Source organism: Streptomyces sp. NBC_01450 (genome assembly GCF_036227505.1).
Lineage (GTDB): Bacteria > Actinomycetota > Actinomycetes > Streptomycetales > Streptomycetaceae > Streptomyces.
Map to the genome: position 1 here is coordinate 1,887,324 of NZ_CP109480.1, position 113,054 is coordinate 2,000,377.

105 protein-coding genes and 16 pseudogenes (1 of these 121 only partly in view) are annotated in these 113,054 nt (G+C 70.0%); 72 read left to right on the plus strand and 49 right to left on the minus strand.

Annotated features, from left to right (window positions below; genetic code table 11):
* Positions 1–154 precede the first annotated feature (154 nt).
* On the plus strand, positions 155–760 hold the full coding sequence (locus OG568_RS08625) for a class I SAM-dependent methyltransferase (RefSeq protein WP_329530971.1): 606 nt from the start codon (positions 155–157) through the stop codon (positions 758–760).
* 128 nt (positions 761–888) lie between these two features.
* Entirely contained in the window at positions 889–1,179 is a 291-nt protein-coding gene (locus tag OG568_RS08630; RefSeq protein WP_329530972.1) for a hypothetical protein, read from the plus strand.
* A 17-nt stretch (positions 1,180–1,196) separates the two neighbouring features.
* On the opposite strand, the gene OG568_RS08635 is transcribed toward OG568_RS08630, so the two are convergent.
* The 5 genes and pseudogenes from OG568_RS08635 to sqr (OG568_RS08655) form a co-directional block, all read right to left on the minus strand.
* Positions 1,197–1,334 (minus strand): hypothetical protein, encoded by a 138-nt coding sequence (locus OG568_RS08635; protein WP_329530973.1) that lies wholly within the window; start codon positions 1,332–1,334, stop codon positions 1,197–1,199.
* A 263-nt stretch (positions 1,335–1,597) separates the two neighbouring features.
* Positions 1,598–1,909, minus strand: a pseudogene (locus OG568_RS61375) (PIG-L deacetylase family protein); the annotation flags it as partial.
* A gap of 1 nt (position 1,910) precedes the next feature.
* Entirely contained in the window at positions 1,911–2,384 is a 474-nt protein-coding gene (locus OG568_RS08645; protein WP_329530975.1) for a DsrE/DsrF/DrsH-like family protein, read from the minus strand.
* Between the two features lie 15 nt (positions 2,385–2,399).
* Positions 2,400–2,717 carry a TusE/DsrC/DsvC family sulfur relay protein gene (locus OG568_RS08650; RefSeq protein ID WP_329530976.1) on the minus strand — a complete coding sequence of 106 codons (318 nt, stop codon included), beginning with the start codon at positions 2,715–2,717 and terminating at the stop codon, positions 2,400–2,402.
* Between the two features lie 17 nt (positions 2,718–2,734).
* The gene (sqr, locus tag OG568_RS08655) at positions 2,735–3,976 is read right to left on the minus strand and encodes a type III sulfide quinone reductase, selenoprotein subtype (protein WP_329530977.1); all 1,242 of its coding nucleotides are present in this window, start codon (positions 3,974–3,976) and stop codon (positions 2,735–2,737) included.
* Between the two features lie 275 nt (positions 3,977–4,251).
* On the opposite strand from sqr (OG568_RS08655), the gene OG568_RS08660 reads away from it, so the two are divergent.
* From OG568_RS08660 to OG568_RS08670, 3 genes are read left to right on the plus strand one after another with little or no spacing between them, the layout of a single operon-like run.
* Positions 4,252–4,704 carry an OsmC family protein gene (locus OG568_RS08660; RefSeq protein ID WP_329530978.1) on the plus strand — a complete coding sequence of 151 codons (453 nt, stop codon included), beginning with the start codon at positions 4,252–4,254 and terminating at the stop codon, positions 4,702–4,704.
* A complete protein-coding gene (locus OG568_RS08665; RefSeq protein WP_329530979.1) occupies positions 4,701–6,398 on the plus strand; it encodes an aminotransferase class V-fold PLP-dependent enzyme in 1,698 nt (565 codons plus the stop codon). Before OG568_RS08660 ends, OG568_RS08665 begins: the two co-directional genes overlap by 4 nt.
* A gap of 50 nt (positions 6,399–6,448) precedes the next feature.
* A complete protein-coding gene (locus tag OG568_RS08670) occupies positions 6,449–6,817 on the plus strand; it encodes a thioredoxin family protein (protein ID WP_329530980.1) in 369 nt (122 codons plus the stop codon).
* A 49-nt stretch (positions 6,818–6,866) separates the two neighbouring features.
* Here OG568_RS08670 and OG568_RS08675 read toward each other — a convergent pair whose 3' ends face one another.
* Positions 6,867–7,454 carry a rhodanese-like domain-containing protein gene (locus tag OG568_RS08675; RefSeq protein WP_329530981.1) on the minus strand — a complete coding sequence of 196 codons (588 nt, stop codon included), beginning with the start codon at positions 7,452–7,454 and terminating at the stop codon, positions 6,867–6,869.
* An 81-nt stretch (positions 7,455–7,535) separates the two neighbouring features.
* On the opposite strand from OG568_RS08675, the gene OG568_RS08680 reads away from it, so the two are divergent.
* Positions 7,536–7,823 carry a metal-sensitive transcriptional regulator gene (locus tag OG568_RS08680; protein ID WP_046729443.1) on the plus strand — a complete coding sequence of 96 codons (288 nt, stop codon included), beginning with the start codon at positions 7,536–7,538 and terminating at the stop codon, positions 7,821–7,823.
* A 19-nt stretch (positions 7,824–7,842) separates the two neighbouring features.
* Here OG568_RS08680 and OG568_RS08685 read toward each other — a convergent pair.
* A pseudogene (locus OG568_RS08685) lies at positions 7,843–7,992 on the minus strand (sulfite exporter TauE/SafE family protein); the annotation flags it as partial.
* A 346-nt stretch (positions 7,993–8,338) separates the two neighbouring features.
* On the minus strand, positions 8,339–9,442 hold the full coding sequence (locus OG568_RS08690; protein WP_329530982.1) for a hypothetical protein: 1,104 nt from the start codon (positions 9,440–9,442) through the stop codon (positions 8,339–8,341).
* 217 nt (positions 9,443–9,659) lie between these two features.
* On the opposite strand from OG568_RS08690, the gene OG568_RS08695 reads away from it, so the two are divergent.
* The 3 genes from OG568_RS08695 (at position 9,660) to OG568_RS08700 (ending at position 11,121) form a co-directional block, all read left to right on the plus strand.
* A complete protein-coding gene (locus tag OG568_RS08695; protein WP_329530983.1) occupies positions 9,660–9,857 on the plus strand; it encodes a hypothetical protein in 198 nt (65 codons plus the stop codon).
* Between the two features lie 12 nt (positions 9,858–9,869).
* On the plus strand, positions 9,870–10,088 hold the full coding sequence (locus OG568_RS61380) for an IS3 family transposase (protein WP_443077856.1): 219 nt from the start codon (positions 9,870–9,872) through the stop codon (positions 10,086–10,088).
* 697 nt (positions 10,089–10,785) lie between these two features.
* Entirely contained in the window at positions 10,786–11,121 is a 336-nt protein-coding gene (locus tag OG568_RS08700; RefSeq protein ID WP_329530984.1) for a hypothetical protein, read from the plus strand.
* Between the two features lie 702 nt (positions 11,122–11,823).
* On the opposite strand, the gene OG568_RS08705 is transcribed toward OG568_RS08700, so the two are convergent.
* On the minus strand, positions 11,824–12,204 hold the full coding sequence (locus tag OG568_RS08705; RefSeq protein WP_329530985.1) for a DUF429 domain-containing protein: 381 nt from the start codon (positions 12,202–12,204) through the stop codon (positions 11,824–11,826).
* A gap of 29 nt (positions 12,205–12,233) precedes the next feature.
* On the opposite strand from OG568_RS08705, the gene OG568_RS08710 reads away from it, so the two are divergent.
* Positions 12,234–12,587, plus strand: a complete 354-nt coding sequence (locus OG568_RS08710; RefSeq protein ID WP_329530986.1) for a hypothetical protein — start codon at positions 12,234–12,236, stop codon at positions 12,585–12,587.
* A 102-nt stretch (positions 12,588–12,689) separates the two neighbouring features.
* Here OG568_RS08710 and OG568_RS08715 read toward each other — a convergent pair whose 3' ends face one another.
* The gene (locus OG568_RS08715; RefSeq protein ID WP_329530987.1) at positions 12,690–13,262 is read right to left on the minus strand and encodes a TetR/AcrR family transcriptional regulator; all 573 of its coding nucleotides are present in this window, start codon (positions 13,260–13,262) and stop codon (positions 12,690–12,692) included.
* Between the two features lie 151 nt (positions 13,263–13,413).
* On the opposite strand from OG568_RS08715, the gene OG568_RS08720 reads away from it, so the two are divergent.
* The 4 genes from OG568_RS08720 (at position 13,414) to OG568_RS08735 (ending at position 16,585) form a co-directional block, all read left to right on the plus strand.
* The gene (locus tag OG568_RS08720; protein WP_329530988.1) at positions 13,414–14,232 is read left to right on the plus strand and encodes an SDR family oxidoreductase; all 819 of its coding nucleotides are present in this window, start codon (positions 13,414–13,416) and stop codon (positions 14,230–14,232) included.
* A 142-nt stretch (positions 14,233–14,374) separates the two neighbouring features.
* Entirely contained in the window at positions 14,375–15,328 is a 954-nt protein-coding gene (locus OG568_RS08725) for an SDR family NAD(P)-dependent oxidoreductase (protein WP_329530989.1), read from the plus strand.
* Positions 15,329–15,383: 55 nt separating this feature from the next.
* Entirely contained in the window at positions 15,384–16,142 is a 759-nt protein-coding gene (locus tag OG568_RS08730) for an SDR family oxidoreductase (RefSeq protein ID WP_329530990.1), read from the plus strand.
* A 119-nt stretch (positions 16,143–16,261) separates the two neighbouring features.
* Positions 16,262–16,585: a hypothetical protein gene (locus OG568_RS08735; RefSeq protein ID WP_329530991.1), complete on the plus strand. Its 324-nt coding sequence runs from the start codon at positions 16,262–16,264 to the stop codon at positions 16,583–16,585.
* A 10-nt stretch (positions 16,586–16,595) separates the two neighbouring features.
* Here the strand turns inward: OG568_RS08735 and OG568_RS08740 are convergent, their stop codons facing one another.
* From OG568_RS08740 to sqr (OG568_RS08755), 4 genes are all read right to left on the minus strand, one after another.
* Positions 16,596–16,790: a helix-turn-helix domain-containing protein gene (locus tag OG568_RS08740; RefSeq protein WP_443077857.1), complete on the minus strand. Its 195-nt coding sequence runs from the start codon at positions 16,788–16,790 to the stop codon at positions 16,596–16,598.
* Between the two features lie 348 nt (positions 16,791–17,138).
* Complete coding sequence (locus OG568_RS08745; RefSeq protein ID WP_329530993.1) at positions 17,139–17,612, minus strand: DsrE/DsrF/DrsH-like family protein; 474 nt, start codon at positions 17,610–17,612, stop codon at positions 17,139–17,141.
* Positions 17,613–17,640: 28 nt separating this feature from the next.
* A complete protein-coding gene (locus tag OG568_RS08750) occupies positions 17,641–17,958 on the minus strand; it encodes a TusE/DsrC/DsvC family sulfur relay protein (protein ID WP_329530994.1) in 318 nt (105 codons plus the stop codon).
* Positions 17,959–17,973: 15 nt separating this feature from the next.
* Entirely contained in the window at positions 17,974–19,215 is a 1,242-nt protein-coding gene (gene sqr, locus OG568_RS08755; RefSeq protein ID WP_329530995.1) for a type III sulfide quinone reductase, selenoprotein subtype, read from the minus strand.
* A 283-nt stretch (positions 19,216–19,498) separates the two neighbouring features.
* Between sqr (OG568_RS08755) and OG568_RS08760 the strand changes: the two genes are divergently transcribed.
* Genes OG568_RS08760 through OG568_RS08770 form a run of 3 tightly spaced genes read left to right on the plus strand, consistent with a single transcriptional unit; the run spans position 19,499 to position 20,733 of the window.
* Positions 19,499–19,951, plus strand: coding sequence for an OsmC family protein (locus tag OG568_RS08760; protein ID WP_329530996.1), 453 nt, complete (start codon positions 19,499–19,501; stop codon positions 19,949–19,951).
* Entirely contained in the window at positions 19,948–20,319 is a 372-nt protein-coding gene (locus OG568_RS08765) for a hypothetical protein (protein ID WP_329530997.1), read from the plus strand. The genes OG568_RS08760 and OG568_RS08765 overlap by 4 nt, the downstream gene beginning before the upstream one ends.
* A 42-nt stretch (positions 20,320–20,361) precedes the next feature.
* Complete coding sequence (locus OG568_RS08770; RefSeq protein ID WP_329530998.1) at positions 20,362–20,733, plus strand: thioredoxin family protein; 372 nt, start codon at positions 20,362–20,364, stop codon at positions 20,731–20,733.
* 58 nt (positions 20,734–20,791) lie between these two features.
* Here OG568_RS08770 and OG568_RS08775 read toward each other — a convergent pair whose 3' ends face one another.
* Positions 20,792–21,379 carry a rhodanese-like domain-containing protein gene (locus OG568_RS08775; RefSeq protein WP_329530999.1) on the minus strand — a complete coding sequence of 196 codons (588 nt, stop codon included), beginning with the start codon at positions 21,377–21,379 and terminating at the stop codon, positions 20,792–20,794.
* 81 nt (positions 21,380–21,460) lie between these two features.
* On the opposite strand from OG568_RS08775, the gene OG568_RS08780 reads away from it, so the two are divergent.
* A complete protein-coding gene (locus OG568_RS08780) occupies positions 21,461–21,748 on the plus strand; it encodes a metal-sensitive transcriptional regulator (protein ID WP_075032675.1) in 288 nt (95 codons plus the stop codon).
* 30 nt (positions 21,749–21,778) lie between these two features.
* On the opposite strand, the gene OG568_RS08785 is transcribed toward OG568_RS08780, so the two are convergent.
* The 3 genes from OG568_RS08785 to OG568_RS08795 all read right to left on the minus strand — a co-directional run bounded on the left by OG568_RS08785 (position 21,779) and on the right by OG568_RS08795 (position 24,358).
* On the minus strand, positions 21,779–22,525 hold the full coding sequence (locus OG568_RS08785; protein ID WP_329531000.1) for a sulfite exporter TauE/SafE family protein: 747 nt from the start codon (positions 22,523–22,525) through the stop codon (positions 21,779–21,781).
* Positions 22,522–22,920, minus strand: a complete 399-nt coding sequence (locus tag OG568_RS08790; protein WP_329531001.1) for a rhodanese-like domain-containing protein — start codon at positions 22,918–22,920, stop codon at positions 22,522–22,524. Before OG568_RS08790 ends, OG568_RS08785 begins: the two co-directional genes overlap by 4 nt.
* A gap of 70 nt (positions 22,921–22,990) precedes the next feature.
* Positions 22,991–24,358 (minus strand): MBL fold metallo-hydrolase, encoded by a 1,368-nt coding sequence (locus OG568_RS08795; RefSeq protein WP_329531002.1) that lies wholly within the window; start codon positions 24,356–24,358, stop codon positions 22,991–22,993.
* A gap of 176 nt (positions 24,359–24,534) precedes the next feature.
* Between OG568_RS08795 and OG568_RS08800 the strand changes: the two genes are divergently transcribed.
* Together OG568_RS08800 and OG568_RS08805 are read left to right on the plus strand one after the other, a co-directional pair.
* A complete protein-coding gene (locus OG568_RS08800) occupies positions 24,535–24,939 on the plus strand; it encodes a DUF302 domain-containing protein (RefSeq protein WP_329531003.1) in 405 nt (134 codons plus the stop codon).
* A 171-nt stretch (positions 24,940–25,110) separates the two neighbouring features.
* Complete coding sequence (locus OG568_RS08805) at positions 25,111–26,376, plus strand: MFS transporter (protein WP_329531004.1); 1,266 nt, start codon at positions 25,111–25,113, stop codon at positions 26,374–26,376.
* 331 nt (positions 26,377–26,707) lie between these two features.
* On the opposite strand, the gene OG568_RS08810 is transcribed toward OG568_RS08805, so the two are convergent.
* Positions 26,708–29,440 (minus strand): cation-translocating P-type ATPase, encoded by a 2,733-nt coding sequence (locus tag OG568_RS08810; RefSeq protein ID WP_329531005.1) that lies wholly within the window; start codon positions 29,438–29,440, stop codon positions 26,708–26,710.
* 2 nt (positions 29,441–29,442) lie between these two features.
* The gene (locus tag OG568_RS08815; protein WP_329531006.1) at positions 29,443–30,324 is read right to left on the minus strand and encodes a universal stress protein; all 882 of its coding nucleotides are present in this window, start codon (positions 30,322–30,324) and stop codon (positions 29,443–29,445) included.
* A 326-nt stretch (positions 30,325–30,650) separates the two neighbouring features.
* On the opposite strand from OG568_RS08815, the gene OG568_RS08820 reads away from it, so the two are divergent.
* A complete protein-coding gene (locus OG568_RS08820; RefSeq protein ID WP_443077592.1) occupies positions 30,651–31,181 on the plus strand; it encodes a cation:proton antiporter in 531 nt (176 codons plus the stop codon).
* A gap of 111 nt (positions 31,182–31,292) precedes the next feature.
* On the opposite strand, the gene OG568_RS08825 is transcribed toward OG568_RS08820, so the two are convergent.
* Positions 31,293–32,180 (minus strand): universal stress protein, encoded by an 888-nt coding sequence (locus tag OG568_RS08825; protein WP_329536306.1) that lies wholly within the window; start codon positions 32,178–32,180, stop codon positions 31,293–31,295.
* 658 nt (positions 32,181–32,838) lie between these two features.
* On the opposite strand from OG568_RS08825, the gene OG568_RS08830 reads away from it, so the two are divergent.
* From OG568_RS08830 to OG568_RS08845, 5 genes and pseudogenes are all read left to right on the plus strand, one after another.
* Positions 32,839–33,126: a hypothetical protein gene (locus OG568_RS08830; protein WP_329531007.1), complete on the plus strand. Its 288-nt coding sequence runs from the start codon at positions 32,839–32,841 to the stop codon at positions 33,124–33,126.
* 24 nt (positions 33,127–33,150) lie between these two features.
* Positions 33,151–33,237: pseudogene (locus OG568_RS08835) on the plus strand (hypothetical protein); the annotation flags it as partial.
* A 131-nt stretch (positions 33,238–33,368) separates the two neighbouring features.
* Positions 33,369–34,850, plus strand: a pseudogene (locus OG568_RS08840) (heavy metal translocating P-type ATPase); the annotation flags it as partial.
* A gap of 48 nt (positions 34,851–34,898) precedes the next feature.
* Positions 34,899–35,252, plus strand: a pseudogene (locus OG568_RS61385) (IS30 family transposase); the annotation flags it as partial.
* Positions 35,253–36,018: 766 nt separating this feature from the next.
* Positions 36,019–36,300, plus strand: a pseudogene (locus OG568_RS08845) (DUF302 domain-containing protein); the annotation flags it as partial.
* An 87-nt stretch (positions 36,301–36,387) separates the two neighbouring features.
* Here OG568_RS08845 and OG568_RS08850 read toward each other — a convergent pair.
* Both OG568_RS08850 and OG568_RS08860 read right to left on the minus strand, forming a co-directional pair.
* Positions 36,388–36,645 (minus strand): phosphatase PAP2 family protein, encoded by a 258-nt coding sequence (locus OG568_RS08850; protein WP_329536307.1) that lies wholly within the window; start codon positions 36,643–36,645, stop codon positions 36,388–36,390.
* 480 nt (positions 36,646–37,125) lie between these two features.
* On the minus strand, positions 37,126–39,219 hold the full coding sequence (locus tag OG568_RS08860; protein ID WP_329531008.1) for a SpoIIE family protein phosphatase: 2,094 nt from the start codon (positions 39,217–39,219) through the stop codon (positions 37,126–37,128).
* A 494-nt stretch (positions 39,220–39,713) separates the two neighbouring features.
* On the opposite strand from OG568_RS08860, the gene OG568_RS08865 reads away from it, so the two are divergent.
* Complete coding sequence (locus OG568_RS08865) at positions 39,714–39,899, plus strand: hypothetical protein (RefSeq protein WP_329531009.1); 186 nt, start codon at positions 39,714–39,716, stop codon at positions 39,897–39,899.
* Between the two features lie 187 nt (positions 39,900–40,086).
* On the plus strand, positions 40,087–41,442 hold the full coding sequence (locus OG568_RS08870) for an MBL fold metallo-hydrolase (protein ID WP_329531010.1): 1,356 nt from the start codon (positions 40,087–40,089) through the stop codon (positions 41,440–41,442).
* A 265-nt stretch (positions 41,443–41,707) separates the two neighbouring features.
* Here the strand turns inward: OG568_RS08870 and OG568_RS08875 are convergent, their stop codons facing one another.
* Entirely contained in the window at positions 41,708–41,950 is a 243-nt protein-coding gene (locus OG568_RS08875) for a hypothetical protein (protein ID WP_329531011.1), read from the minus strand.
* A gap of 565 nt (positions 41,951–42,515) precedes the next feature.
* On the opposite strand from OG568_RS08875, the pseudogene OG568_RS08880 reads away from it, so the two are divergent.
* From OG568_RS08880 to OG568_RS08895, 4 genes and pseudogenes are all read left to right on the plus strand, one after another.
* A pseudogene (locus tag OG568_RS08880) lies at positions 42,516–42,620 on the plus strand (hypothetical protein); the annotation flags it as partial.
* Positions 42,621–42,629: 9 nt separating this feature from the next.
* Positions 42,630–43,037: pseudogene (locus OG568_RS08885) on the plus strand (STAS domain-containing protein); the annotation flags it as partial.
* A gap of 128 nt (positions 43,038–43,165) precedes the next feature.
* A complete protein-coding gene (locus OG568_RS08890) occupies positions 43,166–43,822 on the plus strand; it encodes a CBS domain-containing protein (RefSeq protein WP_329531012.1) in 657 nt (218 codons plus the stop codon).
* Positions 43,823–43,961: 139 nt separating this feature from the next.
* Positions 43,962–44,452, plus strand: a pseudogene (locus OG568_RS08895) (response regulator transcription factor).
* On the opposite strand, the gene OG568_RS08900 reads toward OG568_RS08895, so the two are convergent.
* On the minus strand, positions 44,439–45,311 hold the full coding sequence (locus OG568_RS08900; protein WP_329531013.1) for a CBS domain-containing protein: 873 nt from the start codon (positions 45,309–45,311) through the stop codon (positions 44,439–44,441). The pseudogene OG568_RS08895 and the gene OG568_RS08900 overlap by 14 nt on opposite strands.
* 166 nt (positions 45,312–45,477) lie before the next feature.
* Between OG568_RS08900 and OG568_RS08905 the strand changes: the two genes are divergently transcribed.
* Genes OG568_RS08905 through OG568_RS08945 form a run of 9 tightly spaced genes read left to right on the plus strand, consistent with a single transcriptional unit; the run spans position 45,478 to position 53,196 of the window.
* The gene (locus tag OG568_RS08905; protein WP_329531015.1) at positions 45,478–45,921 is read left to right on the plus strand and encodes a hypothetical protein; all 444 of its coding nucleotides are present in this window, start codon (positions 45,478–45,480) and stop codon (positions 45,919–45,921) included.
* Entirely contained in the window at positions 45,918–46,847 is a 930-nt protein-coding gene (locus tag OG568_RS08910) for a hypothetical protein (RefSeq protein ID WP_329531016.1), read from the plus strand. The genes OG568_RS08905 and OG568_RS08910 overlap by 4 nt, the downstream gene beginning before the upstream one ends.
* Positions 46,834–48,276, plus strand: a complete 1,443-nt coding sequence (locus OG568_RS08915) for a V-type ATPase 116kDa subunit family protein (protein WP_329531017.1) — start codon at positions 46,834–46,836, stop codon at positions 48,274–48,276. The genes OG568_RS08910 and OG568_RS08915 overlap by 14 nt, the downstream gene beginning before the upstream one ends.
* Complete coding sequence (locus OG568_RS08920; protein ID WP_181652407.1) at positions 48,261–48,671, plus strand: ATP synthase subunit C; 411 nt, start codon at positions 48,261–48,263, stop codon at positions 48,669–48,671. Before OG568_RS08915 ends, OG568_RS08920 begins: the two co-directional genes overlap by 16 nt.
* Positions 48,668–48,901 carry a V-type ATP synthase subunit F gene (locus tag OG568_RS08925; protein WP_329531018.1) on the plus strand — a complete coding sequence of 78 codons (234 nt, stop codon included), beginning with the start codon at positions 48,668–48,670 and terminating at the stop codon, positions 48,899–48,901. Before OG568_RS08920 ends, OG568_RS08925 begins: the two co-directional genes overlap by 4 nt.
* Complete coding sequence (locus OG568_RS08930; RefSeq protein ID WP_329531019.1) at positions 48,898–49,407, plus strand: hypothetical protein; 510 nt, start codon at positions 48,898–48,900, stop codon at positions 49,405–49,407. Before OG568_RS08925 ends, OG568_RS08930 begins: the two co-directional genes overlap by 4 nt.
* The gene (locus OG568_RS08935; RefSeq protein WP_329531020.1) at positions 49,404–51,191 is read left to right on the plus strand and encodes a V-type ATP synthase subunit A; all 1,788 of its coding nucleotides are present in this window, start codon (positions 49,404–49,406) and stop codon (positions 51,189–51,191) included. The genes OG568_RS08930 and OG568_RS08935 overlap by 4 nt, the downstream gene beginning before the upstream one ends.
* Positions 51,188–52,579, plus strand: a complete 1,392-nt coding sequence (locus tag OG568_RS08940) for a V-type ATP synthase subunit B (RefSeq protein WP_329531021.1) — start codon at positions 51,188–51,190, stop codon at positions 52,577–52,579. The genes OG568_RS08935 and OG568_RS08940 overlap by 4 nt, the downstream gene beginning before the upstream one ends.
* Positions 52,576–53,196, plus strand: a complete 621-nt coding sequence (locus OG568_RS08945; protein ID WP_329531022.1) for a V-type ATP synthase subunit D — start codon at positions 52,576–52,578, stop codon at positions 53,194–53,196. Before OG568_RS08940 ends, OG568_RS08945 begins: the two co-directional genes overlap by 4 nt.
* Positions 53,197–53,263: 67 nt before the next feature.
* Here OG568_RS08945 and OG568_RS08950 read toward each other — a convergent pair whose 3' ends face one another.
* Positions 53,264–53,686: an Hsp20/alpha crystallin family protein gene (locus OG568_RS08950; RefSeq protein WP_181652403.1), complete on the minus strand. Its 423-nt coding sequence runs from the start codon at positions 53,684–53,686 to the stop codon at positions 53,264–53,266.
* A 173-nt stretch (positions 53,687–53,859) separates the two neighbouring features.
* Here OG568_RS08950 and OG568_RS08955 point away from each other — a divergent pair, with 173 nt between their 5' ends.
* The 8 genes from OG568_RS08955 to OG568_RS08990 all read left to right on the plus strand — a co-directional run bounded on the left by OG568_RS08955 (position 53,860) and on the right by OG568_RS08990 (position 62,565).
* Positions 53,860–55,254, plus strand: coding sequence for a nicotinate phosphoribosyltransferase (locus tag OG568_RS08955; protein WP_329531023.1), 1,395 nt, complete (start codon positions 53,860–53,862; stop codon positions 55,252–55,254).
* A 162-nt stretch (positions 55,255–55,416) separates the two neighbouring features.
* Positions 55,417–55,728: a DUF1918 domain-containing protein gene (locus tag OG568_RS08960; protein WP_329531024.1), complete on the plus strand. Its 312-nt coding sequence runs from the start codon at positions 55,417–55,419 to the stop codon at positions 55,726–55,728.
* On the plus strand, positions 55,712–56,593 hold the full coding sequence (locus OG568_RS08965) for a universal stress protein (RefSeq protein WP_329531025.1): 882 nt from the start codon (positions 55,712–55,714) through the stop codon (positions 56,591–56,593). Before OG568_RS08960 ends, OG568_RS08965 begins: the two co-directional genes overlap by 17 nt.
* Before the next feature lie 207 nt (positions 56,594–56,800).
* On the plus strand, positions 56,801–57,790 hold the full coding sequence (locus OG568_RS08970) for an Acg family FMN-binding oxidoreductase (RefSeq protein WP_329531026.1): 990 nt from the start codon (positions 56,801–56,803) through the stop codon (positions 57,788–57,790).
* A gap of 138 nt (positions 57,791–57,928) precedes the next feature.
* On the plus strand, positions 57,929–58,387 hold the full coding sequence (locus OG568_RS08975; protein ID WP_329531027.1) for a CBS domain-containing protein: 459 nt from the start codon (positions 57,929–57,931) through the stop codon (positions 58,385–58,387).
* Between the two features lie 79 nt (positions 58,388–58,466).
* Entirely contained in the window at positions 58,467–61,253 is a 2,787-nt protein-coding gene (locus OG568_RS08980; RefSeq protein ID WP_329531028.1) for a cation-translocating P-type ATPase, read from the plus strand.
* On the plus strand, positions 61,253–61,912 hold the full coding sequence (locus tag OG568_RS08985; protein WP_329536308.1) for a potassium channel family protein: 660 nt from the start codon (positions 61,253–61,255) through the stop codon (positions 61,910–61,912). Before OG568_RS08980 ends, OG568_RS08985 begins: the two co-directional genes overlap by 1 nt.
* Positions 61,909–62,565 (plus strand): potassium channel family protein, encoded by a 657-nt coding sequence (locus OG568_RS08990; RefSeq protein ID WP_329531029.1) that lies wholly within the window; start codon positions 61,909–61,911, stop codon positions 62,563–62,565. Before OG568_RS08985 ends, OG568_RS08990 begins: the two co-directional genes overlap by 4 nt.
* 32 nt (positions 62,566–62,597) lie before the next feature.
* Here OG568_RS08990 and OG568_RS08995 read toward each other — a convergent pair whose 3' ends face one another.
* Positions 62,598–63,041: a universal stress protein gene (locus OG568_RS08995; protein ID WP_329531030.1), complete on the minus strand. Its 444-nt coding sequence runs from the start codon at positions 63,039–63,041 to the stop codon at positions 62,598–62,600.
* An 859-nt stretch (positions 63,042–63,900) separates the two neighbouring features.
* Between OG568_RS08995 and OG568_RS09000 the strand changes: the two are divergent.
* The 3 genes and pseudogenes from OG568_RS09000 to OG568_RS09010 form a co-directional block, all read left to right on the plus strand.
* Positions 63,901–64,302 (plus strand): annotated as a pseudogene (locus tag OG568_RS09000) (ATP-binding cassette domain-containing protein); the annotation flags it as partial.
* Between the two features lie 48 nt (positions 64,303–64,350).
* A complete protein-coding gene (locus OG568_RS09005) occupies positions 64,351–65,091 on the plus strand; it encodes a hypothetical protein (protein ID WP_329531031.1) in 741 nt (246 codons plus the stop codon).
* A gap of 827 nt (positions 65,092–65,918) precedes the next feature.
* Entirely contained in the window at positions 65,919–66,299 is a 381-nt protein-coding gene (locus OG568_RS09010) for a hypothetical protein (RefSeq protein ID WP_329531032.1), read from the plus strand.
* Positions 66,300–66,876: 577 nt separating this feature from the next.
* On the opposite strand, the gene OG568_RS09015 is transcribed toward OG568_RS09010, so the two are convergent.
* From OG568_RS09015 to OG568_RS09045, 7 genes are all read right to left on the minus strand, one after another.
* Positions 66,877–67,740, minus strand: coding sequence for a universal stress protein (locus OG568_RS09015; RefSeq protein WP_329531033.1), 864 nt, complete (start codon positions 67,738–67,740; stop codon positions 66,877–66,879).
* Positions 67,741–67,881: 141 nt separating this feature from the next.
* Positions 67,882–68,388 (minus strand): hydrogenase maturation protease, encoded by a 507-nt coding sequence (locus OG568_RS09020; protein WP_329531034.1) that lies wholly within the window; start codon positions 68,386–68,388, stop codon positions 67,882–67,884.
* Entirely contained in the window at positions 68,385–69,731 is a 1,347-nt protein-coding gene (locus OG568_RS09025) for a Ni/Fe hydrogenase subunit alpha (protein WP_329531035.1), read from the minus strand. The genes OG568_RS09020 and OG568_RS09025 overlap by 4 nt, the downstream gene beginning before the upstream one ends.
* Positions 69,728–70,678, minus strand: a complete 951-nt coding sequence (locus OG568_RS09030; protein ID WP_329531036.1) for an oxidoreductase — start codon at positions 70,676–70,678, stop codon at positions 69,728–69,730. The genes OG568_RS09025 and OG568_RS09030 overlap by 4 nt, the downstream gene beginning before the upstream one ends.
* Position 70,679: 1 nt before the next feature.
* The gene (locus OG568_RS09035; protein WP_329531037.1) at positions 70,680–71,498 is read right to left on the minus strand and encodes an FAD/NAD(P)-binding protein; all 819 of its coding nucleotides are present in this window, start codon (positions 71,496–71,498) and stop codon (positions 70,680–70,682) included.
* Complete coding sequence (locus tag OG568_RS09040; RefSeq protein WP_329531038.1) at positions 71,495–71,953, minus strand: Crp/Fnr family transcriptional regulator; 459 nt, start codon at positions 71,951–71,953, stop codon at positions 71,495–71,497. The genes OG568_RS09035 and OG568_RS09040 overlap by 4 nt, the downstream gene beginning before the upstream one ends.
* Positions 71,950–73,125, minus strand: a complete 1,176-nt coding sequence (locus OG568_RS09045; protein ID WP_329531039.1) for a 4Fe-4S dicluster domain-containing protein — start codon at positions 73,123–73,125, stop codon at positions 71,950–71,952. Before OG568_RS09045 ends, OG568_RS09040 begins: the two co-directional genes overlap by 4 nt.
* Positions 73,126–73,413: 288 nt before the next feature.
* Here OG568_RS09045 and acsA point away from each other — a divergent pair, with 288 nt between their 5' ends.
* From acsA to OG568_RS09070, 5 genes are read left to right on the plus strand one after another with little or no spacing between them, the layout of a single operon-like run.
* Positions 73,414–75,237, plus strand: coding sequence for an acetate--CoA ligase (gene acsA / locus OG568_RS09050; protein WP_329531040.1), 1,824 nt, complete (start codon positions 73,414–73,416; stop codon positions 75,235–75,237).
* Complete coding sequence (gene pdhA / locus OG568_RS09055) at positions 75,234–76,259, plus strand: pyruvate dehydrogenase (acetyl-transferring) E1 component subunit alpha (protein ID WP_329531041.1); 1,026 nt, start codon at positions 75,234–75,236, stop codon at positions 76,257–76,259. The genes acsA and pdhA overlap by 4 nt, the downstream gene beginning before the upstream one ends.
* Complete coding sequence (locus OG568_RS09060; RefSeq protein WP_329531042.1) at positions 76,256–77,329, plus strand: alpha-ketoacid dehydrogenase subunit beta; 1,074 nt, start codon at positions 76,256–76,258, stop codon at positions 77,327–77,329. Before pdhA ends, OG568_RS09060 begins: the two co-directional genes overlap by 4 nt.
* Before the next feature lies 1 nt (position 77,330).
* Positions 77,331–78,908 carry a 2-oxo acid dehydrogenase subunit E2 gene (locus OG568_RS09065; protein ID WP_329531043.1) on the plus strand — a complete coding sequence of 526 codons (1,578 nt, stop codon included), beginning with the start codon at positions 77,331–77,333 and terminating at the stop codon, positions 78,906–78,908.
* A gap of 5 nt (positions 78,909–78,913) precedes the next feature.
* Positions 78,914–79,189, plus strand: coding sequence for an acyl carrier protein (locus tag OG568_RS09070; RefSeq protein WP_181652385.1), 276 nt, complete (start codon positions 78,914–78,916; stop codon positions 79,187–79,189).
* 48 nt (positions 79,190–79,237) lie between these two features.
* On the opposite strand, the gene OG568_RS09075 is transcribed toward OG568_RS09070, so the two are convergent.
* The 3 genes from OG568_RS09075 to OG568_RS09085 all read right to left on the minus strand — a co-directional run bounded on the left by OG568_RS09075 (position 79,238) and on the right by OG568_RS09085 (position 82,791).
* Positions 79,238–80,266: an alcohol dehydrogenase catalytic domain-containing protein gene (locus OG568_RS09075; protein WP_329536309.1), complete on the minus strand. Its 1,029-nt coding sequence runs from the start codon at positions 80,264–80,266 to the stop codon at positions 79,238–79,240.
* A gap of 76 nt (positions 80,267–80,342) precedes the next feature.
* Complete coding sequence (locus tag OG568_RS09080) at positions 80,343–81,818, minus strand: bifunctional aminoglycoside phosphotransferase/ATP-binding protein (RefSeq protein WP_329536310.1); 1,476 nt, start codon at positions 81,816–81,818, stop codon at positions 80,343–80,345.
* 103 nt (positions 81,819–81,921) lie between these two features.
* On the minus strand, positions 81,922–82,791 hold the full coding sequence (locus OG568_RS09085) for a universal stress protein (protein WP_329531044.1): 870 nt from the start codon (positions 82,789–82,791) through the stop codon (positions 81,922–81,924).
* A gap of 198 nt (positions 82,792–82,989) precedes the next feature.
* Here OG568_RS09085 and OG568_RS09090 point away from each other — a divergent pair, with 198 nt between their 5' ends.
* Positions 82,990–83,808 (plus strand): universal stress protein, encoded by an 819-nt coding sequence (locus OG568_RS09090; protein ID WP_329531045.1) that lies wholly within the window; start codon positions 82,990–82,992, stop codon positions 83,806–83,808.
* Positions 83,809–83,960: 152 nt separating this feature from the next.
* A complete protein-coding gene (locus OG568_RS09095; protein ID WP_443077595.1) occupies positions 83,961–84,566 on the plus strand; it encodes an Rv1733c family protein in 606 nt (201 codons plus the stop codon).
* A gap of 233 nt (positions 84,567–84,799) precedes the next feature.
* Here the strand turns inward: OG568_RS09095 and OG568_RS09100 are convergent, their stop codons facing one another.
* Positions 84,800–85,474, minus strand: coding sequence for a CBS domain-containing protein (locus OG568_RS09100; protein WP_181652381.1), 675 nt, complete (start codon positions 85,472–85,474; stop codon positions 84,800–84,802).
* A 118-nt stretch (positions 85,475–85,592) separates the two neighbouring features.
* Between OG568_RS09100 and OG568_RS09105 the strand changes: the two genes are divergently transcribed.
* Positions 85,593–86,513 (plus strand): pyridoxamine 5'-phosphate oxidase family protein, encoded by a 921-nt coding sequence (locus OG568_RS09105; protein WP_329531047.1) that lies wholly within the window; start codon positions 85,593–85,595, stop codon positions 86,511–86,513.
* 309 nt (positions 86,514–86,822) lie between these two features.
* Here OG568_RS09105 and OG568_RS09110 read toward each other — a convergent pair whose 3' ends face one another.
* Positions 86,823–87,503 carry a CBS domain-containing protein gene (locus OG568_RS09110; protein ID WP_329531048.1) on the minus strand — a complete coding sequence of 227 codons (681 nt, stop codon included), beginning with the start codon at positions 87,501–87,503 and terminating at the stop codon, positions 86,823–86,825.
* Positions 87,504–87,704: 201 nt separating this feature from the next.
* Here OG568_RS09110 and OG568_RS09115 point away from each other — a divergent pair, with 201 nt between their 5' ends.
* Both OG568_RS09115 and OG568_RS09120 read left to right on the plus strand, forming a co-directional pair.
* Positions 87,705–88,580 (plus strand): universal stress protein, encoded by an 876-nt coding sequence (locus OG568_RS09115; protein ID WP_329531049.1) that lies wholly within the window; start codon positions 87,705–87,707, stop codon positions 88,578–88,580.
* A gap of 57 nt (positions 88,581–88,637) precedes the next feature.
* Positions 88,638–91,040, plus strand: a complete 2,403-nt coding sequence (locus tag OG568_RS09120) for a glycoside hydrolase family 65 protein (RefSeq protein ID WP_329531050.1) — start codon at positions 88,638–88,640, stop codon at positions 91,038–91,040.
* Between the two features lie 880 nt (positions 91,041–91,920).
* Here the strand turns inward: OG568_RS09120 and OG568_RS09125 are convergent.
* The gene (locus tag OG568_RS09125) at positions 91,921–92,853 is read right to left on the minus strand and encodes a DinB/UmuC family translesion DNA polymerase (RefSeq protein WP_329531051.1); all 933 of its coding nucleotides are present in this window, start codon (positions 92,851–92,853) and stop codon (positions 91,921–91,923) included.
* Between the two features lie 291 nt (positions 92,854–93,144).
* Complete coding sequence (locus tag OG568_RS09130) at positions 93,145–93,735, minus strand: hypothetical protein (protein WP_329531052.1); 591 nt, start codon at positions 93,733–93,735, stop codon at positions 93,145–93,147.
* A gap of 626 nt (positions 93,736–94,361) precedes the next feature.
* Here OG568_RS09130 and OG568_RS09135 point away from each other — a divergent pair.
* The 5 genes and pseudogenes from OG568_RS09135 to OG568_RS09155 all read left to right on the plus strand — a co-directional run.
* A complete protein-coding gene (locus tag OG568_RS09135) occupies positions 94,362–94,625 on the plus strand; it encodes a helix-turn-helix transcriptional regulator (RefSeq protein ID WP_329531053.1) in 264 nt (87 codons plus the stop codon).
* Between the two features lie 157 nt (positions 94,626–94,782).
* A pseudogene (locus OG568_RS09140) lies at positions 94,783–95,166 on the plus strand (DUF6083 domain-containing protein); the annotation flags it as partial.
* Positions 95,167–95,259: 93 nt separating this feature from the next.
* On the plus strand, positions 95,260–95,685 hold the full coding sequence (locus OG568_RS09145) for a hypothetical protein (RefSeq protein ID WP_329536661.1): 426 nt from the start codon (positions 95,260–95,262) through the stop codon (positions 95,683–95,685).
* The gene (locus tag OG568_RS09150; RefSeq protein ID WP_329531054.1) at positions 95,664–96,164 is read left to right on the plus strand and encodes a hypothetical protein; all 501 of its coding nucleotides are present in this window, start codon (positions 95,664–95,666) and stop codon (positions 96,162–96,164) included. The genes OG568_RS09145 and OG568_RS09150 overlap by 22 nt, the downstream gene beginning before the upstream one ends.
* A 9-nt stretch (positions 96,165–96,173) precedes the next feature.
* Positions 96,174–97,052 (plus strand): annotated as a pseudogene (locus tag OG568_RS09155) (UvrD-helicase domain-containing protein); the annotation flags it as partial.
* Positions 97,053–97,079: 27 nt separating this feature from the next.
* On the opposite strand, the gene OG568_RS09160 reads toward OG568_RS09155, so the two are convergent.
* The 3 genes and pseudogenes from OG568_RS09160 to OG568_RS09170 form a co-directional block, all read right to left on the minus strand.
* Positions 97,080–98,135, minus strand: coding sequence for an IS3 family transposase (locus OG568_RS09160; protein WP_329531055.1), 1,056 nt, complete (start codon positions 98,133–98,135; stop codon positions 97,080–97,082).
* Positions 98,136–98,165: 30 nt separating this feature from the next.
* Positions 98,166–99,602: a group II intron reverse transcriptase/maturase gene (gene ltrA / locus OG568_RS09165; protein WP_329531056.1), complete on the minus strand. Its 1,437-nt coding sequence runs from the start codon at positions 99,600–99,602 to the stop codon at positions 98,166–98,168.
* A 649-nt stretch (positions 99,603–100,251) separates the two neighbouring features.
* Positions 100,252–100,539: pseudogene (locus tag OG568_RS09170) on the minus strand (transposase); the annotation flags it as partial.
* A gap of 47 nt (positions 100,540–100,586) precedes the next feature.
* On the opposite strand from OG568_RS09170, the pseudogene OG568_RS09175 reads away from it, so the two are divergent.
* From OG568_RS09175 to OG568_RS61390, 3 genes and pseudogenes are all read left to right on the plus strand, one after another.
* A pseudogene (locus OG568_RS09175) lies at positions 100,587–101,171 on the plus strand (3'-5' exonuclease); the annotation flags it as partial.
* Between the two features lie 160 nt (positions 101,172–101,331).
* Positions 101,332–103,071 (plus strand): AIPR family protein, encoded by a 1,740-nt coding sequence (locus OG568_RS09180; protein WP_329531058.1) that lies wholly within the window; start codon positions 101,332–101,334, stop codon positions 103,069–103,071.
* A gap of 147 nt (positions 103,072–103,218) precedes the next feature.
* Positions 103,219–103,389, plus strand: a pseudogene (locus OG568_RS61390) (IS701 family transposase); the annotation flags it as partial.
* 77 nt (positions 103,390–103,466) lie between these two features.
* On the opposite strand, the gene OG568_RS09185 reads toward OG568_RS61390, so the two are convergent.
* The 4 genes from OG568_RS09185 to OG568_RS09200 all read right to left on the minus strand — a co-directional run bounded on the left by OG568_RS09185 (position 103,467) and on the right by OG568_RS09200 (position 109,442).
* Positions 103,467–103,898: a hypothetical protein gene (locus tag OG568_RS09185; RefSeq protein WP_181652373.1), complete on the minus strand. Its 432-nt coding sequence runs from the start codon at positions 103,896–103,898 to the stop codon at positions 103,467–103,469.
* Positions 103,895–106,054 carry a hypothetical protein gene (locus tag OG568_RS09190; protein ID WP_329531059.1) on the minus strand — a complete coding sequence of 720 codons (2,160 nt, stop codon included), beginning with the start codon at positions 106,052–106,054 and terminating at the stop codon, positions 103,895–103,897. The genes OG568_RS09185 and OG568_RS09190 overlap by 4 nt, the downstream gene beginning before the upstream one ends.
* A complete protein-coding gene (locus OG568_RS09195; protein ID WP_329531060.1) occupies positions 106,051–107,877 on the minus strand; it encodes a hypothetical protein in 1,827 nt (608 codons plus the stop codon). The genes OG568_RS09190 and OG568_RS09195 overlap by 4 nt, the downstream gene beginning before the upstream one ends.
* A gap of 77 nt (positions 107,878–107,954) precedes the next feature.
* Positions 107,955–109,442 (minus strand): site-specific integrase, encoded by a 1,488-nt coding sequence (locus tag OG568_RS09200; protein ID WP_329531061.1) that lies wholly within the window; start codon positions 109,440–109,442, stop codon positions 107,955–107,957.
* A gap of 17 nt (positions 109,443–109,459) precedes the next feature.
* Here OG568_RS09200 and OG568_RS09205 point away from each other — a divergent pair.
* Positions 109,460–110,578 (plus strand): annotated as a pseudogene (locus tag OG568_RS09205) (BRCT domain-containing protein); the annotation flags it as partial.
* Between the two features lie 82 nt (positions 110,579–110,660).
* On the opposite strand, the gene OG568_RS09210 reads toward OG568_RS09205, so the two are convergent.
* The gene (locus OG568_RS09210; RefSeq protein ID WP_329531062.1) at positions 110,661–112,025 is read right to left on the minus strand and encodes an FAD-dependent oxidoreductase; all 1,365 of its coding nucleotides are present in this window, start codon (positions 112,023–112,025) and stop codon (positions 110,661–110,663) included.
* Between the two features lie 152 nt (positions 112,026–112,177).
* Here OG568_RS09210 and OG568_RS09215 point away from each other — a divergent pair, with 152 nt between their 5' ends.
* On the plus strand, positions 112,178–113,054 hold the 5' portion of the coding sequence (locus OG568_RS09215; RefSeq protein WP_329536311.1) for a PP2C family protein-serine/threonine phosphatase. The gene runs 335 nt beyond the window's last position; the window shows 877 of its 1,212 coding nt (coding positions 1–877); its start codon is at positions 112,178–112,180; the stop codon falls past the right edge of the window.

Sequence of the window (113,054 nt, forward strand, 5' to 3'; positions counted from 1 at the left end):
CTCGACCGATCTCGTCCCTGCAACGCCTGCATCGCCCCGGACCCCAGCAGCTGTCCTTACCCGTATCTGCTCGCCGGGGACGACGCGGAGGACCCGGACGACCGTATCGGTACAGGCGAGCATTCCACTCACCCGGAGGAATAAGGTGCACACGATGGACGCAGCGGACTGGGACGAGCGGTATCGCGGCAGCGAGCTGGTGTGGAAGGCCGGGCCCAACCGGTTCGTCGAGGAGGAGCTGGCCGGTCTGGAGCCGTCCGGGCGGGCGGTGGACATCGCCGCGGGCGAGGGACGCAACGCCGTCTGGCTCGCGGAACGGGGCTGGGACGTGGATGCCGTCGACTTCTCCGCCGTAGCGCTGGAGAAGGCCGAGTGGCTGGCCGTCGACCGGGGTGTGCGGCTGCATACCGTCCGCGCCGATCTCATGGCCTGGGCTCCCCGCGAGGCGACGTACGACCTGGCACTGTTCGCGTATCTTCACCTGCCGTGGCCGGACATGGCCCAGGTACTGCCCAGGGCCGCCAGTGCCGTACGCGAGGGCGGAACCCTGCTGCTCGTCGGCCACGACGCGGCCAATCCCGAGCACGGTCACGGCGGCCCGCAGGACCCACGCGTGCTGTACACCGCCGAGCAGGTCGCCGACCTGTGGCGACCGTACGCCGACATCCTGCGGGCCGAGACGGTCACCCGCCCGGTGACGGACGCCGAGGGCGTCGACCGCACGGCCCTCGACGCGCTCGTCCGCGCCATACGCAGATGACGGCCGCGTGCAGGGAACAACGCTGCCTCACACGACGCTGACACTGATACCCCGCCAGGTATCTGAGTCGCAGCCGACACGACACCCGCCGGGAACCGTCACCGACCCGGCGAAGGAGCGTGAGAGCAATGGCTACGGCAGGACACGACCGTCCCCCTACGAGCGAGGACGGCTGCATCGTGACCACCTGCGGGCGCAGGATCGCCGTACGGCGCCTGCGGCTCGCGCCCGCGGACCGGCCCATCAGCCGGGTCACCCTGGACGTGGGCAGGGACCAGGGCGGCGAACCGGGTGTGTGGGCGGCGCTCACCTCCGACGAGGCGCGTGACCTGGCCCGTCTGCTCCTTCTGCACGCCGGCTTGGCCGAGCGCGGCACCGAGCCCGTCGTTCCGACGCGCGGGCACTCCCTCTCGCCCTGACCAGGCGTCTCACCGGATCACTCCAGAGCCTTCAGATACTCCCGGTCGCGCAGGAGTTCCAGGCGGCGCCAGAGCACGGGGTGGTCGGAGGACTGGCTGGCGATGGGGGTCCCTCCCGGTCGAGCGAAGCCGAGACTGGGGGAAGGTGATGGCACGGCTTTGGCGTTGCCGCGGCACCGGTTCGACGACACGGCACCCGGCCGGGTCCCGCCCGGTGAAGGACGTGCCGAACTCGGCGTTCCACCGGTCCGCCACGTCCTGCGGCAGGGCCGGCACAGCACGGTGACACCGGCCCGGCGGGCGGCGAACAGCGCGGCGCTCGTGGCCTGTCGGTCGTCCGGGTGGCCGGTGACACCCCCGTGTCGAACACCAGCAGATGGCTGGGGTGCTGCTCGCCGATGAGGCGGGTCACGTCCGCGGCGAGGCGGGGCACCGGGATGTCGTCCAGAGCTCCGTCCGGATGTCCGGTCAGTTCCACGCGTGCTATGCCCAGTTCACCTGCGGCGCGGGCGAGTTCGTCCGCACGTACGGTGTGCAGGTCGCCGGGCCTGCCGTGCAGGGTGGACGCCTCGCCGTGGGTGAAGCAGAGGACTGCCGTGGGCACGCCGCTGTCGGACAGCAGGGCCAGGAGGCCGCCCAGGCCGAACGACTCGTCGTCGGGATGGGCGACCACCACGAGCACACGCCGTATTCCGTCCGGCAGACCGTATCCCGTGCCTGTGCCGGCCATCTCAGGTGTAGATGATCTGGCCGCTGGCCGCGTGCTCGTAGAACTCGCCGACGGTGATGATGCCCTGGACCTGCTCGACCAGGTCGTCCTTGCCGAGTTCGAAGAGGTCGACGGACGCCTTGCAGGCGTAGATGCCGGCGCCCGTATCGGCGATCATCTCGATGAACTCGGGGATCGGCGGGATGTCTAGCTTATCCATCTTGCGTTCCATGTACCGGGTGACCAGGTCCGGGACCCCTGGCATGCCACCCAGCAGGGTCGGCAGGTGCAGGCCGGGGTTGCCGACGGTGGCCAACTTGATGTGCTCCCAGCGCTTCTTCGTGATCGCGTCCAGGCCGAAGAAGGTGAAGAACAGGTCGGCCTCGATGCCTTCGGCGCGGGCGCCGTTGGCCATGATCAGAGCCGGGTAGATCCCTTCCAGGGACCCCTTGGAGACGATGATCGAGACCTTCTCGATCGTTGCGGTGTCGGCCATGACAGCTCGCGCTCCTCAGATGCAGCCGCGGGGCTTGGGGATACCGGCGATCTTCGCGGCGGTCTTCGCCGGTCCCTTGGGGAAGAGCAGGTAGAGCTCCTTGACGCTCACGCCGGAGGTCTTGCCCAGGACACGGACGGTGGGTCCGGTGCCCTTCTCCGCGTACTGGGTGCGCATGAAGCGGATGACCGTCCAGTGCCGGTCGGTCAGTGTGTCAATGCCGGCTTCCTTGGCGATCTGCTCGGCCATCGGCTCGGTCCACCGGCCGGGGTCGGTGAAGAAGCCTTCGTCGTCGACCGGGACGGGGGTGCCGTCGTAGGTGGCGGTGGGCATGGCGGTGCTCCTCTGGTTCAGGCGTGGGTGCGGTGTTTGCCCTGCTCGGGCATGGCCGAGCCGAGGCCGGGCAGCTCCCGGCCGGGCAGCAGGTTGTGCCAGTACAGCCACTCGAAGGCGAGCTTGCCGAGGTGGTTGGCGTGCGACTCCTTCAGCAGCGGCAGCCCGACCGGACCCGGGAAATGGCCGGGCAGCGGTTCGGTGTCGTAGTTGAAGTCGATCAGCAGGGCCTTGTGGAAGCCGGTCTCCACGAAACAGTTGGCGTGCCCGTCGAAGGAGGCGTCCAGCGGCCGCCCGGCCAGGAACCGGCCGATGTTGTGCACCAATACCTCCCCCTCGAAGTGCGCCACCGATCCCGCCTTGGATGCCGGCAGTCCCGCCGCGTCCCCGATCGCGAACACCTCTGGCCGGTCGGGGTGCTGGAGGGTGTGCGGGTCGACGGGGACGAAGTCCAGCTCGTCACCCAGCCCCGCCGAGCGTCCGACGTAGCCGGCCCCGCCGTGCAGCGGCACGACGACCGCCAGGTCGAAGGGGATCTCGCGTTCGTCGTAGGACACCAGTCGGCCGCCGGCGCCGTCGACCTCGCCGAGCGTGAATTCGGAGACCAGCTCGATGCCCTTCTCCGCCAGCAGCCCGCCCAGCGCCTTCGCTGCGACCGGCTTGGTGAAAGCGCCGTCGAGCGGGGTGGCGTAGATCAGCTGGACGCGGTCGCGGATGCCACGCCGCTGGAAGTACCAGTCGGCGAGGAACGCGAACTCCAGGGGCGCGACGGGGCACTTGAGCGGCAGGTCCGCGACGTCGATCACGACGCGGCCGCCGTCGAAGCGCTCCAGGACGTGGTGCAGGCCGATCGCGCCGGGCTGGTCGTAGAAGGTGAAGACCTTCTCGCCCCAGCCCGCGCCGGTCAGCCCCTCGGTCTTCTCCGGAAGCAGCGCGGCCCCGGTGGCGATGACCAGCACGTTGTAGTCCAGCCGGATACCTCCGGCGAGGTGCACCGTCCGCGCCGGCAGGTCGACCCGCTCGATCCGCGCCTGCTTGTAGTCGACGCCGACATGCAGCTGCCGGGGGCGGGACCGCACGAGGTGGTGCGGCTCCGCCAGGCCGAAGGGGACGAACAGCAGGCCGGGCTGGTAGACGTGGTCGTCGTCCTGGTCGACGACCGTGATCCGGTATCCGCTCTCGTCGTACGTGCGGCACAGGCGGTTGGCCGTCATGGTGCCGGCGGTGCCGCCGCCGAGAATCACGATGTGTTTGCCCATGTCTCCACTGTCGTGCGGGAGATAACAGCGGGGCATGGGCCACTCGGACCCAGTCGGGTACCCACCCGGGTATGCCTTCGGCGGCGCCCGACACGCCCCAGGGGCCGCTTAGCCGCGCGAACCCACTGGAAAATTCCCGGCAGGGTATACCAGCGCGACAGCGGGCACGAGGGCCGAACGGTCCTCGGCGCACCCCGTCGGCCCCTCGCCCCGCCCCCGTGCTCAGCGGTCGACTGGAATCCGGAGCAGCCGACACCAGCGAGAAGGGCCCGGCCATGACCGGCAGCACACCCCAGTCCCTCAGCACGAGCCGTCCGCAGCCCGTGGACGACCATCGCCTGGAGGTCATCCACGCCGAGCAGGACGCCTACACGGTGGACATCCGCGGGCACCGCCTCCGGGTCGACCAGCCTCTGGAGGCGGGCGGCACGGACACCGCACCCACCCCGACCGAGCTCTTCGCGGCCTCCCTGGCAGCCTGCGTGGCGTTCTACGCGGGCCGCTACCTCCAGCGGCACGGCCTGCCCCGCGCCGGGCTGCGCGTCCGCGCGGAGTTCACCATGGCCGCCGACCGCCCGGCGCGCGTCAGTTCCCTGCGCCTCGTGATCGCCCCGCCGCCGGATCTCCCCGAGCAGCGCCGTGCGGGCCTGCTGGCCGTGGCCTCGCACTGCACGGTCCACAACACCCTTCACCAGCCGCCCGAGGTCGACATAGAGCTGGAGTCGTGAGCACGTCCTCGACACCGGATGTGCCGTCGGCATGGCCGGCCCGCATCCGGGCCGGCCTCATCGGCGACGATGAGGTGCTCGACGGCCCCTTCGGCCCGAAGCGGATCGTCTACGCCGACTACACCGCCTCCGGCCGCTCGCTGGACTTCATCGAGGACTTCGTCCGCGAGCGGGTGCTGCCGCGCTACGGCAACACGCACACGGAGAGCTCCAGCACCGGGTTGCAGACGACCCGGCTGCGCGAGGACGCCCGCCGGATCGTCCGCGACGCGGTGGGAGGCATCGAGGACGACCTGGTGGTCTTCTGCGGTTCGGGCGCCACCGCCGCGGTGAACAAGCTGGTCGGCATCCTGGAACTGCGCCGCCCCGAGAAGCCGCCCGCGGCCGAGCGCCCGGTGGTCTTCGTCGGGCCGTACGAGCACCACTCCAACGAACTGCCCTGGCGTGAGTCGGTCGCCGACGTCGTGGTCGTCGGCGAGGACCCGGACGGACACGTCGATCTCGCCCGGCTCGAAGCGGGCCTGCGCAGGTACGCCGTACGGCCGCTGCGCATCGGCAGCTTCTCCGCCGCCTCCAACGTGACCGGCATCCTCACCGACGCCGATCGCGTCGCACGGCTGCTGCACGCGTACGGCGCCCTCTCCTTCTGGGACTACGCTGCCGCCGCCCCGTACGTCCCGATCCGGATGAGGGAGAGCCCTCCCGGCGCGGGCGACCACAAGGACGCGCTCTCCCTGTCCCCGCACAAGTTCGTCGGCGGCCCGCAGACCCCAGGGGTCCTCGTCGTACGCCGTGAGCTGGTCCGCAACCCTGTGCCCACCGCGCCCGGCGGCGGCACCGTCGCCTTTGTCGACCCGCTCGGTCACCGCTACCTCGACGACCCGGTCGCTCGCGAGGAGGGCGGCACCCCGGCGATCGTGGAGTCCATCCGCGCCGGGCTGGTCTTCGCCCTCAAGCAGGCCGTCGGGACCGACACCATCCAGGCCGCCGAGGAGCGGCACTGGAAACGTGCGCTCGCACGCTGGGACCGCAACCCCGGCATCCAGATCCTCGGCAACCACCACGCCCGACGGCTTTCCATCATCTCGCTCCGCATCCGCCTCGGCGAGGGTTCCTATCTGCACCACAACTACGTCGTCGCCCTGCTCAACGACCTCTTCGGCATCCAGGCCCGCGGCGGCTGCTCGTGCGCCGGACCGTACGGCCACCGCCTGCTCGCCATCGCCGCGGCCACCTCCCACGCCCTGCTCGACGAGGTCGAGCACGGCTGCGACGGCATCAAGCCCGGCTGGACCCGCGTCAACTTCAACTACTTCATCAGCGACACCGTCCGCGACTACCTCATCGACGCGGTCGACCTGATCGCCACGCACGGCCACCGGCTGCTGCCCGACTACCGCTTCGACCCGCACACCGGGCAGTGGCGCCACCGCGACGGCCCCGCCGGACCGGCGCTGCGGCTGACCGATGTGCGCTACACCGCCGACGGCCGGCTGATCGCCCCAGCGCCCCGCCACCGCCGGCTGGGCGAGGAAGCACTTACCGGTCAACTCGCCCGCGCCCGTACCGTGTTGGCCGCCCGTTCCGACCACCTGGACGACGGCCCAACCGGGCTGCCGGCCAACTTCGAGCGCATGCGCTGGTTCCCGTTGCCGCCCGCCTGCGTGGAACAAAACCGACCCGGCAGCGGTTGAACCGAGTGGATTCAGATACCCCACCGGGTATAAGGGAGGAGAGGGGACCCATGGCGACCGTCGAACTGACCAGGGACAACTTCGAGGAGACCGTCACAGGCTCGGGAATCGTGCTGATCGACTTCTGGGCGGCCTGGTGCGGACCGTGCCGGATGTTCAGCCCCGTCTACGAGGAGGCCGCCGAGCGTCACCCGGACATCGTCTTCGGCAAGGTCGACACCGAGGCGCAGCCCACAGTCACGGGGGCCTTCCGGATCTCGTCCATCCCCACACTCGTCGCCGTCCGCGACCGGACCGTCCTGTATGCGCAACCGGGCGCGCTGCCGCCGCCGGCGCTGGAGCAGTTCATCGGCAGGATCCGGGCCGTCGACATGACGGACGTGCGCCGGAAGGCATCGGGCTCAGCGGGAGCGAACTGACGCTCGGGGCACCCACGGAGTCTTCACGGGTGCCCCTGGAGCGCAGTGTTCAGCGACTGCGGAGGGCGGCGAGCGCGGCGTTCAGGTCGGCCGCGCGCGGCCGGTTGTGCGGCAGCTTGCCGAGCACGGCCGCCATGCCGCAGGTGTTCGTGAGGGCGGAGAAGACCAGGCCGCCGGCGACACCGGCCGAGATCAGCAGGAGGGCCGGGTGCACGAACGCCCCGAGGGCGACGCCGAGCAGGACCAGGGCGCCGGCGGTGAAGCGCACCTGGCGTTCCATACTCCAGCCGGCCCGGGTGTCGCAGGCCGCCGGAGTGTGCAGTTCGTGTCCCTCGGCGGCCCAGGCGCCGGTGCCGCCGGCGAGGGTCGCCGTGGTGATGCCCTGCTCGGCCAGGAGCTTGCAGGCGTTCTCGGAACGGGCGCCCGAGGCGCAGACGACGAGGACGTCACCGCGCTCGGCGGCCTGCCGTATCTCCGGCAGCGCCCGCCGGATGTGGTCGAGGGGAATGTTCAGGGCGCCGGGCAGATGCCCGGAGGCGTACTCGGCGGGCGTGCGCACGTCGATGACGGTCAGCTCGTGCAGCCGGATGCGGGCCTGGTCGGTACCGAGGGCGACGGGAGCGGGGTAATGGGTCATGACAGGTGTGATCCTTGGTGGTCGATGCCGTCCCGAACCGGGACGTACAGTACCCCTAGGGGTATTTTTCGAGGAGTGGTCGTGGAACTGGATCTTGCGGGTGCGGAGCTGAAGGCCGTACTGAACCGGCTGCGCCGGGCACAAGGTCAGATCTCCGGTGTGATCCGGATGATCGAGGAGGGGCGGGACTGCGAGGAGGTCGTCACACAGCTCGCCGCAGCCTCGCGCGCGCTGGACCGTGCCGGTTTCGCGATCATCGCGACGGGCCTTCAGCAGTGCGTGACGGACATGGAGTCCGGCCGTAAGAACGGCGAGGACCCGGAGGCGATGCGGGCCCGGCTGGAGAAACTGTTCCTGTCCCTGGCGTGATCATGCGTCACGGTATGCCTCATACCACCGCGTCGACGAGCATGAAGGCGGCGACGGCCAGCAGCACCAGGGCGAAGATCCGCTGAAGAGTGTGCCCGGAGATCTTCGCGGACAGCCGCTTGCCGTCCCAGGCGCCGAGGATCGCGGCCCCGACGAAGGGGCCCACGAGGTCCTAGAGGCGCGCACCGCCGCCGCCCCGGACAGACCCAGTCCCTTGTGCTTCTCCTGCGGCAACAGCTACGAGGAGCTGGTCGCATGCGAGTACGGCTGCGGAAGTGTGGTGGTGCCCACCAAAGACGGCCGCCGCGATCTGTGCCCGATGTGCTTTGAGCATGCTTACGGTTTCGACAAGCCGTGAATTCGACGCTGCTTCCTCAGCATGACACGGACGTCGGCGAACTCTTCTCCGTACAACGAGGGACGGAAGCGGGAACGAACCCACGGGATCTCGCACACTTGCACAGCGTTGGTCCGAACCGGACGACAGCCTCGCTCGGCGAGGCCGTCTGACACGTTCAGCATGGCGTCGTGGGGCTGCGCGTGATGCGGATCGAGGTCCAGTCCGGCGTGCCGCCGTCTGTAGTGGTGTCGACCGCGTCGGAGGTGCCGCCCATGAGCTCGACACACAGTGTCCCGCTGGTGTCGACCGAACCGTTCGCGCGCAGCAGGGTGACGACGACGCCGAACTGCTTCATGGTGCCGGTGTCGGAGGAGTGGGAGGTCACCGTGCCGGCGATGTAGATCTGCTGGTCGTTGATGTCATACCCGGAGGGGTCGGCGTTGGTGAGGTTCACCGTGTAGTCGCCGAGCGTGTAGGTGCGGGCCAGGGCCCGGTGCTGGAGAGCAGCGAGAGCCGCACTGGCCGAGGCCGACGCCTTGGCGGCAGCGGACTGGGATGCTTCAGCCTCCGCGGCAGTGTCCTCGGGCGTGGGTGTAGGGTCCGGGCCAGCCGCCGGGTCTGATGTGTCGCCTGCTGGCGATCCGGCGGAAGGGGCGTCGGCGGCGTTGTTGGCGCCGGGCTGAGCCTCCGCGGCTGCCCGGACGTTCAGCGCGTAGCAGGCTCCCTCGCTGTTGCCGTACTTGGTCGGGTTCATCGGGAAGCTGATGACCTTTGAGTCATGGGGTGCGAGGGTGTATCGCGCCGGATTGCCGTCCTGGCCCTGCAGCGTCACACCGTCAACCTGGGCTGCGAAGCTCTCCGTGTGGTCCGCCTCGTTCACGAACTGGATCTGCGCAACCCTGGCGGGCAGCATCGGACCGCCGTCATAGTAGAGTTCCGACCGCGAGCAATCGACCACGGTGACGGCGATGTTGCTGTTCCCGCCGTCGCCGGAGGTAGTCCAGTAGACGGTCCCCGCCACGGCCAGTCCGGCAGCAGCACCCATCACCACGTACCGCACGGCCGTGGGGCGGCGGGATGACGGCGGGTACGCGGGCATGGACGGAACCCTCTTTGGCAGGCCCTCCCGCGCTGCCGCCCAGCCCTCGATGTACGTGTCGATGCACTCCTGGCAGGTCGCCTGCTCGGGCTCGTCCGCCCGGGACACCCCACGCCCCAGGGGTGCGTCGCACATCGCGACGGCGTCACCAACCAGGGCGATGTGCACAACCTCCGCCACGACCCATACCCCCCCTCAATTCCGGCCGCGAATCCTCACAGGGCCGCCACATTTTTGTTGAGTGGTGCACAATCTACAGGTGATCTACGTGTACACCCGCGGGGGCGACCCCGGCCCTGGCGCGCTTCTTGAGCCGGGAGACCATCCACGTTGTCGAGGTCAATCAGCCCGACCGCGTCCTGCGCCGCAAGCACGGCAAGACCGACGCCGTCGATCGGTGAACGAGACATACGCGTTCATCGAGGCGATGAAGACCACCCATAGTGTCGCTTTCCTGTGCCGGCTGCTGAAGGTGGCCCGCTCCTCCTTCTCCGCCTGGCTCGCCTCGGCGAAGACCCGAGCCGCCCGGCAGACCGCCGACGAGGCCCTCACCCACGAGATCACCGTCATCCACGTCGCCTCCCGCCAGACCTAAGGCGTCCCGCGCATCCATGCCGAACTGCGGCGTCTGGCACGGCGCGTGAACAGCAAGCGGGTCGCCCGAGTCATGTGCGAGCGGGGCATCCAGGGCGCCCATCGCCGCAGGCGGCACTCGCGTCATCGACGCGCCGCTGATGGCCGCGGGACGCGGCCGGCTCCAGCCCGCCCGCATAGCGCATTCGGACCGCGGCAGCGAATACAACGTCCGGTCAATTCCAATGATTGATAGGCAAGTTGAACCTCCGGCAAAGCTGCGGCCGCACCGGATCACGCTTCGACAGCGCCGCCGCGGAGAGCTTCTGGACCCTCCCCAAAGAAGAGATCTGAACCCGTGCATGGCCGGACCGGGCCACCGCCCGCACAGAGGTCTTCGCCTTCATCGAGACGTTCTATAACCGCCGCCGCCAGCACAAGGTCTTCGGCTACCTCACCCCAGCTGAGACCAGGCAGCGGCACCAACACGCCCTCGCGACATAGAGATCAAGTCTCCAAGATCAACGATCACGGGGAAACTTCAGTCAGCCATGACGGGCACGCCCCCCCCCGTTGATCACAGAGCGTCCACAACTCCATGACCCTGAGGCACTATGCCTGGCCTGCTACCGGGATGTTCAACGCCGCCTACCTGCGCGACAGTCTCAGGTCGCGGCCCGGGACCACCCGGCCTAGTCTGTCAGGGAGGCTTTCGTGCGCCACGTGCCGCGCGGCCGCATCGGCCCTGAGCCAGGTTCTCTCTGACTAGTCCGACGACACCACGCAAAGATCATGAGTAACAGTACTGTCGACTGCGACAAATGCCTCAAACGCGGACAGAAGCCCGCCCCGACCACATGCGTCCTGGTTAAGCAACGAGAAGTGGAGTCACTCGGCTGAGTCGGTGACGGCTTGTGACCAGTGATCTGCTACGGGCCAAGGAGAAAGCCATGCATGCGAAGCGACTCAGCATCCTTCTGGCAAGCCCGGTGGCTGCCACAGCACTTCTGCTCCCGCTGTCCGCAAACACGCAGGCATTCGCGGCACCGTCTGCCCCGGCGGCGGTTGTGCAGCCCGGCTCCCTGAGGATCGCTCCCTACGACCAGGGCTACAAGGACGGATACCGGGACGGCCTGGTATACGCCCGGGACTGTGTCCGCGGCGACTCCCGTGGACGGAGCGGTAAGCCCGGGGCGTCCGCTGAGTACAACCGTGGCTATGTCGCTGGCATCATCGCGGCCTACCACTCCGTCCACCGGACCCACTGCGGATTCGGACCCCGCTGACTGGCACGCCCCTGCTGCCGGGCCTCCAAAGGCCAACCGGCCGAGCAATCGGAAGCCGCCGCAGTCACGCGGATCGTTCTTCCCCAGTTCTTGCACCTCTCCACCCCCAACAGGCGCCGCCACCCCCAGCGCGCAGCTTCCACATCATGGCTCACCCGTGTCATGCCTCAGTCGTCTTGAGTCCTTCTGGGAGATCGGCCGACTTCAGCGCTCTCGAAATGCGCGGAGAGGGGCCAGGATCGGTCCTCCACGGACCGCTGGCCATATGCGGGAACGATCGGCGGCATCGAGGCCGACACCGCCTACGGCTGGCTCCTGCGCCGCAGAACGAGCGAAGCGCCCGGCATACGGTACGTCTCGTCGTACCGTCGTCGCAGGTCGGGCCGCCGAGCGAGTCCGCGCGCAGGTACGGCGGTCTCCTACGCATCGACCTGTACGAAGTGGCGGGGGTCACGCCCGCTCACCGTCGTGTCAGCGATGTCGCCGGCGTCGGGCACCGTCCCCGGACCGATCGGGCAGATGATCACCACGGTCTCGTCAAGCGGGCGTCAATCCAGCAGACCGTCGCGCTTCGTCCGTCACCCCCACCGACGCCGAACGCGATCGGCGCGGGCGACTCCCATCGCAAGCAGGGCGAACGGTTCGTTCAACTCCCTTGGCATACTGAGGATCCTGCGAGGAGACCCGACATCCGGCGGCTGGTCAGAACCGAATCTCGACGGCGCGGCCTTCCGCGTCGAGTTCAGACACCTCGGGAACCCGGTCCGCGGTCCCCAGTGCGATCCGGTGTGCCGACCAGGCCGCGACGGCAGCGTCGAGTACGTCGTCCGCGGGAATGCGATCCGCCTCACCGAGCAATTCCGGGAGCACGATCCCGGCCTGGGCCAACAGAGAGCGGCGCAGGTGCTGGCCCCGCCAGGTCTTCTTGGCGTAAGCCAGCGGCACCCCGTCGGCCAAGGCGCAGAAGGACACCTCGGGGTGCACCTCATGGACCCGCTCGTCGGCCAGCCAGCATGCTCGAGCCTCAAGCAATTTCGGGGCCAGCGCCCACGCCTGCTGGCTCAGCCGGTTACCGGTGAGCACTCGCGGCCGCCGAGGTCGAGCGGGAGCTGGTGACCGGGTCGTGGCGGCGGCTGGTGTTCGCCGCCCCCGGAGCCGAGCCGGGGCTCGCGGACAAGGCGGCGTACTCGTTCTGTGTGCTGGAGCATCTCCACCGCGCCCTGCGCCGCCGGGACGTGTGCGCCCGTGGCGGGGACCGGTGGGGCGATCCGCGGGCCGAACTCCTGGCCGGGGACCGCTGGGAGTCCGCCCAGCCCACCGTGCTGACGGCGCTCGGCCTGGAGGCGGAGCCCGCCGCGCACCTCGCGGAACTCGCTTCCGCGCTGCACGGCGCGCGACGCGCCGGGGTCGGCCGGGGGATGCCGGTCCGCGGCGACCCGAGGCCGCCGCCCTGCGGCGTGTCCTGACCGAGCGCGCCCAAGGGCCGGGCAGTAGTGCTCACCCAGGGCGGGGAACCCCACTCGGCCACCGGCCTACCTCCGCCACAGGCAGAAGCTTTCCCCCACCGGTCACTCGACGGGCGTGCCGGGGCCGGCTTGCCGCAGGCAGCGTTCCAGGCGTCGCAGATACCCGTTGAAAGACTCTTCCGCAGGCCAGGTCTCGTAGGCGGTGATCGTGGCGGCTACCGCGAGGTTCAGCTGGAGGATGGGAGTCAATTCGTCGGCGCCGGTGCTGCGGGACTCCGCCCAGCGCCTCAGGTCGTTGAAGAACTGCTCGCCGAAGCGCTGGGCCGACTGCGCGAAGGCGGGTGATTGCGCCTTGAGACGGCGTTGCAGCGGCATGCGGTCGCGCAGACTCTCGCAGAAACCCGTCAGGATCGCGGTGAGCGAGTCCCAGAGCGGTTCGTCCGCAGGACGCTCATCCATCAGGGCCTGCCAGTCGAGCCGCTCCTCAGGATCCTGGTCCAGGACCGCGGCATCTTTGCCGGCGAAGTAGTTGAAGAAGGTGGCGCGCGAGACATTCGCCGCCTCCGCGATCTGCTCGACCGTCGTGGCCTCGTAGCCCTGCTCGTCGAAGAGTCGCAGCGCGGCGGTCTGGATGGCACGCCAGGTCGCCAGTTTTTTGCGCTCGCGCAGGTTCATGTGGTTCCTCCCATGAGCCCATACTACGTGCGATTTCTAGACGGATGTATTTCTGGATGAGGCTATCTTTGGACTCGTCTAACTTTCTGGGTTATGGTGAAACCGTCGCCGGGGGCAGCAGCCCCGGGAGGCCATCCCTCAAGGAGAAGCAATGAGCAAGGTCTGGTTCATCACCGGCACATCACGCGGCATCGGCCGCGCCTTCGCCGAGTCCGCGCTGGAGCGCGGGGACAAGGTCGCCGCGACCGCGAGGAACGCGGCGACGCTGGAGGATCTGGTCACCAAGTACGGCGACGACGCGGTCCTGCCACTGGCACTCGACGTCACCGACAAGGCGGCCGTCGCCGCCACGGTGGCCGCGGCGCACGAGAAGTTCGGCCGCCTCGATGTCGTGGTCAACAACGCCGGCTACGGACTGTTCGGCATGGTCGAAGAGGTCACCGAGCAGCAGGTGCGCGACCAGATGGAGACGAACTTCTTCGGCGCGTTCTGGGTAACCCAGGCCGTGCTGCCGATCCTGCGCGCGCAGGGCAGCGGCCACATCGTGCAGGTCTCGTCCGTCGGCGGCGTCGCCGCCTTCCCGTCGCTGGGCGCGTACCAGGCATCCAAGTGGGCGCTGGAGGGCTTCAGTGACTCCCTCTCCCAGGAGGTCGCCGGCGCGGGGATCAAGGTCACCATCGTCGAGCCGGGCGGCTTCAGCACCGACTGGGCCGGTTCCTCGGCTACGCACGCCGTGCTGAACCCCGCCTACGACGCGGTCCGTGAGGCCATGGCGGCCCGTATGGGCGAGGCCCGCTACAGCGAACCGGCCAACGCCGGCGCCGCCCTGCTGCAGATCGTCGACGCGGAGAACCCGCCGCTGCGCGTGATGTTCGGGACCGAGCCCATCGAGATCATCGAGCCGCTCTACGCCGAGCGACTCAAGACCTGGGCCGACTGGCAGCACGTCTCCCGGATCGCGCAGGGCTGACCAACCCGTCACAGCCCGGCCACGCAGGAACCCCTCCCACCCCCTGGGCCTGGCGGCCAACCCTTGCCGAGTGTCGGACTCGTTCGACAGTGACCACACGTGACGTGGTCCTCGGCTTCTCACACATCAGGAGACACAGTTCATGCCCGTACCTCAGACTCCCCGCACGTTCAGTGCGACCACCACCGCCGCCGAAGTGATCGACGGCGTCGACCTGCACGGCCGCCGCGCCGTGGTCACCGGAGCCAGTTCCGGGATCGGGGTGGAGACTGTCCGCGCACTCGCTGCGGCAGGCGCCGACGTCACCTTGGCCGTCCGGAACACCGACGCGGGCGCGCAGGTGGCGGCGCGCCTGGAGGCGGGACTTCCGTCCGGCTCGGGAAAGTTGTCGGTTGGCCGGCTCGATCTGTCCGACCGGTCGACGGTGGCTGCGTTCGTGGCGGCCTGGGACGGTCCTCTGGACATCCTCGTCAACAACGCCGGAGTGATGGCGCCACCCCAGATCGCCCGCACAACTGACGGCCGGGAATGGCAGTTCGGTGTCAACCACCTGGGCCACTTCGCCCTCACCGCCGGCCTTCACCCGGCGCTCGCGGCGGCGGACGGCGCCCGGGTCGTCGCGGTGAGCTCCATCGGGCACCTCTTCTCCCCGGTCGTCTTCGACGACCTCGACTACCGCTATCGCCCCTACGACCCGTGGACCTCCTACGGGCAGTCCAAGACGGCTGTCGTCCACTTCGCCGTGGCCGCCGCCGAACGCTGGGCCGACGACGGGATCAGCGTCAACGCCGTGATGCCGGGCAACGTCGGCGACACCGGCCTGGCCCGCAACACCGACATGGAGGCGGTGGCCGGGATGATGGCCGCGGGCGAACTCGCCCTGCCGCCGGGCAAGACCGTCCAGCAGGGCGCCGCGACCTCCGTCCTGATGGCCGCTTCCCCGGCGGTGGCCGGCGTCACCGGCCGCTACTACGAGGACTGCGCCGAGGCCAAACCCGTCACCGAGCGCGCCGGAGCCATCGCCGGTGTCGCCCCCTACGCCCTCGACCGCGACAACGCCGCGCGTCTTTGGGCCGTATCCGAGTCCTTGATCTAGTGCCCCTCCCGGCACTGGGAGCGACACGTTCGAACCGAGCTGAAATGAGCGAGAAATGACCGATCTGACAGGCAAGACAGCCCTGATCACAGGCTCTGCGCGAGGTCTCGGCAAAGCGATCGCGCTGCGTTACGCGACCCGCGGTGCCAACATCGTCGTAAACTACGCCGCCAACCGGGAGGCAGCGGACGCCACGGTCGCGGAGATCGAGCAGCTGGGCGTCAAAGCGCTCTCCCTACAGGCCGACATGACCAAGGTGTCCGACATCGAGCAGCTCTTCGCCCAGGCCCTTGAGCAATTCGGGCAGATCGACATCGCCGTCGCGAACGCCGGCATCGAACTGATCAGCATTCCCTTCGTCGAGATCACCGAGGAACAGTTCGACCGTCAGTTCGCCATCAACACCAAGGGCACTTTCTTCACCCTTCAGGCAGCGGCCCGTCACGTCGTCGACAACGGCAGGATCATCTACATCAGTTCGAGCACGGCGGCTCTTCCGTTCGCCGGTGAGGCGCTGTACGGCTCGAGCAAGGTGGCGCCGCATTACGTCGTGCGGGTGCTGGCGCAGGAGCTCGCGGACCGGGGCGTCACCGTCAACACCATCATGCCGACGGCGATCGACGGCGCGGGCGTCTTCACCGCGGCCGACCCGAATCACCCGATCCGGCAGTTCGTCACCAGCCAGCCCGGGCGCATCGGCCGACGGATGGGGACCGTGGACGACGTCGCCGACGCAGCCGAGTACCTGGCCTCGGACCTGGCCGGCTGGGTCAGCGGGCAGGGTCTGGTAGTGGCTGGCGGCGCGCTGCAGTGACCGCGTCGCGCCATCGGGCGGCACAGCCAGGGTTGGCCGACGCGCTCGTACCGGTTCTCGGCAGCGAGCACCAGCGGTGGTGATCCCCTGTCACCTACTGCCCGCCTGTCGGTCAGTCGGTGACGCATGAAGCGGACCGCGGGGCCGGTGCGGGTCAGGGCTGGCAGCAGCGGGGGAGGGTGCCGCTGCCGCCGGAGGATCTGCGGGCCGTTCTGGCCCCGGTCGACCCGGTGCGGGCGAGCCTGGACCGGGTCGACCGCCGCCTGGTGGAAGCCGCGGCCCGCAGCGAGCTGGGGCGGGTGATCGGGTTCGCCGGTTGTACGGATGCGCCGCAGGCCCTCGCCGACCGGCTCGCCCGGCGTCTGGCTGACCAGATCCAACGCGATGCCGCAGGAAGAGGACTCACACCCCTGTCGTGTGCCGGGCTCATGATTCAGGGGTGAGGCGGACCCGCTAGGGCCGACGGGCAGTCAGGTCAATCGGTGCTTCCTCACCGACCGCGCGGCGAGCTGGGAGGTTCTGAGCCGAGGTGGCGATCAGGTCTGCCGGAGTGCAGTGGAGGATGTCGCAGAGCGTGGCCAGCACGTCCAGCTGCTGGCAGAACCGCTCCACATCCGAGCGCAGGAACCCCACCCGCGGGTCACTCATCTCATCCACGCGGCACAGCGAACAGCCAGTTCAGTCAGGGTGTCAAATCATGTGACAGCAAACTGTACTCTCTGCATGGTTCCTACTCGACCCCTTCCACGCGATGGACGCCCAGTTCCCGTGCGGCGCAGGCGAGTTCCTCCGCCCGGACCGTGTGCTGGTCGCCGGGCCTGCCGTGCAGGGTGGACGCCTCACCGTCGGGTGAAGCAGAGCGCCGTCGTGGGTACGCGGCCGTCGCACAGCAGGACCAGCAGGCTGCCCAGCCCGGAGCACTCGTCGTCGGGAAGGGCGACCACCGCCGGCACGCGCCGCACTCCGTCCGGCAGGCCGTGCCCGGTACCGGTCTTCTCAGGTGTAGATGATCTGGCCGCCGCCCGCGTGCTCGTAGAACTCGCCGACCGTGATGATCCCCTGGACCTGGTCGACGAGGTCCTCCTTGTCGAGTTCGAAGAGGTCGACGGACGCCTTGCAGGCGTAGATGCCGGCGCCCGTATCGGCGATCATCTCGATGAACTCGGGGATCGGCGGGATGTCGAGCTTGTCCATCTTGCGTTCCATGTACCGGGTGACCAGGTCGGGGACGCCCGGCATGCCGCCCAGGAGGGTGGGCAGGTGCAGGCCGGGGTTGCCGACGGTGGCCAGCTTGATGTGCTCCCAGCGCTTCTTCGTGATGGCGTCGAGGCCGAAGAAGGTGAAGAACAGGTCGGCCTCGATGCCCTCGGCGCGGGCGCCGTTGGCCATGATCAGGGCCGGGTAGATCCCTTCCAGGGATCCTTTGGAGACGATGATCGAGACCTTCTCGATCGTGGCGGTGTCGGCCATGGCGGCACGCTCCTCGATGGCAGAGATGTCAGATGCAGCCGCGTGGCTTGGGGATTCCGGCGATCTTCGCGGCGGTCTTGGCGGGGCCCTTCGGGAAGAGCTGGTACAGCTCCTTGACGCTCACGCCGGACGTCTTGCCGAGCACCCGCACGGTGGGGCCGGTGCCCTTGGCGGCGTATTCGGCGCGCATGAAGCGGATGACAGTCCAGTGCCGGTCGGTGAGCGCCTCGATGCCGGACTCACGGGCGATCTGCTCGGCCATGGGCTCGGTCCACCGGCCGGGGTCGGTGAAGAAGCCCTCGTCGTCGACGGGGACGGCCGTGTCGCCGTAGGTGGCGGTGGGCATGACGGTTCTCCTCATTCAGGCGTGGACGTGGTTCTTGCCGTGCTCGGGCATCGCCGAGCCGATGCCGGGCAGTTCCCGGCCGGGCAGCAGGCTGTGCCAGTACAGCCACTCGAAGGCGAGCTTGCCGAGGTGGTTGGCGTGCGACTCCTTCAAGAGCGGCAGGCCGACAGAGGCCGGGAAGTGACCCGGCAGCGGTTCGGTGTCGTAGTTGAAGTCGATCAGCAGCGCCTTGTGGAAGCCGGTCTCGACGAAGCAGTTCGTGTGCCCGTCGAAGGTGGCGTCCAGCGGCTGCCCGGCCAGGAAGCGGCCGATGTTGTGCGTGAGCGTCTCCCCCGCGAAGTGCGCCACCGAGCCGGCCTTGGACGCCGGCAGCCCGGCCGCGTCCCCGATCGCGAACACCTCGGGATGCTCGGGGTGCTGGAGGGTGTGCTGGTCGACGGGGATGAAGCCCAGTTCGTCGCCGAGGCCCGGGGAGCGGCCGACGTACTCGGCGCCGCCGTGCAGTGGCACGACCACCGCCAGGTCGAAGGGCACCTCGCGCTCGTCGTACGACACCAGTCGGCCGCCCGTGCCGTCGACCTCGCCGAGCGTGAACTCGGTGACCAGCTCGATGCCCTTCGCCGCCAGCAACCCGCCGAGCGCCTTCGCAGCGACCGGCTTGGTGAAGGCGCCGTCCAGCGGGGTGGCGTAGGCCAGTTGGACCTTGTCGCGGATGCCGCGCCGCTGGAAGTACCAGTCGGCGAGGAACGCGAACTCCAGTGGCGCGACCGGGCACTTGACCGGCAGATCGGCCACGTTCACCACGACGCGCCCACCCTCGAAGTGCTCCAGGGCGTCGCGCAGACCCACCGCGCCGGGCAGGTCGTAGAAGGTGAAGACTTTCTCTCCCCAGCCGGCACCGGTCAGCCCCTCGGTCTCCTGCGGCAGCAGCGCGGCTCCGGTGGCGACCACGAGGAGGTCGTAGGCCAGCCGGATGCCACCGCCGAGGTACACCGTCCGTGCGTCCAGGTCGACCCGCTCGATCCGTGCCTGCTTGTAGTCGACGGCAGCGTGCATCTGCTGCGGGCGGGACCGGACGAGGTGGTGCGGCTCGGCCATCCCGAAGGGGACGAACAGCAGGCCGGGCTGGTAGACATGGTCGCCGTCCTGGTCGACCACGGTGATCCGGCATTCGCCCTCGTCGTACATGCGCCGCAGCCGGTTGGCCGTCAGCGTGCCGGCGGTGCCGCCTCCGAGTATCACGATGTGTTTGCCCATGCCCCCACTGTTGTGCGAGAGACGAGGCCCGGACATGGGCCACTGGTCCCCACCCGGTACCCACCCGGGTATACCTTCGGCCCGCCCACCGGCCCTCGCACTCCACCCGCCCGCCGCTAATCCCCTGAGAAAATACCCGCCAGGGTTTACCGCCGCGGCAGCTCGTACGAGGGCCGAACGGCCCCCGCCGTACCCCATCGACCTCTCGATCCGCCACGCCGTCCGCGGTCGACTGGAACCAGGCAGCAGTAGACGCCGACGAGAGAGAAAGTAGGGCCCGGCCATGACCGGCACCGCACCACAGACCGTCAGCACGAACCAGCCGCAGGACGCGGAGGTGCACCGCTTCGAGGTGACCCACGTCGACCACGACGTCTACAGCGTGGACATCCGCGGCCACCGCATCCAGGTGGACCAGCCCGTCGAGGCGGGCGGCACGGACACCGCGCCCACCCCCACCGAGCTGTTCGCCGCGTCCCTGGCGACCTGCGTCGCCTTCTACGCGGGCCGTTTCCTCCACCGCCACGGCCTGGACCAGGCCGGACTGCGCGTCCGTACGGAATTCACCATGGCCACCGACCGGCCCGCCCGCGTGGCCTCCGTGCACGTCACGGTCACCCCGCCGCCCGGACTGACCGAGCAGCGCCGCGCGGCCCTGCTCGCCGTCGCCTCGCGCTGCACGGTCCACAACACACTGCACCAGCCGCCCGAGATCGGCATCGAGCTGGAGTCATGAGGACGCCCTTGGCGCCACCCGCGCCCCCTCTCCTGGACCGCATCCGCCGCGGCCTCATCGGCGACGATGAGGTACTGGAGGGCCCCTACGGCCCCCGACGCCTCGTCTACGGCCCGGCCTCTCCCCCGCTACGGCTGACCGACGTGCGCTTCACCGTCGAGGGACAGATCACCGCACCGGCGGTTGGCCACCGCCGGCCGGGCGAGGAGGCGCTGTCGGGCCAACTCGACCGTGCCCGCGAGGTGTTCGCCCATTGTTCCGACCTCCTCGACGACGGACCTACCGGGCTGCCGGCCGACTTCGAGCGGATGCGCTGGTTCCCGCTGCCGCCCGTCTGCCTGGAACAAACCCGGCCCGGCACCGGCTGAGTCGAATACCCCACCGGGTATACAAGAGGAGACCGGAACACCATGCCGACCATCGAACTGATCAAGGACAACTTCGAGGAGACCGTCACCGGCTCGGAGATCGTCCTGATCGACTTCTCGGCCGCCTGGTGCGGACCGTGCCGCAGTTTCGCCCCCGTCTACGACAAGGCGGCCGAGCGGCATCCGGACATCGTCTTCGGCAAGGTCGGCACCGAGGCCCAGCCCGAACTCGCCGCGGGCTTCCGGATCTCCTCCATCCCCACCCTGATGGCCGTCCGCGACCGGACCGCCCTGCACTCCCAGCCGGGCGCCCTGCCGCCGCAGGCCCTGGAGGAGCTCATCACCAAGATCCGGGCCGTCGACATGGACGACGTACGCCGGCAGGCCGCAGCGGGCGCGAAGGAGCGGAGCTGACGCTTCGGCACACGTCCAGGGCGCACAGCGTCCGTGTGGGCGCCCTGGCACGCGGGGGTCAGCGGCTGCGCAGGGCGGCGAGCGTGGCGTCGAGATCGGCCGCGCGGGGGCGGTTGTGGGGCAGCTTACCCAGGAGGGCCGCCATGCCGCACGTGTCGGTGACCGCGGAGAAGACCAGCCCGCCCGCGATGCCCGCGGCGAGGAGCTGGAAGGCGGGGTGCACGAGCAGACCGAGGACGAGCCCCAGGAGCACCACTGCCCCGGCGGTGAAGCGCACCTGCCGCTCCATGCTCCAGCCTGCCCGGGTGTCGCAGGCGGCGGGACGGTGCAGGTCGTGGCCGTCGGCGGCCCAGGCGCCGGTGCCACCGGCGAGGGTGGCGGTCGGTATGCCCTGCTCGGCCAGTTGCTTGCAGGCGTTCTCGGAACGGGCGCCGGACGCGCACACGACGAGCACGTCACCGCGTTGGGCGGCGTGCCGTATCTCCGGCAGCGCCCGCCGGATGCGGTCCAGGGGGATGTTCAGGGCGCCGGGCAGATGGCCGGAGGCGTACTCGGCGGGCGTGCGCACGTCGATGACGGTGAGCTCGTGGAGCCGGGTGCGGGCCTGGTCGGTGGCAAGGGTGACGGGGGTGGGAGAGCTGGTCATGGCAGATGTGATCCTTAATCGTCGACGCCGTCCCGAACCGGGACGTACAGTACCCCTAGGGGTATTCATAGAGGAGTGATCGTGGAACTGGAGCTTGAGGGTGCGGACCTGAAGGCCGTGCTGAACCGGCTGCGCCGCGCGCAGGGTCAGATCTCCGGCGTGATCCGGATGATCGAGGAGGGGCGCGACTGCGAGGACGTCGTCACGCAGCTCGCCGCCGCTTCACGCGCGCTCGACCGTGCCGGTTTCGCGATCATCGCGACCGGCATGCAGCAGTGCATGACGGACATCGAATCCGGCCGCAAGAACGGCGAGGACGCCCAGCAGATGCGCGCCCGCCTGGAGAAGCTGTTCCTGTCCCTGGCATAGGACCCGCCCGGGCCTGTCCGCTGCGGCGCATCACACCACCGCGTCGATCAGCATGAAGGCGGCCACGGCCAGCAGCACCAGGGCGAAGATCCGCTGCAGTGTGTGCCCGGAGATCTTCGCGGCCAGGCGTTTCCCGTCCCATGCGCCGAGGATCGCGGCCCCGGCGAAGGGGCCGATGACCGCCCAGTCCAGTCCGTCGGCCGTGCCGGCGCGCGTCGCCAGCGCGGCCAGGGAGTTGACGGTGATGACCAGCAGGCTGGTGCCCACCGCGTTCCGCATCCGCATGCCGAGCACACTCACCAGCGCCGGTACGGCGAGGAAGCCGCCGCCGACGCCGAGAACGCCGGTGACCGCGCCCAGCCCGGCTCCCGCGGCAGCGGCCCGGCCCGGCCGTACCGGAACGCTGGTGTCCGCCGGCGGGCGGCTCCGCAGCATGCGGAGTGCGGCCGCTCCCGCCACCACCGCGAAGGCCGCCGTCAGCGCGGCCTCCGGGATACGTCCGGCGAGCGCACCGCCCAGCATCGCCGGGCCGATGCCGGCCGCCGCGAACAGCAGCCCCGTACGCCAGCGGACGTTCCCGTCGCGGGCGTGCGCGGACAGTGCGGTGGCCGAGGTGACCGCGACGATAACCAGGCTCGCGGTGGTGGCCGCGACGGGGGTGAAACCGAGCAGGTAGATCAGGGCGGGGACGGCCAGCACGCTGCCGCCGCCCCCGAGTGCGCCGAGCGCAATACCGATGACCGCACCGGCGGCCAGGGCGAGTATGAGAGTGCTCACGCGACGGTGCCGTTCCCGCCGCGCGGGTCCACCACCGGCAGCCCCGCCGCGGCCCAGTCCCGCATGCCGCCGATCACGTCCACGGCCTCCGCGCCCTGGGCGGCCAGCAGTTCGGCGGCTCGCCGGGAGCGGTTGCCCGAGCGGCAGATCGCGACCAGGGGCCGTGCCTGCGCCTCAGCGGGCAGCCTGGCCCCGGCAGCGAGCGCCGAGAGGGACAGGTGTACGGCTCCGGGGGCGTGCCCCGCCTGCCATTCGTAGGGTTCGCGGACGTCGAGCAACACGGCGCGGGCACCGCTTTCAGCGGCGTTCCCGTTCTTCCCGTGGCCGGTGCGCGCGGCCGCCTCCTGCACGGTCACACGGCCCGGGCCGCCCCGGTCTCGTCGGAAGATGTTCATTTCGGTATCTGGCCCCTGTTTCCCGTATCGGTACGAAGGTTGATGGGCGCCTCTGCGGCACCCGCTGCCGTCAGCTGTTCCGTACGGCGAGTCCGGCCTTCTCGGCCGCGTCGAAGGAGTCGTCCACGGCGACGACGTCACGGCCGGCCGCGTCCAGCAGGGAGGCGGCGATCGCGGCTCGCATTCCGCCCGCGCAGTGCACCCACACCTCACCGGCGGGGAGCTCGTCGAGGCGGCGGTGCAGAAGGTGGACGGGGATGTGGACCGAGCCCTCGATGTAGCCGCCCGTCCGCTCCGAGGCACGCCGGACATCGAGCACGACGAGGCCCTCCGCAGGGTGCCGGCCGGCGAGATCTGCGAACGTGGCGCGCGGGAAGGAAACAGGTGTCTCCCCCTCACACACCCAGCCGCCGGGGTCGCCGGTGGCCGCCGCGGCGGGGCGGTCGATGCCCACGCGGACCATCTCGCGCTGGGCGGCGGCGAGCTGCTCGGGCGATTCGGCGAGCAGCGTCACCGGCTTGCCCCACGGGATCAGCCAGGCGAGATACGTGGCGAGCTGCCCCTCGACCTCGAAGTTGAACGAGCCGGACACATGCCCCGCGGCGAACGCGACACGGTTGCGCAGGTCCACCACCCACTCCCCCGCCGCCAGCCGGGCGGCGATTTCCTCGGCGTCGGCGACGACCGGCGGGGTCAGGTCGAGGGGCGCGGGTCCGGCCGCGTTGACCGGCCCCATGTGCGTGTAGTACGCGGGAATGTCGTCCAGGCCGGCCAGCAGGTCGGCGACGAAGTCGTCCACGTTCCGGGTGAGGGCTTCGTTGGACGTCTTCTCCTTGCCGATGGTCGTGTCACTGCCCTCCGCCTGGGAGGACGAGCAGAAACTGCCGAAGCCGTGCGTGGGCAACACGGCCGTGTCGTCGGGCAGTTCGGCGGCCAGCCGGTGTGCGGAGGCGTGCTGGGCCCGGGCGAGCCGCTCGGTCAGCCGCGGCTCCACGAGGTCGGGACGGCCAACCGTGCCGATCAGTAGCGAACCACCGGTGAACACCGCAACCGCCACGCCGTTCTCCTCCAGCGCATAGGAGGTGTGGTGCGGGGTGTGGCCGGGCGTCGCGAGCGCGCGCAAGGTCAGCCCGGCAGCGGCGTCGAATTCCGTACGGTCGCCGTCGTGCACCGGTACGCGCTCGAAGGAGACGCGGGCCCCGGCGGGAACAAGGTAGGCGGCGCCGGTGAGCCGGGCGAGCTCCAGGCCGCCGGTGACGTAGTCGTTGTGGACGTGCGTCTCGACGACGTGCGAGATCCGCACCCCGCGCCGGGCCGCCGCCGCGATCACCTGGTCCACGTCACGGGGCGGGTCGACCGCCACCGCCGTCCGCTCGCCGCCCGCCAGGTAACTGCGGTTGCCGAGCCCGGCCACCTCGATCGTGTCGACGAAGAACACGAGGGACTCCCTTCCAACGAAGAATTACCCCAGGGGGTATGCTTACGACCGTAGCACGAGTACCCCAGGGGGTATTTTCAAGGGCAGGGAAAGCCCTCGGAAACGCTTCACGAGTACCTCGCACACGGCCGGACATCCGGTCCGCGCCGCGCGAGCCGACCAGAAGGACCACTGCCATGCGCTACGACCGCACCGTGCACCTCGACACCGACTTCGCCACCACCGTGGGCCGGGTCCGCGACGCCCTCGCCGCCCAGGGCTTCGGCATCCTCACCGAGATCGACGTCACCGCCACGCTCAAGGAGAAGCTCGACCACGACATGGAGGACTACGTCATCCTCGGCGCCTGCAACCCGCCCCTGGCCCACCGCGCCCTGGAGACCGACCGCACCATCGGCCTGCTGCTGCCCTGCAACGTCGTCGTCCGCCGCGACGGCGACCGAACCGCCGTACAGGCCCTCGACCCCGGCACCATGGTCACCCTCACCGGACTCGACGCCCTGCGCCCGGTCGCCGAGGAGGCCACCCGCCGCCTCGACGCCGCCCTCGCCTCCCTCACTGCGGCCGATGCCGACAGCTGACGTCACCCCGAGAAATCGCATCCATCGGCTACCGGGGTACGCACGCCTCCCACGTCAGTCCATGACCGGCGTCGCCCCCCTCCGGCACACCGGACATCAAGGGTTCGCAATCCTCGCGGGCCGACCCGGCGACTGGACCAAGGCCACAGGGCAGGCCCCGGCGGAGGAAACATGACCACGACCGTCCCGGCACGCGTGCGGCTCGGGCTGCGCGCCAACCTCGCCCAGTTCACCCTGCTCGTCACAGTCAACGCCCTGGTCGGCGGCATGCTCGGGCAGGAACGCACCGTCCTGTCGCCGCTCGCCGAGCAGATCTTCGGCCTGAACGCCTACACCGCCGCGCTCACCTACATCGTGGCTTTCGGCGCCACCAAGGCCGTCGCCAACTTCTTCGCCGGCGCCCTCTCCGACGCCCACGGCCGCAAGCCCGTCCTCGTCGCCGGCTGGCTGGTCGCCCTCCCCGTGCCTGCGATGCTGGCCTGGGGACCGAGCTGGGCATGGATCGTGGCCGCGAACGTCCTGCTCGGCGCCTCCCAGGGCCTGACCTGGTCGACCACCGTCATCATGAAGATCGACCTCGCCGGACCCGCACGCCGCGGCCTGGCGATGGGACTGAACGAGGCCGCCGGATACATGGCCGTCGCGGTCACCGCCATGGCCACCGGCGCCATCGCCGACCACGCCGGCCTGCGCCCCGAACCCTTCCTCCTCGGCGCCGCCTACGCCGCACTGGGCCTCGGCCTGTCCACCCTCGCCGTACGCGAGACCCGCGACCACGCCCGCGCCGAGACCGAGCTCCACCCCGTACAGGCACCAGCCGAACGCGAGTTGACCACCGGACAGATCGCCCGTCGCACCAGCTTCACCGACCGCGCCCTGTCCGCCGCCAGCCAGGCCGGTCTGGTCAACAACCTCAACGACGCCCTCGCCTGGGGGATCTTCCCCCTGCTCTTCGCCGCCCACGGCCTGACCATCGGACAGATCGGCATCCTCGCCGCCCTGTACCCGGCCGTCTGGGGCGCCGGGCAACTCGTCACCGGCTGGTGGTCCGACCGCGTCGGACGCAAACACCTCATCACCACCGGCATGCTGCTCCAGGCCGCAGCCATCGCAGTCGTCGCAACCGGCACCACCTTCGGAGTCTGGGCGATCGCCCAGACACTCCTCGGCATCGGCACCGCACTCGTCTACCCGACCCTGCTCGCCGTCATCGGCGACGTCGCCCACCCCGCCTGGCGCGCCCGCGCCGTCGGCGTCTACCGCCTGTGGCGCGACGGCGGCTTCGCCGTCGGCGCCCTCCTCGCCGGAATCCTCGCCGACGCCTACGGCCTCACCACCGCGATCTGGGCCGTCGCCGCCCTCACTGCCGCCTCCGGCCTGCTCGTCGCAGTCCGCATGTACGAAACCCACCCCCGTCCCGCTCTGCCCGACACCTGAGCCGGAGAACCGGCCCATGTCCGATCTCGCCGCACAGGGCAAACAGTTGGCGGAGATCCACACCTGGGGACCGGCCACCAATCGGCGCTTCCGCGTGCACGGGTGACCGCAGGAAGGGCTGAAGGCAGGGGCTTTTCCGGCTCGGCACCCGCGGCGGCGAGGGAGATCGGCGCGATCTCGCTGCCGGCGAACAGCGCGTTGAGCACGATCAGCACGGCGATGAGCGCGAGGTCCAACCAGTAGCCGTCCATGGGCCGACGGTGTCATCCGCTCGCCGTGCGGTCCTGCGGATGGGCGCGTGGTGGTGCCACAGGCGTTCAGTCCCTGTGTCTCACGCCGTCCTCCGGCTGAACCGTGCCCGCCCGGCGCGCCAGGCGTGCTCGGTCAGGAGCACGGTGGAGGCGGTGGCGAGGCAGATCGTCCACTGAACGGGGCTGAGGGGGACGGTGTCGAAGACACCCTGGGCGAACGGCACCTGTACGACGATGACCTGGAGGGTGAGGACGGCGGCCAGGCAGATCCACAGGGTGCGGTTGTGCAGCTGGTGGCGGCCGAGGACGGGGCCGTCCTCGCTGCGCGCGGCCAGGGCGTTGAAAAGCTGGAAGAGGACGAACGTGGTGAAGGACATGGTGTTTACGGTTGCGGTGTCGGTGAAGTGACGGGCGGTGGCGAAGACGGCCACGGTGCCCATGGCCATGACTGCGCCGGAGCGGGTGATGGCGGTCAGGCGGCGGGCGTTCAGGATGCGTTCGCCGGGCGGGCGGGGCGGGCGGTGCATCACGTTGCTCCGCGGGGGGTCGATGCCCAGGGCCATGGCGGGCGGCCCATCCATGATGATGTTGACCCACAGGAGCTGGACGGCGGACATGGGAGCTGGTAGTCCGGCCAGCACGGTGGCGAGCAGGGTGAGGATCGCGCCGATGTTGGTCGACAGCTGGAAGCGGACGAAGGTGACGATGTTGTCGTAGATGGAGCGGCCTTCGCGGACGGCGCGGACGATGGTGGAGAAGTCGTCGTCGGTGAGGACCATGTCGGCGGCTTCTTTGGCGACGTCGGTGCCGGTGATGCCCATGGCGACGCCGATGTGGGCGGCGCGCAGGGCTGCGGCGTCGTTGACGCCGTCTCCGGTCATGGCCACGATGTGGCCCTTCCGGGAGAGCGCGCGGACGATCGTCACCTTGTGTTCGGGGGCGACACGTGCAAAGACACCGACGCTCTCGATGCGGTCCGCGAGGTCCTGTTCGCTCATCCGAGCCAGTTCGGTGCCGGTGACGACCTCGCCGGTGATTCCGAGTTCACGGGCGATGGCCGCAGCGGTGTCGGCATGGTCACCGGTGACCATTTTGACGGAGACGCCGGCGGCGTGGGCGAGGGCGACGGCGTCGCGGGCCTGAGGGCGGGGCGGGTCGGCGATCCCGGCGACCGCGGTCAGGGTCAGCCCCGCCACCTCTCGCGGGTTCGGCTGGTCGGTGACGGCGTTGGCCGCCCCGAGGACACGCAGGCCCAGGCCGGCCATCTGCTGGGCGGCGTCGGTGACCGCACGGCGGCGCTCGGCGTCGAGGGGCGCGGGTCCGTGTTCGGTCAGGACGTGGGTGCAGCGGTCCAGGAGGACGTCGACGCCTCCTTTGGCGTGGATGCGGGTGCAACCATCGGCGTCGGTGTGGAAGGTGGCCATGTACTTGGCGGCCGGATCGAAGGGGATCTCACCGATACGCGGCGTGTGGGCGCGCAGTTCGGGGTGAAGACCCGCTTTGGCAGCGAGCACCAGCAAGGCGGCCTCGGTGGGGTCTCCGATGATGCCGTCCAAGGTGAGGCGGGCGTCGTTGCACAGCGCGAACGGCAGCACCGCGTCATGCAGCACCGTGTCGTACAGGTCCACCGAGTGCTGCCCGTCTGCGGGGCGCACGGTGCCTGCGGTGTCGTAGCCCTCGCCGGTCACGTCGTAGCTGCGCCCGGCGGCCCACAGGGCGCGGGTGGTCATCTCGTTCAGGGTCAGGGTGCCGGTCTTGTCGCTGCACACCACGGTCGTGGAGCCGAGTGCCTCGACGGAGGCCAGGCGCTTGACGATGGCGCCGCGGCGGGCCATGCGGTAGACGCCCAGGGCCAGGGTGAGCGCGAGAACGGCGGGTAGCCCCTCGGGGATCGCGGCGACTGCCAGGGCCACCGCCCGCAGCGCGAGATCGGCCAGGTCTTCGCCGCGCAGGAGGGCCACGAGTGCGTAGGCGGCCACGGCGATGCCGCTGACCAGGGCCAGGCGTCGGCCCAGGCTGTCCATCTGGACCTGGAGCGGGCTGGGCGGTTCCGCGCCGGTGCGCAGCGCCTCGGCGATCGCCCCGACCTCGGTGCGCATGCCGGTGGCCGTGACGACCATCTCGGCGCGGCCGCGGGTCAGCGCGGTGTTCATGAAGAGCATGCCGGTGCGCTCGGCGACGGGTACGGGGTCGTCACCGGCGGCCGCGGTGGGCGATGTTGTCTTGGCGACGGGATGCGACTCTCCGGTGAGCGCGGCTTCGGCGGCCTCGACCGAGGCGGCGACCGCCAGGCGCCCGTCGGCCGGGACACGGTCGCCTGCTTCCAGAAGAACGACGTCGCCGGGCACCAGTGTGCCGGCGGAGATCACCTTCACTTGACCGTCGCGACGCACGCGCGTGGTGGGTACCAGCATCTGGCGCAGCGCTTCCAGGCTGTGCTCGGCGCGGCGTTCTTGAACGTAGCCGATGGTGGCGTTGATGAGGAGGACGGCGGCGATCACGAGGGCGTCCTTGATGTCGCCGATGATTCCGGCGACGACGGCGGCGGCGAGCAGGATGCCGATCAGCCAGCTGCGGAACTGGTCCAGCAGGCGCAGCCACTGCGGCCGACGGGCCGGTTCGGCCAGTTCGTTGGCTCCCCAGATACCGGCCCGCTGCTCGGCGTCCGCCGTGGTCAGGCCCGTGGCCGGGGCCACGCCGAGCAGATCCGCCACCTCGGCCGCATCTCGCTCGTAGGTGTCCGCCACCAGCTGCGGGGGTGTCTGCGCGGGCGGGGCGTGGGGTCCGGCCGTGATGGGGGTCTGCTGAGGCACGGTCACTCCTTGCCACGGACGACGGTGACGGGGCAGTGCGCGTGGTGCAGCAGGGCCTGGCTGACCGAGCCGAGCAGCAGGCCGGTGAAGCCGCCCCGGCCCCGGGCGCCGACCACGACCAGCTGGCCCTCCAGGCTGGCGTCGATCAGTGCCGGGCGGATCCGGGAGCGCGTCAGGCGCCGCTCCACCGCAACCTGCGGAAAGACCTCCTGCCAGGAAGCCACCGCCTCGTCCAGCACATGCTGCTCGGCCTCGCGGAGATGGTCGAGGTCCGCCACCACGGCGGTCAGGGGGTCGCCGGGCCCTTCATAGGCCCGCTCGCTCCAGGTGTTCCACACGTGCACGGCCACCAGCGGTGCCTTGCGCAGAGCGGCCTCGGCGAACGCGAACTCCACCGCCGCCTCGCCGGCTTCGGATCCGTCCACCGCCAGCAGCACCGCACCGGCCGGATCGGGGCGGCCGCGCACCACCATCAACGGGCAGTGACCATGTGCGGCCAGCTGCACCGCCGTCGAACCCAGCAGCAGCCCGGTGAAACTGCCCAGACCGCGGCTGCCGACCACGACCAGCGCTGCCGAGCGCGACTCGATCTCCAGGGCCTCAAGCGCCTCACCGGCCATCACGGACCGGGTGATCTCGATGCCCGGCGCAACCGCGTGTGCCCGTTCCTCGGCGCGGGCCAGCGCCCCATGCGCCATCGGCTCCAGACCGTGGCCGGCCGGGCTCCACGGCGGCGCGCCGGTCGGCAGGTGTCCGGACGCATGGCCGAAGGCGTGCACGATCCGCAGTGCCGCCCCGCGCAGGTGCGCCTCACGAGCCGCGACGTCGACCGCGTCGAGGCTGGACGCGGAACCGTCCACACCCACGATCACCGGATCACTCACAGCGCTCTCCCATCCCGGTACGCCGCCGACGCGCGGCTCTTCCTGAGTTCCCAGCCTCAGGGCAGCCGCCCGCTGCAGCCAGGGGCCATCCGGCCGCACGAGGGACCGCTCGGCCCTGCCGATACGCCCCGAGTGGTCGGGACACCGGCCATCACCCCATACCGGCCGGGCTCCGGCATCACCGCCCGCCCGCGCCCGCCCGCTCGGCGACCTGCGTCGGCTGGGCAACCGGGAGACCCCGGCGGTGCTGTCCGTGCTGGTGGTGGAGGACTTCGCCATGGCCGCTACCTGCCCCTGCTCGCCGTCGTCACTTCCGGAGGCACCTGGTGGCAGGCGCTGCTCGCGGTCGTGGCGGCCATGGCGGCCGTCGCCGCGGCGATCACCGCATCCTGACGCTGGGCCATCATGTCGGCCGGGTCCTGTGGCACCCCGACGCCGAGCTGGTGCCGCTGCGGGTCCTCGGCATCACCCTGATCGTGGCTGCGCTGGCCGAGACCATCCATGTCTCCGCCGCCGTCGGCGCCTTCCTGATCGGACTCGCACTGACCGGGGCCGCCGCCGGCCGGGCTCGCGTCGTGCTCAGCCCGCTGCGCGACCTGTTCGCCGCCGTGTTCTTCCTGGCCCTCGGCCTGTCCGTCGATCCGGGTGACCTGTTGCCGATGCCGCCCGCAGCCTCGGCACTGGCCGTGTTCACGGCGGCCGCCAAGCTGGCCTCCGGGTGGTATGCCGCCGGCCGCGAGAGCGCGGGTCGCCACGGCCGGCCGCGGGCCGGAACGGCGCTCACCGCCCGCGGCGAGTTCTCCGTCGTCATCATCGGCCTGGCCGCCCCGCGCAGGGCCGCCTGGCGGTCCTGGTGACCACCTACGTGATGCTCCTCGCGGCATGCGGCCCCGTCCTCACTCGCTTCGCGCGCACCCGGCACCCGGTCCCCCGCCCGTCCACAGCGTGAACCCAGCCGCCGGACGAGGTCAGTGATGCATGTCCGCTCCCCGCACCACCGCGACCGGGCAGTGGGCGTGGTGCAGCAGGGCGTGACTGACCGACCCGAGCAGCAGCCCGGCGAAACCGCCGCGCCCGCGGGCACCGACCACCACCAGCTGAGCGGACCGGCTCGCCTCGATCAACGCCTCCCGCGTCCTGCCGTGCACCACCCTGTGCTCCACCACCACATCCGGGTACTTCTCCCGGTGGCCGGCGAGGGCCTCGTACAGCAGGCGCTCCTCCTCCGCCCCGAGCGCGCTCGGAGGGTTCGCGTACGGTGTCGACGCATCCTGCGGTGGAGGCAGCGGCGCGTTCCACGTGGTCCAGGCGTGCAGCGCCAGCAAGGGGGCGTTCCGCAGCGCGGCCTCGGCGAAGGCGAAATCCACCGCCCGCTCTCCCGCGACCGAACCGTCGACGCCCAGCACGATCGGACCGTCGACACCGGGCTGGTCACGCACCACCAGCACCGGACACTGGCCGTGCGCCGCCAGATGCACCGCCGTCGACCCCACCAGTAGCCCGACGAACCCGCCCATGCCCCGGGATCCGACCACCACCAGTTCGGCGGAACGCGACTGCGCATCCAGGACCGTCAGCGGCTCACCGGTCACCGAGGCCTGACTGACATCAACCTCCGGAGCCGCCGCACGCGCCCGCTCCACCGCCTCCGTCAGAAGACGTTCCACCATGTTCCGGACCCCGCCCTCGGACGGGCCCAGCGGCGACGGCCCCAAAGGCACGTGCATCGCGGGCCAGATGAACGCATGCACCACCCGCAGCCCCGCCCCGCGCAGACGCGCCTCCCGCGCCGCTACCTCTACCGCGGCAAGACCCGACGCCGACCCGTCCACACCCACGACCACCAGACCACTCATCGTGCCTCCCATGTCCCGGATGCCCTTGCCTTCCACCTCCAGCCTCACCCCGGTCACGCCCCGCTGCCATGGGGCATGACGGCCCCTACCAAGGCCGACCAGCCCTCCCTCGCGACGGCGACAGCGCGGGATCACGGCGCTTCGGCACGAGGCCGTGGCGGGGCCGGACGGCGACCCGTCCGGCCCTGGGCGGAGGGCCGAGGGACCCCTGCGCTCACAGAGGTACTCTTGGTGCTCTGGAGGTGGCGGGGAGGGCCCTCACCGACGCGGAGGAGCAGCCGAAAGCTGCGCACCGCGCAATCCGGATCCGCGAGAAGCGGTTGGGCCCTCCTCGCCGTCGAGCGCTCTGTGGTGCAGCTGATGTGCAACCGCCCAGCCTGAGGGCGCCCACGCCACCTACGACGCCGTCCCCGACCGCTGCACCGCCCACCTCCGCCGCGTCACGCTGTCTGCCTGATCAGTCTTCTTCTGCGGTTGTGTGACTGACTGTGCTGAGCCTCGGCTAACGCGGCGCCGCCAGCGCCCTCTTCCGCGCCGCGCCGCGGACCTGTACCTCATCCTGCGGTGGTCGCAGCCGTGTGGTGGCGGCTGGTGAAGGCCGCCCCGGGGCGGGTCGCCGGGCGCCTGACGGCCGCCGGCGCCGCGACCGCCGTACCCGGTGGTGCTCACGGCGTTCCTCGCCACCAGGCCGCCGCAGCCCGGCTGGTCCCGGCGCGCCGCCTCGACGGTGGCCTTTTCCCAGGGGCGGGCGATGACCTCCGCGGCCGCGGCGCCCTTCGCGCCCCACCGCCTATCAGCCGCCCCGGCTCCCCGTGCCACCCGCCACAGCCCCGGAGAGCCGGCGATGAGCTGCAGCCTCACTCTGCGCATCGACTGCATCGCCTGCACGGAGCAGGGCCTGTGCGCCGAGCTCCTCCCAGAGCTGATCGACCTCGACGAACGGTGATACCCCGTCCTCAAGGACGGGGCCGTCCCCGACCGACTGCGTGCCCACGCCCGCCGAGCCGTCGCCGCCTGCCCCGTCCTCGCCCTGCACACCGACGACGACCGGACCTGACCAGCAGGCGTCGACGCCGGGGTACGGCCCAGGCAGCGGGGCCGTTCGTCCCCGCGCGGGTGCTGGACGGCGCGGTGTGCTGGACGGTGACCGAAACGAAGGTTGCCGCATCGGACGGACCGAGGTGCGCCATGGACAACACCACCAGAATCACCGTCACGGCACGGCTGCGCCGCCTGACCGGCGCGATCGTCTCCCCACGGCTGGAACCCGCACTCCTGGCCGTCACGGCGGCGGCTCTGACGGCCGGTGGCATCGCCTGGCTCGTCGGCGCCGGCGGCCTCGCGGACCTGTTCTGGGGCCTGGGCACGATATCCGCCGTCGTACCCGCGGTGGGGTGGGTGCGGGACGCGCTGCGGCACGGGCGCGCGGGCGTTGACCTGATCGCCGTGCTGGCCCTGGGCGGCACCCTGGCCGTGGGCGAGTACCTGGCCGGGGCCCTGATCGCGCTGATGCTCGCCACCGGCCGCACCCTAGAGGCCGCCGCCCAGCGGCGTGCCTCCCACGACCTGCGCGCCCTGCTCGAACACGCACCGCGCTCGGCGCGCCGCCTTACGGACACCGGGGTGGACACGGTGCCGCTGACCGAGGTCGGTGTCGGCGACCTGCTCGTCGTAGGTCCCGGCGAAGTGGTCCCCGTGGGCGGACGGGTGGAGAGCACCACCGCCGTCCTCGACGAATCGGTGCTCACCGGTGAGCCCCTCAAGGTCGAACGGCCGCAGGGCGAGACGGTCCGCAGCGGTGTGGTCAACGCGGGCGGCGCCTTCCAGCTTCGGGCGATCGCAACCGAGCAGGACAGCACCTACGCGGGCATCATGCGGCTGGCCCGGCAGCCCGGGGCGGAGTCCGCGCCCGTGGTGCGGCTCGCCGACCGCTACGCGGCCTGGTTCCTTCCCCTGTCCCTCGTGGTGGCGAGACTGGCCTGGCTACTCAGCGGATCCGCGGTACGGGCGGTCGCGGTCCTGGTGGTCGCCACCCCCTGCCCCCTGCTGCTGGCCGCGCCCGTCGCGATCGTGTCCGGCCTGTCCCGGGCCTCCCGCCTCGGCGTGGTCATCCGCGACAGTGGAGCACTGGAGAACCTCGGTCGTGCCCGCACCCTGCTGCTGGACAAAACCGGGACGCTCACCGGCGGCCGCCCCCGCGTCCTGGACGTGACCGCCGCTCCCGGCCGTAAGCCCACGGAGGTGCTCCGCCTGGCAGCATCCCTCGACCAGTACTCGCCGCACGTTCTCGCCCACGCCATCGTCGACACGGCCCGTGAACGCAAGCTGGAGCTGTCGGTTCCGGCGGACGTCACGGAGGAGCCCGGACGCGGTGCCTCGGGCACGGTGGACGGGCACCGGGTCTACATCGGCCGTCTCAACCTCTCGGACGTACAGCCTTCCTGGAGCCGCGCCGTCGACAATCGCGCCCTCCTCGACGGCGCGGCCGTCGCCTGGCTGACCGTCGACGGACAGCCGGCCGGCGCCGTCCTCCTGCGCGACCCCGTCCGGCCCGACGCGCCCCGCACCCTGCGCCACCTGCGAGCGGCGGGCATCGAACGGCTGATGATGCTCACCGGCGACCGCGCCGAACCCGCCCAGGAGGTCGCCGCCGTCCTCGGCCTCGACGACTGAGATCAGCCACGAGACGATCTACCGAACGGACAGTGGCGCTCACAGATCACCGATGCCCGACCAATCGAGGAGCGGCCCCAGGCGGCGGAGGACCGCAGCGAGTTCGGGCATCTGGAAAGCGATCTGCTGATCGGGTCGAACAACAGCCAGGTCGCCACACTGGTCGACCGGAAGTCACGGTTCCTCACGGTCGTGAAACTCGCCAGCCGCCACACCACCGTGGTCGTTCCCGCTCTGGCCGAGACCTACGAACGCATGGACCCCCGACTACGCAGCACGCTGACCTGGGATCGCGGCATGGAACTGGCAGCCCACAAGCGGTTCACCGCCGACACCGGTGTCGACGTGTTCTTCGCAGCCCCGCGTAGCCCCTGGCAACGTGGCACCAACGAGAACACCTGTCAACGGTCATTGAGATGCCCAGGTGGGTGGCCGTTGGATGTCGAGGCTGGTGGCCAGCAGAAACCCAGGCGTGTGGCCAGTGGTGTTCCTGGGGTGGGGTCAGTTCAAGGGGACCACTCCCTTCCCGGCGAGGGCCTCGGCGAGGCGATGCGAGTCGCCGGTGGTGGTCACGAGGTGAGCGTGGTGCATGAGGCGAATGCCTGTGCGTTCACGGAGAGCGGGAGCAGGAGTGCGGTGGCGGCCACCGCGGTTGTGAGGACAACACCCAGTCGCTTCGCATGCATGGTTTCCTCCTCGGCCGGGAAGCAGGACTCCAGTCACAAGCAGTCACCGGCTCAGCCGGGTGACCTCGTTCCCGTTGCTTGACTGGACCCATACGGTAAAGGGCGGGCCCAACTTCGAGGCTTCTGCGCCGGCTGGCAGCACTGTTATGGCGCACGAAAGCCTCCCTTACAAGCTAAGTCGGGTGATTCCAGGCTGCGACCTGAGACCGTCGCGCAGGCAAGCGCCGTAGAGCACGCTGGAACAGGGCCTGGTAGTCATCGAGTTGCGGCGCTCTGGTTGCCGACGTGTGATCCGACCCATCCGCCGGGCTGCCACCCGTGGACCGAGACAAACAAGGTTTGAACGCTCGGGATGACAGATGGTCACGGCGGCGGCACAGGTACCCGGGGATCTTGGGGGTGAGAGACATGGGGTGCAAGGGCGAGTTGCTCCCGCTGTGCGCACCCCGACGCCGACTTCGCCACCGTCGTCTCTCGGTTCTGCGACGCTCAAGGCCGAGCTGGATCACGGCATGGAGGACTACGTCGTCCTCGGCGCGTGCAACCCGCCCCTCGCCCACCGCACTCTGGAGGCGCCGACCGCACCGTCGGCCTGCTGCTGCCCTGCACCGTGGTCGTCCGCGGGGACGGCGACCACACCGCCCTGCAGGCCCTTGCCCCCGGGCGCGACGGTCGCGTTGGCCGAACTCGATGCCCTGCGCCCGGTCGCCGAGAAAGCCAGGCGCCGTATCGACGCCGCCCTGACCTCTCTCACCCGGGCGGGCCCGGGCAGGCGAGCGGCCCTCAGTCACCCAACGGCGTCGGGGCCGACTGACCCCACGACGCCCGATTCCGTGACGGCAGGCCGGTCACCCGGTGAGCAGTTGCTGGACAAGGGAGCCGATCGCGAGGGTGGCAGCGCCCGCGGCCGCGTCGGTGGCGACGTGGTTGGCGGTGGCCAGGACGACCGTGAAGGTGGTGAGCACGTGGCAGATGGCCAATACGCGTACCCGGATGCGGCGGGCCAGGAAGGCCAGGGTCAGGCCGGACCAGATGATGTGCACCAAGGGCGTGGCGGCGTAATGGTCGGACAGTGACGCCACGTCACCGGGGCCCGGGACTCCCATGTGTGGTGGACGACCACGGTGTCGACGAAGCCCTGACCGGCCCGGAGGCGGGGCGGGGCGGTGGTGCAGAAGGCGAAGCCGGACAGCAGGAAGGATGGCCGGGTACAGGGCGGTGCGCACCGAGCGCTAGCGGCCGGGGCGACGGACGTCGAGCCAGATCAGTAGGTAGTAGTGGTTCATCTCCGCGATCAGCCAACCCGCGCTGTCGGCGGCGTGGTTGTTCGTCCGCTCGATCGTCACGCGCGCCCCTGACTGGTGGCGCCGGTCCCGATGTGGGTCAGCGTGTTCTTGTCGTCGTCGCTGCTGCGCGGCAGGTGGCTGGCGATCAGGTGCTCGCGCGGTGAACAGGACCGGGGAGATGCGGTCGTTCAGCCGCAAACTGAGGAAGTGGTTGGCGTGGTCGATGCGCAGCGTCTCGATCCAGGCCCGGGCCGGTGGTGCAGGCGAGCACGTAGCGGGCGAACAACCGTCTCCGCGCTGTTACGGCTGCCCTTCGGGAAGGGCGACTTCCGCCCAGATGGTCTTGCCGGCGGCCTTGTGACGGGTCCCCCAACGCCGGGCGAGCTGGGCGACCAGCAGCAGACCACGCCCGCCCTCGTCGAAGATCCGGGCCCGCCGCAGATGGGGGGCGGCACTGCTGCTGTCGGACACCTCGCAGATGACCGCGGTGTCGCGGATGACGCGCAGCTGGATAGGCGGGCCTCCGTAGCGAATGGCGTTGGTGACCAGCTCGCTGACCACCAGCTCGACGGTGAAGGCGATCTCTTCCAGCCCCCAGGCGGCAAGCCGGCGAGCGACCTCGGCACGGGTACCGGCCACGGCCGCAGGGTCGCCGGCCAGGTCCCAGGTGGCAACCTGCCTGGAGTCCAGAGCGCGGGTGCGGGCGATGAGCAGGGCGATGTCGTCCGTGGGCTGGCCGTGGAGCAGACTGTCCAGAACGGCTTCGCACACCTCCTCCGGCTGGTCGGCAGGGCCGGTCAAGGCCCTTCGCAACTGTTCGAGTCCCGCATCGATGTCTCGGCCGCAGGCTTCTGCCAGGCCGTCGGTGTACAGCGCGAGCAGACTGCCTTCGGGCAGCTCCCGCTCAGTGACCTCGAAAGGCAGCCCGCCCACTCCCAGCGGGGGACCGGGCGGGACGTCGAGGAAGTCGACGGTGCCGTCCGGCGTGACCACTGCGGGCGGGGGATGTCCGGCGCTGGCGACGGTGCAGCGGTGCGAGATCGGGTCATAGACCACGTACACACATGTGGCGACGAGATCGGTGACGGTCTCCAGTCCCGGATCGATGGCCGTGTCCTCCTCCGCCGTGAGGTGGGTGACCAGGTCGTCCAGGTGAACAAGGAGTTCGTCGGGGGGCAGGTCGACATCGGCCAGCGTGCGCACCGCGGTCCGTAGCCGCCCCATGGTGGCGGACGCACGCAGCCCGTGGCCCACCACATCTCCGACGACCAGGGCCACCCGGGCGCCGGACAGCGGAATCACGTCGAACCAGTCACCGCCCACCCCGGCACGGGAGCGGGCGGGAAGGTAGCGGCAAGCCACCTGCACCGCCTCTTGCTCCGCCAACTGCTGTGGAAGCAGGCTCCGTTGCAGGGCCTCGGCGGTGGTGCGCTCACGGGTGTAGCGGCGGGCGTTGTCGACGGCCACCGCGGCGCGTGCCGCGATTTCCTCGGCGAGGAGCAGGTCGTCCTCCGTGAAGGGCGCCCGGCGCTGATGGCGGACAAGCACGGCCACACCCAGGGTGATGTCGCGGGCACTGAGCGGCACCACCATCACGGAGTGGACCCCGTGGGCGTGGACCACCCGGGCCCGCTGCGGGTCGCCCGTCGCCCATCGTTCGATCGCCCGGTCCAAGGTGCGGTGGAGAGAGGACCGGCCGGTGGCCATGACGCGGGCGGGCGGCGAGGACTGCGGGTAGTAGTCCACCTCGCCGACCCTGATCACCGACTCGGGGACGCCCGGCAGGACCGACTGGTGTGCAGCGCGGAGAAGAGCCACGCCCTCGCCGGACGGCCTGGGCTCCACGCCGCGGAAAAGCGAGTCCAGCAGGTCGACGGTGACGAAGTCGGCCAGCCGGCCTGCCACCGCATCGACCATCTCCTGAGCGGTCTGCGCCACATCCAGTGTGCTGCCCACCCGGGCGCTGACCTCGTTCAGCAGGGCGAGGCGTTCCCGGGCCCCGTACTCCGCGGTGGTGTCCACCGCGGTGAACTGCACGCGATGCACCTGGCCGGCCGCGTTCCTCAGCGGGGACAGAGTCACCGACCAGACCTGCTCACCAGGCTCGGCCCTGGCGTCGGCGTACACCTCCAGGTGCTCGGCTACGCCCGTTTTGAACACCCGGCATATCCCGCCTTCCACCTCTTCGTAGGCGGTGCCGGGCATGAACTGCGTGAACCGCCGACCGCGCATCTGGTCTTCGGTCAGGCCGGCCTCATGGGTCATACCGCTGCTTGCCCGGAGGATCCGCAGCTCGGCGTCACAGATCGCCACCGGCACATGGCATTGCGTGAACGCCTCCTCCACCATGGCGTCCCCCACGCGCCGAGACGGATGCTCCATAGGCGTGGACACGATCAGCCCTCCACGGTCCGGTTATGGATACCCCACCCTCACAGTCCTGCCTCCTGTCTACCGCTCTTTTCTCGCCTCCGCAGATCGCCCGGCGAGCACGGGTACAGCCCCCCGTCGGCCACCACCGACCCGCACATGCCGGCCAACAGCCGTGCGGGCGAGCGGCCCGGCCGAGGCCGTATCGGCCTCGGCCGCGGCAGAGGAGTTGCCTGACAGGCAAGTACCAGTAGGGGTATTCGACTGCCACCCTCCAGGCCGTCATAGCCTCGCCGACGCTAAACCCCTGGGGGTATATGAGCAGTCGGCCACCTGCGCGCGGAGCGGCCCGCCCAAAGCTGTGACCCACACCGAGAAGCACCCGGCGCGCACCGGCGCGACTCTTCGATGCACCCCCGCCAAGACCGGTTCGCACCGGCAACACAGGCACCGGCGTAAGGACGCAACCATCCGCCTCACGGCCTCAAGCTCCGGCGGCCGCCAATCCGCTCGACGTGATGAACGGGAAGAACCCGACGCGCCGGTACGACGGCTACACCTCATGCCCGCTGGTGACCGCCCGCGACCGAATGCTCCTGGCCGAGTTCGACTACGAGCCGAAGCCCTCGCCCACCTTCCCGCTGATCGACACCTTCAAGGAACGGCGCGATGCCGACCGGCCGCCTCTGACCGGCCGCCCTTGATCGACCGGCCCGGACTTCCCCCCGACCCGGGCCGGTCTGCCACACGCCCGGCACACGCGGCGAGGCGCACCACTGCGAACGGCAGCCGAAGCCCGCCGCGGAGTCAGGCACCTGGAATACCCCCTGGGGTATTCATGTCATGGTCCATGCATACCCCAGGGGGTAATTCCGACGGGAAGGAAACGTCGTGTTCTTCATCGACACCATTGACCTCGAGGGCCTCGGCAACCGCAGCTACCTTGCCGGCGGCCGGCAAACGGCCGTGGCCGTCGATCCGCCGCGCGACTTCGACCAAGTACTGGCGGTGGCCGCGCGTCGCGGGGTGCGGATCTCGCATGTGGTGGAGACCCACGTCCACAACGACTACGTCACCGGTGGTCTGGAGCTGGCCCGGGTGACCGGAGCCGCCTACCTCGTCCCGGCAACGGCGCGGGTTTCGTTCGCGCGGGTGCCGGTGGCCGACGGCGACATTGTCACCATCGACAGCGGGCTGGAGGTGCGTGCCGTTGCCACACCCGGCCACACCCCGCACCACACCTCCTACGTCCTGCAGAAGCAGGGGCAGCCGGTGGCGGCGTTCACCGGCGGATCGCTGCTGATCGGCACGGTGGGCAGGCCGGACCTGGTCGAGCCGCGGCTGACCGAGGAGCTGGCCCGCGCTCAGCACGCCACCGCGCACCGCCTGGCTTCCGAGCTGCCGGACGAGACGTCCGTGCTGCCCACGCACGGCTTCGGCAGCTTCTGCTCCTCGGCGCAGGCCGAGGGGGACGCCACCACCATCGGCAAGGAGAAGTCCGCCAACACGGCGCTGACCACCGACGTGGACTCCTTCGTCGCGCGGCTGCTCGCCGAGCTCGACGACATCCCCGCGTACTACACGCACATGGGTCCGGCCAATGCCGCGGGCCCGGCTCCGCTGGACCTGACCCCGCCGGCTGTAGCGGACGCCGACGAGATCGCCGCCCGCCTCGCGGCCGGCGAGTGGGTCGTGGACCTGCGCAACCGGGTCGCGTTCGCCGAGGGCCACGTCGCGGGGTCCTTCAACTTCGAGACCGACGGCAAGATCGCCACGTACCTCGCGTGGATGATCCCGTGGGGCAAGCCCGTGACCTTGCTCGCCGAGTCCCACGAGCAACTGGCCGCCGCCCAGCGCGAACTCGTCCGGGTCGGCATCGACCGGCCCGCCGCCGCGACCGGCACACCGCAGGAATGGGTGCCCGAGGGTGACAGCCCCGCATCCTTCCCGCGCTCCACGTTCGCGGGCCTGGCCGAACACGGCACGGACGACATCGTCGTCCTGGACGTACGGCGCGACTCCGAACGAGCCACCGGCTACATCGAGAGCTCCGTCCACACCCCGATCCACCGGCTGCACAAACGGCTCGGCGAGGTGCCGGCGGGCACCGTCTGGGTGCACTGCGCCGGCGGGATGCGGGCCGGAATCGCTGCCTCGTTGCTGGACGCCGCAGGGCGCGACGTCGTGGCCATCGACGACGGCTTCGATGCCGCCGCGGACGCCGGACTGACCGTCGTCATCAGCTGAGCCGACGAGTTCGGACAACCGGCAGAACTTTCCGAGAGGTTGAGTGATGTCCCACTTGCGGGTCGAAACCGCCCTGGACGGTCAGCTGGACGAGGACCTGACCGCGCACCAGCAGCCCGCCTCGGGCACACCCTCAACCGCATGCTCGACCAGCTGGCCTGCCGGTCGTCGCACGCCTGATGCTGACCGTCGCCCTCACCATGGCGCTCGTCAGGCGAGGAGTCGCGCAGTGCCTCGTCGCGGTGGCCGCGCTGGACGGCGGCGATCACGATGCGCGGGGCGATGCCGCCTCGGTGCCGACGGCGTGCACGGTGTCGGTGAGTTCCTCGGCGGTGCGCGGCCGGTGCAGGGCGACGTCGGTCCGCCGCTGGGCGCACCACCGGGAAGGAACGCCATGCATACGGCGATAGCACCCCACGGCGGCACTGGCCGCGGCGACCGCCGCGCTGTCGGTGGGCGTGGGGCCGATCCACTCGGCCCCACGATCGCGGGCGTGGACCGGCCCCACAGACCTTCCTGGAGGCAAAGGACGACCTGGGCCAGGACGCCATCGAGGGTGACGCGGGTGCCGTGGTGCAGGTCGGCGAGGGCAGCTCAACAGGAGACGGCCAGAAGCTGATCGTTAGCGGGCTCCGCGGCGTGGCCCCGAGCCACCTGTCGATCGCGGGGATCGTCTCGCGGACGTCGGGCTGTGCAGGCCCATGACGTTGCGCGGGGGAGCGCGCGACGGCGGAGAAGACCGTCGAGACGTACGCCGCCCGACGTCGACCTTTGGGCGGCGGGAGCGGTCGGGTTCGGCCTCGCGCGCCGTCCGCCCCATGGTGATCGTCTTCACCCTGATGGCACCAGGTTCCTGACCAGGACTCGCGGGTGCAGTCTGCGCAGTGCCTCTGGGAACGACCGCGAAGCCGATCGTCCAGCCCCGCTGCTGGGCGCGGCGGGCGGCGATGGTCACCGCGATCGCCGCCACACCCTTCAGGTCGAGGGCAAGGTCTTCCGCAGCTAAGGGCGGACGCGAACCGTTCCAAGCAAGATCCCCGGTCTTCGCGCCGACATCGCCGCTCAGGCCACCGATGGTCGGCGCCGCCGCGCCCTCCCGCGCGGTCACGGTGGCCGCGTACCTCGTGCCGCAGGTCATGGCGTACGCGGGTGTGGCCGGTCTGCCGCCGGTCGCCGGACTCTGGGCGATTCTTCCGGCGCTCGCGGGCATGCACGACGTCGACGACTACCCGCAGGCGCGCACCGTCCCCGGTCTGCTCGTGTACCGCTACGACTCGCCCCTGTTCTTCGCCAACGCGGAGGACTTCCGGCGCCGGGCACTGGCCGCGGTCGACGAACAGACGAAGCCGGTTCGCTGGTTCGTTCTGAATACCGAGGCCAACGTGGAGGTCGACATCACCGCCCTGGACGCCGTGGACGACCTTCGCCGGGAGCTGACGTCCCGCGGCATCGTGTTCGCCCCGGCTCGGGTCAAGCAGGATTTGCAGGACAACCTGCGGGCGTACGGCCTCGCGGGCTCCGTCGGCGCCGACCGCATCTTCCCGACGCTGCCCACCGTGGTGGCCGCGTACCGGGCCTGGTGCCGCGACCGGTGAATTCTCGTGCCGGGCCGACGGGAGGCCGAACGGCTCGTCCGAGGGCCGAGGGGCCCCTTTCCCACCCTTTCGTACCGGCGCAGGCTGGAAGCGGCAGGACCGCTCACCGACGACCATAGGGAGTCATCATGTACGGCACCCCGCACATCGTCAGCGATGTCATGACCCACACGGTCGCCTCCGTCGGCCGGTGGGCCTCGTTCAAGGTGATCGTCGGGATGATGCAGGACTGGCAGGTCAGCGCCTTGCCCGTGCTCGAAGGCGAGGGCCGGGTCGTCGGCGTCGTCTCGGAAGCCGACCTGCTGCCCACGGAGGAACTCCGGGACAGCCCCGAGGAGGGCTACGTACTGCTGCGCCGCCCCGCCGACGTGGCGAAGGTCGGCGCACTGACCGCGGGGGATCTGATGTCCTCGCCCGCAATCACCGTCCGGGCGAACGCCATCCTGGCCGAGGCCGCGCGAATCATGGCTCGCGAAAGGGTCAAGCGGCTGCCCGTGGTCGACGAGTCCGGTCTGCTGGAGGGCGTGATCAGCCGCGCCGACCTGCTCAAGGTCTTCCTGCGCGACGACGAGGACATCGCCGAGGAGGTCCGGCGCGACATTGTGGCGAACCTCTTCCCCCTGTCGTCCTCAGTCATCCAGGTGGAGGTGCACGACGGAGTGGCCACCCTGACAGGCAAGGTCCGCGACTCCGCCCTGATCCCCGTGGCCGCTCGCCTGGTGCGGGCCGTAGAAGGAGTGGTGAACGTGGAGTGCGACCTCACTCGGGGAGCCGCTGTGCGGTAGGCGGTGCGCACTCATCCTAGGAGGCCCGTCACCGGGTGAGTGAGGCCCAGACTGCCCTAGTGCGTTCGGCAACTGCGGGTGACGATCGCCTTCATGGACAGCTCGCAGTCTGTCCTTGCCCGGGGACCGAGGGGTGATCATGACCGAGACAGGCGCCTTCACGGAACAGAACCCGATCCGGGTGTTCCTGCTCGACGACCACGAGGTCGTACGACGCGGCCTGACCGACCTACTCAACGCCGAACCGGACATCTCCGTCGTCGGCGACGCCGACACCGCCGAACACGCCGACAATCGATGCTCGACCCGGTCACAACAGGTCAACTCATGCGGTCGCTGCGTGCAGAGCCGGCCGGGACACCGTCGCTGCCGCCCGAGCTGACGAGTCTGTCGCCCCGGGAACGGGACATCCTCGCCCTGATCGGCGACGGCCTGACCAACCGCGAGGTCGGCAGGAAGCTGTACCTGTCGGAGAAGACCGTCAAGAACCACATCTCCCGGCTGCTGGCCGAGCTGGGCGTCCAGCGCCGGGTCCAGGCCGCGGTTCTCGCTCCCACATCGACCAGCAGGAGGCCGGGGACCACTCAGGGCATTGATCGCGATCAAGAACCCTGGGTCAGGCGGCGGTGAGGAGGTTCTTCACCTCGACGACATCGGCGATGTCTTCCACCTCCGCCACCAGCCGGGCCGTGGTGGCCGACGGCATCCGTCCCGTCAGCTCCACGATGCCGTCGTGGACGGCCACCTCCACCGTGGCTCGGTCTTCCGGCGGGCAACAGGCCTCCATCCTGGCCTCGACCTCTGCCCGTATCCCTGCGTCGTCCCTGATGAGGGCCTGGAGCAGCGCGTCGCGGGGCACGACTCCGACCAGGCGGCCCAAGCCATCGGTGACCGGCAGCCGCTTGAGCCGGGAGAGTGCGGCCAGCCAGGCGGCCTCGGCGACGGTCGCGCCCGGGAGCACCGTGACCGCGGGGCTCGTCATCAGGTCGGCGGCCGTCTCACCGCGGGCCTTGCTGTAGATCCGTCGCTCGCGCAGCCTTCCGATGCGTCCGGGCCGATGGCCTGAAGCCTCGAAGGCCACCTTCGCCAGCAGGTCGGACTCCGAGACGACGCCGACCACGTGGCCCTCGCCGTCCACGACCGGGAGGGCGCCGACCTGCTCACGCGCCAGCAGACGGGCGATGTCGCGGTACGGCAGGTCGTCGCGCAGGGAGGCAGCGGGTACGTCCATCACGTCCCTCACCAGCGGGACCCCGGCCTCTGGCGGCGAAGGTTGTCGCGAGGGCGAGGCGGCCGGCGTCGCCGGGCGGGCGGTGCCGCGTGCAGGGGCCTGCGCTTCGGCATGTGCGTGTTCGGCCGCGGCGGTGGCCACGGCTCCCAGGTAGCGAATCAGCATGTCCTGTCGGCCCGCCTCGCCGGGGCTCCAGGGTTGGGAGGGCAGGTCCTGCCGGGCCTCGGCCTCCGCGGAGAAGTTCTCGTGGTCGTTCACGGCCGCCTCCGGACTCCGTCGAGTTGCCTACCGTCCCAGTCTTTCGCTCGGGCCGCCGTCGCCAAGAGCCGAACGGCCCTGATCGACGGCGTTACGGCCCTATCCGGTGCGGGGCGGAAGGAGAACGGTGAGACTGAGAGAGCAGCCGACCGGCAGGAGGCCGCCGATGAGCCTGCGGGACTTCCTGGAGCGGTTCCGTCCGGTGGGGACGCCTGGAGCGTCCGCCACTGGCGTGCCCGCCGACCGTACGGCAGAACGGGCCGCGGAACTGGAGCCCGCCCTCGCACAGCTGACGGATGTGCAGCAGGAGGCGGAACGGATCCGGGCGGCGGCGGACGAGGCGGCCGCCGCCGTGCGGCAGGACGCCGTGCGGCAGGCGACAGAGCTCGTGGCGGCCGCCCGCGAGCGTGCTCCCGAGATCCGCCGACAGGCCGCGGAACCCGTCCTCCGGGAGGCGCGGCGGGAGGCGGAGGCCCTGCGCCTCGCCGGGGGCCGTACCGCTTCGGCCGTCCGGGAGCGGGCCGCGGAGCGCTTGCCGGATCTGGTGGACCGAGCGGTGACCGACGCGCTGCGCCTGGCAGGGGGCCCCGGCGAAGGCGAAGCGCCATGAGTGCCGGTTGGGTCGCCGGGGCGGTACGGGCCAAGGCCCTCGTCGGCCGCTACCCGGGTGCCAGTGGGGCGCGGGAGATCGCCGGGTGTGGCACGTTGGACGACGCCCTGCGCTGCCTGGCTGCGACCCCGTACTCGAGATATGCACGGACGGCGGTCGGTCTGCCCGAGGCTCAGCGGGCGGTGACCGCCACGCTGCTGTGGCATCTGCGGGTGCTGGCCGGCTGGCTGCCCCGGGGTGGTGCCCGCTTGCTCGTTCCGCTGGTTGCGGGGTTCGAGATCGCCAACGTGGCCTCTCGGCTGCGCGCGCCGGACGGTCGCCGCGCGGAGGCCCCGGAACCGTACCGGCTCGGCGCGCTGGAGACTGCCTGGCGGACGCTGGAGCGTGCCGGGACACCTGCGGAAGTGCGGGCGGCGCTCATCGCCTCGCCCTGGGGCGATCCGGGTGGCAACACGCCGTGGGCCCTGATCACGGGCATGAGGATGGCCGCCGCACGCCGCACCGCCGTCGCCGTACCGCCCGCGCGTCGCTGGGCCCAGGGACGCGCCGTCCTGCTGACGGCTCGTGAACTGTTCGTGTACCAGCGCCCTCTGCAGGGGCCCGCGCGGCGTGACGCGGCACGACTGCTCGGGGCGCGGGCGTCGGCCGCCACCTCGTACCAGGAGTTTCGCGAGCGTCTTCCCGCGGCGGCCGGTTGGGTCCTGGCGGACATCGAGGAAGCGGGCGCGCTGTGGAAGGCCGAGGCCCGCTGGTGGCGGACGGTTCAGGCCGACGGCGCGGCGATGCTGCGCGAGGGCCGGTACGGGCCCCGGGTGGTCGTGGGTGCGGTCGCGGTGCTGTCCGTGGACGCCTGGCGAGTGCGGGCGGCGCTGGAGTCGGCGGCGCGTGGCGGACGGTCCGGGGAGGTGTTCGATGTCCTGGTCTGAGGCATGGACGCCGGTCCGGATGCGCCGGGTGGCGGTGATCGTGCCGCAGGTGGCCCTGCGGGACGCTCTGGTACGGATCGCCGAGGAGGGGTGCGTGGAGCTGGACCGTGCCGAGGAGGCGGCTCCGGGCGCGGCGGCGGTGCGGCTGCGGCGGCTGCAGGGGCGTGTCACGACGGCCGGGCCCGAGAGCACCACTTCGGCCGTCCTGGCCATCGCCGCACCCGACCTCGACCTGCTCGAAGAGCGTCGCGATGTCGAATTGTTGGCGGGCGAGGCTCAGTTGCAGGAGCGCGCGGAGGGCGCCGTACGGCATGGAGAGGTGGCCGCGCTGGCCGGGTGGTGCCCGGCCGCCGAGATGCCTCGCGTCGCGGGCCGGCTGGCCGCCGCAGGCGGCGCACTGGTGCCACTGCCGTCCCCGCGCGGCACCGATCCACCGACGCTGCTGCGGCCGGGCGGGGCCGTCTCCTTCGCGCCGCTGGTGACGACGTACGGCACACCGGCCTATGCGGACCTCGACCCCTCGTGGCCGGCGGGCCTCGCCTACGTAGCGATGTTCGGGATCATGTTCGGTGACGTGGGGCACGGGGCGCTGCTGGTGCTCGGAGCGCTCGCGCTCCGCCTCGGGTGGCCCCGCCGATTCGCCCGGTTGGGCCGGCTGTGGCCCTTCCTGGCGGGCGCGGGAGTCGCCTCCATGCTCGCGGGCGCCGCCTACGGGGAGTTCTTCGGCCCCACCGGGCTGCTGCCGGTGCTGTGGCTGAGCCCATTGGACAGTCCTGCCCGCCTGCTGGCCGCCGCCGTGGTCTTCGGGGCGGGACTGCTGGCCGTCGCGCACGCCGCCGGCGCAGTCAACCGCGTTCGTGAGGGCGGCTGGGGCACGGCGCTGTACGCGGCGTCGGGCTGTGCCGGGCTGATGTTCTACCTGGGGCTCGCTCTGGCAGTGGCGGGCCTGCTCCTGCACCGGCCGCCCGCGGCCGTCGCCGGGGCCACGCTCGCCGTCGTCGGGCTGACGCTGGTGGCCCTCGCCATGTTCCGGGCCACGGCGGGCGGCGGTGCCGGATGCGCCGAGACGGCCGTACAGCTGTTCGACGTAGTCGTGCGCACGGGCACCAACACCCTGTCGTTCGCCCGGCTCGCGGCCTTCGGCCTTACCCACGCCGCGCTCGCCGACCTGGTGTGGCGCGGCACCACCGGCCTGGCCGGGCACGGTGGCGCCGGAGTCGCGGGGGCAGTGCTGCTGTTCGCCGCGGGCACGGCCCTCTCGTTCGGCCTGGAGGCCCTGGTGGCCGGTGTGCAGGCCCTACGGCTGGAGTTCTACGAACTGTTCTCCCGGCTCTTCGAGGCGGAGGGCCGTCCGTTCCGCCCGTGGCACGTTCCCTCGGCGGAACCTGCCGACAGCACTACGAAGGTGATCCCATGCTCACCTGGCTGATCATCCTGCCGGTCCTGGCCGCGGTGCTCGGCGCCGTGCGGCTGCTGCGGCGGCGCCGGGCCAGACACGCCTTCCGCTGGCTCCTGGCCACGAACCTGGCCCTCCTCGGCGGCGCCTGTGTGGTACTGGCCACGGCACTCGCGGGCCCCGCACAGGCGTCGGCACCCGCCACGTCCGGCGGAGTCAACGGATCTGCTCTGATCGGGGCCGCCATCGCGGTGGCGGGAGCCTCGATCGGGGCAGCGATCGCCGTCGCCTACACCGGCGCCGCAGCGCTGGCAGCACTGAGCGAGCGACCCGAGATGTTCGGCCGGGCGATGGTGATCGTCGGTCTGGCGGAGGGCATCGCCGTGTACGGGCTGGTAGTAGCGATCCTGCTGATCGGAAAGGCATGACGAGGGGCACCGTGGCCGCCATCGGGGCACGGACCAGCGTGTGCGGTCTGGCCCTGGCAGGGGTCGACGTGCGTGTCGCGGACGATCCGGACGCCGTCCGCCACACCTGGCGGACGCTCCCGGGCACGGTCGGCCTCGTGATCCTCACGGCCGAGGCCGCCCAAGCGCTGGGAGCCGAGGCAATCGCGCCCGGCCCTTCCCGGCCGCTGACCGTGGTGATGCCCTCATGACCGCGTCCACGGACGCACTGGACCCCGTGCGCGCCGAGTTGCTGCGCGCGGCACGGGCATCGGCCGACGCCGTCCGGGAACGAGCGCGGGCCGACGCGGAGGAAAGCCTGCACGCGGCACGCGGTACTGCTGACGAGGTGCTCGCGCAAGCCCGGGAGCTCGGCGAGGCCGACGGCGCCGCCGAGGCGGCCCGGGAACGAGTGCGAGCGGTGCAGGACGCCTGGGCGGCGGAACTCGCGGCTCGCTCCGAGGTCTACGCCGAACTCAGGGCCGCAGTCCGCACAGGCGTGCGCAGAGCGATGGCGGAGGGTGCCGTACCGCAGGCCCGACTCGCCGAGGCGGCACGGGCGCTGCTGGGAACACAGGCGCGGGTCACCGCTGCAGCGGAGGGTGGAGTGATGGCCGAGGTGCCCGGCCGACGGGTCGATCTGTCGGCTGACGCCCTCGCCGACCGTGCCCTGGAGCGGCTGGGTGCGCAGGCCGAGACGCTGTGGAGGCCGCAGTGACCACACCCAGCAGTTCGGGAGCAGGCCGGCAGGCCACGTGCGCCGGTCCGGCAGGCCCCCAGGCTGACGACGCGTCCCGCTCACGGATTCTCCGGGTCACCGGCCCCCTGGTGGAGATCGTCTGCCCCCCCTCGGTCGCCATGCACGACATGGTCGTGCTCGGCGCCGCCCGGCTGCCGGGCGAGGTGGTCGCCATCCACGGCGACACGGCCACCGTCCAGGCGTACGAGTACACAGGTGGACTGAGCCCGGGACATCCGGCGGAGCCCCAAGGCCGACCGCTGTCGGTACGCCTGGCCCCGGATCTGCTCGGCGGCGTGTACGACGGTCTGCTGCGCCCCCTGGTCGGCGCCGGCGCCCATCTCACGACAGGCGAGCCGAGCAAGGCACCGGAAGCGCGCAGCTGGTCGTTCACACCAGGGGTGGCCGAGGGAGCGCGGATCGCGGGCGGGGACGTCCTCGGGGAGATCGCTGCGAGCGTGCCCATGCGGCTCCTGGTGCCTCCGGACCGCTCGGGCGAGGTGACCCGGGTCGCAGCGGCGGGCGAGTACTCCGCCGACGCCGTGCTCTCCGTGGTGGGCGGACACGAGGTGCGGATGGCGCAGTCCTGGCCCGTGCGCAGGCCGCGACCGGTCGCGCGGCGGCTGCCGGCCGACATGCCACTGAACACCGGGCAGCGGGCCGTCGACCTGCTCTTCCCGGTGGCCCGCGGCAGCACGGTCGCCGTACCGGGCGGCTTCGGGACCGGCAAGACCATGCTGCTGCAACAGATCGCCAAGTGGTGCGACACCGACGTGATCGTCTACGTCGGCTGCGGCGAGCGCGGCAACGAGATGGCGGACGTCATCGAGGAGCTGTCAGAGCTGACTGATCCCCGTACCGGAGGCCGTCTGGCGGATCGGACCGTGACGATCGCGAACACCTCCAACATGCCGATGATGGCCCGCGAATCGAGCGTGCACACGGGTGCGACGGTCGCCGAGTACTTCCGCGACATGGGCCTCGACGTCGTCCTGATCGCCGACTCGACCTCCCGCTGGGCGGAAGCACTGCGCGAGTTCGCCTCCCGCATGGGCGAACTCCCTGCCGAGGAAGGCTATCCGGCGGGGCTCGCCTCCCAACTGGCCGCGTTCTATGAACGGGCCGCCGCGGTGCGCACCCTCGGCAACGCCCGTGGCTCCGTCACGGTGATCGGCGCCGTGTCCCCGCCGGGTGGCGACCGCACCGAGCCGGTCACCGCGCACACCGAACGGTTCGTGCGGTGCCTGTGGAGCCTGGACCGCGACCTCGCCTACGCACGGCACTATCCGGCCGTCTCCTGGGCGGACTCCTTCTCGCGGGACACCGCCGCGCTGGCCGCCGCGCACGCGCGGGCCGGCGACCCCGAGTGGACCGAGAGGCACGGGCGAGTGACGCGGCTGCTGGCCGAGGCCGACCGGCTGGCCGATCTTGTCGAACTGGTCGGCATCACGGCCCTGCCGCCGCGGGAGCGGATCAGCGTGCTCGCGGGACGGCTGCTGCGCGAAGCCGTGATCCAGCAGAGCGCACTGTCGCCGGCGGACGCCTACAGCGCCCCCGAGAAGACCGCGGCCCTCGTGGAGGCCGTGCTGGCAGTGATCGACCGCTGTCTGGAGCTGGTGGACTCCGGTGCCCCGGCGGACGCAGTCGAGGCGGTCGACTTCACCCCGCTGCTGCGGGCCCGTGAGACCGCGGGCCCCGCGGAGACCGCTCCCGTGGCGGCGGCCCGCGACACCGTGCTGGCCCGGCTCAAGGACGCGGCATGAACAGCGCGGACATCGAGTACACCGGCGTGCGGGAACTGCGCGGCCCGCTCGTGGTCGTCGAAGGCGTGAGCGGGGTGGGCTGGGACGAGTTCGCCACGATCGTCCTCGACTTCGGAGAACGACGGCACGGACTGGTCCTGGAGGTGGACCGCGACCTTGCGGTGGTGCAGGTCCTGGAGGACACGGCCGGCATGAACCGCGCAGGCACCCGCGTCGCGTTCTCGGGCACGCCACTGCGGATCCCGGCCGGAAGCGGATGGCTGGGGAGGGTGTGCAACGGGCGGGGCGAACCGGCCGACGGCGGGCCGCCGGTGCTGGGCAGCGCGTCCGTGCCGGTGGGCGGCACGCCGATCAATCCGGTACGGCGGGAACCCCCGAACGAGCCGGTGCTGACCGGCGTAGGCGCCGTGGACGTGCTCACCACGCTGGTGCGGGGACAGAAACTGCCGGTGTTCTCGGTGGCCGGGCTGCCACACCTGGAACTGGCGGTGCAGATCGCGGCCCAGGCGACGTGCGGCGGCGAGGCGTTCGCCGTCGTGTTCGCCGGTATGGGGCTCACCCACGCGGACACGGCGTTCGTCCGTGACGGACTGGCCGCCCGCTCCGCCGCACGAGAACTGGTCCTGTTCCTCAACACCGCGGACGACCCGGTGATCGAACGGCTGCTGACGCCGCGCCTCGCGCTGACCGTCGCCGAGCACCTGGCGTTCACCGAGGGCCGTCACGTCCTGGTGGTGATGACGGATATAACGGCCTATTCGGAGGCCCTGCGCGAGGTGTCCGCCGCGCGGGGCGAGATACCGGCCCGCCGGGCGTACCCGGGCTACCTCTACAGCGACCTCGCGTCCCTTTACGAACGCTGCGGCAGGATCAGGGGCCGCCCGGGGTCGGTGACCGTCCTGCCGGTGCTCACCATGCCGGCGGGCGACATCACCCACCCCGTTCCGGACCTCACCGGCTACATCACGGAGGGTCAGATCGTGCTGTCCGCCGAGGTGCACGCGGCCGGCACGTATCCGCCCGTGGATCCGCTGGCCTCGCTGTCGCGCCTGATGCGCAAGGGAACCGGAGCGGGACGGACCCGCGCGGACCATCCGGCCGTCGCCGCGCAGCTGATCGCCGCGCTGGCCCGGTCCCGGCAGGTGCGGGAACTCGCCGACCTGATCGGACGGTCGGCACTCAGCCCGACCGACCTGCGCCACCTCGACCTGGAGAACGCCGTCCGGCACCGGTTCCTGGCCCAGGGAACGAACGAGAACCGGTCATTGGACGAGTCCCTGGACCGGGCCTGGGAGGTTCTGCTGACCCTGCCGCGCAGCCAGCTCGGCATGATCCCGGCGGACCTGCTCGACGCCCATGCCCCGCCGCAGGACGAGGGGTCGCCGTGAGTACGCACGGGCGCCGGGTGCCGGTGGGACGGGCCGGGCGGTTGCGGCTTCGCCGCAACCTGGCCACCGCGCAGCGCGGAGCCGACCTGCTGGAACGCAAACTCCGGCTCCTGCTGGACCGGGAGCGTGTGCAACGACGGGCTGCGGAGGATGCGGGTTCGGTGTGGCGGGAAGAACTGGCCGCCGCCGACACCTGGCTGCTGCGCGGGGTGCTGCTCGGCGGCGAACGAGCACTGACGCAGGCGGTGCCCGTGGACCGAGCCCGCATCGACGTCGAGTGGGCAGCGCTGATGGGCGTACGCCATCCCGCGGCCGTGGCCTGGACCGCCCCCGTCCGCTCCCCCGCGGAACAGATGCCGCCCAACACCGCGCTGGCGCACGCCGAGACGGCCTACCGCGCGGCGGTCCGCGCGGCGGCGGAACACGCCGCCCACCGGACAGCGGCCGAACTGCTCGCCGCCGAAGCCGAACGGACGCGGCGGCGAGCCCGCGCCCTGCACCGACACTGGATCCCCCGGTTGCAACGTGAACTGTCCGCGGTGGAGCTGGCGTTGGAGGAGGCCGAACACGAGGAAGCGGTGCGACGCCGCTGGGCCGCCTCGCAGGGGGTCCGGTGATGGCGCCACGAAAAGGGCACAGCGTTGGCGGGCCCACGCGGGACCCGCCAAATGCCGTCAGCTGCCGTCAGCTGCCGTGCTGGATCTCGACGTGCTTGGCCTCCGCCTTCTCGGCGCCCAGGCCGACGCTGACGGTGAGCATGCCGTCGGTGTAGTCGGCCGTGACGTCGTCCTCGTCGGCGCCCGGCGGCAGCGTCACGCTGCGGCTCATCGCGCCGTACCGGATCTCGCTGTGAGTCTTCGTGACGTCCTTCTCGGTGCGTTCGGCCTGGACGGTCAGCACCCCGTCACTGATGAAAACGTCGATGTCCTCGTGGGACATGCCCGGAAGCTCCGCTCGCATCACGTAGCGGCCGCCCTCCATGTAGTCCTCGACGCGGACCGTGTACAGGTCACCCATCGTGGGCATCGCGAACCGGGCCGGAAGGTTCTCGAACCAGTCCGGCACCTCCGGGAACGCGAACCTCTGCCTGCGTGTCAGTGTGGCCATCGCGGTGCCTCCTCCGCTGTTGTCCAGCCTGCCGACACTTCCAGTCCAGCGCGCACGGGCTTGTACCGCTAAGGCCGAACAGCCCATACCAGGGGTCCCAGAAGTCCCTTTCCTCCTGCGGGTGCGCGGTCAGACTGGTGAAGAAGGGACGACCACATTCGGCGGCGATCATCATGTCCGACGTCACGACCACCGATCTCTACGAAGTGACCATGGCCCTGTCCTATCTCCGGGAGGACATGTGGGCCCCGGCCACCTTCAGCCTCTTCGTCCGCGACCTCCCGCCCGGCCGGGGCTTCCTGGTCGCCGCAGGACTGGAGCCCGCCCTGGACTTTCTGGCCGACTACCGCGTGGAGCGGGAGGACGTCGAGGAGTTCGCGGCCGCGCTGCACCGTCCGGTACGGGACCTCGAACCGCTCCTCGGCCTCGCCTTCGAAGGCGAGGTGCGCGCCGTGCCGGAGGGCCGCACGGTGTTCGCCGGAGAGCCGTTGCTGGAGGTGACCGCCCCGCTGCCGCAGGCTCAGCTGGTCGAGACGTACCTGCTGAACCAGGTCTGCCACCAGACGGTGGTGGCGTCCAAGGCGGCACGCTGCGTCCTGGCCGCCGCCGGGCGGCCCGTGGTGGACTTCTCGCTGCGCCGCACCCACGGCCCCGAGGCCGGATACCAAGCGGCCCGGCTGGGCGCCCTGGTCGGCTTCGCCGGTACCAGCAACGTCGCCGCCGCGACCACGCTGGCCATCCCGGCCTCGGGCACCATGGCCCATTCGTACATCGAGGCGTTCCCCGGCGAGAAGGAAGCGTTCCACGCCTTCGCACGCAGTCACCCCGGCCCGGTCACCTTCCTCGTCGACACCTACGACACCGAGGAAGGCGTGCGGATCGCGGCGCGGGTGCTGAGAGACCTGGGGCGCGGTCCCGGCTGCGCGATCCGGCTGGACAGCGGAGACCTCGACGCACTCTCGCGCCGGGCACGCGCCATCCTGGACGCCGCGGGGCTGGCCGACGTACGGATCGTGGCCAGCGGCGGACTCGACGAGTACGGCGTCGCCCGGCTGGTACGCGCCGGTGCCCCGGTCGACGTGTACGCCGTGGGCACGCGTGTGGGTGTGGCCGCGGACGCCCCGTATCTGGACGCCGCGTACAAGCTCGTCGAGTACGACGGCCGCCCGGTCATGAAGCTGTCCTCAGCGAAGGTCACGGCCCCGGGCGGCAAGCAGGTCTTCCGGCGCGCCGGGCAGCCCGACGTCATCGCCCTGCGGGGAGAGGAACCGCCGGACTCGGCACGGCCGCTGCTGCGCACGGTGATGCGCGGCGGCCGTCGGACGGGGCCGCCGGACCGCTGGCAGGACGCCCGCGACCGGTTCCGCGGGGACATCGCCGATCTGCCCGGCCCGACGCTCCGGATCGAGAACCCCGAACCGGTCCGACCGGTTTGGTCCCGGGCTCTGCAGAAGCTGACAGCCACGGTACGTGCGAGCATCGAAGCACGGTTCCGCCCGGACCACCTCGCCGCTCCCTCCGGCACGGCTGCCTCCCACTCCTCGACGTTGTCAGCCGACGCACCATGAGGGGCCCGACGGTGGGGCCGACGGGGACGAGGCAAGGACCAACGGCCCCTGGAACCCTGACCGCGCCACGTCTTCCATGAGATCGGCGGCGCTGCTCCGCGCCACCACAGGGAGGAGGCGAGCGAGATGTCCGCTCCCGCACCAACAAGGAAGGAACGGGCCGTGCCGAGTACCGGACCCGAGGCGACCGGCGCCTCGATGCGCGCCCGCGTGGGCGACGAGATCGTCGTACGCGGCACCACCGCCGAGGTCGTGGCCCGGGACGGCGAGGTCGTGGGGCTCTGCCATCCCGACGGCAGCCCGCCGTACGACGTGCGCTGGGCCGAGGACGGACGGGTGACCTTGTACTTCCCCGGGCCCGACGCCTTCATCAGGCATCTGACGCCCTCGCCGCACCCGGCACGCGCCTCCGCACACACCTCGCCGGCCTCCGACGAACCGGTGGCTGGAGGCGGTCATGTCCCGGCCCGGTGACCGTCGGCCGATCGTGGTGGGCGTCGATCCCGACCCCAGCCGACGGATGGCGCTGGCCTGGGCAGCCGACGAGGCCGCCCGCCGTCGGGTGCCGTTGCGTCCGGTTCACGTCGAGGGCGTGCCGACCAGGGGCTATCGGGGGCAAGAGATCCCGCCGTCCTGGGAAGAATGGAACGAGGCTCTGCACAGGGCCGGGAAGCAGGTACTCGAAGAAGCCGCGGACTTCGTCACGGCACGGCACCCGCAGGTCGAGGTGGACACTGTGCTCTCGGAGGGCGACCCCGTGTGGGTGCTGCGTGAGCAGAGCCGCGACGCCACGGCCGTCGTACTGGGCTCCCAACATCTGAGCCGGACCCAGGAGGTGTTCGGCTCCGCCTCGGTCGCCCTGCCGGTCATGGCCCACGCGCACTGCCCCGTGGTCGTCGTGCCCGAGCCGGAGCACATCACCCAGGAGCCCGCGTACTACGTCGTCGGCGTCGACGGCAGCGAACACTCGGCCGCCGCCGTCGACGTGGCATTCGAGGAGGCGTCCCTGCGCGGCGCCGAGGTGCGGGCCCTGTACGTCTGGGAGCCAGGTCCGCTCAGGATCTTCGACGAGTACGCCCCGCAGCAGGAGGCCCGCCGGTTGCTCTCCGAGACCGTGGCCGGCCGCCAGGTCCGCTACCCAGAGGTGGACCTGCGCCACGAACTGGTCGTCGGGCATCCCGTGCAGGTGCTCACCGACGCCTCGGCCCACGCGCTGGGCCTGGTGGTGGGAACCCGGGGTCACGGAGGATTCACCGGCATGCTGCTGGGCTCGGTCAGCCAGGGCGTGCTGCACCATGCCCGCTGCCCTGTCATCGCCGTTCCGTCGAGACCGGAGTGAGAAGTCCCGAGCGGGCGGCGGGCAGGAGGCGCGGGAACGCGGGAAGTCCACTCGGCCCCACTCAGGGTCCAGACGGCCCCTGCCCCGCGACGGTCCGCGCGCACATCCTGGAAACGGGATTCGAGGAGGAGTCCTCGGCCTGTCGTCCGAGCAAGGGCGGGTCCCCCTGGCCGAGGTCGGCACACCCTGCCGCGAAGGGAAGCCACCGTGACTGCACAACCCCTAAACGTGAACACCGTCTCCGCGCTCGTGGCGGAGGCCGCGGCGGCGCCCTCGCTGCACAACGCGCAGCCCTGGAGATTCCGCTTCCTGCGCGACAGCGCCGTCCTACGCCTGTACGCCGACCTGGAGCGATCCCTGCCGCGCACCGACCCGGACAAGCGAGGCCTGCATCTCGGCTGCGGCGCCGCGCTCTTCAACCTGCGCGTGGCCGCCGCTGCCACGGGGCTGGCGCCAGTCGTGCGGCTGCTGCCCGACCCCGGCGATGCGAAGTTGCTCGCCGAGATGGGCCTGCGCGGCTCCGCGCCACCCGACAAAGCGCTCACCCGACTGCACCCGGCGATTTCCCGCCGTCACTCCAGCCGTCTCCCCTTCCGCGACGAGGAGATCCCGGTCGCCGTGGCGGAACGGCTGTGCGACACGGCCCAGGCCGAGGGCGCCCAGCTGTTGTTCCCCGGCGCCTGGCACGTGAAGTCGATTTTGGAACTGGTGCAGGACGCTGAGGGCCGGGAGGCGCTGAACTCAGGCGTCCTCGCTGAGACGGCGCGCTGGGCACGGACGGAACCGTCGGGCACCGTGGGAACACCCGATGGCATCCCCGCCGAGGCGTTCGGCCCTCGCCAACGCGCTACCGCAGCCCCCGTGCGCGACTTCGCCGCCGGCCGTCCGATGCCGGGGCGTGGCTGTGCGTCCTTCGAGAAGAACCCTCACATCGCTCTGCTGGGCACGGCCCGCGACGGGCCCGCGGACTGGCTGCGCGCAGGTCAGGCACTGGAGCGGGTCCTGCTCCAAGCCACCACGGACGGGCTGGTCGCGTCGGTGACCTCCCAGCCCCTGGAATGGCCGGAACTCCGGTGGACGGCTCGCGACCCCCTCTCGGGCATGGCCCACGTGCAGATGGTGCTCCGGCTCGGCTACGGCCCCGAAGGCCACCCGAGCCCGCGGCGACCGGCGGCCGAGCTGCTCGACATCGTCTGAGGCAGGGCGTGTCGGTGGCTCCGCATGGCATGAAGGAAGCGCGGAGGGAGAACCGGCCATGGGACACCATCCCGGCACTCGCGTCGCAGCGAATCCGAATCCGCGCACGGCCACAACCCGGCTGCGAGGAGTAGTCGCATGAAGGTGTCCGAGGCGATGACCGCTCCGCCGATATCCGTCGCGCCTCACGTCTCCCTGCTCGAGGTGACCCGGCGGATGACCGAGTCCGCCGTCGGCTCCGTCCTCGTCGTCGAGGACGGAGCGCTGCGCGGCATCGTCACCGACCGCGACCTCGCCATACGCGGCGTGGGCGGAGGCCTGGACCGGGAGACGCGAGTGGACGCGGTGATGTCGGCCCGGGTGGTCACCGTCGACGCGGGCGACGACCTCCAGGTGGCCTACCGGACGTTCCGCCGCACCGGCGTGCGCCGCCTTCCGGTCCTCGACGGTGGCCGCGTGGTGGGGGTGCTGACGATCGACGACCTGTTCCTGGACGTCTTCCGTCGGCTGGCCGACCTCCTCGGACCCATCGCCTGGAGCATGCTCCAGGAGCCGCCCGGGCGGCCCTCGGCGGCTGGAGCCCGGTATGAGCCCTGAACCGGCCGAGCGGGGAGCGATCTCCCATCACGCGCCCCGGCCGACCGAGTTGTGTAACGGCGGGCCACCGACTGATGTCATGGCCTCGACCACCGGCCCGCCACGGGACCAGCCCGGCGCCCCCCGCCCGTGCATCCCGTCCCTGGCCGTCTCGGACGTCTTCACCGCCCTGGACGCTTCCCCGCGCGGTCTCACGCCGGCCGAGGCCGCCGCACGGCAGGCCCGCTACGGCCCCAACGAGCTGCCCGGCGTGAGCCGCGGGCATGTGTGGATGCGGCTGATCGCGCAGTTCACCGACCTGTTCGCGGTGGTGCTGCTCGTCTCCTCGGCGATCACCTTCCTCGCGTACGCCCTGGAGCAGCCCCGAGATCCGGCAACACTCCAACTGGCCCTGGCGATTCTCGGCGTGGTCCTCCTGAACGCGGGCATCGGTTTCGCGCAGGAGTACTCCGCCGAGCGCACGGCGGAGTCCCTGCAGGCGATGGTGCCGCACACCTGCCGGGTGCTGCGGGACGGTGAACCGCGGGAACTGCCCGCTCGGGATCTGGTTCCCGGCGATGTCGTGCTTCTGGAGGCCGGGGACGCGGTGTCGGCCGACTGCCGGCTGGTCGAGGCACACGAAGTCGCCGTCAACAACGCGGCACTCACGGGCGAGAGTGACGCCGTCCCGCGGGTCGCCGGACCGATTCCGGCGGTGCCGACGCTGGAGGCACGCAACTGCGTGTTCATGGGCACCGACGTGGTCGCGGGCACGGGCAAGGCGGTCGTGTCCGCCACCGGGACGGCCACCGAGTTCGGGAGGATCTTCCGGCTCACCGCTGCGGCACCCCGGCAGAAGACCCCACTACAGCTCCAGGTCGCGGCCATGGCCCGCCGTGTGGCGGGCGTCGCGCTGGCGACCGGAGCCGTCCTGTTCGCGGTGCGGGTGCCCAATGAGCAGCCGTTCGTCGACACGTTCGTCTTCTCCCTCGGGGTGATGGTCGCACTCGTTCCGGAAGGCCTGCCGGCGACGCTCTCCGTGTCGCTGGCGATCGGTGTGCGCCGCATGGCGCGTCGGCACGCGCTGGTCAAGCAGCTGCTGGCGGTGGAGGCGCTCGGCTCGACCAGCGTGGTGTGCACCGACAAGACGGGGACGCTCACACAGGCCGAGATGACCGTTGTGCGGGTGTGGGCGAACGGCGTGTCGCACGCCGTGGCGGGGGTGGGATACGCGCCTGTCGGTGAGGTCGTCGAGGCCGGATCCGTGCGGGAGCTGTTGAGGACGGCGGCTCTGTGCAGCAACGCCCGGCTGGTTCCGCCGACGAGCCGGGACGGGTGGCGGGTGCTCGGCGACACCACCGAGGGCGCACTCCTGGTGGCCGCCATGAAGGCCGGCCTGGATCCGTCGGTGGAGGAGGCCCGCTCGCCACGGGTGGCGGAGTATCCCTTCGACTCCGTCCGCAAGTTGATGAGCACCGTGCACCGTGATGCGGACGGTACGTATCGCGCGTGCGTCAAGGGCGCGCCGCTGGAGCTGCTCGCCCGCTGCGACGCCATCGACCGGGAGGGCACGCGGACGCCGCTCACGGAAGCCTCCCGCGCCGAGGTGGTCGCGGCCGCGGACGACATGGCCGGGCAGGGCCTGCGCGTCCTGGCGGTGGCCCGGCGGCGGGTACCGGGTCCTCGCCCGGCGCTCGGGGACGTCGAGTCGGAGCTGACTCTGCTGGGCCTCTCCGGGATGTACGACCCGCCCCGACCGGAGGTGCGGGACGCGGTGGGGGCGTGCCGACGGGCCGGGATCCGCATCGTCATGGTCACCGGCGACCATCCCCTGACTGCGGAGGCCGTCGCCCGCCGCGTCGGCATCGTACGGGGACCGGCCCCGTCCGTCGTGACGGGTGCGCAGCTGGACGCACTGAACGACGACGGCGTGGACGCGCTACTGGCGGGCTCCGCCGAGCTGCTGCTGTGCCGGGTCAGTCCCGAGCACAAGATGCGGGTGGTCACCGCGTTGCAGCGGCGCGGTGAGGTCGTCGCCGTCACCGGGGACGGCGCCAACGACGCGCCCGCCCTGAAACACGCGGACATCGGTGTCGCCATGGGGGCCTCCGGGACGGACGTCGCCCGTGAGGCAGCGGTGATGGTGCTGCTCGATGACTCCTTCGCCTCCATCTCCACCGCGGTGGGGCTGGGTCGTTCGGTCTACCGCAACATCCGCAAGTTCCTGATCTATCTGTTCAGCCACAACATCGCCGAACTGGTGCCGATCCTGGCGGCCACCTTCGCCGGGTTCCCGCTGGTGCCGATCACGGCCGTACAGATTCTCGCCATCGACCTGGGCTCCGACGTACTGCCCGCGCTCGCGCTCGGCGCCGAACCGATGGAGGCCGACGTCATGGACAGCCCGCCGCGACCGCGCCGGGAACGGCTGTTCTCGACCGCAGTCATGGGCCGGATCCTCTTCCTCGGCGGTATCCAGGCCCTCGGCGTGTGTGCCGTCTTCTTCTGGCAGATCCACGCCTCCGGCATCCCGTACGCGGACTTCACCAGGGACGATCCCGTCTACCGGGAGGCGATCACCATGGTCCAGGCCGGCATCGTCGTCAGCCAGTTCTTCAACGCCCTCGCGGTGCGCACCGACCGGCAGAGCGTCTTCCGGGCAGGTCTGCTGTCCAACCCCTGGCTGATCGGCGCCGGTTGCGTCGGCATCGCACTGATGGCGGCCATCAGTTACGCGCCTCCGCTCCAGGCGATCTTCAACACCGCGCCGCTGGCTCCCGCCGACTGGGCGGTTCTCGCCGGGTTCGGGGCATTGTTGCTGGCCGCCGAGGAAGCCCGTAAGTGGGTACTGCGGCACCGGAGCGGGGCCCCGAAAGAAGGAACATGATGAGAGTGATCATCGTGGGCTGCGGCCGGGTCGGTTCCACCCTCGCGGCGCAGCTTGTGACCGAAGGCCACGACGTACGTATCGTCGACCGGCAGCCCAAGGCACGCAGGCGTCTGCCGCCGGCCTTCCCCGGCACCTTCCACGTGGGCAACGGCTTCAGCCGCCCCGCGCTGGAAGCGGCCGGGATCGTCCACGCGGACGCGTGCGTCGCGGTCACGTCGGGAGACAACAGCAACATCGTGAGCGCCCGGACGGCCAAGGAGACGTACCGGGTTCCGGTCGTCCTCGCCCGCATCCACGACCCGAGCCGCGCCGACATCTACCGGGACCTGGGCATCCCGACGATCTCCAGCGTCCGCTGGGCCGTCAGCCGCATCCACCAGATGCTGCTGCACCGCCACCTCACCCCGGAACTCTCCTTCGGCAACGGCGAGACACTCCTGATCCGCTCCCAACTGCCCGCCTACCTCACCGGACGGCAGCTGACCGCGTTCGATGTCGACGGGGAGATCCGTGTCGTGGAGATCACCCGCGCCGGACGCTCGCTGCTGCCCGCCCATGGTGTCCTCGCCGAACCCGGCGACCTGGTCACCTTCGCCGTCGCAGCAACCGCACTGGGCCGTCTGCGCGGCTTCCTCGACAAGGAGCTGGGAACGTGAAGGTCCTGATCGCGGGCGCGGGCCGCCTCGGCACTCAGATCGCCCAGGTGCTCTCCGCCGCACGCAACGACGTCACCCTTGTCGAACGCGACGAGGACCGCTTCACCGAACTCGAAGGCATGCCGTACGTAAACCTGGTGGCCGGGGACGCCTGCGAGCCCGCACTCCTGGAGCGCGGGGGTGCGCTGACCTGCGACCTCGTCGTCGCCGTCACCGGCCGGGACGAGGACAACCTCGTCATCAGCCTGCTTGCCAAGCGCCGGTTCGGCGTGGGACGAGTGGCCGCGCGTGTCAACGACGCGGAGAACGCCTGGCTCTTCGACCTGCAGTGGGGCGTGGACGTTGCCGTGCCTGCGGCCACCCCGCTGATCTCCCTCATCGAGGAGGCCACCGGTGCCACGGACACGGTGGCGCTGCTGCGGCTGAGCAAGGCGGGCGTCGAAGTCATCGAGACAGCGATCACCCAGGAGTCCCGCGCCGCGGGGCACATGCTGGGCGAGATCACGCTGCCGGCCGGCACCGTCGTCGCCACCGTCGTCCGCGACGGGCATCCGACAGTGCCGAGCCCCGAGGTGCGGCTCCTGCCGGGGGACGAACTCCTGCTCGTCTCGCACGAGGCCACCGAGCAGGAGATCCACGCGTCCTTCCAGTGACCGGCCCGGGCCGTCCCGCACCCCGGCTCGGGTCACGACGTCTCGGAACGCACGATCACGACCGGGCAGCTCGCGTGCTGCGACACATGCTGGCTGACGGAACCGAGCAGAGCGCGGGCGAACCCGCCCCTCCCGCGGCTGCCCACCACCAGGACCTCAGCTCCCTCGGCGGACCGCAGCAGGACATCGGTGGCATTGCCGTGCACCACGTGTGTCCTGATCGACCCGGCTGTGTCCGCGCCCAGCACGTCGATGAGCTCTTGCCGCATCCGCTGCCGGGCATCGTCCTCGTCGACGTCCACGTCCACGGCGGGCGCCGACCAGCCGTACAGCCCCGGCAGCTCCCACACAGCGACCGCGTCCACGGTGCCGCCCACAAGGCCCGCGTAGCGAACGGCCCATCGCAGGGCCGCGTACGAAGACGTCGACCCGTCGACACCGACCACGATCTTCGGCCCGGAGACATCCGTGCCCATCTGTCCCACCTCTCCTACGGCCCTCACGCCGCCCGACCGGTAGTACCTTCGCCTCCACGCTGCGCGAGGCATCACCACACCGCGAGAGATGCAGCTCCGGGCGCATGACGAACGGCGCTGCGGTCAGCCCTCGTGGCGCGCTGTCCAGTCGGGTTCCACTCGCCCCCCCTGCGCGGGTCCACTGGTCGAGGCGGCGAGGGACCTGCCGACCGCCCACCACGCGGAGATGGCACGCGGGCTTCCAGCCACACGGTCGCCGTGGCGCTTCGATACAGCTGGGCCCGCACCAGCGCGACGCTGGTGTGGCCGCCCTGTTGATCGCTCCACCGGACGAGTGCGTGGAATCCAGACTGGGCACCGAGGCGGTCACGGTCCGACTTCGCGTCCGACAGCAGGCGTGCGGTGACTGGATGCAGCCGCGCCACCTGCGCCTGCCGCGCATGTGCGTAGTGGCTGTACGCCCGCGTACTCTGCACTCACCGCCGCTAGAGGCAGCGCCACGACGGCGACGACCGTAAGGAGGGTGCGAAGTATCCGCTCCAGCCGGTCCACCGGCCGCTCCAGAAGGTTCCGGGCTCCGTGAGGTCCACGCGGGGCCCGCCTTTCGTGCGCGCCAAAGGCGGTTCGGCGACCTGGGAGATGCGGTGTCCGCATGGCACGGTCCTCCGCTCTGGGGGCGTCTCTTCAGATACCGTTCCACCCTCCCGCGCCACAGAGCGGCCTGGTATGGGACCGACGGTCCTCATGAGTGCCGTTCGGCCTCACTGCGCGGAACAGTTCGGAAGCGATGCTGGGCGTAGCAGGACCGTGACCCGCGGATGGAGGGGACCAATGCGCCGACACCGCAACCGTCACCCGCAGCGGAGGGATCGGCTACTACCCACAAGAGCCGGTCGTGTATGAACGTCTCACCTGCGAGGAGCACTTCGAGCTGTTCAGCCGCGCTTACGGCCTGGACGAGCAGACCGAACGCGACTCCCGCGCCCGCATCTACGGCCAGCTCGGCTTCGAACGCTACGCCACCACCCGCGCCGACCGTCTCTCCGCCAGCACGCTGTCGCAGCTCAACCTGAGCGTGGCCCTGCTGGCCGACCCCGAGGTGCTGCTACTGGACGAACCATACGCGGGCTTCACCGGCATCCGAGGCGACTACGTCCTCGGCGCCGCCGTACGCGCAAGACGGCGGCGGGCCGGATGTCCACTCCCCGGGGCCGGTCGGCCCTTGTCCAGTGCTCGGCGGCGGCGGAACAGTGGGAGGTAGGAAAACCCCCGGCGGCCGTGTGCCGCACGCTTGACGGTGGTGAGAGCGATGACTAAGAACAGCAGGCGCGCCGCAGTGGCCGCCGCAGCCGCGGTGGCGCTGGCTGGCACTGGCACCGGGGTGTGGGCGGCGACGCAGACGGGAGGGGCGGGCAGCGACGGCAGCATGAGCACGTCCCGCACCGCCTACGGCCCCTCTGCCACCCGTCCACCGGGCGATGGCCGGTGCGGCAGCTATGGGCCGTCGGACTGGGGCATGGGCATGATGGGCGGTCCTGGCCCGGGAATGATGGGCGACAGCCCGTACGGCCTGGCCGGCAACGGGAAGCCCGTGAGTTCACTCGCGGCGGCGAAGGCCCGGGCGCAGACGTACGCTGACCGGCTCGATCTGCGCGTGGGCGAGGTCATGCAGTTCACCTGCAACTTCTACGCCGAGCTGACCACGGCCGACGGGCGGGGCGCCACCGAAGTCCTCATCGACCCCGGCAACGGCGCCGTGTGGATGGAGTACGGCCCGGCGATGATGTGGAATACCGACTACGGCATGCACCCGGCATCCGGCACGAAGGCCCTCGTCTCCGCCGACGAAGCCCGGCAGATCGCCCGGCAGTGGCTCGGCGACCACCGCGCGGGCCAGTCCTCGGGCAAGGCCGAGGAGTTCCCCGGCTACTACACCCTGCACACCCTCAAGGGCGGGAAGATCACCGGGATGCTGTCGGTCAACGCCACCACCGGCCAGGTCTGGTACCACAGCTGGCACGGAGACTTCGTTGACATGAGCGACGACTGACTTCGATCAACACGTTCTCGCAACCTCTCGCAAAACAGCTTTCGCACAATGCCCCTCGCCATAAGTTCTGCGGCATACCAGAGCTCGCTGAACGAGCCGCAGCCGTCGAACAGTTCGACTGCCCCACCTGTGAAGTCCCCCGCCGGAAGCACCTGCCGCACCCACGACGGCGGGGCCCGGCCCGCGGCGAGTCCGCTCACCCACTACGGACTGAGCCGGCTCACCCCTGGCGCTCGGTCGCCTACCTGCGCGACCTGTTGATGCAGACCAGCGTCCTGCCCCCGGCCGACCGGCAGCTGCTGCTCTTCCAGCGTTGGCTCGCCGAGAAACTTCCCGCCATCGGCGATACCGACCACCGGCGGTTGCCGACGGGCGTTGCGCTCCAAGCACGCACCCGCCCCTCGTCATCCCGCACCGCGATGCGAGCAACCCTGCTCCAATCGCCCAGCACCAGCGCCTCGCGCTGCTGCGCCAGGCCCTGCATCACGAGGATGTCCCGCTCCAGGACCGGGGCGCCGCTGAAACCAGTGCGACCTGGCGCCACTACGCCCCCGGCGACCACACAGGGTGACACAAGCCCTCACTCGCCAAGGAACACCGGAGGTCGTACCGCCAGCGAGGCTGCGGGGTGTCGGTCCGCCACGCTCCCTGTGATCCCTCGATGTGGTCAGACCTTCCGACTACTGCGGCGGCGCATCATCACGAACGCACTACCGCTGCCCGCGAGGGCCACCAACATGGCCCCGGCCGCGATCTGCATGGGCTCCAAGCTCCTGACGCTGCCACCTGCGCCGGTCCTGAGGGCCCCACTGACCATCGGATGAGGGGTGGACGAAACCTGCGTCGTCGCCATGCCGGACGGCATCGTCATGGGGCAAGTCATCGTCATGCCGGGCGGCATCGTCATGGTGCAAGTCATCGTCATGTGGGACGGCATCGCCATGCCGGGCGGCATCGTCATGGTGCAAGTCATCGACATCGTGGTGGCGGAGGACCGCTGCATGGTGCAGCTCGGTGACATGCTGGATGCGCCCGTCGGGCCAGGCCTCGCGTTCGCCGGCGCGGCGAGAACGGTCAGGGAGATCGTGGCGGCGGTAAGGGCAGCGGCGGCTATGCGACGAGGGCGCATGGTTCTCTCCTCAGCCGGCCGCGGCCTCGGTGACCGCGTTAGGGGGATCCGACATATACAGATCAAAGCGTCGTACTGACGTGTATCGCGACGCGCACTGATCCGCTCCGATCACCCGGATGCAGCTCACCCATGGCCCCGATCGAGCTGTTTTCCCAAGTCACTCGGCATACCTGCGCCAGGACAAACCGGGGGTTGCGCGGTCCGCCTTCTGGGTGACGGCCCTGATGCGGAACCTGGAGTCGATGCGCCCCCGGGGGCCACGCACGGTCACCAGCGGGCTGGGCTCCTCGGGGAACTGGCTCCAGTTGAATACGCGATACCCCTAACTGACCCCGCCACATCGCCGCCAGCATCCTCATCGTCCTGACCTACGCCCTCAGCGGCGTCCCGGTCGGCCCCCTCTTCGGGCGCCTCGGAGGCATCCTCATAGCCTTCCTCGACCTCGACCTCGGCATGGGCATCGAACAGAGCCCCATGCTCCGCCCGGCCCCGCCCGACTGGCCTCGGCCGACCCATCAACAACGTAGGGCCCCTTGACACCAACGAGCCGTGGACAACGGACAGGAACAAACCCCATCCATAAGTCGAGTTGGAAGAGGTCTCTGTGGAACTCGGTGTCCCCGCTCGCCTCCCCGCAGGGAGCCTCACCACCGTCACGACCTCTGCGGCACGACCGCGACCGGGCACTGGGCGTGGTGCAGAAGTGTGTGACTGACGCGTCCGAGCTGGAGCCCGAAGTGGCCTGTCCTGGGCCGGGCCCCGATGACCACGAGGTCAGCGGCTGCCGATCGGTCCACGAGGATCTTGCCGGCCGGCCCCTCGATCGTCGTACGGTGCGTCCGTACCCGGGGATGCTCGGCGATCGCTTCTGCGAGCACGGCGTCGAGCAGCGCGGAGGCCTCCTCCTCGGGAGTGTTCGCCGCTTCCTCGGGAGGACGACTCGGGTGGGCGGGACTGCGCCAGGCCCGGACCACGTCCAGGATGCAACCGCGCACCTCGGCCTCGCGGAAGGCGAACCGCACGGTCCCGGCGGTGGTGTCGGCGTCCCCCAGGCCAAGGAGTATCCGCTCATGCGTTCCGGCCACGCCCGCTCGATCGCCTCGGACCACTATCACCGGACAACGGGCCCTGCCCGCCACGGCCAGACCGACCGACCCGAGAAGCATTCCTTTGAGCTGACCGCGACCGCGCGACCCTGTCACCAGCGCGGACGCGCCATCACCCTCGCGCACGAGGGCGGCTGCGGCCTCCTCCGCGAGGATGTCGGTGGTGACCTTCACGTCAGGGTTGCGCCGCTCGGCGCGCTCCGCCCCGGAAGCCACGATGTGCTCCGCCAGCACCTGCTCGGAGGGGCGCGTCAGGCCGATGGACGGCAGGGCACCCTCGTATCGCTCCCAGAGGGAGGCGTAGACGAGCCTGAGGGGAACACCGTGGCGGACTGCCTCGTCCACGGCCCAGTCGAGGGCAAGCAGACTCGAGTCCGATCCGTCGATGCCTACAACCAGAGGGAGTGTCATCGTCCCCACCGCCTTTCTTGGGGCTTGCAGCGCATGGGACCGACTTCAACCGTTGCACCCTCTCTCGCCGGGGCACGAGGGGCCCTTCGGCCCCTTCCGGGGGCCATAGGTCCATGGCTCGTCCATCCCCGCCGCGGCCGCTCACGGTAGAGGCTCGCCGCCAGACGTCTGCCGCTGGTGGTTCCCTTCGCGGGCCTGACGTACGGAGGCGGAGGTGCGCTCGATCAATTCGGGGAGGGCCGACCGCACCGGGTCGCTCAGTCCCGTGCCGAGTTCGACATCGGCCACCTCCACGGCGTGCACGACGACCTTCCGCGGGAGCAGGTCGAGGGCTTCCGCCAGGGCGAGGCACTCTCCCAGCCCCAGGGCGTGTGTGCTCGCCGTGCCCGTCCCACGGGCGGCCGCCTCCGTCGCTGTCAGGGTGTGCAGCTCGCCCGGCCTGGCCGGACGCAGGCGGAGGGCTTCCACCACGATCGCGGTGTCCGCTCCGCGCCACAGTTCGAGCATCCGGCCGGGTTCGCCGTCGCTGACCGCCAGCACGATGTCCTCGGGGACCCTGCCTGGCAAGGCCTCCACCACCGCCGGCCCCGCCCCGTCGTCACCGCGGAGGGGGTTGCCCACGCCGATCACCACGACCCGGCCGGTCATGCGCGTTCCACGGTCAGATCGAGGAAGTGGGTGGCGCAGGAGATGCAGGGGTCGTGATTGCGGATGGCCCGCTCGCACAAGCGGGTGAGCTCCTCGTCGTCGGCCGCGGCTCCGGGCCGGTCCAGGCGTGCCTGGACGGCCTGGCGTACGTCCTCCTCGATGGCCGTCTGGTTCTGTGCTGTGGGCGGGATGATGCGGGCCGCGGTGAGGGTGCCGTCCTCTGCGAGGGCGTAGCGGTGGTACAGCAGTCCGCGGGGTGCCTCGGTCGCTCCGGCGCCCACCGCCTTCCGCGGGAGGACGTCGAGAGCCGACCGCGAGGGTTGTTCGTAGCCCTCGATGATCCTCAGGGCTTCCTCGACGGCCTGCACCACCTCCACGGCGCGTACGACGATGCTTCGGAAGGGGTTGTCACAGATGTCCCCGGCCACGGGATCGCCCAGCCCTGCCTCCCTGGCGGCCTCGGCCGCAACCGGGTGGAGCCACCGGCCGTTGATCGCGTAGCGGGCCAGTGGGCCGGTCAGGTAGCGGCGGCCGTCGAGCGCGGCGGTCAGAGCGGTGCTGTGCGGCACCTGCTCTTCCTGAACGTGCTGTTCGAAGTCGGACACGGGAAAATCACGCAGCAAAGGGGGTCGGCCGTGGGCGGCGATGGCCGTCGGTGTGCCGGAGTCGATGGCGTAGCGGCCCGGGTCGCGCAGTGCGAGCAGGTCATGCTCGCCGGCCGCGTCGGGGAAGTCGAATTCCGCCACCCAGCGGACGGTCTCCAGCGCGTCGTCGCGGGCCCGCCGCAGCCGTTCGGCCAACGGACGGAGTTCCTCGGGCGCCGGTGTCCGGTAGAACCCGCCGACGCGGACGTTGACCGGGTGGATGGGGCGTCCACCAAGCTGTTCGAGGATCGCGTTGCCGGTCTGTTTGATCCGCAGGCCGCGCTCGACGGCCGCCCGCTGGTCGCGGGCGAGTTCGACGGCATCGGCCCGGCCGAGGAAGTCGGGGGCGTGCAGCAGGTAGATGTGCAGGGAGTGGCTCTCGATCCATTCACCGCAGTACAGCAGGCGGCGCAGCTCCGCGAGAGGCCCGTCCACGGTGACACCGCAGGCGTTCTCGATCGCCTGGCAGGCGCTCATCTGGTAGGCGACCGGGCAGATTCCGCAGATGCGAGCGGTGATGTCCGGCGGCTCGGTGTGGCCCCGGCCGATCAGAAAGGCCTCGAAGAACCGGGGTGGTTCGTAGATGCGCAACCGCGCCTCGGTGACCGTCTCCTCCTGTACGCGCAGGTGCAGGGCGGCTTCGCCTTCCACCCGGGCCAGTGCGTCCAGCCGCAGGACGCGGGTTCCGCGATGGCTCATGCGGGCCTTTCCGGGTCGGTTTCTGTTCCTGCCCGAGGGATGTCGTGCTCCTCGGCGGCGAGATCGGCTACGTGGGCATATTCCGGCGACGCGGCGTTAAAGGTGCGGAAGACACGCAGGATGTCCGCCTCGCTCATTCCGTCGCGGCGCAGCTGCGCGACCATGGAGCGCAGGTTGGGCCGCTCGGCCGGTCCGAAGCAGCCGTAGCACCCGCGTCCGTAGGCGGGGCAGATGGCACCGCACCCGGCGTGGGTGACCGGACCCAGGCAGGGGGTGCCGTGGGCCACCGTGACGCAGGTGGTGCCGCGCCTCTTGCACTCGAAGCAGACGCTGTGGTTGGGGATCTGGGGTTTGCGTCCGGCCAGGTGGGCGGTGATGACTTCGAGGAGCTGGCGGCGGTCGATGGGGCAGCCCCGGAGTTCGAAGTCGACCGGTACGTGTGCCGAGATCGGGGTCGAGGTCTCCAGGGTGGCGATGTAGTCCGGGCGGGCATAGACCGCCGCGCGGAATGCGTCGACGTCCCCGAAGTTGCGCAGTGCCTGGATGCCGCCCGCGGTGGCGCAGGCTCCGATGGTCACCAGGCGCCGGGAGATGCGCCGGATGTGTTGGATTCGCTCGGCGTCCTCAGCCGTGGTGATCGAGCCCTCGACCAGGGAGAGGTCGTACGGGCCCCGTCCGGCCAGCTCCGCGCGCCCTCCGCCGGGGCCCTCGGCGGCGGACATCTCCAGGAAGTGCTCGATGCGTACCTGCTCGGTGAGGCCGAGCAGTTCGTCCTCGCAGTCGAGCAGGGTCAGCTGGCAGCCGTCGCAGGAGGCGAACTTCCATACGGCGAGCGTGGGCCGGGGGTCCGGGTTCGCTCGCAGGCGGGCGGCGTGTCCCGGATCGGTGTCCGCCGCTCGGGCGGTGGACCGTCCTGGGGCGCCCGACAGTCCTCGGTCGGTTTCCATCTCACAGCTCCCGTACGGACAGCAGGCGTTCCACGCGGTCGTAGCCGACCACAGGTCCGTCCCGGCACAGCAGGAGCGGGCCGAGCTGGCAGTGGCCGCAGTGGCCGGTGGCGCAGCGCATGTTGCGTTCCAGCGACACCTGAACACGGTGCGCGGCGAGGCCTCGGCCCATCAGGGCTCGCGCGGTGTGGCGCAGCATCACCTCGGGCCCGCACACCAGCGCGTGGGTCCGGTCCGGTCGGAGTGCGAACGCGTCGAGGAGGGTGGTGACGACCCCCACCGAGCCTTGCCAGCCCGGGCCGGGGCGGTCGACGGTCACCGCCAACTCGGCCCTGCCGCGCCAGCTTTCGATGTCCTCCGGGTAGATCAGATCGCCAGGGGTACGGGTACCCACCAGGATCCCCAGCCGACCGTAGGCGGCCGGCCGGTCCAGGACCGCGTGCACCACCGGTCGCAGTGGCGCCAGCCCGATGCCGCCGGCGATCACCAGCACGTCCTGGCCGGCTGCCGCGTCCAGGTCCCAGCGGGTGCCGAACGGCCCGCGCAGTCCGACGGTGTCCCCCGGGCGCAGGTCGTAGAGGGCGGTCGAGACCGCGCCCACCGCGCGTACGGTGTGCACGAGGCCCCCGTGCGAGCCGCGCAGGGCGCTGACCGAGATCGGCACCTCACCGACCCCGAACGCGTAGATCATCGCGAACTGGCCCGGTGAGAAGGGCGGGAGTTCCCTGTCGGCAGGAACCAGTTCCACCGAACGGGTGTCGGCGGTCTCCGCCCGGGTTTCGGCGACCCGGTACGGCAGCGGCGGCGTCACGGTGCTCATGGCGGGCCGCTTCCGTGGGGTGCGTACAGGTCCAGCAGCCTGATGCGGGTGGCCTGCAGGCGCTCTGCGACCACCTCGGTGAAGCGGCGCATCAGGGCGTAGCCGAGTTCTGGGTCGGCGGCACAGAGGGCGAGGACGTCGGTGGCGGGGAACTCCGTGGCTTCCACCTCGATCACCGCCCGTGCACCCAAGTGCCAGCGGTACGGCGGGCAGATCCACGACCAGCCCAGCAGCTGACCCGCACCGAGCGTTTCCACCAAGGCCTCCGGTTGCCTGCCGGGAACGCAGATGTCGAGGGCGACCCTGCCGCCGCGCAGCAGCCAGAAGCGGTCGGCTTCCCCACCCTCGTCGAACAGGCGCGCACCGGCCGGAAACGCCACGTCGAGCCCGACAGCCAGCAGCCGCTCGCGCTGTGCGAGTGGGAGGAAGTCCAGGGGCGGCGGCAGCTCGGTCACGGTGCCTGCTCCGATGCTTCGGACCGCGTCCAGTCGTGCAGGGCGGCGGCCTCCTCGGTGATGTCGATGCCCACCGGGCACCACACGATGCATCGGCCACAGCCCACACAGCCGGAGGAGCCGAACTGGTCGTACCAGGTGCCGAGTTTGTGGGTCATCCACTGCCGGTAGCGACTGCGCGTGGACGTACGGACGGGGCCTCCGTGCAATTGGGAGAAGTCCAGGTCGAAGCAGGAGTCCCACAGCCGCCACCGCTCCGCGTGGTCACCGGTGAGGTCGGTGACGTCCTCGGTGGTGGTGCAGAAGCAGGTGGGACAGACCATGGTGCAGTTGCCGCACGTCAGGCAGCGCCCGGCAACGTCGTCCCAGCGGGGGGCGTCGAGCGTGCCGGCCATCAGCTCCCGCAGGTCTGCCTCGGGCATGGTCCGTCCCATTCGGTCCGCGGCGGCGGCGACGCCCTCACGGGCCCTCTCACGGGTGGCGGGGTCGGCCGGGCGGACGGGCAGTTCGGCCAGGATCTCGTCGCCTTCCCGGCTGCCGCCGCGGATCCAGAAGCGGTGGCCGTCGTCATCGACCACCTCGGTGATCACCAGGTCACAGCCGGGAGGGGCCGCAGGTCCCGTGCCCATCGAGACACAGAAGCAGGTGCCGCCGGGCTCCGTGCACTCGACCGCGATGAGCAGCGCTCCTGCGCGCCGCCCCTCGTAGACAGGGTCGCGGTGGGTCCCACCGGTGAGTACCCGGTCCTGGATGGCGATGGCCCGTGCGTCACAGGGACGCACCCCGAGGAAGGCGTACCGCGGTGCCGCGGGCTCCTCGGCCGTGAACACGATCTCCTCGCCCACCCGGTCGGCACGCCACTGTCGCACCTTCGCCGGATGCAGGAACTGCTTCCACGACTGGGGGCCCGCCGCGTTCGCGAAGGCGGCACCGTCGGCCCGCTCCCGAAGCCGGTACCGCCCGGCTTCGAGTTCCACACCCCACCCGTACGGCAGCTCGTCGGCCGACTCCAGCTCGGCCAGCACGATCGCACCGTCCCGTACGGTGGGCCCGATCACGGTGAAACCGCGCCCGGTCAACACCTCCACCAGCGCGACCATGCCCTCCTTCCCCATAGTCGACCCGCCGGACGCAGGAGGGGGGCAGGCGTTCACGTCGGGGTCCGTAGTCATGGCCGTTCTCCTTCAGCACCGCGTCTGGCAAGTGGGACATCGCGGGTGCCTCACACAGTCCACGAACGCAGGATTTCCGGTCCGCCACCACTCGGGTAGGGCCATGCGGGCCATGGGTAGGGGGCCGTTCGTCTTCGGTCTCCGTCGGGCCGCCCGCTCACTCTCCTGCATCCGCGGTCGGAGCGGTCGTCATAGGGCTCGACGGCCATGCACCAGGGCCGTTCGGCCCAGTGCGTACCGGACGGCGCGGACAGATGGTCGAAGAGGGCCCGCAGAAAGGGGGCCGCAATGCGGTGGGAAACGATCCGGAAGGACACTCCGTCTCGCATCGAGCCAAATCTGGGCGACTACGAGCAGGTATGCGCGAGCTTCACCTGGTCGGAGGCGCGCGCCCGCCTGCAGGGGCTGCCCGGCGGACGGGGTCTGAACATCGCGCACGAGGCCGTGGACCGGCATGCGGCGTCGGACCGCGTTGCGGCGGTCGCGCTGCGCTGTGTCGGGCGGGACGATTCCGTGAGCTGTGTGACGTACGGGGAGCTGGCCCGTTCCACGGCACGGTTCGCCAACGTGCTCCGGACCCTCGGCATCGGTCACGGCGACCGGGTGGTGACGCTGTTGGGCCGTTGCCCCGAGCTGTACACCGTGGTCCTCGGCACGCTCAAGAACACCAGCGTCCTGTGCCCGCTGTTCTCCGCCTTCGGGCCGGATCCGGTCGCCCAGCGAGTGACGCTGAGCGACGCGCAGGTACTGGTCACCACGGCGGATCTGTACCGCAGGAAGGTCGCTGGGCAACGCGAGAGACTTGCCGCCCTGCGCCACGTGCTGATCGTCGGCCAGGGCGCGGATGAGCTGCCCGGCACCGTTTCCCTCACCGCGCTGATGACCGAGGCGGCCGACACCTTCACGATTCCGCCGACCTCGCCCCACGACATGGCTCTGCTGCACTTCACAAGCGGTACAACGGGCACCCCCAAAGGCGCCGTGCACGTGCACGAGGCGGCCGTCGCCCACTACGTGACCGCGCTGTACGCCCTGGACCTCCACGAGAACGATGTGTTCTGGTGCACGGCCGATCCGGGCTGGGTCACCGGTATGTCCTACGGGATCGTCGCGCCGCTCATACACGGTGTCACGGTCGTGGTGGACGCGGGCGACTACGACGCCCGCCGCTGGTACCGGATCCTCGCTGACCAGCGGGTCAGTGTCTGGTACACGGCGCCGACGGCGCTGCGGATGCTGATGCGGACGACGCCGCGGTCGGGACCGTACGATCTGCCCCGCTCGTTCGACCTCAGCGCATTGCGCTTCATCGCATCGGTCGGTGAGCCGCTCAATCCGGAGGCCGTGGTCTGGGGAAAGGACGTCCTCGGGCTGCCGGTGCACGACAACTGGTGGCAGACCGAGACCGGCGCCATCATGATCGCGAACTTCGCCGCCTGCGATATCCGCCCTGGGTCGATGGGGCGTCCGCTGCCCGGGGTGGAGGCGGCGGTGCTGCGGCGCGGCGAGGACGGCCGGGCGGAGAGGACCGAAGGTCGCGTCACCGTGCTGGAGGAGCCCGGCGTGGAGGGCGAGCTGGCACTCCGGCCCGGCTGGCCGTCCATGTTCCGCGGCTATCTGCACGACGATCAACGCACTGCGGCGGCCTTCGCGGACGGCTGGTACCTCACCGGTGACCTGGTACGACGCGACGCGGACGGCTGGTTCTGGTTCGTCGGGCGCGCCGACGACGTCATCAAGTCGGCAGGTCACCTCGTCGGGCCGTTCGAGGTCGAGAGCGCGCTGATGGAGCACCCGGCGGTCGCCGAGGCCGGGGTGATCGGCCGGCCCGATCCCGTCGCCGGGAACATCGTCAAGGCGTTCGTCACATTGCGGCCGGGCTTCGACGCGACCGCTCGAACCCGGCAGGAGCTGCTGGCATTCGCCAGGCGCCGACTCGGCCCGGCCGTGGCACCACGAGAGATCGCCTTCGACCAGCACCTGCCCCACACCCGCAGTGGAAAGGTCATGCGCCGCTTGCTGCGAGCGCGTGAACTGGGCCTGCCCGAGGGCGACATCTCCACTTTGGAGAAGGACGCCTCCCCGCAGGAGATGACGGAGGCGCCCTCATGAGCACCACCCGCAGCCCACGCAAACCCCGGCCCGCGGCCCGGTCGAACCGTCAGTCGGCGCACCGCTTGGCCCTGCTGGAGTCCATGCTGCGCGTCCGCCGGTTCGAGGAACGCTGCGTGGAGCTGTACAGCGCGGCGCGCATCCGCGGTTTCATGCACCTCTACATCGGTGAGGAAGCCGTGGCGGTCGGTGTCAACGAGGCCCTCACGGACGACGACGCGGTCGTGTCGACGTATCGCGAACACGGGCATGCGCTCGCCCGCGGGGTTCCGGCCGAGGCGATCATGGCGGAGATGTTCGGCAAGGCCACCGGCTGCAGCCATGGCCGTGGCGGCTCCATGCACCTCTTCGACGTCGGCCGCCGCTTCTACGGCGGCAACGCGATCGTCGGCGGCGGGCTGCCCCTCGCGGCCGGCCTCGCCCTCGCCGACCGTATGACCGGCCGTAACCGGCTCACCTGTTGCTTCTTCGGCGATGGCGCCTTCGCCGAGGGCGAGTTCCACGAGACGGCCAACCTCGCGGCGCTCTGGGAACTGCCCCTGCTGCTGGTCTGCGAGAACAACCTGTACGCGATGGGCACGGCCCTGGCCCGCCACCAGGCCCAGACCGACCTCGCGCTGCGCGCCGCCGCGTACGGCATGGTCTCCTGGGCCGTCGACGGCATGGACGTCCTTGCAGTCGAGGACGCTGCCCGGCGGGCCGCCGAAGGAGTGCGCGCCGGGTCCGGTCCGCACTTCCTGGAGATGCGCACCTACCGCTTCCGCGCCCACTCCATGTACGACCCCGACCGTTACCGCGACAAGGCCGAGATCGAACACTGGAGGGAACGCGACCCGGTCGAAGGGCTCGCCCGGCGGATGCGGGAAGCGAAGGAGCTGACGGACAAGGCCCGCACCGCCCTGGAGGACCGTCTGTCAGCCGAGCTCGACGACGCCGTCGAAGCTGCCGACCAGGCTCCCGAGGAGCCCGTCGAAGATCTGCTCAAGTACGTCACCAGCCCGGTGGAGGCGAGCCGGCCATGACAGCGACCCACACTCGTACCACCGGACCCCCCACGGCCTCCGACCAGAAGACGACCTATCGGGAGGCGATGCGCGAAGCCCTGCGGGAGGCGCTGCGCACCGACGAGCGGGTGTTCCTGATGGGTGAGGACGTGGGCCGGTACGGCGGCTGCTTCGGTGTCAGCCTCGGTCTGCTGGAGGAGTTCGGCCCGGAACGGATCCGCGACGCCCCGTTGTCGGAGTCGGCCTTCGTCGGCGCCGGCATCGGCGCGGCCCTGGCGGGCATGCGGCCGATCGTCGAGATCATGACGGTCAACTTCAGCCTGCTGGCCCTGGACCAGATCCTCAACAACGCGGCGACCCTGCTGCACATGTCGGGTGGCCAGCTGCCGGTCCCGATCGTGATCCGGATGACCACGGGCGCCGGACGGCAGCTGGCCGCCCAGCACTCGCACAGCTTGGAGGGCTGGTACGCGCACATCCCGGGCCTGCGCGTGCTCGCCCCGGCGACGATCACGGACGCTCGCCACATGCTCGCCCCGGCACTGGCCGACCCCGACCCCGTGCTGATCTTCGAGCACGGCAGCCTGTACAACGCCTCCGGCAAGCTGCCCATCGAGACGGGCCCGGTCGACATCGACCACGCCGCCATTCGCCGACCCGGCAACGACGTCTCGGTGATCACCTACGGCGGCTCGCTGCCCAAAGCGCTGGCCGCCGCCGACGACCTGGCGAGGGTTGGCATCAGCGCGGAGGTCGTGGACCTGCGCACCCTGCGCCCCCTGGACGACGCCACCATCGGCGACTCGGTCGCGCGCACGCACCGCGCCGTCGTCGTCGACGAGGGCTGGCGCACCGGCAGTCTCGCCGCGGAGATCTCCGCGCGCCTCACCGAACAGCACTTCTACGACCTCGACGCCCCCGTCGAACGGGTGTGCAGTGCCGAAGTCCCCATTCCCTACGCGCGCCGACTGGAGGAGGCCGCGCTGCCGCAGCCCGCCGGAATCGTCGCGGCCGCACGCCGCGTGGTCGGCGAGCCCGTGCCGGTCAGTGCGGACGAATCGGGTGCGGTCGCCGGGGGGTCGAGCTGAGATGGCCGAGTTCACCATGCCCTCGCTGGGCGCGGACATGGACGAGGGCCTGCTGCAGGAGTGGCTCGTGGGTCCGGGGGACCGGGTGCACAAGGGCGACGTCATCGCCGTCGTGGAAACCGACAAGGCGGCCATCGAGGTCGAGTGCTTCGAGTCCGGCACCGTGGGACGGCTGCTGGTCCAGCCGGGGACTCGGGTGCCGGTCGGGACACCACTCGCGATGATCGAGGGCAGGGGCGCGCCCAGCGTGCGGGCGGGCGTAGCTGAGGAGTCGGTGAGGGCCGGCGCGCAGGCAGATTCCCCGGTGACAGCCGAGCCGGACGCCGAGGCTGTGCCGCGGGAGAGGGCCCGGGGTCCCTCGCGCGCGAAGGCCGAGCGGGAACCGACCGCGCAGCGCGAACGCCCGAAGCCTCGGCGTAAGGTGCTCCGCGAGCCGAAGCCCGACCAAAAGCGTATAGGCACGGGACCCCGGAACAAGCCCGCCAGGCAGACCGTGCGTACATCGGGCACCACCGCACAACTGCCGCCGAAGCTGTATGCCGAGGCCACATCGGCCATCGGGGCGGGACCGTTGGTACGGCACCTCGCACTACGGCGGGGCGTCGATCTGACCGCCGTGCACGGCACCGGACGCGGGGGACGAATCACGCGTGCCGACGTGGAGCGCGCTGCGCCCACCCCTGTGCCAAGAGTGCGGGCCACCCCGTACGCCCGGCGGCTCGCCCGGGACCTCGGCATCGACCTGACGGCCGTCGGGGGCACCGGGGACGGCGGAGCCGTGCGCGCGGCAGACGTGCACGCGGCCGTGCGTGCACGCACCGGACGGCACGAACCGGAGCGGCCGACCGCGCGCCGGCAGGACGGCGAGGAGCACAGGCACGCAGCTGTGCCGACCGACAGCCGCACGGAACACCGTACGGACGCCATGCGCCGTGCCATCGCCGACCTCATGAGCCGCTCCAAGCGGGAGATCCCGCACTACTACCTGTCCACCACGATCGACTTCACGGCGGCCGAGGAATGGCTGCGCCGGATCAACCGCGGCCGTCCGCCCACCGACCGCCTCGTTCCCGCGGCCCTCCTTTTGAAGGCCGCTGCCGCAGCGGCACGTGAGGTGCCGAGCCTCAACGGCTACTGGCAGAACGACGAGTTCGTGCCCGGCTCCGCGGTCAACCTGGGTGTCGCGGTGTCGCTCCGGCAGGGCGGACTGCTCGCGCCGGTCATCCACGGCGCCGACACACTGCCACCCGACGCCCTCATGGCCAGCCTCAAGGGCCTGGTCGAGCGCGCCCGCCGGGGACGGCTGCGCGGCAGCGAGATGTCCGGTGCCACCCTGACCGTCACCAATCTGGGCGACCAGGGCGTGGAGACCGTGTTCGGTGTCATCCATCCGCCCCAGGTGGCCCTGGTCGGCTTCGGCGCGGTCGTCGAGCGGCCCTGGGCCACGGGCGGCATGCTCGGTGTGCGTCCGGTGGTGACCGCGACCCTGGCGGCCGACCACCGGGCCACGGACGGTGCCGTAGGGGCGCGCTACCTGACGGCGGTCGACCGACTGCTGCAGAAACCGGAGGAGTTGTGAGTCAGATGAAGCCCCTGGACGACGCGGAGGCCATGTCGGTGATCAAGGAGTCGATCACCCGGATCATCCCCGACGCGGACTTCACACTGGTCGGACCGGACGACAAGTTCCGTGACGTGCTCGAACTCGATTCACTCGACTTCCTCAGCCTGGTGGAACTGTTGTCCGAGCGTACGGGAATCCGTATCGATGAGGAGGACTACCCCGAACTGACCACGCTGTCCGACACGACACGGTTCCTGGTCGGCAGGTCGAAGAACGGGACCAGCCCGGCCTCGTGAGCCCCGGCACCGGGCAGACCCGTTCGGACTCCTGTCGATCGGGCGGGTTCACTCACGGCGCAGCACGACTTTGAGGGCTCCCGTGGCAGGCCCTCGTGCGAACACCTCGTAGGCCTCTTCCATCCGGTCGAGACCGAAGGTGTGGGTGACCAGCGGAGAGACGGGCAGGCGTCCGAACCTCATCAGATCGAGCAGCCACGGTGTGGAGGACGTGTCCACCTGGCCGGTGCTGATCGTCACGTTCTTGCGCCACAGGGATTCGAGATGCAGCGTGACCGGTTGGCCGTGCGCGCCGATGTTGGCGATGTGCCCTCCCGCGCGGACAGCACGCGTGCACAGTACGAAGCCGTCCGGATCCCCCGACGCCTCGACAACCACGTCGGCGCCCGGTCCCTCGGACAGGTCGGCGATCATCTTCCCTGGCGATTCGGCGAGATCCGCCCCCACCCGGGCGGCGGTCTCCAGCCGGGCGCCGGCCAGGTCCGCCACAATGATCCGGCGGGGCGAATAGAGCCGAGCGACAACCACCGTGGCAAGGCCGACGGGACCCGCGCCCACCACGACGACCGTGTCTCCCGGGCCCACATGTCCGTTCCGGACCCCGACCTCGTAGGCGGTCGGGAGAAACTCGGCGAGGAGGACCGCGTCGTTGAGCGGGAGGTCGGAGGGGCGTCGGATGGTGGAGTGGTCGGCGAAGGGGACCCGTACCAACTCGGCCTGGGTCCCGTTGATCAGGCTCCCGAGGATCCATCCGCCACCCCCGCCGCACTGTCCGTACATGGCGTCACGGCACGCCCTGCATTGGCCGCATGCCGAGACGGACGACACGATCACCTGATCGCCGGGGCGCAGGAGGTGGACTTCGTCACCGACCTCCAGGACCTCGCCGACGGCCTCGTGGCCGAGGACGGTCCCCGGCTTCACCTCGGGGAGGTCTCCCCGCAGGATGTGCAGATCAGTGCCGCAGACGGTGGTGGCGTCGACGCGCACGATCGCGTCGGTCGCCTCCTCGATCGCAGGGTCCGGCACGGTGTCCCAGGAGGTATGTGCCGGGCCGTGGTAGACGAGCGCTCGCACGGTACTCACTTCCTCGCTCCCCCACCTTCACGGTCACCCCCGCAGGACTGCCGGGCAACAGGGCCACCTGTGCGCGTCAGTCCGGCTCCATGTAGGGGCGGCGGAAGACCGCGGCCTGGCCGGTGCCCCACGGGCGTACAGCCGTCAGCGCCTGCGCGACCGCGGAATCCAACGGGCCACTGGTGTCGACCGGGACGGCTTCGGGCCATGGCGCTTCTCTGGTCGCCATGGCGGCGGCGATGTCGGGGCTGGCGTCGGATGTGCCGGCGGCGCGCGTGCTCAGGCGGGCCGCCGACACGTCGTCAGGCACGTGGCAGTGCAGGGCGACCAGGTCGGCGCTGGTGCGTTCGGTCATGCGCAGGGCCGCTTCGCGCTGTGCCGCGTCGGACCATGTGGCGTCCAGGACGACGGACTCGCCGGAGGACAGCAAGGCGGCTGTGCGATCGAGCAGGGCGGCATAGGTCCTGGCCCTCCACTCGGACGTGTACAGGCCCTCGCCGTAGCCGGCCGCCGCGGACTGCTCCGCGGGGATACCGGCCAGCTCCTTGCGGACGCGGTCGCTGCTGAGCAGTGTGACCCCCAGCCGGTCGGCCAGCGCTCCGGAGAGGGTGGACTTCCCGCTGCCCGGCAGTCCGCCGACGAGGGTGAGGCACACGGCGGAGGTGCGCAGATGGCGCAGCGCCGTCGAGGCCAGCCGCCGCGACGCCGCCTCGGCAGCGGGGGCGCCCTGCCGGGCCTGGATCAAGGAGACCTTGGCGCGCACGAACGCGCGGTAGGCGACGTAGTGGTGCCACAAGGACGGGGGCGCGGGGTCGCCGGAGTACTCGCCGTACTGGGCGAGGAAGTACGCTGCGGCCTGCGGGGCGCCCAGCTGTTCCAGGTCCATGGCAAGGAAGGCGGCGTCGTCCAGGCCGTCGACGTAGCGGAGCTGATCGTCGAACTCCAGGCAGTCCAGGACGCGGGGACCGTCCTCGAGGCAGAAGATGTCCTCGGCGAGCAGGTCGCCGTGGCCGTCGACCACCCGCCCCTGCTCGATGCGGGAGTCGAACAACCGCTTGCGACCGGCGAGGTAGCGGCGCGCGAGACTCTCGACCTCCGACACTCCGTCGGGCACGAAGCCGTTGGCGGCCAGCGCTCGGACCTGCACGAAGCTGGCCTCCCAACGCGATGACAGGGCGTCCCGGGTGCCCTGCTCGTCCACGTCGCGGCCGCGGGGTGCGTCCGCGTGCCAGGCAGCGAGGTGCCGGGCGACGGCTCGCAGGACGTCGTCGATGGCGGCCCCTTCTCGTACGAGGTGGGAGAGGCGCCGGTCATCCGGCATGCGGCGCATCACCACGAGTGGTTCAGGCGCCTCCGCCTCAGGACTGCGGAACTCGCCCAGCCCGAGATAGACGTCGGGGGCGAACCGGCGGTTGAGGGAGACTTCGCGCTCGCACGCGGCCTGGCGAGCTGTCACCGTGGTGTAGTCCAGGAACTCCAGATCAACCGGTTTCTTGAGCTTGTAGGCGCGGTCGCCTACGAAGAACAAGATCGCGGTGTGGGTCTCGCACACCCCTGCGCGCGGCAGCGGATCGCCGTTGTGCCGAACACTGGACCGGAACGCGGACGCGTCGGCCATAGGCATCGAACGCCCCGGTGTCCCCCGGAGGCCGGACTCAGTCATGAGGAACGACGGCGACGGGGCAGCGCCCGTGATGGATGGCTGCCTGCGCCACGGGACCCAGGTGGGGCGCCAGACCAGCACGGTGTCGGCGACGGCCCACGACCAGCAGTGCGGCACCTTCGGCGGCCTGTACGACCGCCTTGGCGGGGCTTTCGAGACGGATGCTGTCGGCCACGTCCACCCGCGGGTACTTCTCTCGCCACAGGTGGAGCGCCTCCCTCAGTTGCCTGTGCGCATCCCGCGTCATCTCTTCCGTGACGGTGTGGTCCACGCCCCAGGGCACCCGGGCATGGAGCGGCACGCTTCGGCCGTGCACGGCCAGGAGAGCAACGCCCCTGGCCGCAGCGGTGTGGAAGGCGAAGTCGAGCAGGGCATCGGAGGTTCCGTGCAGTTTCAGGGCCACGACCACACGGCTGGCGGGTGCCGGGGGCGGTCCCTGCTCCCTGGGTTCGGCGCGGACCAGCACCACCGGCCGCTCGGCCCGTGCTACGACGGGCATGCTGACGTCACCCAGGAAGTAGCTCTCGACAGGATCCAGACCACGCGAACCCAGCACCGTCATCTCCGACTCCGACGCCGCTTGGAGCAGGGCGTTCTGAGCGTCGTCGGCAACCAGGTTCCCGACGATGGACAGGCCCGGATGGCGCGCCTGGAGCTCCGCCCGCGCGGTGCGGACGAGACGCTTCGCCCAGTAGTTCTGATCGACTTCCGCAGGGACGCGGCTCGGTTCCGGCGCCAGCAGCGGCCACGCGTGCAGCAGGCGCAGGGTGAGCTTGCGCTTCTCGGCCTCGTCGGCGGCCCAGCGGGCAGCGGCAAGGCTCTCGGGCGAGCCGTCGAGGCCCACGGTGACGGCTGGTTGCATGGCGGCGGCCTCCGTCTGGTAAGAAGCTGGAAATGACCGTGGACGAGTCCGATCGGGTGGAGGGTCCGGACCTCGCCTGTATACCGAGAGCGGTGCGTTCTCTCATTCGAGGATCACCCCGAACCCTTCCTCGGCGCATGTGGAGCTGCGGAGGAGGGGCCGGACGCGTGGAATCCGGCACGAGAGGAGACAGGGGCGGTGACGATTCCCGTGGTGGTCGGCGTCGACGGATCCGAGGCGAGCCTGGAGGCGGTGGACTGGGCCGCCGACGAGGCGGTCCGGCACGGGGTGCCGCTCCACATCCTGCACGCTGCGACTGGGGGCCACGAAGCGTCGGGCCTGATCACCACTGCCTCGGAACGGGCCAGGCAGGCCACTCCCACGGTGCGGCTGTCGAGCGAGGTGTCGTATGAGGACGCGGCCTCCGCCCTGATCGACATGGGGCGCAACGCCTTCGCATTGGTTCTCGGGTCCAGAGGGCTTGGAGACCTCGACGAACTGCTCCTGGGGTCGGTCAGCCTCGCCGTGGCTGCGCGAGCCGACTGCCCGGTCGTCGTGGTCCGCGGCGCAGTGACGCACCGGGAGGCCCGGTTCGGAAGCGTCGTCGTCGGAGTCGAGGACGAAAAGAGCAGCGGCACGGCCCTGGGGTTCGCTTTCCGCGAGGCCCAGGTGCGGCGCTGTCGGCTGGTGGCAGTGCACGCCTGGAGCGCACCGGTTGGTGATTTCAGCACACCTCAGGCCCCGTCGTGGCCCCTGGAGGCGCACCTCCGCTCGCCGGCGCAGGTGCTCGACGACGCCCTGCGCGGGTCGGCGGAGCGGCACCGCGACGTCCTGGTCGAGCGGCGGCTGATCGAGGCACCGGCACGCCAGGCGCTGCTGGAAGCGGCGTCAGGAGCGGACCTTTTGATCGTCGGCGCCCGCCCTCGGCTGGTGCATCGGGGCCTGCAACTGGGTCTGATCAATCATGCGGTACTGCATCACGCGCCGTGTCCCACTGCGGTCGTACCACAAATATGACCGTCACCGGCTGAGATGGACCGTGCCGACGGCCGACTCTTCGGGGCCGGACGCCGTTTCCGAAGGGACTTTCGGCCCCGTGACCGAAGCCCACTGTCGGCCGATTGTGGGACGAGGGGGGAACGGACCAGCAACGTGCTGGAGGCCGCATCATGAGCGCACAAGGTTCGCCGTCCGCATCCGGTCCGCCCCGGCCGCGCAAAGGCAACACTCCACGTGGGGCGAACCCTCTGAGGCGTACGTCCGACAGGTTCGAATCCTGGTTCCGCCGTGTACTGATGCTCCTCCTCGCCCTCGGACTGCCGGTGGCCGCGCTCAGCGCGGGGCTGACGGCGTACGAGTCATCCATGCGCACCGTGCAGGCCCAGGCTGCGGAACGACACGAGGTCACCGCCCGAGTGACGTCGAACGTGCCAGGCGACGACCGTGTGTCGAAGCAACGGGCGCAGATCCGCTGGACCGAGCGGAACGGCATCGTGCGCACGGGAAGCACCCTCGTGGGACCGGGAACACTCAAGGGCGCCACCATGCGGGTGTGGGTGGACCGGGACGGAGCCATCACCGGTGCACCAATGAACGCGGTCACCGCAAAGGGCAACGGCTGGTTCGTGGGTGGCATGGCGGCACTCTGTGCGGTCGCCGGGTTCTACGCGGCACGAGCAGCCATGCGCCTCGCGTTGGACCGGAAAAGGTACGCGCAGTGGGACGTCGAATGGGACCTGGTGGAGCCGCTGTGGTCCGAGCGCTTCCGCCGGTGACGCGCACGACCGGACGGGGTGCCGAGGAACTGCGGTCGATGATTTCTGCGCAGGATCTCCCGCCGAACGCCGCCGGGCACGACATCCAAGGCATGGGGGCGGCCCCGGTGAGCACCCGTCAGCCCGCTGGATGGCCCATGTGAAACCCGGCGGATTCCAGAGGGATCATCCATGACAGATCCCGTGTACAACGTCGGAGGCCGACTGCCGGCCCCCGTGCCCGCCGGCCCTCGTCAGGCGCCGGTGGGGGAAGGGCTGGCGTCATCCGTCCGGTACGCGATGTGGCCGGCGACCGAGACAACGCCGTCGACGCCGCGGCACAGCTGCTCGATGACAGGGATCAGACTCCGGAACTCCACGGACCCGCCGAGGGTGACCCTCCCGTCGCGCACCTCGACCGTCACCTCCGAGGGACCGAGTCTCATCGTGCGGCGCAGCACGTCCGCGGCGATCTCGTCGCGGATGGCGTCGTCACGGCGCAGGAAGATCCGCAGCAGATCACCACGACTGACGATGCCCAGGAGCCGGTCCGCCTCGTCCACCACAGGCAGCCGCTTGACGTGCTGGGCCTCCATGAGGCGCGCAGCCTCGACCACGCTCCACTCCGGACGTGCGCAGACCGCGGGAGCCGACATCAGTTCCTCGGCGCGGGAACCCTCGGCCTTGGCCCGCTCCCAGGCCTCCAGGTGCGGAACGGGGATCCTGCCTGACGGATCGGCCTGGTCTGCGCTCTTGCGCAGCAGGTCGGCCTCGGACACCAGACCCATGGGGCGGTTCAGATCGTCCACCACGGGCACCGCGGTGACGTCGTTCTCCGCCAGCAGCTTGACGAGCTCTTTGAACGGCGTGTCACGCCGGGCCCGGACGACGCCCCGGGTCATGAGCTCTTCGACCGTTCGGTGGTGCATGTCGCCTCCCGGATATGGGCCGCCCACCTCGCGGACAGCAGGGGCTCTCGTCCCATGCGGCGGCGTGTCCCGCGTGGCAGGTTGGATACAGCACCATTCTGAGCAGAGGGCGGCGATCATGCGAGCTCACCTCGGCGACCAACTCGTCGTCGAAAGTCCGACCACGGGCGGCGCCAGGCGTGACGGCGAGATCGTCGGGCTCCACCACGAGGACGGAACACCTCCCTACGACGTGCACTGGTCGGACACGGACGAAGTGACGCTCGTCTTCCCCGGGCCCGATGCGCACATCCGCCATCTCGAGCACGAACAGCCCGGGACCACCCACGAGTCGCGGCAGGGCACGGGTGAGGCGGAGGCCCTGCCCGCGGTTGCCCCACCAACCGATGCAGCCCGTCCTGGCGACATCGGCCGGCGTGTGGGCGTCGAACGCCGGAGACAGGGGCTCAGCCGGGAGGAAACAGCCCGCCGCGCCCGAATGTCGCCCCACTACCTGGCATACCTGGAGGAGCGGCCCGCCAACCCCACGATGGCGGCTCTCATCAGGCTGGCCGCCGCGCTGGGTACCACGGTCACCGCTCTGCTCGGCGGAGGCATCGATCTCCCGCCCGGACAAGGCCACGCACTGCTGAACCCTCAGCTGCTGGACCTCAGCCCGGACGAATGCCGCAGTCTGCTCTCCACGCACGGCGTCGGGCGCGTCGCAGTATCGGCGTCCGACGGCCGCCCGGCGGTCGTACCGGTCAACTACGAGGTCGTCGATGAAGCCATCGTTTTCCGGACCGCGCCCGACTCCGTTGCCGCAGCTGCCGTGGAAGCGGAAGTCGCCTTCGAGGTCGACCACGTGGACGAGGCTCTGAGCCAGGGCTGGAGCGTGCTCGCCGTCGGCCCCGCGAGCGTCGTGACGGAGCCCGACGCCGTGCGCCGTCTCACCCAACGCGCCCACACCACGCCATGGCCCGGCGGCGAACGCGAGATGTGGGTCTCGATCCGCCCCACGAGCCTCACGGGCCGTCGCATCACTCCGGCCGATCAGTAGACGCCGATGCGCTGGTGAAGTACTGGCCCCTCCACCGACCCTAGAGGGGAGGCTCCGGTAAGCCGACACGCTGACTTCGAGCGCGCCCTACCGCATTCCGACCCCAACATCCGCAGCCTTCACCTCGACGGCAACCCCCGTTGAACCTGAGGGTCGCCGTGGTCCACGAAGGCCGGCACCCGGAATCCCGGCCGCTGCTCGGCCCTGCTGGCCAGGCACTGCTCGCGAGCGAGCGGTTAATCGGCGACACAACGTCGACAGCGCTCTCGACGCGCTGTATCCGGTGATCCACCAGCGGCACAGGAGCCGCTACTCACTGCGTGGTCTCGGGTCCATTCGGGGCGCATCCTCGCCGCTGAGCCGGGACTCGACGCCCACCACACCCTCCAGAGCGCGGACGAGGCGCTCGGCAACCCAGATGAGCGAGGCGTCGTGGACGCGTCCGCGGAGTGTGACGATCCCGTCCCGCACGGACACGTGGATGGCGTGACTGACCGTGGGGAACAGGTAGGACACCACGGTGCGGCGAACTTCCTCCTCGATGTCCGCGTCCGGGCGCAGGAAAACCCTCAACAGGTCGCCTCGGCTGACGATGCCGCAAAGCCTGTCCTCGTCATCGACCACGGGCAGTCGCTTGACGTGCTTCTTGGCCATGATCTGGGCGGCCTGGGCCAAGGTGACGTCGGGGCGAACCGTGGCAGCGGGCGTGCTCATGAGCTCCTCAGCGGTCAGCGCCTCAGCCTTGGCCAGGGCGGACCGACGACGGATCCGATCGTGGCGGGTGAGTCCGCATTCCCGGAACTCCTCCTTGGGCAGCAAGTCGGCCTCGGAGACGACGCCGACCACCCGCCCCTCGCCCTCCACGACCGGCACGGCACTGATCTGCCGCTGCTCCATGGCCCGCACGATCTCCTTGAACCGCGCGTCGCGCCCGACGGCCACCACCGGCAGGGTCATCACATCGCTCACGATGTGCGGAGCGTCAGACATGTCCTGAGTCCTTGAAGGGCGAGGCGGAGAGTTGGTTCGGCCGTACGCCTCCAGCATTGCCGCAGCCTGGCGTGCCGCAATCCGGCCCAAGACTGCCTGCCCGCTCCGGGCCTGGTTGGTATGTCGCGGCGGCTCTCGGACGGTGCGACGGTATTCACAGGTGGGCCTTTCGGCAGCCGGACGAAGAAGGCGGTGACGGCGATGGAACTCCCGCTGGTCGTGGGCGTCGACGGATCGGACTCCAGTCTGCTGGCAGTCGACTGGGCGGTGGACGAAGCGGCTCGGCACAGGCTGCCACTGCGTCTGTTGCGCGCCTCCCTCTGGGAACGTTACGAAGGAGCCCAACCGTCCTTCACCACTGACCGTCCTGCTGAAATGGTCATGGCGCAGCACATCATCGCTTCCTGCGTGGAACGAGCCCGGCTTCGCAATCCCGAGGTGAAGACATCGGGCGAGATATTCCCTGACGATGCCGTGTCCGTATTGCTACGTGCGGGTCCCGAGGCGTTCGCTCTGGTCACCGGCTCTCGTGGGCGTGGCGAGGTCGCCGGACTGCTCCTGGGGTCGGTCAGCCTCGCAGTGGCGGCGCGCGCCGCCTGCCCGGTCATCGTGGTCCGTGGCGCGGAGCGCAACCGCCAGGGAGCCCCTGGCCGGATCGTGGTGGGGGTCGGAGACCCGACCGGCGGCGCGGGCGCCGTACGATTCGCCGTCCGCGAGGCCGAGGTGCGCGGCTGCGCCCTGATGGCCGTGCGGGCCTGGCGCAGCCCGTCCCACGAGCCCGTGGACCACATGCTGATCGCGGACGACGCCGCCCGGTTGCGCGAGCAACGGGCCTCGACCAGCCTCGACGACGCACTACGCGAGACCATGCGGGAACACCCCCAGGTCGATGTCCATCGCCAGTCGGTCGAAGGCCCCGCCCACCGCGTCCTGTTGGAGGCATCCGCCCAGGCCGACCTGATCGTCGTCGGCGCTGTGCGCCGACACGGCCACTTCGGGCTGCAGCTCGGCAGGACCGCCCACGCCCTGCTGCATCACTCTGAGTGCCCGGTCGCCGTCGTCCCCCAGCCGGTCTGAGGCCCGGGCTGCGGGCCTGGGCCTGCAGCGGCCCCGGAGGAGAGATGAGGGCGACGGATGTCGGAGTGGACATGGGAGTGGACGGGCTACGACCCCGCCGCCGAACGGTTGCGTGAATCGCTGTGCACGCTCGGAAACGGCTACTTCGCCACGCGGGGCGCGGTGCCCGAGTGCCGGGCGGGCCTGGTCCACTGCCCGGGAACCTACGTGGCCGGGTGCTACAACCGCCTGGAGGCGGCTGTGGCGGGGCGGCAGGTGGTGAACGAGGACCTGGTCAACCTCCCGAACTGGCTGCTTCTCCGGTTCCGTCTGCGCCGCACCGAGGGAGCGTGGGGCCCGTGGTTCTCCCCGGACGTACACACTCTCCTGGACCACCAGCACACCCTGGATCTGCGCCGCGCCACGCTCACCCGTGCCTTCCACCACCGGGGCGACGAGGCAGGCATGCTCGGCGTCGAGCAGACCCGCCTGGTGCACATGGGGGATCCTCACCTGGCCGCGCTGCGGACGGTCTTCACTGCCGATGACTGGTCGGGAGAGGTCGAGATCGAGTCCTGTCTCGACGGAGAGGTGATCAACGGCAATGTGCACCGTTACCGCGCCCTCAATCGCCGCCATGTGACCCAGGTGCGGACTGGGGCAGACGAGCCCCACACGGTCTGGCTGAGCTGCCGGACCAGCACGTCGGACATTGCTGTCGCCATGGCCGCCCGAACGACGGTCGTAGCCGACCTGGCCCCGGTCTCATCGGAGCTTCGTCCGGGCCGCCACCGCGCCGTCCACCGCCTGGTGGTCCCGATCGCTCCCCGTCAGCCCGTCACTGTGGAGAAGACGGTGGCGCTGCACACCTCGCGGGACACCGCAATCAGCGACCCGCTCGGCGAAGCAGTCGACCGGCTGTCCACAGCGGCGGACTTTCCCGGCCTGCTGGACTCTCATGTCGCCGCGTGGGAGCGGTTGTGGCGGCGCGCGGACATCCAGGTACCCGGCGAAGCCGGTCGCATCCTGCGCTTCCACCTCTTCCACGTCCTGCAGACGCTGTCACCACACACCGCGGACCTGGACGTGGGCGTCCCCGCGCGGGGGCTGCACGGCGAGGCGTATCGCGGTCATGTCTTCTGGGACGAGCTCTTCGTCCTGCCGTATCTCAACCTGCACTTCCCGGAGGTCTCCCTTGGGTTGCTGAACTACCGCTACCGGCGCCTCCCGCGGGCCTGCCGGGCAGCAGCCGCGATCGGCCGGGCCGGGGCGATGTACCCCTGGCAGAGCGGCAGCGACGGCCGCGAGGAGACCCAGGAGTGGCATCTCAACCCCCACTCGGGGCACTGGCTGCCCGACCACTCCCGGCTCCAGCACCACGTGGGCTCGGCGATCGCCTACAACGTGTGGCAGTACTGCGAGGCCACCGGCGACACGGAGTACCTGCACACCAAGGGCGCGGAGATGCTGGTGCAGATCGCCCGCTTCTGGACGGACCTCGCCGTCTTCGCCCCCGACCTCGGACGCTACCGGATCCGCGGTGTCGTCGGCCCCGACGAGTACCACGACAGCTACCCGGGTGCCACCCTGCCGGGGCTGGACGACAACGCGTACACCAACGTGACCGCCGCCTGGGTCCTCACCCGCACCTTGGACCTGCTGCGGCGCCTTCCCGCGTGGCGCCGCGAGGAACTGTTCGAACGCGTCCGGCTGGATGGCAGCGAGCTCACCAAGTGGGACGAGATCTCCCGTCGGTTGCGGGTGCCGTTCCACCAGGGCGTCATCAGCCAGTTCGAGGGCTACGACGACCTTGCCGAGCTCGACTGGGACGCCTACCGCACGCGCTACGGCAGCATTCGGCGGCTGGACCGGATCCTCGAGGCCGAGGGCGACACGGTCAATCGCTACAAAGCGTCCAAGCAAGCCGATGTCCTCATGCTCGACTACCTCTTCTCGCCCACCGAGCTGCGGCAGCTGTTCCTGCGTCTCGGGTACGACCTGGACGACGAGGTCTGGCGCAGAACCGTCGACTACTACCTGCAGCGCACCAGCCACGGCTCCACTCTCAGCGGACTCGTCCACGGCCTGGTCCTCGCCAGGGCCAGACGAGCCGAGGCATGGCAGTACGTCCAGGAGGCCCTGGAAGGGGACATAGCCGATATCCAGGGCGGAACGACCGGCGAAGGCATCCATCTCGGGGCCATGGCCGGGACCCTCGACCTGGTCCAGCGCGGCCTGACGGGACTGGAGACGCGCGAGGACGCCCTGTGGCTGGACCCGGTGCCTCTTCCCTCGCTCTCCGAGTACGGGTTCTCGCTGCGCTACCGCGGTCACTGGGGTGTCGGCGTACGGCGTCGTGGCGGGCAGTTGGAGATCGATGTGCCCGACTCGGAGGAGAAACCGATCCGCGTGGTGCTGGCCGACCGCGCCGTAACCATCGCGCCTGGGGAGACGTGCACGCTCGCGCTGGCGGAGAGTTGATCCGCGCGGACGGACCTGCCGGGCCCCGCGCTACCTCCGGATCCGTCAGTTGTGACCCGGGCTTCGAAAACGGGGCTGATCGACGGCCATCGCCTCGCCGACATGATTAGCGAGGCGAACCTCGCACGTCACCTGCCCGAGGCACAGGTGGACCATTTCGTCGAGACCATCTGCGCGGCCCGCCGACCGTCCGGACCTTCATCGGCAGGCAGCATTGCTGGCGGCGGCCGCGAACGGGGTGGGCTGCCACCGCACCCTTCGTCGTAGCCTGTGCCAGGAGTTCGCATCCCGCCAAGGTGATTGCGACAGCACAGTGGGGGCTTGTGGGGCGCTCTCCATAACGACAGCCGAAGGCGCTGGTACTCACGAGAGGGTGCGTCCGATGACCAGCGGCATCGGTTGGCCGCGCCAGGCGAAGCTACCGAACACGCCGTGAGGGGCTCCGCAACGGGGAGCTCTTGACTCTGATGCGCCCCTCCTGCCTGGGGCCCCTGACCATTCATGGCCAACGGACGTTCGGCGAGGTTGCCCTGGCACCGCTGCGTGGCTCCTGACGACCTCGGCTTCGCCGGTATCCCTCCACAGTCATGCCGAGTCCAAGATCCGGACCAGTCACGGGCCAGGGCGTTATGAAGAGCCCCCACGCACATTGTCCGTGCAGGCTATAGGGCACAACCCCGCGGTACCACCAGCAGACCAAGAACCTGCTGGCAGGCTGGCACCCCGCCCCTGGCATGACCCCTTGCTCAACCGAAAAGCGCGTACCGGCGGCACAATCTGCCGAGTAATCCGCAATATTGATTCGCCCCCGATTCGACCCCACGCACCTACCGACTTTCGAATACCGGGCCTGACCTGCGTAAATACAGTCAACAGGGAATCAGACCGTGTACTCGTGGTTCTCGGCAGCAGCGATCAGTCGGCCTGAGCGGCTGGGCGTGCGGCTTCCGTCCCGAAGCGTCGACGGGCACGGTCGGCGGCTGCTTCGGCGGCGCGGGCCCGGGCGTCGCCGGGATCCAGGGAGAGCTGGCGAGGGGCACGGTCGGCCGACAGCAGGTCGTCGGCGTGGACCACGAAGGCGCGGACTCTCGCGCGCTGCAGGCCGAGGACGGCCAGCAGGCCCAGGGCGGCCGCGGCGAGGGCGGGTGAGTGGTCGGTGGACTCCCGGCAGTGTGCGCGTACGCGTGGCGGAGCTGCGGTCGGCGTATCTCACCGTGAGGGTGATCCGGCCGGCGATCCGCTGTTCGACACGCAGGCGTTGGCCGAGCCGGTCGGCAAGCCCGAGGACGGCCCGGTGCTGCTGCGCCGGGTCGAGGCAGTCCCGCTCCAGGACGAGGTCGGCGGCCATGTGCGCCGCCGGTTCCGCCGGGGCGACAGGGCGGGGATCGGGCCCGCGGGCGCGCTCGGCCAGCAGCCGGGCGGGACCCGCCCCGAGAAGGCGCTGCGGGGTCCCGGCGGGCAGGTCGACGACCCGGCCGATGATGTGCAGCCCGTACCTGCGGAGCGTTTCCGCCGCGGCGTGGCCGATCCCGGGCAGCGCGGTGACCGGCCGCGGATACAGCCAGTCGGCCGCTTGTCCGAGGGGAACCCGGGTGGTGTCCCCCGGTGCCGACGCGTCGGCCGCCATCGCCGCCAGCATGCGGTTGCCCGCGAGCCCGGCACTGCTGTCGATGCCGTACAGCACCTTCAGCCGCATCTTCGCCAACTGCACGACGTCATAGGGAGACAGGTCGAAGTACCGGAGCGCCGACGTCAGATCGAGCTGGACGGCATCGGGCGGAACAGCCTGGACATGGAGCGTGATACCAGACATCAGTTCGATGACATCCGATACGTTCATCAAACCTGCGTTCGATTACTCTAACCCCATGAACCCTGGTCGGCGACTCAGATTCGAGCACAGCAGCGATTCTTCGGCTAGGCGAACGGCGGCTGCAAGGCACCCCAACTCCGCTTCCCCTGCTGGGCAGCGAAGTTGGGAGACACGACCCTCGCAACCCGCATTGAACCGCCGCTCTTCAGCGGCTCGCAGCAGGCAGAGGAGCAACAGTTGGCCACCAGCCTGATACGTCTCGCGACGAGGCTGACCTCGGGATTCGTCGCGTCAGCCACACCGCGAGATGACGCCGGCTCGGCCGTCGGCCTGACCCCTCTTCGACTGCATCTCCCAGTGCAGATCCCCTGAGGCAAGACCCACGCTCCACGACGAGAGCGATGTCTCCAGCCGGTCGAGCATGGAGACAAGCGCCGCCGGAGCAAGCCCGCACTCATGCGCGATCCGGTCCGTCTCGACACACCCGCGACCGGTCGAAGAATCCGCGTGTGCCGCGAGGCAGAGGAAGGCGAGCCGCAGAGACGGATCGCCGGCACCCGCACACGCCGTGCGCAGCGCCCAGTCAGCAGCGCTTCTGCGGTCCGGACGCGCCGGGCACTGAGCAAATGCCGTGGCGTCGAGGATCCGAGCGACCGTCACCCCGTCGGCAGAAGCGGAGGCGGTCGACGTTCGGCGGATCCACCGCGCCTGTTCCAGTTCGTTCCACGGGAGCGGATCGCGAGCAAGGCGAAGGCCGCGAAGGAGCCCAGCCGGCAAGCGGACCTGCCCCTCGGAGTCCATGCGCAGTGCGCACTGCACAGCGAGCAGCCGGGCTTCGGCGCCGGCGTGACTCGGGAGGGCTGCAGCCAGGTAGCTGAGCATCTCCCGCACCCGAATCTGACTGCCGGGCCCTTTGGGGCGCCGTCCGCGGCGACATGCGGTACCGCCCGGCAGCGTCACGTCCGTACGCAGGAAGGTTTCCGGGACCACGGCGGCCTGCGCGGTGGCCGATGCGCAGGCGGCGCATGCATCCGCAAGGCGCCAGCGCCGTCCGCCCTGCTCGCGGGCAAGAAGTAGCCGGATAGGACCTGCGCAGCCCCGGTGACGCGGATGCCAACGGCAGCCTCGCTCGTGGCACTGGCAGGTGCGCATGTACGGCGGCAGGATGTCGCGTCGGGCATGTCCAGCCAGATGCCCGAGTGCCGCAGCGCGCGCGGACACGGCAGCGAGCAGCGCGTCCCGGTAGTCGCACTGCTGACACACCAGCTGAGGCCCGCCAGAACCGGGCCTCAGCTCCACAGTCCAGGCGCGTCGCGCTGTCGGGCGCGTTGTGCAAAGCCTCATAGGGCGAGCTCCTCCCGTTCAACCCGCGTCGTCGTCTGCCCGCCAGAGAGCGGCGGCGGCACACGGTAGTGCAGACCTCTGCCCTCACGCTCGCGCCACCACCTGGGGAAATAGGGCAGAGGTCTGCACTGACAGGGCAGGGCTCTGCACCGTCGGATGGTCGAGTGACGATCTTTCCGCCCGATCCGGACTTCGAGGCACTTCGCCTGGAGCTCACGCGCCTGCGGGCGGCCCGCGGATGGAGTTATGACCAGCTGGCTGCCCGCAGCGGCCTCGGCAGGCGGACTCTCATCGAGATCGAGCAGGGCCGCACGATCGGGACTCTGAAGACCTGGCACGCCCTCGCGCACGCTTTGAGTACCCCGCTCGACGAGCTCTTCGCCACCTTGTGCAACGGACATGAGCCGCCTGAAAAAGCCGGCGACTGACCGATCCTGGACGGCTTCACCAACCGCCCGAAACGGTGACCCGACGCGAACCCATGATCGCACTCTCGCAAATCAGTCTGACCAGATACGGCAGTCCGGAGGACACCTTCGGTCGTGACGCCGGTTCAGCGGCGTGTTGCCTGGCAGGTTCGCCCTCATGTGTTCCACACCCACTTCTCCACGACGTTGGGACGGCAGTCTCGCCCACGTCCCTGCAAGGCGTTCCCTGCGCGTAAGCAGCGACAGCGCCAGTCGTCTGTTGCGATGCGGTCAGAATGACCGCTGCCGGGATTGCGGCAATCGAATCGAGTGGTACCAGCGCATGGGGGAGCGACCCGTCCGCCTGCATCCTCAAGAACTGCCGACGGAGTCGGTGCCCGCTACATGTCAGTGGCACGTCAGCGGCGGTGTCGCTCATCCAGCGGGTGACGGCAGAGCCTGGTGCCGCCTGCCGCATACCGTGCTGTGCCCTGCCCGCGACGCCCTTCCAGCCGCACCCGAACTCAAAGCACTGCGCCGGGCTCTGGCGGTCAACACCCGCCGCCTGATCGACAGCGGGGCGTTCGTCCCTCCCGCCGCTCTGCCGAACGCCGAAGCCTCACCGCCGACTACTTGTCGGCCGGCCCGTCCTGTCGTGCAACTCCTCTACATCCGCTACCTCGCCTGCCGCACGGTGGAAGAGATCCAGTGCGTCGCCCAAACCCGACGCCGCAACCGCTGTACAAGTCCGCTGCTCACCCCTGAAACCCCGGCAGGCATCTGGACTCTTCTTCCCGCCAGCGCAACGCGTGGCCAGCTCTCTTTGCCTGGCGCGGTCATGGCCGTCTACGGGCTTACCCATCTGCCTTACGCAGAACAGCTGCGTTGGAGAGCTCAACGCTGTCCGGATCATGCCGCCAGTTCCACGGCGGCCGATGTGGCCGTGACCGAGTGGGAGCCTTTCGATCCGCTCATCCACCACGAGCACATCCACACCCGTCTCCCGGCACTCACCCGGCGCCAGGGGCAGGCCAACCTGAACAGGAAGGCGACGCAGTCATGTCCCCGCACCACGCGGTAGAAATCATCCTGACCCGGCCCGCCACCCACGGTGAGCTGCGCCGCGCAGGCCGAGTACTGCCACTGGCCAGCAACGTCGGCCAGACCCGACTGCTGACTCTGCAGCGCGCGAAGAATCCCGGACGCGCACTGCGCGTACTTCGGCACCGGCTCGACGAGGTGCTGCCCATCGATGTCCTCACCAGCCACTACCCGGATCAGCAGGGCTGCGTCCTGCTGAACTTCGCTCTCGGCCAGACCGCCCATACGGCCATCCGACAGGCCGCGGCCGTCCGCGGACAGCGCCCCCGGGACTTCGTCCGTCACACCGTGACCGCTGCCGTCACCCAGCACCAACAGGAGCAAGCCCACCACCTGACGACCCGACTGGAAGAGCTGCTGATGCAACGTACCCCGGAAGAACTGCTGCTCTGTGCGGCGAGCGCTATCAGCCAACATCGCCGCTTGCCGGGCGGCGAGTCCTCCTCCACTGCTTCCTGAGGAGCCTTCGTGCCCGCCCCGACCGCCGAGCAAGTTCAGGCCGCCGACGCCTTCCGAGCAGGACACCACCTCGTCCTGCAAGCGGGAGCCGGCACCGGCAAGACCACGACACTTGCGATGCTCGCCGCCAGCACCAACCGACGTGGCCGATATATCGCCTTCAACAAGGACATCGCCAGCGACGCCGTCACACGCTTCCCCCGCACGGTCACGTGCAAGACGGCACACGCCACCGCGTACGCGGCACTCGGCCGCCGCTACGCCGGACGGCTCAACAGCCCCCGGCAACCGGCCTGGAAGACCGGCCAGGCCCTCGGTATCACCCGGCCCATTCGCATCGGCGACCACGACATCAGCCACAGGACGCTCTCCCACACAGCGCTCCGTGCCGTTACCCGCTTCTGCTACTCCGCCGATCGCACCCTGGCCTGCCACCATGTGCCGCGTCTTCGCCTCCTCACAAAACCGGCTGAGCACGCCCAACTAGCCGACGCCGTAATGCCGTTCGCAGTCAAGGCCTGGGCGGACCTGCAAAACCCCGACCACGGTGTGGTCCGCTTCGAGCACGATCACTACCTGAAGATGTGGGCTCTGACCCAGCCCAAGATCGAAGCAGACTTCCTCTTCCTCGACGAGGCCCAGGACACCAACCCCGTCCTGGAACAGGTCTTCAAAGCCCAGCGCGACCACGCCCAACTCGTCATGGTCGGCGACTCCGCCCAGGCCATCTACGGGTGGCGCGGCGCCCGCGATGTGATGACCGACTTCGACGCCCCCGCTCTCACTCTCACCCGCTCCTTCCGCTTCGGTCCTCTCCTCGCCGAACAGGCCAACCGCTGGCTCGAACTTGCCGAGGCACCCATCCGTCTTACCGGAAGCGAGACGATTTGAATCGCCCCGGGTTCGATAGAGATCTCAGATTATGGTTGTGACCTGGGGTTTCGTGGATTCCATGTAGTGGTTGGCTTCGTACTCAACGGGCGGAACGTGCCCTATCTCACCGTGGAGTCGGCGGTGGTTGTACCAGTCGACCCACTCTGCGGTGGCCAACTCGACCTGGGAGAGCGACTTCCAGGGCCGTTGGGGCTTGATCAGCTCGGTCTTGTACAGGCCGATCGTGCTCTCCATCAGGGCATTGTCGTAGGCGTCGCCGACCGATCCGATCGAGGCGGCGATGCCGGCGGCGTCCAGATGCTCGGCGAGCCGGAAACTCGTATATTGCGACCCGGCATCCGAGTGGTGGATCAACTCGCCTGGCTGAACTGGGTGTTGGTCGCGGTCACGTTGCCACACGGCCATCTCAAGGGCGTCCAGGACGAAGACCGTTTCCTTCACGGTGGCCGCGGACCAGCCGACGATCCGGCGGGAGAACGTGTCCACGACGAAGGCGACGTAGACGACACCGGCCCAGGTCTTCACGTGGGTGAAGTCCGCGACCCAGCAGCGGTTCGGGGCGGCAGCGACGAAGTCGCGGTCCAGCAGGTCCGGCGCCCGTTCGGCCTGCCCGCCGGGCAGCGTGGTGATTACGCGTTTACCACGGACCGCCCCAGCGATGCCGAGTTCGCGCATCAGGCGTTCGACGGTGCAGCGGGCCACGCGGCGGCCCTGCCGGTTCAGCTCACGCCAGATCTTCCTCGCCCCGTAGACGTGGTAGTTGGCCTCGAAGACCTGGCTGATCTGTTTCTTCAGTTCGACATCCCGCACGGTCCTGGCCGAGGGCGTGCTCCGACGTTTGTGGTGGGCGTAGTAGGTAGAAGGGGCGATCCTGCAGTCGTGCTCGGTGAGCGTCCTGCAGATCGGCTCGACGCCGCCGAAGCGGTCCCGGTGCTCGTCGATGAACGCTACGAGCGTGTGTGTGGCCGGTCGGTGAAAGTCGGCCCGGGGCGCGGTTCCGGCCTTTCGACCGGACCGTTTCCCCGGACCGCTTCCCGAACCCGGCGGGCACCTCTCAATGCACCGGGCTCTCCACAAGCCCCGAAATGGACCGCGTGTTGGACATCCTCATCCCGCGATGGGCCAGGGAGCTGGAATAATAGAACCTCGATATCGGTAGCGGGTCGTTCCTACCTTCTCGGGGTCGAACAGCTCTCTGTTCTCACTGGCGGGCCACCATCCGCCGCCGCAATAGCGGTTGCGGAGATCCTTCCAGGTGGACCGGCGATGTTTGCGCCGCATCCATCGCCATACCGTCTGCCACGTGTAGTAGCTCAGATAGGCGAAAGTCGCGGAGGACACCCCGGGCCGGAAGTAAGCACACCAGCCCCGCAACGCCATATTCATCCGACGCAGCAGGTCGTCCAGCGGCTGGTTCACTTCGACCTCTCGGCACAGCATCTTGACCTTCCGCTTCACAGCCTGAACGGCCCTCTTCGCGGGATAGGTATAGACGTAGCGCTGGCTGGTGCCTCTCTTGCGGTGGCGCTGGAGGTGCCACCCGAGAAAATCCAGCCCTTCCTCGATATGGGTGATCAGGGTCTTCTCCGGAGACAGGCGCAAGCCCATCAAGGACAAGACCTCTGTGATCTCCTCACGCAGAACTTCGGCATCCGTTCGGGAGCCGAACACCATCAGGCACCAGTCGTCCGCATACCGCACAAGGCGATAGGTGGGAAGACCGTGACGGTGCCGTCTGTTCCGTTCCCGCTGCCCAGCAGCAGGGCCTCCCGGCGCCTGAGCGATGTACTCGTCCAGGACTGAAAGAGCCACATTGCTGAGCAAGGGCGAGAGAATCGACCCTTGTGGGGTTCCGGCAGTCGTCTCCCGCAGCAGACGATCCTCACCGAGGATGCCCGCCTTGAGGAAAGCCTTAACCAGATCCAGGACGCGTTTGTCTCCGACTCGACGCCGCACCCGGTCCATCAGGGCCGAATGTGAAATTTCGTCGAAGCAGGCCGTGATGTCACCCTCCACGATCCACTCATAGTTGCGTGGCCGCGAAGCTAGATAGTGCACCTCGGCTACCGCGTCATGAGCCCGGCGATTCGGGCGAAACCCGTAGGAGCACGAGAGGAAATCCGCCTCGAAAATTGGCTCCAACACCAGCTTCAAGGATGCCTGGACCACCCGGTCGGTGATGGTCGCGATCCCCAAGCGGCGCAGTTTCCCGCCGGCCTTCGGGATCATGCGTTCCAGCACTGGAAGCGGGCGGAAACTACGGTCCTTCACATGCGACCGCAGTTCGTCGAGAAACTCCTCGACGCCCTGCCCGGCCTCGACGGAACGGGCCGTGCGACCGTCCACTCCGGCCGTGCGGGCACCCTTGTTACCCCGCACCCGATCCCAGGCCACCAGAAGGAAACCGGGATCGGCAACAAGGTTGTAGAGGTCGTCGAACCTGCGATGAGAATCATCACGGGCCCAACGGTGCAGCTTGGTCTGGATATTCAGTACCCGTCGCTCCGCCATAAATAAGGCGCGCTCCAGTTCGTCGGTATTCACCAGCGAAAACCTCCCGGCCTTCCAGCAACCTCAACTGCTGACTTGCTGGCCCCCTTCGCCCTGCGGCCGTCTTTCACGGCCTCCACGGCGGGTCGTCACGCCCGCGACTACTACGGGGCCTCCGCCCCATCCCACGGCCCTCAATCGGCAACGGACCTGCCCACCACCGGACCGGCTGCCCGGCGGGAGGGCGACCGCGGATGGTTCCCACGTTCACCATGTGATCGATCGGTCAGGGAGGCGCCCAGCTCTACTCCGGCAGCATCGCCACGCTTACGCCGCAGACCTTCAACGTGGCCTCCCCACCGTCAGAGCTACACGGCTTCGGAGTTGGGCCCCCGCCGCAAAGCAGAGTTCCACGCACTGCACACCGGCCCATATCCACCAGATTTGACCCGGCTTCGCTGTTACGGAGCTTCAACCACTGGTTCGCTCTCGCTACACCTTCTGACCTCGCTGAACAGACCCGCACCGTCTGGTAGTTCCGGCACGTCCCGCCTTCGTCGGGGCCGCTTGCCACCCTCACCGGCGTTCCCCGGATCAGGCTGCCCCCAAGCTTCGATCAGGCCGCTACGACGACCTGACGGAAGTGGCCTTTCACCACCTCTCGATCAACATCGCGCCTCGTGGCGCACAGCTCGGCCGCGAAGAAACTCGCCGCGGCCTTCAGGATCTCGTTGGCCCGCTTGAGTTCGGCGTTCTCCTTCTTCAACGCCTTGAGCTGGGCGGACTCCTCCGTCGTCGTCCCCGGACGTGTCCCCGCGTCGATCGCGTGCTGCTTCACCCAGTTCCGCAGCGTCTCGCGCGAGCCGATGCCGAGCTTCTCGGCCACCGCCTGCAGGGCGGCCGTCTCGTTCGGGTAGTCGTCGCCTACCTCGGCGACCATGCGCACCGCACGACGGCGGAGCTCAAGCGGGTAACGGGAAGGTCGTGCCATGACTCGATCCTTTCACGAAATCGAGTCTCCATTCGAACCGGGGCGCTTCAATTCCCACCGAGGTTGGAGCCATCGCTACCCCCGACGCGGTGCTGTGCCGAACCAACGTCGGCGCCATGGCCGAGGTCATGCGTCTCCTTGCCACGGGCCGCCGCGTAGCGCTGGCCCGCGGAGGAAGCACCCTGGCGGCACTGGCGCTCGCTGCTCGGGATCTCAAAGAAGGCCGGCGCACCAGCCACCCCGAGCTCGTCCTTTTCGCCTCCTGGGGCGAGGTACAGGACTATGCGGTGTACGACCCCGCTGGCCGCGATCTTCAGCCTTTCGTCGACCTTGTCGACACACACGGCCCTGATGCCATCCTCGCCGCGGTGGACGAACTCACAGACGAGGACCGCGCCGACGTCACCGTATCCACGACTCACAAGGCCAAGGGTCGCGAATGGCCCTCCGTGCGGATCGCGGACGACTTCCCACCGCCCAAAAACACCGATGAGCAGGACGCCGAGGGCCGTCTCATCCCAGAACCCGTCAACGACACCGACGCCCGGCTAGCTTACGTCGCGGTCACCCGGGCGCGTCGCCGGCTCGACCTTGGCGGACTGTCCTGGATCGATGGCCACCTGGGCACCTGATTGACCATCCCCCGGCCGCGCTCGCCGCCTCAGGGAGCGTCACCGACTCGATGCACCAGCGTCTTTCCGCAATTCTCCTCAGTACGCGGGGTGTTCACAGCATCACGAGCCTGCCAGCATCGTTGTCCGGGTTTGACACCTTGGTGGGGGGTGGTGCTGTATGACGTCCGCGCAGAACAACGACCAGCGGCTACTCGATCGCATCCTGGAGGACCAGCACCGGAAGTTGGCGCCGGACAAGAGCCGGGATGACTTCTTCACGTTCTTCGCTGCCGACAAGGCCCTGCAGGACTGGGACCTCGACAACGACGAAATCATGGACGGCATCGTGGACGGGGCTCACGACTGCGGCATCGACGGCATCTGGACCTTCGTCGACGAGCGCTACGTCACCGCTGATGCCCATCAATTCCTGCCCGCGCGCGCCGGCAAGATCGAGTTGGTGATCCTGCAGGCCAAGACCTCAGCGGGCTACCAGGAGACGGTGGTCGAGAAGCTGCACTTCCATCTGCCGACACTGCTGGACATGAGCCGGGACGAAGAGGACTTGGCCCCGCACACGAATGCCAAGCTCCTGGACCGAACACGGCGCTTCCTGCACATCCTCGAGGAGCTGGCGTCGTCGTTCCCGCAGGTCCGCATCAAGGTGATCTACGCCAACAAGGCCGCCGAGACGCCGCACCCCAACGTGAAGGCCAAGGGAGACCGGCTGCGACGAGAGCTCGCGAAGATCACTTCGGACACCAAGGCAGATCTAGAGTATCTGAACGCTGCTGATCTACGTGAACGTACCGCCCGAGGAGCCAAGGCGGTCGCACAGTTGGTATTCACCGAAACCCCGATGAGCACCTCACTCGGTGAAGGGTACGTGTGCCTGGCCCGCCTGGACGAGTACTACCGCTTCATCACCTCCGACAACGAAGCTTTGCGATTGGAGCTATTCGAATCGAACGTGCGTGACTACGCCGGGTCCACTGCGGTGAACAACGCCATCGGCGAGACACTCAAGTCCGGCACGGGCGAGGATTTCTGGTGGTTCAACAACGGTGTCACCGTGGTCGCGGACGCTGCCCAGATCGCAGGCAAACGGATCGTTGTCAAAGAGCCGCAGATCGTCAACGGGCTGCAGACCAGCCATGAGATCTACAGCTACTTCCAGAATGGCGGCCAGCACCGCGACCGCTCCCTTCTGGTCAAGATCGTGGTCGCACCCGAGTCCGGCACCGCTCGCGACCGCATCATCCGAGCCACGAATAGCCAGACGCAACTCCCTGCAGGCGCCTTGCGAGCCACCGAAGCCATCCAGAAAGACATCGAGGAGAGCCTGGGCCACGCCGGCGGTTACTACTACGAACGCCGCGCCAGCTACTACCGCAACCTCGGCTTCCCTCTCGACCGGGTCATCAGCATGACCCGCCTGGCCCGGGAGTTCACGGCCTTCGTCCAGCGTGAACCACACGTCGCTCTGCGGCACTCGGACGCACTGCTCTTGGACGACCAGCACTACACCCAGATCTTCTCCTCCCGCCACGACCTGGACATCTACCGCCTCTGCCTCGACGTTCACACCCGGCTACGAGCTTTCCTCACCCGGTACGCCGAAGACCGGCCGCTACTGGGCGAAACCCTGGAGAACTGGCTCTACCCCCTGGCAGCCATGTCCGCCCACACACTCACTCGACTGAGGCAGCCCACCCCGCGGGACTTGCTCAACATCGATCTAGCCCATCTCAGCGACGACCTCATGTCCCGCATGACGGGCACACTGGAACAGAATTTCAAGAGCGCCCTGCGTCAAAGCAAAGCCGGCGGTGTCGACCGTATCGCCCGCGCACCTGAATTCGCCGCCAAACTCCGCCAGGCCGTTGTCTCTCAAAGCCGTTATCAAATCGAACGTTAATCGGGCTCAGAGCACGCCGAAGTCGGCAGTCGCGCTTGGAAGCACTTGCCTCCGCAGACGTTTTCCTCTTCCAGCTGGGCCCGAACTACGGCCATGTCTTTGCCGAGACGGGCCAGTCATGCCTCGGCCGATGACGGGACCAGCCTTGACGAATTGATCCCGCTCACCTGCAACGAGATCCAGCGCCTGTTCTTCGCTCTACTCGTTCGGCCTGTCCACGACCTCGCGCACCGATGGCGCTGGTCCACCTGGTGCCGAGGCCACCAAGCCCGCGCCCGCCGCAGCCACTACCGCTGCCAAGTCGCCCTTCAGCCATAAAGATCCACATCTACGGCTGGAGTACCAGCGGGGAATTTCTAAGAGTTCCGTCGGTTCCCCAGTGGGCCTGCTCTTCGTCAGGGCAGCTGTCGGGGCCGACGGGGCATGAACCGGACCTTGGCTGTGTCTTCGGTGCGCTCGGTGACGGCCTGGAGTTCGCGGCTGAGAAGGTTGACGGCCGTGGCGTATAGCTGCAGACGCTCTTCGAGGAGTCGTGCGTGTTTCTGCAGGTCAGCGTGCTTCTTCTTGAGTTCCTGGTAGGAGTCCTGCTCGCGGACGTGGGTCACGCGTTTGGCTTCGTCGGCTGCCACTCGGGCCTGGAAGAGATCCTTGAGATCTTGGTGTTGGTGAGTCAGGTGCCAGCGCTGGACGTCGGCTTCAATGGCCAGCTGTGAGACGTTGAGGCGCCCGGTCGATCGCTTGGGGGTGCCAGCGAGGAGCCGGTTCATGGCAGCGATGATCGCCCGTCGGGTCGCGTCGGTCTCGCCGTTGAGCGGGGTCGCAGTCATGAACGGGTAGCTCCTTCCTCGTGGTCGCGGAGGACGGCCTGCAGGCGGTCGAGCTCGTGGCAGTCGCGCTGGTGTCGAATGGGTGGCGCGAGTGGATCAGCGATGATTTCGGCGAGGTCGACGATCTTCTTCCGGACGTATCCGATGTCGCGGTCGGTTCGTGCGAGGTTCGGGCACTTGGGCCTGCAGTCGTCGGTGTCCGGGGTGACCAGTGGGTCGTTGGCGTCGCCCCGTAGCTGGCAGGCTGCCGTGGCCGGGTTGAGGACGCAGGTCATGCCCTCGCCGTGGTGGATCTGCAGGAGCGGGTTGCCGATCAGGTCCAGGGCCTGCCGTTCGTTCTTGAGCACGCGGCCTGCGAACTCTCGGTTCGCTGCGGCGACTCGTGTGCGGTAGGTGTCGGCTGCCGGCCCGCTGACGTGCTCGCCCGCGGCAAGAGCGGCTTCGTCCTCGGCGAAGCATTCGAGCCGGTAGAGCCAGTCCTGGAAGGCGTACTCGTCCGGGAAGCCGGACTCGTAGGTGCCTGCGTAGCCTTCTAGCATGCGAACGTGGGCATGACCGTATTGGATCGAGGCGGCGATCAGGCCTCGGGGTCGGCGTCGGATGAACCAGGCCAGCGTGCGGCGGAACCGGCTCGCTTTCAGCGGGCCGCGGTCGTCGTCGGGGATGGGGTCGGAGCGGCCGAGGCTAGCGCATTGCTCGTTCACCCATTGGACGAAGTCGCCCAGGTCACCGGCGATGGAGGCGTCCGATCGGGCGTCACCGAGCCGTCGTTCGTTTGCCCATCGTTTATGGAACGGCTCGAGGCGGGTTGGGAAGAGAAGCGGGCTGGGGTGGAGACGCTCCAGCACCGCGACGGCGCTCGCAACGAGCTCGATGACGACCCAGGGGTCGGGTCGGACGGTCCCCTCGGGGATCTTGTTGCCGTCTCGGTCGAGGGTGCCCTTAAAGTAGAGGCCCCGCATCAACCACAGCCCGGTGTCGGCGTCCCGGGTCACGCAGCCACGTCGCAGGTTGAGCACCTCCCCGGCGCGGGCGCCCGAGAGGTAGGCCACGATCACGAAGCAGGCTGTGCTCAGCAAGCGGGCCAGCTCCGGCACCTCGTCGTAGGTGATGTCCTGGTGCCAGGGGCCATCGCCGCATGGCAGGGTGAACTTGGTGTTCAGCAGGGCTTGGTCGCCGATGGGGAGCCCCGACTCGGCGATCAGGCGGCCGGTCCCGGTGTCCTTGATGGAGTCTGCGCAGTCGAGGATCAGGGCGATGTAGCGCCAGCGGATCACCCTTCGACCGTCCGGGGTCTGGGAACCGGGTAGCGATCCTCCCTGCTGGCGGAGGTTGTCGAGGTACGCGTGGACCTTCGGCAGTAGGTCGCCGGGTCTATTCCGGTTCGGGTTCTGGGTCGCGGTGAAGCGGCGTCCTTCCGGTGTCCGCCGGTATAGCTCGGCGTGCTCGTCGCGGGCGGCCAGGATGGGGTCTGCGAAGACCTCCAGGAAGCGGACCGCCCAGCTCAGCAGCATCTGCATGGTGGGCTCAGCGATGCGAGGGGTGCGGTTCTCTCTGCGGGCGGTCGAGCCAGTCCCGAGAATCTCGGCGGTGTCCTCGCCGGCCCAGGGCGGGGCCTGGGGCAGCCGCATCGCTGGTGGGAGGATCTCGCGGTGACCCCAGAGCCGGCGGATCTCCGTGAGCGTGCGAGAGGTGCCCGTCAGTGGGTCCTCCTCGTCCAAGATCGCGTCGACGAAGGCGTCCAGGAGTTCGTTGGTGACCTGGCAGAAGGCTGTGATTCCCCGCTGGGCAAGCCAGTCGATGATGAACTGCAGCTCGTTGACGAACAGCAGGTGCACGGTCGTGACGCTGATCCGGGTTCGCTTCGCGCCGGGTGGGGCCCAGAGCCGTCCATGGTTGAGCAACTGCCAGCAGTAGTGCTTGGTGGCCAGCCGCAGGGCTGCGGGGATCAGGTCGAAGTTGAGCGAGGTGGCCCGGTAGTGGTCCTCGAAGATGGCCGCATTGAGGTCCCAGACAGTGTCGGCGAAGCAGGACAGCTTCGTCCGGTCGGCGTCCGGCCGCAGATCCCGCTTGAGCAGGACGAACGTGTCGGGTTGGGGCCAGAAGGTCCCGGCAGGGACCTCTCCCCAATCGAGGTCGGAGGCGGGCGTCGTCATCGTAGGTCGAGCTCCCTGTTCAGGAATCGGTCGACCAGCGCGTGGTCGGCTTCGGTGGCGCCCTCGCGGGCGTCGGCGACGGCACTCTCGTCGTGCTCGGCCAGCAGGTCGGCCAGCTGAGCGTGCGGGCTCGCGAACCGGCTGGCCCAGCGCAACGCGTCGATCTGCTCGCGACGCTCCACCAGCCGGTCGTGGACCAGGACCTGGACCGGCAGGTGCCGCGGCAGCGCCCTGGCGCACTCGCAGCTCAGGCAGAGCATGAAGGAGGCCCGGCAGGGCTCCCCGGACGACCCGTGCCGGCCGCCGAGGTTGTCGCTGCAGGCCGCCATCACGGTGTCGAGCTCCCCGGCGATCATGTGCTTGAGCGTCTGTGCCGTCAGGCCGAGTTCGGCGGCCATCCGCTCGGGGTCGGCCTCGGCCCTGGCGACGTCCTCGGCGGACAGGGTGGCCACCCGTCCCCGTGTGCGGGCCTTGTCGACCTCCTCGGTCAGGGCCTTCGCCACGACCTGCCGGTACTCGTTGACATTGCCGCGGTTGCGGAGCATGTAGGTCGTTGCGGTTTTCTCGGTGTGTGCGACCGGCCGCTGGTAGAGCTCGATGTGTGTGAGCCTCAGGAGATCGAGCCGCAGCGGCAACGGAACCGTCTTTCCGTCTTTGCCGTGCTGGTCCGCGACCAGGCCCCACGCTTCGCCCCGAGCTTTGATGTACGAGCTGTGGTTCAAGGGTCGCAGACCGGGCCCGACGCCGTTGCTACTGCCGCCGGCATAGCCGATCAGGAGCCGACTTCCACCGGCCAGTGCCCGGGACCGAGCCGTCAGTTCGTGCAGCAGGACGTAGAGCCCAAAGGACGTGTGCAGTTCATCGCGGGTGGTGAGGTCCTCGGGCTTGTCCGGGACGCTGATCCAGTCTGGGACGTCGCTCAGCGCGAGGGTCATGTGGGCGCGGCGCTGGCGTCTGGGTTTGAGTAGGTCGACAATCGCCGTGCCGGTCTGCCCGGTGTAGCCGTCCGCGCGATGGTGGGCCGCCGGGACCTTGAAGATCACTTGCGGGTTCTCTCCGGTCATCGCCGCCAGCAGCACCGCCCCGGCCCCCACCTCTTCGATCGTCAGATGGAGCCAGGAGACGATCTCCTTGACCGAGCCGATCTTCTGGACCCACCTCGCCGGGAACAACTTCCCCTTGTGGATGCCGACTGGGCGAGGCTCTCGGGGAACGTCGCCGTAGCGGTCAACGAATTCCAGCAGCCGGATCCTGGTGGCCAGCGGACCTGTGCTGGCCGCCGCCTCGCCCCGCCTCGCCTGCTCCAGCAGGTCCCGGTTCGCCCTGATCCGGCATGCGGCCACCCGCAGCTCGGCCCGCGCGGCGGCCGTGATCCGCTGGAACTCCGTCCGGCTGTAGCTCTGCTTGCTCGGCGTACTCTCCTCGGACCTGGTCCTGTCCCGTGTCGGAAGCTGTGAGGCCAAGCGGGCCGCGAGCGTGTCCGATACTCCCCCGCCATGCAACAACAGCAGCTTCAACTGCCCTAGTTCGTCTGCGGCGTTGGTCGTCTCGGTCGAACGAAAGGCGAGGAATCCGTCGAACTGCTCGACCGTCAGCTGGGCCAGCTGCCGGGGCGGCCAGGGGAGCGTCGCCAGGTAGCGGTCGAGGTTCCGCACGGTCTTGAAGACCTGGTTGGTCGAGTGGAGCGACGTCAGCCCGGCGCCGGGGGCGGTGCGCTTGGTGAACGCAGCAACCAGTTCGTCCCGCAGCTCTGCCGGCATGGTCAGCGGCGTGAAGTCGTAGTCCTCGGACTCGGAACCGTCCGCGCTGAAACACCGCACCACGATCCGGTCCGGGCCGGCATCGAGGCGACCCCGTCTGGTCCTCGGCCCGCCCAGGGGTAGGGAGGCCCTCCGACCGGTCACCGGATCACCGCCAGCGGATCCGTGCGGACACGCGGGTGGTTGGCGAACACCTCGGACATGAAGGCAGCAACGGGAAAGCCCTCAGCGTGCGCCAGCAGCACCTCGACGTCCAGGATCCTGAACGGTTCGAGGTAGACCTCTTTCGTGGTCTCGACGCTGCGGTGCCCCAGCATCGTCTGGACCAGGTGCCATGTGCTGCCGAACTCCTCGCGGAAGTCGGCCCGTTCTTCCTCGTCTAGGTGCCCCAACTGGGCCGCCCGCACGAGCTTGCCGATCGAATACCACTTCAAGGCGCAGGAGTGACGAAGCATGTGGGCGCTGCAGACGAAGCCTTCCAACCCCAGCCCTTCGATCCGCTCGTTCGCGGCCTTGAACGTGTGCTCCCAGCCGGTCCAGACCCGAGGCAGTCCGTCCTCGTTCAACCACAAGGCGACCGGCTCCAGCCCCTGCTCGGTCCGGCGAAACAGCCGCAGCCGGGTCAGCTTCCCAACGTCGTTCCACAGCCACTTCTCACTGCCACCGTCCGGGCGCTCCAAGGTGACCGCGTCGGTACCGTGGGTGGCAAGCACCGTGCGCTTGTCCTGGACGCACTCATAGCGTCCCGCCTGTTGGGCCCTCCGAACCGCGGCCGCCCGGGGCCCCTCCATGTAGGACAAGACACCCTTTATCGCGCTCTGCGGTGTCCAGTACGGGTGTCCGTAGCCCTTTTTCGCGCAGGCATCGGCGAGGTGGCAGGCGTAGTAGTGCCGCCGTCGGTCGTAGTGCGGAAGCTCCGGAATCACGACGCTCGCCCACTCGGCGACTCGCAGCCCGTTGCCATAGAGGCCCTGGCAGAACGCGGTGTCGCGCTGTTCGTTGCGGCCCCGCCACCACTGGTCGGGACGCCCGTCCAGGTCCATGCCGCGAATGCCAAGGTCAAGCCAGCGGGCGAAGCCTGCAGGATCGAACCACTTGACGTTCGACCTCCGTGCGATCGGGGGCGCATCGAAGTCCTCGAACGGGTTGGCAATCCCGTACTTTCGGCCGACCCACCTGTAGAACTTCTTCAAGCCGGCGAGGTCCCGGGAGAAGGAGCTCGTCTGGATCCGCTCACCGTTCGCCGGGTCCGTGACACGCCAGAACAGGAACTCTTCCGCGTGATCCTCGGTGGCCTCCCACCACTGCGCGCCGAGGATGTGCAGGAAGTTGAGCCACACCACTAGAGAGTAGGAGTAATCCTTCTCCGTCTCCCTACCCAGATTGCGCCACTTCGCCGAGGTCAGGCAGGCATTGACTCGCGGATCAGGTCGTCCGTCCGGGCCCAGCACGAACCCCTGCCCGTGACGAGCCCCGCGCAGCCGTGCCCGCTGTGCTAGATCCTCAACACCCCCGACAAGGAACGGCTCCAGCTCTCCAAGATCGCGTTTCAGATCAAGCCGGTGCAGTTGCCAGTACCTCGGGATGTCCAATTCCTCTGTCACACCCGCTTCAACGAAGCTGAACAACAACAGTCACTCGACAAAGAATGCCCCCCGTGGAGAAGATCACCCGGCTCCTGGAGGTGGAGTGGAACGTGGGCCGCACCGGCATCATCGCTCCGCGCGCGGTCCTCGAACCGGTCGAGATCGACGGCTCCACCATCACCTACGCCACCCTCCACAACCCGGCCGACATCACCCGCCGCGACCTGCGGCTGGGCGACCACGTCATGGTCCACCGCGCCGGGGACGTCATTCCCCGCGTCGAGGCCCCCGTCGCCCATCTGCGCACCGGCGAGGAGCGGCCGATCGTCTTCCCCGAGGTGTGCCCGCGGTGCGGCTCCGCCATCGACACCAGCGAGCAGCGCTGGCGCTGCGCGAACGGCCGCAACTGTCACCTGGTCGCCGCCCTCTCGTACGCCGCGGGCCGTGACCAGCTCGACATCGAGGGGCTGGGCCACACTCGTGTCGTCCAGCTCGTCGAGGCCGGCCTGGTCGCCGATCTGGCCGACGTGTTCGCCCTCACCCGCGACCAGCTCCTCGCCCTGGAACGGATGGGTGAGACCAGCACCGACAATCTCCTCGCGGCGATCGACGCGGCCAAGGGGCAGCCGTTGTCGCGGGTACTGTGCGCGCTCGGCGTCCGCGGTACGGGCCGCTCCATGTCCCGTCGTATCGCCCGGTACTTCGCCGCGATGGAGCACATCCGCGCCGCCGACGCCGAAGCGATGCAGCGGGTCGAGGGCATCGGCACGGAGAAGGCCCCGTCCATCGTCGCCGAACTCGCCGAACTGGCTCCGCTCATCGACAAGCTCGCCGCGGCCGGGGTCAACATGACCGAACCCGGCGCCACCCCGCCCGTCGCCACCGACGACACCGACGGCGCCGCCCAGGGCGCGGAGCCGACGGGCGGGCCGCTGACCGGGATGGCGGTCGTCGTCACCGGGGCCATGACGGGCCCGTTGGAGAAGCTCAGCCGCAACCAGATGAACGAACTCATCGAACGCGCCGGCGGCCGCTCCTCGTCCAGCGTCTCCAAGAAGACCACGCTGGTCGTCGCCGGCGAGGGCGCCGGATCCAAGCGCGCCAAGGCCGAGGACCTCGGCATCCGGCTGGCCACCCCCGACGAGTTCGCGGTCCTGGTCGCCGACTACGTCGACTGACCCTTGACGGCCGACGCCAACGCCAACGCCGGCGTGACGTGACAGCGTGCGGTCGCCGTCGAGGGCGACCGCACGCCGAGGTCTACGCGCCGCTCGCGTCGAGCATGTCCTCGCGCTCGACGATCTTCACGCGTTCCCGGCCCTGCGGTTCGCCCAGCGCCTTCTCCGCGGCGTCCAGGCGGTACCAGCCCTCCCAGGTGGTGAAGCGGACGTCCCGCTCGCCGAGGAACGCGTCCACGGCCTCCGGGTCGGGCGAGGCGGGCGTGTGCAGACGTCCGTTCGTGTGGTCGTCGAGCAGGCTGGCGACGGTCTCGTTGGCGTCGCCCTTGGTGTGGCCGATCAGACCCACGGGGCCGCGCCGGATCCAGCCGGTGACGTACGTCGACTGCAGGTGCTCGCCGGTCTCCTCGATCACCCGGCCGCCCTGGTCCGGAACCGTGCCCGAATCGGCGTCCCAGGGGAGCTTGGGCAGTTCGTCGGACAGATAGCCCACGGCGCGGTAGACCGCACCGAGGTCCCAGTCCTTGAACTCGCCGGTTCCCTTGACGTTGCCGGTGCCGTCGAGGGCGGTGCGCTCGGTGCGCAGGCCGACGACCTGGCCGTTCTCGCCGAGGATCTCGGTCGGGGACTCGAAGAAGTGCAGGAAGAGCTTGTGCGGGCGGTCACCGGCGTCGCGGATGGCCCAGTTCTCCAGGGTCTTGGCGACCATGTCGGCCTGCTTGTTGCCGCGCCGGGTCGCGATCGAGCCCTCGTCGTAGTCGATGTCCTCGGGGTCGACGATGACCTCGATGTTCGGGGAGTGGTCCAGCTCCCGCAGCTCCATCGGGCTGAACTTCGCCTGCGCCGGACCGCGGCGGCCGAAGACGTGGACCTCCAGGGCCTTGTTGGCCTTGAGGCCGTCGTAGACGTTCTGCGGGATCTCGGTCGGCAGCAGTTCGTCGGCGGTCTTGGCGAGGATGCGCGCGACGTCGAGGGCGACATTGCCGACACCGAGGACGGCGACCTTCTCCGCTTCGAGCGGCCAGGTCCGCTCCACGTCCGGGTGGCCGTCGTACCAGGAGACGAAGTCCGCCGCGCCGTACGAGCCGTCGAGGCCGATGCCGGGTATGTCGAGGGCCCGGTCGGCCGTCGCCCCCGTGGAGAAGATCACCGCGTCATAGAAGGTGCGCAGGTCGTCGAGGTTGATGTCCCCCGGGTAGTCGACGTTGCCGAAGAGACGTATCTGAGGCTTGTCGAGCACCTGGTGCAGGGCCGTGATGATGCCCTTGATCCGCGGGTGGTCGGGGGCCACGCCGTAGCGGATCAGCCCGAAGGGGGCCGGCATCCGCTCGAAGAGGTCGATGGACACACCGGGCTCGACCGCCACTGCGGACTTCAGCAGCGCGTCGGCAGCGTAGATCCCGGCGGGGCCGGCTCCGACAATGGCTACCCGCAGAGGGCGAGGCATGATCAGGTTCCCTTCGAACGGTGGCAGGGTGGCTCGTCGGGAAGCCTAAACTAAGGCAAACCTTAGTCAGTAGCCGGGCTGGATCTATGACCCCATAAACCGATCTTATGAGTCGGTCGCCGAACGGCAGACGCCTCGCGATCTGGGGCAAAATGGGACACGTGGGTGTCCGGCGTGTGTCAGTGGACCGCCTCGTGGAGCAGCCGTCGGGCCGCGGACTGGTGGCAATCCCACTCGCGCTGATCGTAGTGATCACTGTGGTGGACCTCCACTCCCCCACCGATGTCCACCTGGGTCCGTTGCTGGTCATCGCCCCCGCCCTCACCGCCTCCCTGGCCGGGCCGCGGCTGACCGCGCTGGTCGGGGTGCTGGCCGTGGCCGCCCAGGTCTTCATCGCGATGTTCCACGGCGGGCTGACCACCGCCAACCACGTCGCGCAGATCATCGCCCTGACCGTGCTCTCGGCGCTGGTGGTCTTCGTCTGCCATGTACGGGAGCGGCGCGACCGGGAGCTGAGCCGGGCACGGTCGGTGGCCGAGACGGCGCAGCGGGTTCTGCTCAGACCGCCGCCCCGCCGGATCGGGCCCTTGCGCGTGGCCTGGCTGTATCTGGCCGCCGAGGACGAGACCCAGATCGGCGGCGACCTGTTCGCGGTCTCCCGCGCCGCCCAGTCCTCGACCCGGGTGATCATCGGTGACGTACGCGGCAAGGGCCTGGCCTCCATCGGCGAGGCCTCGGTGGTGCTGGGCGCGTTCCGCGAGGGTGCCCACCGGTACGCCACGCTCCCCGAGCTGGCGACGGCGCTGGAGGTCAGCGTGTGCCGCGACCTGGAGGACGTGGCCGACACGAAGCACGACCCGGGCGAGCACTTCGTCACCGCGCTCGTGCTCGACATCCCCGACGAGGGCGCACAGGGCTGGATGATCAACCACGGTCATCCACCTCCTCTGCTTCTGCGCGACCACGAGGTCACGGTCCTGCACGCGCGCCACCCCGTCCCCCCGCTCGGCATGTGCGGGCTGCCCGGCG

Excerpts from the sequence above, each read along its gene's own strand:
- OG568_RS08625 (WP_329530971.1), top strand. The coding sequence starts at position 155 with ATGGACGCAGCGGACTGGGACGAGCGGTATCGCGGCAGCGAGCTGGTG.
- OG568_RS08630 (WP_329530972.1), top strand. The coding sequence starts at position 889 with ATGGCTACGGCAGGACACGACCGTCCCCCTACGAGCGAGGACGGCTGC.
- OG568_RS08645 (WP_329530975.1), bottom strand. The coding sequence starts at position 2,384 with ATGGCCGACACCGCAACGATCGAGAAGGTCTCGATCATCGTCTCCAAG.
- OG568_RS08650 (WP_329530976.1), bottom strand. The coding sequence starts at position 2,717 with ATGCCCACCGCCACCTACGACGGCACCCCCGTCCCGGTCGACGACGAA.
- sqr (WP_329530977.1), bottom strand. The coding sequence starts at position 3,976 with ATGGGCAAACACATCGTGATTCTCGGCGGCGGCACCGCCGGCACCATG.
- OG568_RS08660 (WP_329530978.1), top strand. The coding sequence starts at position 4,252 with ATGACCGGCAGCACACCCCAGTCCCTCAGCACGAGCCGTCCGCAGCCC.
- OG568_RS08670 (WP_329530980.1), top strand. The coding sequence starts at position 6,449 with ATGGCGACCGTCGAACTGACCAGGGACAACTTCGAGGAGACCGTCACA.
- OG568_RS08675 (WP_329530981.1), bottom strand. The coding sequence starts at position 7,454 with ATGACCCATTACCCCGCTCCCGTCGCCCTCGGTACCGACCAGGCCCGC.
- OG568_RS08700 (WP_329530984.1), top strand. The coding sequence starts at position 10,786 with ATGCATGCGAAGCGACTCAGCATCCTTCTGGCAAGCCCGGTGGCTGCC.
- OG568_RS08715 (WP_329530987.1), bottom strand. The coding sequence starts at position 13,262 with ATGAACCTGCGCGAGCGCAAAAAACTGGCGACCTGGCGTGCCATCCAG.
- OG568_RS08720 (WP_329530988.1), top strand. The coding sequence starts at position 13,414 with ATGAGCAAGGTCTGGTTCATCACCGGCACATCACGCGGCATCGGCCGC.
- OG568_RS08725 (WP_329530989.1), top strand. The coding sequence starts at position 14,375 with ATGCCCGTACCTCAGACTCCCCGCACGTTCAGTGCGACCACCACCGCC.
- OG568_RS08730 (WP_329530990.1), top strand. The coding sequence starts at position 15,384 with ATGACCGATCTGACAGGCAAGACAGCCCTGATCACAGGCTCTGCGCGA.
- OG568_RS08740 (WP_443077857.1), bottom strand. The coding sequence starts at position 16,790 with ATGAGTGACCCGCGGGTGGGGTTCCTGCGCTCGGATGTGGAGCGGTTC.
- OG568_RS08745 (WP_329530993.1), bottom strand. The coding sequence starts at position 17,612 with ATGGCCGACACCGCCACGATCGAGAAGGTCTCGATCATCGTCTCCAAA.
- OG568_RS08750 (WP_329530994.1), bottom strand. The coding sequence starts at position 17,958 with ATGCCCACCGCCACCTACGGCGACACGGCCGTCCCCGTCGACGACGAG.
- sqr (WP_329530995.1), bottom strand. The coding sequence starts at position 19,215 with ATGGGCAAACACATCGTGATACTCGGAGGCGGCACCGCCGGCACGCTG.
- OG568_RS08760 (WP_329530996.1), top strand. The coding sequence starts at position 19,499 with ATGACCGGCACCGCACCACAGACCGTCAGCACGAACCAGCCGCAGGAC.
- OG568_RS08765 (WP_329530997.1), top strand. The coding sequence starts at position 19,948 with ATGAGGACGCCCTTGGCGCCACCCGCGCCCCCTCTCCTGGACCGCATC.
- OG568_RS08770 (WP_329530998.1), top strand. The coding sequence starts at position 20,362 with ATGCCGACCATCGAACTGATCAAGGACAACTTCGAGGAGACCGTCACC.
- OG568_RS08775 (WP_329530999.1), bottom strand. The coding sequence starts at position 21,379 with ATGACCAGCTCTCCCACCCCCGTCACCCTTGCCACCGACCAGGCCCGC.
- OG568_RS08790 (WP_329531001.1), bottom strand. The coding sequence starts at position 22,920 with ATGAACATCTTCCGACGAGACCGGGGCGGCCCGGGCCGTGTGACCGTG.
- OG568_RS08800 (WP_329531003.1), top strand. The coding sequence starts at position 24,535 with ATGCGCTACGACCGCACCGTGCACCTCGACACCGACTTCGCCACCACC.
- OG568_RS08805 (WP_329531004.1), top strand. The coding sequence starts at position 25,111 with ATGACCACGACCGTCCCGGCACGCGTGCGGCTCGGGCTGCGCGCCAAC.
- OG568_RS08825 (WP_329536306.1), bottom strand. The coding sequence starts at position 32,180 with ATGAGTGGTCTGGTGGTCGTGGGTGTGGACGGGTCGGCGTCGGGTCTT.
- OG568_RS08850 (WP_329536307.1), bottom strand. The coding sequence starts at position 36,645 with ATGGGAGTCCCGGGCCCCGGTGACGTGGCGTCACTGTCCGACCATTAC.
- OG568_RS08865 (WP_329531009.1), top strand. The coding sequence starts at position 39,714 with ATGAACGGGAAGAACCCGACGCGCCGGTACGACGGCTACACCTCATGC.
- OG568_RS08890 (WP_329531012.1), top strand. The coding sequence starts at position 43,166 with ATGTACGGCACCCCGCACATCGTCAGCGATGTCATGACCCACACGGTC.
- OG568_RS08905 (WP_329531015.1), top strand. The coding sequence starts at position 45,478 with ATGAGCCTGCGGGACTTCCTGGAGCGGTTCCGTCCGGTGGGGACGCCT.
- OG568_RS08910 (WP_329531016.1), top strand. The coding sequence starts at position 45,918 with ATGAGTGCCGGTTGGGTCGCCGGGGCGGTACGGGCCAAGGCCCTCGTC.
- OG568_RS08915 (WP_329531017.1), top strand. The coding sequence starts at position 46,834 with ATGTCCTGGTCTGAGGCATGGACGCCGGTCCGGATGCGCCGGGTGGCG.
- OG568_RS08920 (WP_181652407.1), top strand. The coding sequence starts at position 48,261 with ATGCTCACCTGGCTGATCATCCTGCCGGTCCTGGCCGCGGTGCTCGGC.
- OG568_RS08925 (WP_329531018.1), top strand. The coding sequence starts at position 48,668 with ATGACGAGGGGCACCGTGGCCGCCATCGGGGCACGGACCAGCGTGTGC.
- OG568_RS08930 (WP_329531019.1), top strand. The coding sequence starts at position 48,898 with ATGACCGCGTCCACGGACGCACTGGACCCCGTGCGCGCCGAGTTGCTG.
- OG568_RS08940 (WP_329531021.1), top strand. The coding sequence starts at position 51,188 with ATGAACAGCGCGGACATCGAGTACACCGGCGTGCGGGAACTGCGCGGC.
- OG568_RS08950 (WP_181652403.1), bottom strand. The coding sequence starts at position 53,686 with ATGGCCACACTGACACGCAGGCAGAGGTTCGCGTTCCCGGAGGTGCCG.
- OG568_RS08955 (WP_329531023.1), top strand. The coding sequence starts at position 53,860 with ATGTCCGACGTCACGACCACCGATCTCTACGAAGTGACCATGGCCCTG.
- OG568_RS08965 (WP_329531025.1), top strand. The coding sequence starts at position 55,712 with ATGTCCCGGCCCGGTGACCGTCGGCCGATCGTGGTGGGCGTCGATCCC.
- OG568_RS08975 (WP_329531027.1), top strand. The coding sequence starts at position 57,929 with ATGAAGGTGTCCGAGGCGATGACCGCTCCGCCGATATCCGTCGCGCCT.
- OG568_RS08980 (WP_329531028.1), top strand. The coding sequence starts at position 58,467 with ATGGCCTCGACCACCGGCCCGCCACGGGACCAGCCCGGCGCCCCCCGC.
- OG568_RS08985 (WP_329536308.1), top strand. The coding sequence starts at position 61,253 with ATGAGAGTGATCATCGTGGGCTGCGGCCGGGTCGGTTCCACCCTCGCG.
- OG568_RS08995 (WP_329531030.1), bottom strand. The coding sequence starts at position 63,041 with ATGGGCACGGATGTCTCCGGGCCGAAGATCGTGGTCGGTGTCGACGGG.
- OG568_RS09005 (WP_329531031.1), top strand. The coding sequence starts at position 64,351 with ATGACTAAGAACAGCAGGCGCGCCGCAGTGGCCGCCGCAGCCGCGGTG.
- OG568_RS09015 (WP_329531033.1), bottom strand. The coding sequence starts at position 67,740 with ATGACACTCCCTCTGGTTGTAGGCATCGACGGATCGGACTCGAGTCTG.
- OG568_RS09020 (WP_329531034.1), bottom strand. The coding sequence starts at position 68,388 with ATGACCGGCCGGGTCGTGGTGATCGGCGTGGGCAACCCCCTCCGCGGT.
- OG568_RS09025 (WP_329531035.1), bottom strand. The coding sequence starts at position 69,731 with ATGAGCCATCGCGGAACCCGCGTCCTGCGGCTGGACGCACTGGCCCGG.
- OG568_RS09030 (WP_329531036.1), bottom strand. The coding sequence starts at position 70,678 with ATGGAAACCGACCGAGGACTGTCGGGCGCCCCAGGACGGTCCACCGCC.
- OG568_RS09035 (WP_329531037.1), bottom strand. The coding sequence starts at position 71,498 with ATGAGCACCGTGACGCCGCCGCTGCCGTACCGGGTCGCCGAAACCCGG.
- OG568_RS09045 (WP_329531039.1), bottom strand. The coding sequence starts at position 73,125 with ATGACTACGGACCCCGACGTGAACGCCTGCCCCCCTCCTGCGTCCGGC.
- acsA (WP_329531040.1), top strand. The coding sequence starts at position 73,414 with ATGCGGTGGGAAACGATCCGGAAGGACACTCCGTCTCGCATCGAGCCA.
- pdhA (WP_329531041.1), top strand. The coding sequence starts at position 75,234 with ATGAGCACCACCCGCAGCCCACGCAAACCCCGGCCCGCGGCCCGGTCG.
- OG568_RS09060 (WP_329531042.1), top strand. The coding sequence starts at position 76,256 with ATGACAGCGACCCACACTCGTACCACCGGACCCCCCACGGCCTCCGAC.
- OG568_RS09065 (WP_329531043.1), top strand. The coding sequence starts at position 77,331 with ATGGCCGAGTTCACCATGCCCTCGCTGGGCGCGGACATGGACGAGGGC.
- OG568_RS09070 (WP_181652385.1), top strand. The coding sequence starts at position 78,914 with ATGAAGCCCCTGGACGACGCGGAGGCCATGTCGGTGATCAAGGAGTCG.
- OG568_RS09085 (WP_329531044.1), bottom strand. The coding sequence starts at position 82,791 with ATGCAACCAGCCGTCACCGTGGGCCTCGACGGCTCGCCCGAGAGCCTT.
- OG568_RS09095 (WP_443077595.1), top strand. The coding sequence starts at position 83,961 with ATGAGCGCACAAGGTTCGCCGTCCGCATCCGGTCCGCCCCGGCCGCGC.
- OG568_RS09100 (WP_181652381.1), bottom strand. The coding sequence starts at position 85,474 with ATGCACCACCGAACGGTCGAAGAGCTCATGACCCGGGGCGTCGTCCGG.
- OG568_RS09105 (WP_329531047.1), top strand. The coding sequence starts at position 85,593 with ATGCGAGCTCACCTCGGCGACCAACTCGTCGTCGAAAGTCCGACCACG.
- OG568_RS09110 (WP_329531048.1), bottom strand. The coding sequence starts at position 87,503 with ATGTCTGACGCTCCGCACATCGTGAGCGATGTGATGACCCTGCCGGTG.
- OG568_RS09115 (WP_329531049.1), top strand. The coding sequence starts at position 87,705 with ATGGAACTCCCGCTGGTCGTGGGCGTCGACGGATCGGACTCCAGTCTG.
- OG568_RS09120 (WP_329531050.1), top strand. The coding sequence starts at position 88,638 with ATGTCGGAGTGGACATGGGAGTGGACGGGCTACGACCCCGCCGCCGAA.
- OG568_RS09125 (WP_329531051.1), bottom strand. The coding sequence starts at position 92,853 with ATGTCTGGTATCACGCTCCATGTCCAGGCTGTTCCGCCCGATGCCGTC.
- OG568_RS09130 (WP_329531052.1), bottom strand. The coding sequence starts at position 93,735 with ATGCTCAGCTACCTGGCTGCAGCCCTCCCGAGTCACGCCGGCGCCGAA.
- OG568_RS09150 (WP_329531054.1), top strand. The coding sequence starts at position 95,664 with ATGTCCCCGCACCACGCGGTAGAAATCATCCTGACCCGGCCCGCCACC.
- OG568_RS09180 (WP_329531058.1), top strand. The coding sequence starts at position 101,332 with ATGACGTCCGCGCAGAACAACGACCAGCGGCTACTCGATCGCATCCTG.
- OG568_RS09185 (WP_181652373.1), bottom strand. The coding sequence starts at position 103,898 with ATGACTGCGACCCCGCTCAACGGCGAGACCGACGCGACCCGACGGGCG.
- OG568_RS09190 (WP_329531059.1), bottom strand. The coding sequence starts at position 106,054 with ATGACGACGCCCGCCTCCGACCTCGATTGGGGAGAGGTCCCTGCCGGG.
- OG568_RS09210 (WP_329531062.1), bottom strand. The coding sequence starts at position 112,025 with ATGCCTCGCCCTCTGCGGGTAGCCATTGTCGGAGCCGGCCCCGCCGGG.